This is a genomic window from Azospirillum rugosum, from assembly GCF_017876155.1.
In the GTDB taxonomy this organism is placed as follows: domain Bacteria; phylum Pseudomonadota; class Alphaproteobacteria; order Azospirillales; family Azospirillaceae; genus Azospirillum; species Azospirillum rugosum.
The window spans coordinates 1-109554 of sequence record NZ_JAGINP010000013.1; the positions used below are offsets into that span (position 1 = coordinate 1).

General features: G+C 69.7%; 108 protein-coding genes (1 of these 108 only partly in view). 57 read left to right on the forward strand and 51 right to left on the reverse strand.

Features of this window, described 5'->3' with window-relative positions; translation table 11 throughout:
* Positions 1 to 95: 95 nt before the first annotated feature.
* Complete coding sequence (locus tag J2851_RS17865) at positions 96 to 512, reverse strand: Ros/MucR family transcriptional regulator (protein ID WP_209767750.1); 417 nt, start codon at positions 510 to 512, stop codon at positions 96 to 98.
* 55 nt (positions 513 to 567) lie between these two features.
* On the opposite strand from J2851_RS17865, the gene J2851_RS17870 reads away from it, so the two are divergent.
* On the forward strand, positions 568 to 858 hold the full coding sequence (locus J2851_RS17870; protein ID WP_307419741.1) for a sulfurtransferase TusA family protein: 291 nt from the start codon (positions 568 to 570) through the stop codon (positions 856 to 858).
* A 3-nt stretch (positions 859 to 861) separates the two neighbouring features.
* Here the strand turns inward: J2851_RS17870 and J2851_RS17875 are convergent, their stop codons facing one another.
* Together J2851_RS17875 and tsaB are read right to left on the reverse strand one after the other, a co-directional pair.
* Positions 862 to 1326, reverse strand: coding sequence for a GNAT family N-acetyltransferase (locus tag J2851_RS17875; RefSeq protein ID WP_209767751.1), 465 nt, complete (start codon positions 1324 to 1326; stop codon positions 862 to 864).
* Entirely contained in the window at positions 1323 to 2030 is a 708-nt protein-coding gene (tsaB, locus tag J2851_RS17880) for a tRNA (adenosine(37)-N6)-threonylcarbamoyltransferase complex dimerization subunit type 1 TsaB (RefSeq protein WP_307419738.1), read from the reverse strand. Before tsaB ends, J2851_RS17875 begins: the two co-directional genes overlap by 4 nt.
* A gap of 158 nt (positions 2031 to 2188) precedes the next feature.
* On the opposite strand from tsaB, the gene ddpX reads away from it, so the two are divergent.
* Positions 2189 to 2740: a D-alanyl-D-alanine dipeptidase gene (gene ddpX, locus J2851_RS17885; protein ID WP_209767753.1), complete on the forward strand. Its 552-nt coding sequence runs from the start codon at positions 2189 to 2191 to the stop codon at positions 2738 to 2740.
* A gap of 184 nt (positions 2741 to 2924) precedes the next feature.
* The gene (locus tag J2851_RS17890; RefSeq protein WP_209767754.1) at positions 2925 to 3977 is read left to right on the forward strand and encodes a polysaccharide deacetylase family protein; all 1053 of its coding nucleotides are present in this window, start codon (positions 2925 to 2927) and stop codon (positions 3975 to 3977) included.
* 152 nt (positions 3978 to 4129) lie between these two features.
* Here J2851_RS17890 and J2851_RS17895 read toward each other — a convergent pair whose 3' ends face one another.
* Positions 4130 to 4684 carry a NifU family protein gene (locus J2851_RS17895; RefSeq protein ID WP_209767755.1) on the reverse strand — a complete coding sequence of 185 codons (555 nt, stop codon included), beginning with the start codon at positions 4682 to 4684 and terminating at the stop codon, positions 4130 to 4132.
* A 102-nt stretch (positions 4685 to 4786) separates the two neighbouring features.
* Here J2851_RS17895 and J2851_RS17900 point away from each other — a divergent pair, with 102 nt between their 5' ends.
* Positions 4787 to 6034 carry an adenylate/guanylate cyclase domain-containing protein gene (locus tag J2851_RS17900; RefSeq protein WP_307419736.1) on the forward strand — a complete coding sequence of 416 codons (1248 nt, stop codon included), beginning with the start codon at positions 4787 to 4789 and terminating at the stop codon, positions 6032 to 6034.
* Between the two features lie 172 nt (positions 6035 to 6206).
* Here the strand turns inward: J2851_RS17900 and J2851_RS17905 are convergent, their stop codons facing one another.
* Entirely contained in the window at positions 6207 to 6569 is a 363-nt protein-coding gene (locus J2851_RS17905) for a BrnT family toxin (RefSeq protein ID WP_209767756.1), read from the reverse strand.
* A gap of 88 nt (positions 6570 to 6657) precedes the next feature.
* On the opposite strand from J2851_RS17905, the gene J2851_RS17910 reads away from it, so the two are divergent.
* The gene (locus tag J2851_RS17910) at positions 6658 to 8118 is read left to right on the forward strand and encodes a fused MFS/spermidine synthase (RefSeq protein ID WP_209767757.1); all 1461 of its coding nucleotides are present in this window, start codon (positions 6658 to 6660) and stop codon (positions 8116 to 8118) included.
* Positions 8119 to 8123: 5 nt separating this feature from the next.
* On the opposite strand, the gene J2851_RS17915 is transcribed toward J2851_RS17910, so the two are convergent.
* Together J2851_RS17915 and J2851_RS17920 are read right to left on the reverse strand one after the other, a co-directional pair.
* On the reverse strand, positions 8124 to 9002 hold the full coding sequence (locus J2851_RS17915) for a bifunctional transcriptional activator/DNA repair enzyme AdaA (protein ID WP_209767758.1): 879 nt from the start codon (positions 9000 to 9002) through the stop codon (positions 8124 to 8126).
* 85 nt (positions 9003 to 9087) lie between these two features.
* The gene (locus tag J2851_RS17920; protein WP_209767759.1) at positions 9088 to 9603 is read right to left on the reverse strand and encodes a DUF2244 domain-containing protein; all 516 of its coding nucleotides are present in this window, start codon (positions 9601 to 9603) and stop codon (positions 9088 to 9090) included.
* Positions 9604 to 9715: 112 nt separating this feature from the next.
* Between J2851_RS17920 and nth the strand changes: the two genes are divergently transcribed.
* Positions 9716 to 10351 (forward strand): endonuclease III, encoded by a 636-nt coding sequence (nth, locus tag J2851_RS17925; protein WP_209767760.1) that lies wholly within the window; start codon positions 9716 to 9718, stop codon positions 10349 to 10351.
* Positions 10352 to 10542: 191 nt separating this feature from the next.
* Here nth and J2851_RS17930 read toward each other — a convergent pair whose 3' ends face one another.
* Together J2851_RS17930 and J2851_RS17935 are read right to left on the reverse strand one after the other, a co-directional pair.
* Positions 10543 to 11403, reverse strand: a complete 861-nt coding sequence (locus tag J2851_RS17930; RefSeq protein ID WP_209767761.1) for a bactofilin family protein — start codon at positions 11401 to 11403, stop codon at positions 10543 to 10545.
* A 163-nt stretch (positions 11404 to 11566) separates the two neighbouring features.
* The gene (locus tag J2851_RS17935) at positions 11567 to 12283 is read right to left on the reverse strand and encodes an EI24 domain-containing protein (RefSeq protein WP_209767762.1); all 717 of its coding nucleotides are present in this window, start codon (positions 12281 to 12283) and stop codon (positions 11567 to 11569) included.
* Positions 12284 to 12586: 303 nt separating this feature from the next.
* Between J2851_RS17935 and J2851_RS17940 the strand changes: the two genes are divergently transcribed.
* From J2851_RS17940 to J2851_RS17955, 4 genes are all read left to right on the forward strand, one after another.
* Positions 12587 to 13585, forward strand: coding sequence for an adenosine kinase (locus J2851_RS17940; RefSeq protein ID WP_209767763.1), 999 nt, complete (start codon positions 12587 to 12589; stop codon positions 13583 to 13585).
* A gap of 65 nt (positions 13586 to 13650) precedes the next feature.
* Complete coding sequence (locus tag J2851_RS17945; RefSeq protein ID WP_209767764.1) at positions 13651 to 14568, forward strand: sulfite exporter TauE/SafE family protein; 918 nt, start codon at positions 13651 to 13653, stop codon at positions 14566 to 14568.
* Entirely contained in the window at positions 14565 to 15350 is a 786-nt protein-coding gene (locus tag J2851_RS17950) for a TIGR02186 family protein (RefSeq protein ID WP_307419733.1), read from the forward strand. Before J2851_RS17945 ends, J2851_RS17950 begins: the two co-directional genes overlap by 4 nt.
* Positions 15351 to 15352: 2 nt before the next feature.
* Positions 15353 to 15880, forward strand: a complete 528-nt coding sequence (locus J2851_RS17955; RefSeq protein WP_209767765.1) for a universal stress protein — start codon at positions 15353 to 15355, stop codon at positions 15878 to 15880.
* A 113-nt stretch (positions 15881 to 15993) separates the two neighbouring features.
* Here the strand turns inward: J2851_RS17955 and dapB are convergent, their stop codons facing one another.
* Together dapB and J2851_RS17965 are read right to left on the reverse strand one after the other, a co-directional pair.
* Positions 15994 to 16791 carry a 4-hydroxy-tetrahydrodipicolinate reductase gene (dapB, locus tag J2851_RS17960; protein ID WP_209767766.1) on the reverse strand — a complete coding sequence of 266 codons (798 nt, stop codon included), beginning with the start codon at positions 16789 to 16791 and terminating at the stop codon, positions 15994 to 15996.
* A gap of 54 nt (positions 16792 to 16845) precedes the next feature.
* Positions 16846 to 17790, reverse strand: coding sequence for a zinc ABC transporter substrate-binding protein (locus J2851_RS17965; protein WP_209767767.1), 945 nt, complete (start codon positions 17788 to 17790; stop codon positions 16846 to 16848).
* A 166-nt stretch (positions 17791 to 17956) separates the two neighbouring features.
* Between J2851_RS17965 and J2851_RS17970 the strand changes: the two genes are divergently transcribed.
* From J2851_RS17970 to J2851_RS18005, 8 genes are all read left to right on the forward strand, one after another.
* Positions 17957 to 18682 carry an ATP-binding cassette domain-containing protein gene (locus J2851_RS17970; RefSeq protein WP_307419744.1) on the forward strand — a complete coding sequence of 242 codons (726 nt, stop codon included), beginning with the start codon at positions 17957 to 17959 and terminating at the stop codon, positions 18680 to 18682.
* Positions 18675 to 19460, forward strand: a complete 786-nt coding sequence (gene znuB, locus J2851_RS17975) for a zinc ABC transporter permease subunit ZnuB (protein ID WP_209767768.1) — start codon at positions 18675 to 18677, stop codon at positions 19458 to 19460. The genes J2851_RS17970 and znuB overlap by 8 nt, the downstream gene beginning before the upstream one ends.
* Positions 19461 to 19985: 525 nt before the next feature.
* Positions 19986 to 20756, forward strand: coding sequence for a (Fe-S)-binding protein (locus J2851_RS17980; RefSeq protein ID WP_209767769.1), 771 nt, complete (start codon positions 19986 to 19988; stop codon positions 20754 to 20756).
* A 4-nt stretch (positions 20757 to 20760) separates the two neighbouring features.
* On the forward strand, positions 20761 to 22182 hold the full coding sequence (locus J2851_RS17985) for a LutB/LldF family L-lactate oxidation iron-sulfur protein (protein WP_209767770.1): 1422 nt from the start codon (positions 20761 to 20763) through the stop codon (positions 22180 to 22182).
* A 2-nt stretch (positions 22183 to 22184) separates the two neighbouring features.
* Positions 22185 to 22859, forward strand: a complete 675-nt coding sequence (locus J2851_RS17990; RefSeq protein ID WP_209767771.1) for a LutC/YkgG family protein — start codon at positions 22185 to 22187, stop codon at positions 22857 to 22859.
* A gap of 130 nt (positions 22860 to 22989) precedes the next feature.
* Positions 22990 to 23559 carry a Smr/MutS family protein gene (locus tag J2851_RS17995; protein WP_209767772.1) on the forward strand — a complete coding sequence of 190 codons (570 nt, stop codon included), beginning with the start codon at positions 22990 to 22992 and terminating at the stop codon, positions 23557 to 23559.
* A gap of 11 nt (positions 23560 to 23570) precedes the next feature.
* Complete coding sequence (locus J2851_RS18000) at positions 23571 to 23978, forward strand: helix-turn-helix domain-containing protein (RefSeq protein WP_209767773.1); 408 nt, start codon at positions 23571 to 23573, stop codon at positions 23976 to 23978.
* Between the two features lie 144 nt (positions 23979 to 24122).
* Complete coding sequence (locus J2851_RS18005) at positions 24123 to 25661, forward strand: sensor histidine kinase (RefSeq protein WP_209767774.1); 1539 nt, start codon at positions 24123 to 24125, stop codon at positions 25659 to 25661.
* Positions 25662 to 25928: 267 nt separating this feature from the next.
* Here J2851_RS18005 and hslU read toward each other — a convergent pair whose 3' ends face one another.
* From hslU to J2851_RS18020, 3 genes are all read right to left on the reverse strand, one after another.
* A complete protein-coding gene (gene hslU / locus J2851_RS18010) occupies positions 25929 to 27281 on the reverse strand; it encodes an ATP-dependent protease ATPase subunit HslU (RefSeq protein ID WP_209767775.1) in 1353 nt (450 codons plus the stop codon).
* 67 nt (positions 27282 to 27348) lie between these two features.
* Positions 27349 to 27897, reverse strand: a complete 549-nt coding sequence (gene hslV, locus J2851_RS18015) for an ATP-dependent protease subunit HslV (protein ID WP_209767776.1) — start codon at positions 27895 to 27897, stop codon at positions 27349 to 27351.
* Between the two features lie 137 nt (positions 27898 to 28034).
* Complete coding sequence (locus tag J2851_RS18020; RefSeq protein ID WP_209767777.1) at positions 28035 to 29504, reverse strand: serine/threonine-protein kinase; 1470 nt, start codon at positions 29502 to 29504, stop codon at positions 28035 to 28037.
* Positions 29505 to 29651: 147 nt separating this feature from the next.
* Between J2851_RS18020 and hisB the strand changes: the two genes are divergently transcribed.
* From hisB to J2851_RS18055, 7 genes are read left to right on the forward strand one after another with little or no spacing between them, the layout of a single operon-like run.
* Positions 29652 to 30275 carry an imidazoleglycerol-phosphate dehydratase HisB gene (hisB, locus tag J2851_RS18025; RefSeq protein ID WP_209767982.1) on the forward strand — a complete coding sequence of 208 codons (624 nt, stop codon included), beginning with the start codon at positions 29652 to 29654 and terminating at the stop codon, positions 30273 to 30275.
* A gap of 30 nt (positions 30276 to 30305) precedes the next feature.
* Positions 30306 to 30950 (forward strand): imidazole glycerol phosphate synthase subunit HisH, encoded by a 645-nt coding sequence (gene hisH, locus J2851_RS18030; protein ID WP_209767778.1) that lies wholly within the window; start codon positions 30306 to 30308, stop codon positions 30948 to 30950.
* 3 nt (positions 30951 to 30953) lie between these two features.
* Complete coding sequence (locus J2851_RS18035) at positions 30954 to 31496, forward strand: GNAT family N-acetyltransferase (RefSeq protein ID WP_209767779.1); 543 nt, start codon at positions 30954 to 30956, stop codon at positions 31494 to 31496.
* Between the two features lie 14 nt (positions 31497 to 31510).
* The gene (hisA, locus tag J2851_RS18040; RefSeq protein ID WP_209767780.1) at positions 31511 to 32260 is read left to right on the forward strand and encodes a 1-(5-phosphoribosyl)-5-[(5-phosphoribosylamino)methylideneamino]imidazole-4-carboxamide isomerase; all 750 of its coding nucleotides are present in this window, start codon (positions 31511 to 31513) and stop codon (positions 32258 to 32260) included.
* Positions 32260 to 33045, forward strand: a complete 786-nt coding sequence (hisF, locus tag J2851_RS18045; RefSeq protein ID WP_209767781.1) for an imidazole glycerol phosphate synthase subunit HisF — start codon at positions 32260 to 32262, stop codon at positions 33043 to 33045. The genes hisA and hisF overlap by 1 nt, the downstream gene beginning before the upstream one ends.
* A complete protein-coding gene (locus J2851_RS18050) occupies positions 33038 to 33385 on the forward strand; it encodes a phosphoribosyl-ATP diphosphatase (RefSeq protein WP_209767782.1) in 348 nt (115 codons plus the stop codon). Before hisF ends, J2851_RS18050 begins: the two co-directional genes overlap by 8 nt.
* Before the next feature lie 13 nt (positions 33386 to 33398).
* The gene (locus J2851_RS18055; RefSeq protein ID WP_209767783.1) at positions 33399 to 33767 is read left to right on the forward strand and encodes a histidine triad nucleotide-binding protein; all 369 of its coding nucleotides are present in this window, start codon (positions 33399 to 33401) and stop codon (positions 33765 to 33767) included.
* A 104-nt stretch (positions 33768 to 33871) separates the two neighbouring features.
* Here J2851_RS18055 and J2851_RS18060 read toward each other — a convergent pair whose 3' ends face one another.
* The 3 genes from J2851_RS18060 to J2851_RS18070 form a co-directional block, all read right to left on the reverse strand.
* Positions 33872 to 34735 (reverse strand): DUF2279 domain-containing protein, encoded by an 864-nt coding sequence (locus J2851_RS18060; protein WP_209767784.1) that lies wholly within the window; start codon positions 34733 to 34735, stop codon positions 33872 to 33874.
* Positions 34736 to 34828: 93 nt separating this feature from the next.
* On the reverse strand, positions 34829 to 36040 hold the full coding sequence (mltA, locus tag J2851_RS18065) for a murein transglycosylase A (protein ID WP_209767785.1): 1212 nt from the start codon (positions 36038 to 36040) through the stop codon (positions 34829 to 34831).
* 29 nt (positions 36041 to 36069) lie between these two features.
* Positions 36070 to 36759, reverse strand: coding sequence for a Tim44/TimA family putative adaptor protein (locus tag J2851_RS18070; RefSeq protein ID WP_209767786.1), 690 nt, complete (start codon positions 36757 to 36759; stop codon positions 36070 to 36072).
* Positions 36760 to 36998: 239 nt separating this feature from the next.
* On the opposite strand from J2851_RS18070, the gene J2851_RS18075 reads away from it, so the two are divergent.
* Both J2851_RS18075 and secB read left to right on the forward strand, forming a co-directional pair.
* Positions 36999 to 37559 (forward strand): FxsA family protein, encoded by a 561-nt coding sequence (locus tag J2851_RS18075; protein WP_209767787.1) that lies wholly within the window; start codon positions 36999 to 37001, stop codon positions 37557 to 37559.
* A 133-nt stretch (positions 37560 to 37692) separates the two neighbouring features.
* Positions 37693 to 38169: a protein-export chaperone SecB gene (gene secB / locus J2851_RS18080; RefSeq protein WP_209767788.1), complete on the forward strand. Its 477-nt coding sequence runs from the start codon at positions 37693 to 37695 to the stop codon at positions 38167 to 38169.
* 218 nt (positions 38170 to 38387) lie between these two features.
* Here secB and rho read toward each other — a convergent pair whose 3' ends face one another.
* A complete protein-coding gene (gene rho / locus J2851_RS18085) occupies positions 38388 to 39644 on the reverse strand; it encodes a transcription termination factor Rho (RefSeq protein ID WP_209767789.1) in 1257 nt (418 codons plus the stop codon).
* Positions 39645 to 40016: 372 nt separating this feature from the next.
* Here rho and J2851_RS18090 point away from each other — a divergent pair, with 372 nt between their 5' ends.
* Positions 40017 to 42743 (forward strand): cation-transporting P-type ATPase, encoded by a 2727-nt coding sequence (locus J2851_RS18090; protein ID WP_209767790.1) that lies wholly within the window; start codon positions 40017 to 40019, stop codon positions 42741 to 42743.
* A 92-nt stretch (positions 42744 to 42835) separates the two neighbouring features.
* Here J2851_RS18090 and hemJ read toward each other — a convergent pair whose 3' ends face one another.
* From hemJ to hemE, 3 genes are all read right to left on the reverse strand, one after another.
* Positions 42836 to 43264 (reverse strand): protoporphyrinogen oxidase HemJ, encoded by a 429-nt coding sequence (gene hemJ / locus J2851_RS18095; protein WP_209767791.1) that lies wholly within the window; start codon positions 43262 to 43264, stop codon positions 42836 to 42838.
* A gap of 40 nt (positions 43265 to 43304) precedes the next feature.
* A complete protein-coding gene (hemH, locus tag J2851_RS18100; protein ID WP_209767792.1) occupies positions 43305 to 44345 on the reverse strand; it encodes a ferrochelatase in 1041 nt (346 codons plus the stop codon).
* A gap of 85 nt (positions 44346 to 44430) precedes the next feature.
* Positions 44431 to 45456 (reverse strand): uroporphyrinogen decarboxylase, encoded by a 1026-nt coding sequence (gene hemE, locus J2851_RS18105; protein ID WP_209767983.1) that lies wholly within the window; start codon positions 45454 to 45456, stop codon positions 44431 to 44433.
* 448 nt (positions 45457 to 45904) lie between these two features.
* Between hemE and J2851_RS18110 the strand changes: the two genes are divergently transcribed.
* The 5 genes from J2851_RS18110 to dnaQ all read left to right on the forward strand — a co-directional run bounded on the left by J2851_RS18110 (position 45905) and on the right by dnaQ (position 49707).
* Positions 45905 to 46792, forward strand: a complete 888-nt coding sequence (locus tag J2851_RS18110; protein ID WP_246500748.1) for a pyruvate, water dikinase regulatory protein — start codon at positions 45905 to 45907, stop codon at positions 46790 to 46792.
* Entirely contained in the window at positions 46789 to 47391 is a 603-nt protein-coding gene (locus J2851_RS18115) for a Maf family protein (protein ID WP_209767793.1), read from the forward strand. The genes J2851_RS18110 and J2851_RS18115 overlap by 4 nt, the downstream gene beginning before the upstream one ends.
* A 7-nt stretch (positions 47392 to 47398) precedes the next feature.
* Positions 47399 to 48238: a shikimate dehydrogenase gene (locus J2851_RS18120; protein ID WP_209767794.1), complete on the forward strand. Its 840-nt coding sequence runs from the start codon at positions 47399 to 47401 to the stop codon at positions 48236 to 48238.
* Positions 48239 to 48392: 154 nt separating this feature from the next.
* Entirely contained in the window at positions 48393 to 49037 is a 645-nt protein-coding gene (gene coaE, locus J2851_RS18125; RefSeq protein ID WP_209767795.1) for a dephospho-CoA kinase, read from the forward strand.
* Entirely contained in the window at positions 49030 to 49707 is a 678-nt protein-coding gene (gene dnaQ / locus J2851_RS18130) for a DNA polymerase III subunit epsilon (RefSeq protein ID WP_209767796.1), read from the forward strand. The genes coaE and dnaQ overlap by 8 nt, the downstream gene beginning before the upstream one ends.
* Positions 49708 to 49812: 105 nt before the next feature.
* Here the strand turns inward: dnaQ and J2851_RS18135 are convergent, their stop codons facing one another.
* Genes J2851_RS18135 through J2851_RS18145 form a run of 3 tightly spaced genes read right to left on the reverse strand, consistent with a single transcriptional unit; the run spans position 49813 to position 53342 of the window.
* A complete protein-coding gene (locus tag J2851_RS18135) occupies positions 49813 to 50787 on the reverse strand; it encodes a quinone oxidoreductase family protein (protein ID WP_209767797.1) in 975 nt (324 codons plus the stop codon).
* Between the two features lie 19 nt (positions 50788 to 50806).
* Complete coding sequence (locus J2851_RS18140; RefSeq protein WP_209767798.1) at positions 50807 to 51316, reverse strand: methylated-DNA--[protein]-cysteine S-methyltransferase; 510 nt, start codon at positions 51314 to 51316, stop codon at positions 50807 to 50809.
* Between the two features lie 4 nt (positions 51317 to 51320).
* Positions 51321 to 53342: a thioredoxin domain-containing protein gene (locus J2851_RS18145; protein WP_209767799.1), complete on the reverse strand. Its 2022-nt coding sequence runs from the start codon at positions 53340 to 53342 to the stop codon at positions 51321 to 51323.
* Positions 53343 to 53496: 154 nt separating this feature from the next.
* Between J2851_RS18145 and J2851_RS18150 the strand changes: the two genes are divergently transcribed.
* The 8 genes from J2851_RS18150 (at position 53497) to J2851_RS18185 (ending at position 60461) form a co-directional block, all read left to right on the forward strand.
* Positions 53497 to 53748: a DUF6489 family protein gene (locus J2851_RS18150; RefSeq protein ID WP_209767800.1), complete on the forward strand. Its 252-nt coding sequence runs from the start codon at positions 53497 to 53499 to the stop codon at positions 53746 to 53748.
* Complete coding sequence (locus J2851_RS18155; RefSeq protein ID WP_209767801.1) at positions 53745 to 54104, forward strand: (2Fe-2S) ferredoxin domain-containing protein; 360 nt, start codon at positions 53745 to 53747, stop codon at positions 54102 to 54104. The genes J2851_RS18150 and J2851_RS18155 overlap by 4 nt, the downstream gene beginning before the upstream one ends.
* An 18-nt stretch (positions 54105 to 54122) precedes the next feature.
* Entirely contained in the window at positions 54123 to 55457 is a 1335-nt protein-coding gene (gene mnmE, locus J2851_RS18160; protein WP_209767802.1) for a tRNA uridine-5-carboxymethylaminomethyl(34) synthesis GTPase MnmE, read from the forward strand.
* A 94-nt stretch (positions 55458 to 55551) separates the two neighbouring features.
* Positions 55552 to 57420 carry a tRNA uridine-5-carboxymethylaminomethyl(34) synthesis enzyme MnmG gene (gene mnmG / locus J2851_RS18165; RefSeq protein ID WP_209767803.1) on the forward strand — a complete coding sequence of 623 codons (1869 nt, stop codon included), beginning with the start codon at positions 55552 to 55554 and terminating at the stop codon, positions 57418 to 57420.
* A complete protein-coding gene (gene rsmG, locus J2851_RS18170) occupies positions 57420 to 58034 on the forward strand; it encodes a 16S rRNA (guanine(527)-N(7))-methyltransferase RsmG (protein WP_209767804.1) in 615 nt (204 codons plus the stop codon). Before mnmG ends, rsmG begins: the two co-directional genes overlap by 1 nt.
* Positions 58035 to 58083: 49 nt before the next feature.
* On the forward strand, positions 58084 to 58878 hold the full coding sequence (locus J2851_RS18175) for a ParA family protein (protein ID WP_209767805.1): 795 nt from the start codon (positions 58084 to 58086) through the stop codon (positions 58876 to 58878).
* Complete coding sequence (locus tag J2851_RS18180) at positions 58878 to 59795, forward strand: ParB/RepB/Spo0J family partition protein (protein WP_209767806.1); 918 nt, start codon at positions 58878 to 58880, stop codon at positions 59793 to 59795. Before J2851_RS18175 ends, J2851_RS18180 begins: the two co-directional genes overlap by 1 nt.
* Positions 59796 to 59798: 3 nt before the next feature.
* A complete protein-coding gene (locus tag J2851_RS18185; protein ID WP_209767807.1) occupies positions 59799 to 60461 on the forward strand; it encodes a class I SAM-dependent methyltransferase in 663 nt (220 codons plus the stop codon).
* Positions 60462 to 60484: 23 nt separating this feature from the next.
* Here J2851_RS18185 and holA read toward each other — a convergent pair whose 3' ends face one another.
* The 4 genes from holA to J2851_RS18205 all read right to left on the reverse strand — a co-directional run bounded on the left by holA (position 60485) and on the right by J2851_RS18205 (position 65357).
* Entirely contained in the window at positions 60485 to 61507 is a 1023-nt protein-coding gene (gene holA / locus J2851_RS18190) for a DNA polymerase III subunit delta (protein WP_209767808.1), read from the reverse strand.
* Between the two features lie 39 nt (positions 61508 to 61546).
* Entirely contained in the window at positions 61547 to 62113 is a 567-nt protein-coding gene (gene lptE / locus J2851_RS18195) for an LPS assembly lipoprotein LptE (RefSeq protein WP_246500749.1), read from the reverse strand.
* A gap of 28 nt (positions 62114 to 62141) precedes the next feature.
* Positions 62142 to 64712, reverse strand: coding sequence for a leucine--tRNA ligase (gene leuS / locus J2851_RS18200; RefSeq protein WP_209767810.1), 2571 nt, complete (start codon positions 64710 to 64712; stop codon positions 62142 to 62144).
* 102 nt (positions 64713 to 64814) lie between these two features.
* On the reverse strand, positions 64815 to 65357 hold the full coding sequence (locus tag J2851_RS18205; RefSeq protein WP_209767811.1) for a DUF3576 domain-containing protein: 543 nt from the start codon (positions 65355 to 65357) through the stop codon (positions 64815 to 64817).
* A gap of 424 nt (positions 65358 to 65781) precedes the next feature.
* On the opposite strand from J2851_RS18205, the gene J2851_RS18210 reads away from it, so the two are divergent.
* Positions 65782 to 67002 carry a porin gene (locus J2851_RS18210; RefSeq protein ID WP_209767812.1) on the forward strand — a complete coding sequence of 407 codons (1221 nt, stop codon included), beginning with the start codon at positions 65782 to 65784 and terminating at the stop codon, positions 67000 to 67002.
* Between the two features lie 316 nt (positions 67003 to 67318).
* A complete protein-coding gene (locus J2851_RS18215; RefSeq protein WP_209767813.1) occupies positions 67319 to 68467 on the forward strand; it encodes a porin in 1149 nt (382 codons plus the stop codon).
* Positions 68468 to 68569: 102 nt separating this feature from the next.
* Here the strand turns inward: J2851_RS18215 and J2851_RS18220 are convergent, their stop codons facing one another.
* The gene (locus J2851_RS18220) at positions 68570 to 69112 is read right to left on the reverse strand and encodes a hypothetical protein (RefSeq protein ID WP_209767814.1); all 543 of its coding nucleotides are present in this window, start codon (positions 69110 to 69112) and stop codon (positions 68570 to 68572) included.
* A 200-nt stretch (positions 69113 to 69312) separates the two neighbouring features.
* Between J2851_RS18220 and J2851_RS18225 the strand changes: the two genes are divergently transcribed.
* Positions 69313 to 70041 (forward strand): YggS family pyridoxal phosphate-dependent enzyme, encoded by a 729-nt coding sequence (locus tag J2851_RS18225; RefSeq protein ID WP_209767815.1) that lies wholly within the window; start codon positions 69313 to 69315, stop codon positions 70039 to 70041.
* Positions 70042 to 70238: 197 nt separating this feature from the next.
* On the opposite strand, the gene J2851_RS18230 is transcribed toward J2851_RS18225, so the two are convergent.
* The 3 genes from J2851_RS18230 to ribA form a co-directional block, all read right to left on the reverse strand.
* On the reverse strand, positions 70239 to 70739 hold the full coding sequence (locus J2851_RS18230) for a L,D-transpeptidase family protein (RefSeq protein WP_209767816.1): 501 nt from the start codon (positions 70737 to 70739) through the stop codon (positions 70239 to 70241).
* Between the two features lie 62 nt (positions 70740 to 70801).
* Positions 70802 to 71812, reverse strand: coding sequence for a hypothetical protein (locus J2851_RS18235; RefSeq protein WP_209767817.1), 1011 nt, complete (start codon positions 71810 to 71812; stop codon positions 70802 to 70804).
* A 169-nt stretch (positions 71813 to 71981) separates the two neighbouring features.
* Positions 71982 to 73127: a GTP cyclohydrolase II gene (gene ribA, locus J2851_RS18240; protein WP_209767818.1), complete on the reverse strand. Its 1146-nt coding sequence runs from the start codon at positions 73125 to 73127 to the stop codon at positions 71982 to 71984.
* Between the two features lie 227 nt (positions 73128 to 73354).
* Between ribA and J2851_RS18245 the strand changes: the two genes are divergently transcribed.
* Both J2851_RS18245 and J2851_RS18250 read left to right on the forward strand, forming a co-directional pair.
* Positions 73355 to 73858, forward strand: coding sequence for a glycosyl transferase (locus J2851_RS18245; RefSeq protein ID WP_209767819.1), 504 nt, complete (start codon positions 73355 to 73357; stop codon positions 73856 to 73858).
* Between the two features lie 63 nt (positions 73859 to 73921).
* Positions 73922 to 74611, forward strand: coding sequence for a response regulator transcription factor (locus tag J2851_RS18250; RefSeq protein ID WP_209767820.1), 690 nt, complete (start codon positions 73922 to 73924; stop codon positions 74609 to 74611).
* Here J2851_RS18250 and J2851_RS18255 read toward each other — a convergent pair.
* A complete protein-coding gene (locus J2851_RS18255) occupies positions 74593 to 75345 on the reverse strand; it encodes a hypothetical protein (protein ID WP_246500750.1) in 753 nt (250 codons plus the stop codon). The genes J2851_RS18250 and J2851_RS18255 overlap by 19 nt on opposite strands.
* Positions 75346 to 75646: 301 nt before the next feature.
* Between J2851_RS18255 and J2851_RS18260 the strand changes: the two genes are divergently transcribed.
* Positions 75647 to 76534 carry an MBL fold metallo-hydrolase gene (locus J2851_RS18260; protein WP_209767821.1) on the forward strand — a complete coding sequence of 296 codons (888 nt, stop codon included), beginning with the start codon at positions 75647 to 75649 and terminating at the stop codon, positions 76532 to 76534.
* Between the two features lie 164 nt (positions 76535 to 76698).
* Positions 76699 to 77682 carry a peptidoglycan L,D-endopeptidase MepK gene (locus J2851_RS18265; protein ID WP_246500751.1) on the forward strand — a complete coding sequence of 328 codons (984 nt, stop codon included), beginning with the start codon at positions 76699 to 76701 and terminating at the stop codon, positions 77680 to 77682.
* On the opposite strand, the gene J2851_RS18270 is transcribed toward J2851_RS18265, so the two are convergent.
* From J2851_RS18270 to J2851_RS18310, 9 genes are all read right to left on the reverse strand, one after another.
* Entirely contained in the window at positions 77683 to 78867 is a 1185-nt protein-coding gene (locus J2851_RS18270; RefSeq protein ID WP_209767822.1) for an ABC transporter permease, read from the reverse strand. It lies immediately after the preceding gene.
* Positions 78864 to 79862: an ABC transporter permease gene (locus J2851_RS18275; RefSeq protein WP_209767823.1), complete on the reverse strand. Its 999-nt coding sequence runs from the start codon at positions 79860 to 79862 to the stop codon at positions 78864 to 78866. The genes J2851_RS18270 and J2851_RS18275 overlap by 4 nt, the downstream gene beginning before the upstream one ends.
* Before the next feature lie 142 nt (positions 79863 to 80004).
* Positions 80005 to 81903 (reverse strand): ABC transporter substrate-binding protein, encoded by a 1899-nt coding sequence (locus tag J2851_RS18280; RefSeq protein ID WP_307419708.1) that lies wholly within the window; start codon positions 81901 to 81903, stop codon positions 80005 to 80007.
* Positions 81904 to 82055: 152 nt separating this feature from the next.
* On the reverse strand, positions 82056 to 83999 hold the full coding sequence (locus tag J2851_RS18285) for an ABC transporter ATP-binding protein (RefSeq protein WP_209767824.1): 1944 nt from the start codon (positions 83997 to 83999) through the stop codon (positions 82056 to 82058).
* Positions 83996 to 84505 carry a hypothetical protein gene (locus tag J2851_RS18290; protein ID WP_209767825.1) on the reverse strand — a complete coding sequence of 170 codons (510 nt, stop codon included), beginning with the start codon at positions 84503 to 84505 and terminating at the stop codon, positions 83996 to 83998. The genes J2851_RS18285 and J2851_RS18290 overlap by 4 nt, the downstream gene beginning before the upstream one ends.
* Positions 84506 to 85318 (reverse strand): polysaccharide deacetylase family protein, encoded by an 813-nt coding sequence (locus J2851_RS18295; RefSeq protein ID WP_209767826.1) that lies wholly within the window; start codon positions 85316 to 85318, stop codon positions 84506 to 84508.
* A gap of 180 nt (positions 85319 to 85498) precedes the next feature.
* Complete coding sequence (locus tag J2851_RS18300; protein ID WP_209767827.1) at positions 85499 to 86653, reverse strand: glycosyltransferase family protein; 1155 nt, start codon at positions 86651 to 86653, stop codon at positions 85499 to 85501.
* Positions 86654 to 86865: 212 nt separating this feature from the next.
* The gene (locus J2851_RS18305) at positions 86866 to 87318 is read right to left on the reverse strand and encodes a cyclic nucleotide-binding domain-containing protein (protein ID WP_209767828.1); all 453 of its coding nucleotides are present in this window, start codon (positions 87316 to 87318) and stop codon (positions 86866 to 86868) included.
* A 28-nt stretch (positions 87319 to 87346) separates the two neighbouring features.
* The gene (locus J2851_RS18310) at positions 87347 to 89983 is read right to left on the reverse strand and encodes an ABC transporter ATP-binding protein (protein ID WP_209767829.1); all 2637 of its coding nucleotides are present in this window, start codon (positions 89981 to 89983) and stop codon (positions 87347 to 87349) included.
* Positions 89984 to 90216: 233 nt separating this feature from the next.
* Between J2851_RS18310 and J2851_RS18315 the strand changes: the two genes are divergently transcribed.
* The 5 genes from J2851_RS18315 to J2851_RS18335 are packed head-to-tail and all read left to right on the forward strand — an operon-like array spanning position 90217 to position 95618.
* Positions 90217 to 91455, forward strand: a complete 1239-nt coding sequence (locus J2851_RS18315; protein ID WP_209767830.1) for a glycosyltransferase family protein — start codon at positions 90217 to 90219, stop codon at positions 91453 to 91455.
* A 2-nt stretch (positions 91456 to 91457) separates the two neighbouring features.
* The gene (locus J2851_RS18320) at positions 91458 to 92741 is read left to right on the forward strand and encodes a glycosyltransferase family 4 protein (protein ID WP_209767831.1); all 1284 of its coding nucleotides are present in this window, start codon (positions 91458 to 91460) and stop codon (positions 92739 to 92741) included.
* A 45-nt stretch (positions 92742 to 92786) separates the two neighbouring features.
* Positions 92787 to 93767: a GGDEF domain-containing protein gene (locus tag J2851_RS18325; protein WP_209767832.1), complete on the forward strand. Its 981-nt coding sequence runs from the start codon at positions 92787 to 92789 to the stop codon at positions 93765 to 93767.
* Positions 93768 to 93807: 40 nt separating this feature from the next.
* Entirely contained in the window at positions 93808 to 95040 is a 1233-nt protein-coding gene (locus J2851_RS18330) for a glycosyltransferase family 4 protein (protein WP_209767833.1), read from the forward strand.
* A complete protein-coding gene (locus J2851_RS18335) occupies positions 95037 to 95618 on the forward strand; it encodes a histidine phosphatase family protein (RefSeq protein ID WP_209767834.1) in 582 nt (193 codons plus the stop codon). The genes J2851_RS18330 and J2851_RS18335 overlap by 4 nt, the downstream gene beginning before the upstream one ends.
* A 138-nt stretch (positions 95619 to 95756) precedes the next feature.
* On the opposite strand, the gene xth is transcribed toward J2851_RS18335, so the two are convergent.
* Both xth and J2851_RS18345 read right to left on the reverse strand, forming a co-directional pair.
* Complete coding sequence (gene xth / locus J2851_RS18340; RefSeq protein WP_209767836.1) at positions 95757 to 96551, reverse strand: exodeoxyribonuclease III; 795 nt, start codon at positions 96549 to 96551, stop codon at positions 95757 to 95759.
* 10 nt (positions 96552 to 96561) lie between these two features.
* Positions 96562 to 97245 carry a fumarylacetoacetate hydrolase family protein gene (locus tag J2851_RS18345; RefSeq protein ID WP_209767837.1) on the reverse strand — a complete coding sequence of 228 codons (684 nt, stop codon included), beginning with the start codon at positions 97243 to 97245 and terminating at the stop codon, positions 96562 to 96564.
* Between the two features lie 449 nt (positions 97246 to 97694).
* Here J2851_RS18345 and J2851_RS18350 point away from each other — a divergent pair, with 449 nt between their 5' ends.
* Positions 97695 to 98201, forward strand: a complete 507-nt coding sequence (locus J2851_RS18350; RefSeq protein WP_209767839.1) for a MarR family winged helix-turn-helix transcriptional regulator — start codon at positions 97695 to 97697, stop codon at positions 98199 to 98201.
* An 82-nt stretch (positions 98202 to 98283) separates the two neighbouring features.
* On the opposite strand, the gene J2851_RS18355 is transcribed toward J2851_RS18350, so the two are convergent.
* Complete coding sequence (locus J2851_RS18355; protein ID WP_209767840.1) at positions 98284 to 99045, reverse strand: gamma-glutamyl-gamma-aminobutyrate hydrolase family protein; 762 nt, start codon at positions 99043 to 99045, stop codon at positions 98284 to 98286.
* A gap of 306 nt (positions 99046 to 99351) precedes the next feature.
* Between J2851_RS18355 and speD the strand changes: the two genes are divergently transcribed.
* Together speD and speE are read left to right on the forward strand one after the other, a co-directional pair.
* A complete protein-coding gene (speD, locus tag J2851_RS18360; protein ID WP_246500752.1) occupies positions 99352 to 99798 on the forward strand; it encodes an adenosylmethionine decarboxylase in 447 nt (148 codons plus the stop codon).
* A complete protein-coding gene (speE, locus tag J2851_RS18365) occupies positions 99795 to 100646 on the forward strand; it encodes a polyamine aminopropyltransferase (protein WP_209767842.1) in 852 nt (283 codons plus the stop codon). Before speD ends, speE begins: the two co-directional genes overlap by 4 nt.
* A 122-nt stretch (positions 100647 to 100768) precedes the next feature.
* Here speE and J2851_RS18370 read toward each other — a convergent pair whose 3' ends face one another.
* The 5 genes from J2851_RS18370 to glnK form a co-directional block, all read right to left on the reverse strand.
* Positions 100769 to 101389, reverse strand: coding sequence for an HdeD family acid-resistance protein (locus tag J2851_RS18370; protein WP_209767843.1), 621 nt, complete (start codon positions 101387 to 101389; stop codon positions 100769 to 100771).
* A 186-nt stretch (positions 101390 to 101575) separates the two neighbouring features.
* On the reverse strand, positions 101576 to 102253 hold the full coding sequence (locus J2851_RS18375) for a LolA family protein (RefSeq protein ID WP_209767844.1): 678 nt from the start codon (positions 102251 to 102253) through the stop codon (positions 101576 to 101578).
* 228 nt (positions 102254 to 102481) lie between these two features.
* Complete coding sequence (locus tag J2851_RS18380; protein WP_209767845.1) at positions 102482 to 105043, reverse strand: DNA translocase FtsK; 2562 nt, start codon at positions 105041 to 105043, stop codon at positions 102482 to 102484.
* Between the two features lie 188 nt (positions 105044 to 105231).
* Positions 105232 to 106464 carry an aminotransferase class I/II-fold pyridoxal phosphate-dependent enzyme gene (locus J2851_RS18385; RefSeq protein ID WP_246500753.1) on the reverse strand — a complete coding sequence of 411 codons (1233 nt, stop codon included), beginning with the start codon at positions 106462 to 106464 and terminating at the stop codon, positions 105232 to 105234.
* A 344-nt stretch (positions 106465 to 106808) separates the two neighbouring features.
* Positions 106809 to 107147 (reverse strand): P-II family nitrogen regulator, encoded by a 339-nt coding sequence (gene glnK, locus J2851_RS18390; protein ID WP_209767847.1) that lies wholly within the window; start codon positions 107145 to 107147, stop codon positions 106809 to 106811.
* A gap of 313 nt (positions 107148 to 107460) precedes the next feature.
* Here glnK and J2851_RS18395 point away from each other — a divergent pair, with 313 nt between their 5' ends.
* Positions 107461 to 108711, forward strand: a complete 1251-nt coding sequence (locus J2851_RS18395) for a UbiH/UbiF/VisC/COQ6 family ubiquinone biosynthesis hydroxylase (protein WP_209767848.1) — start codon at positions 107461 to 107463, stop codon at positions 108709 to 108711.
* A gap of 117 nt (positions 108712 to 108828) precedes the next feature.
* Here the strand turns inward: J2851_RS18395 and J2851_RS18400 are convergent, their stop codons facing one another.
* On the reverse strand, positions 108829 to 109554 hold the 3' portion of the coding sequence (locus J2851_RS18400; RefSeq protein ID WP_209767849.1) for a sensor histidine kinase. It continues 465 nt past the right edge of the window; only the last 726 of its 1191 coding nucleotides appear in the window; the start codon falls outside the window, past its right edge; its stop codon occupies positions 108829 to 108831.

Consider the following 109554-nt stretch of genomic DNA (forward strand, 5'->3'; position numbering starts at 1 on the left):
AACGCTCCATCCCGACCAAAACGGGCGTTGGAAACGCCATTTTCAAGCCTCAGCGGAGGCAAGGGCACCGCATCAGCCCGTTTTTCAGCAGCCTGTTAGGCGGCGCCACGACGGGCACGGGTACCGAGGCCGATCTGCTTCGCCAGCGAGCTGCGCTGGCGGGCGTAGTTCGGGGCGACCATCGGGTAGTCCGCGGGCAGGCCCCAGCGGTCCCGATATTCCTCCGGCGACATGTTGTAGGCCGTCTTGAGGTGGCGCTTCAGCATCTTCAGCTTCTTGCCGTCCTCCAGGCACACGATGTAATCGGGGGTGACGGACTTCTTGATGGGCACCGCGGGCTGCGGCCGCTCCTCCGTCACGACCGGCTCCGTGCCGACATTCGCGAGTGACTTGTACACCTGCTCAATCAGCGTCGGTAGATCGCTGAGAGCAACTGTATTGTTGGAGACGTGCGCCGCAACGATCTCCGTGGTCAGAGACAACAGCGCGTTGGAAGGGTTCCCATTGCTCATGTAAGCTTGCTCCGCGGCTTGGCGTTCCTCTCCATATAAAGAGGTTTCTGGCCGCGTGCAATATCCATCCTTTGCTCGTAAAGAGGAAGCAGTGTACGAAAAAAACTCGCCGGATTTCTTTTTGGACATCACCTCCGACGTGTGCCCGTTAACCTTCGTCAAGACCAAGTTGAAGGTGGAGCGCATGGCCCCCGGCCAGACACTCGAAGTCCGGCTGAACGCGGGCGAACCCTTGGAGAATGTGCCCCGTTCCTTGACCGAACTGGGTCACTCCATTCTCTCCCTAAAACCCGAAAATCCGAATGAGACGGGCGGGATCCACCGGCTTTGGGTTCAAAAAGGTTAATGTTTATTCGTCAGCGTAGGAGTACCGGAGGACCAGCGCCGCAACCCTTCCCTCTGGTCGTTTGTAATATCCCGGACGACGGCCTACGGGAAAGAAACCGCAGGATTTATACAGGTATCGGGCGGCGTCATTGTCTTCGGCGACTTCCAGGAACAGCGCCGTAGCGCCGAGCCGACCGGCGCCGTCCCGCGCCGCTGCGACAAGGCGTCGCCCGACGCCGCCGCGGCGGGCATTCGGCAGGACGCCGATGGCGATGATCTCGCCGTCCTCGGCGGCGACGCGGGCCAGGACGAAGCCGACCGGCTCCTCCCCCGCCAGCGCCAGCACCGCGAAGGATCCCGCCTGCCCGGCCAGGGTGGCGATGGAGGCGGCGTCCCAGGGATCGTCGGGAAAGCAGGCCTGCTGAAGCGCCGCCATCACCGCCGCCTCGACCGGCCCGGCCGGCCGCAGGATCACGTCGTCGCTCATGACGGGTCTTTGGACGGCGATGCCGGTGACGGGGCGGGTGGGCGCGGCAGCGTCACGTCGGGCGGGCGCAGGTAGAAGGGCTGGACCGGCAGGCCCACAGCGCGCGCGGCCCCCAGCGCCGCGACCACGGCCGCGTCCGGCGTGCCCGGCCCGGCGGCGAAGGCGGTGTCCGGCCGCCCTTCCAGCAGGGGGCGCAGCAGGCCGGCCCCGTCACCGGCGACCAGGAGCGGCCCGTCCGGCAGCAGCCCGGCCAGCCAGGCGGGCACCGCCGCGGGATCGGGCATCGCCGGCTCTCCCAGCGGCTCCAAGGACGGGGTGAAGAGCTGGAGGAAGGGTTCGGCGCGGCGGGAATCCACCGCGACCAGCACCGCCCTGCCCTGCCGCTCCTCCTCGGGAAGGCCGTGGGCGACGGCGTCGAAGGTGGTGATGCCGACCACCGGCAGCCCGGCGGCCAGCGCGAAGCCGCGCGCCGCCGCCAGCGCGATGCGCAGGCCGGTGAAGGCGCCGGGGCCCACCGTCACGGCGATCCGGTCGAGCCCGTCGAAGCCGATCCCGGCCTCGGCCAGCGCGGCCTCCGCCATGGGGACCAGCGCCTCCGCCTGGCCGCGGGCCATCGGCTCGGCGCGCCGCGCGGTGACTCGCCCACCATCCCCGAAGGTGTCATCCCAGACCGCCGCGGAACAGCCCGACGTCGCCGTGTCCAAGCCCAAAACCCTCATCGCCCCATCACCTTCCCAAGCGTGTGCCCAACCTCTTACCCCAAGGCCCCACCCTGGCGAAACCCACCCTTGCCGAGGCCCCGCTACCGGACGGGAGCGCGGCCGTGATAGACAGCCAAGCCCTCTCCCGACCCATGCAGGCCATGCTCACCACCATTGCGCCGCCGGACTACGACGTCGACATCGAGCTGCTGTACGCCACGCCCGGCAACCTGGCCGGCGTGCCGATCTACCGCCGCTCCCTGTGCCTGCTGCACCCCGACGCCGCGGCGCGGCTGCGCACGGCCATCGGGCTGGCCCGCGGCATCGGCTGCCGGCTGCGGATCTACGATGCCTTCCGGCCCGTCGAGGCGCAATGGAGGCTTTGGGAGGCCTTCCCCGACCCGGCCTACGTCGCCGACCCGCGACTCGGCTCCATGCATTCGCGCGGGGTGGCGGTGGACCTGACGCTGGCCGACGGCGCCGGCCGGCCGCTGGACATGGGGACAGACTTCGACGACATGACCGAACGCTCGCACCACGCCCGCACCGACCTGACCGCCGAACAGCAGCGCAACCGCGCCCTGCTGCTGGGCGTCATGGCCGCCGCCGGCTGGAGCCATTACGCCTGCGAGTGGTGGCACTACCAGCTGCCCGACGCGAACGGCTACCCCCTGCTGACCGACGCCGCGACGGGCGGTGTGCTGATGGCATAAGCGCCGTCGGGCGGCCAGCGGGGCGGTCCCGGTTTGTTGCATCCCTGCATCAACCGTCCGCCTCCAGCGCTGGACGCAGCGGTTCTTGGGCGTTGCGGACTTGTTCCGGGTGGGGAGAATGTGCCACACCACCACTCGAGGTAAGCCGGACATCCGCCCGGCTTCGCGATCCGTATGGACCGACATGCCGTTCCGACGCGCCGTCGCACTGCTCGCCGTGGCCGCCGCCTGGGTCTTTCAAACCCTGGCGGGCGGCCCCGCCGTGGCGGCGGACGTGTCGGCAAGCGCGGCCCCGTCCACGGCGGTCGTGTTCGCCTACGACCGTTTCGGCGAGGACCAGACGCCCTCGGTCAGCATCCGCCTGGACCAGTTCGAGGCGCATCTGGAGGAGCTGAAGGACGGCGACTACCAGGTCCTGCCGCTTCCCCGCATCCTGGAGGCGCTGCGCAACGGCACGCCGCTGCCCGACCGCGCCGTGGCCATCACCATCGACGAGGCCAGCCGCTCCGCCTTCCGCGAGGCCTGGCCGCGGCTGAAGGCCGCCGGGCTGCCCTTCACCCTGTTCGTCGCCACCGACGCCATCGACCGCGGCTCCCCCGCCCACATGACCTGGGCGGAGGTGCGGCAGCTGGCCGCGGCGGGGGTGACCATCGGCGGCCTCGGCGCCGCCACCCAGTCGCTGGTGCCGCGCTCCGCCGCCGACGTCCGGGCCGAGCTTCGCCGCATGGCCGACCGGCTGCAGGCGGAAACCGGCCAGCGCCCGACCCTGTTCGCCTACCCGCAGGGGGAGGTGTCCTCCGCCGTCCGGACCATCGTCACGGAGCAGGGCTTCGCCGCCGCCTTCGGCCAGCAGTCGGGCGTGCTCTACCCCCAGGCCGACCGCTGGCTGCTGCCGCGCTTCGTCATGAACGAGAGCTTCGGCAGCGTCGACCGCTTCCGGCTGGCCGCCAACGCCCTGCCCCTGCCGGTGACCGACCTGACGCCGGACGACCCCTTCCTGACGGTCAACCCGCCCCCCGTGGGCTTCACCGTGGGCGAAGGGATCGGCGACCTGTCGCGGCTGGCCTGCTTCGCCTCCGGCCAGGGCCGCACGGTCCTGGAGCGCGTGACCGAGGACCGGGTGGAGGTCCGCATCAAGGACCCCTTCCCGCCCGGCCGGTCGCGCGTCAACTGCACCCTGCCGACCCAGGACGGCCGCTGGCGCTGGCTCGGCATGCAGTTCGTGGTGCCGGAGTAAGTCCGGCAGGGGTTTTCACCACAGAGACACGGAGGCTTTTACAAAAAAGGCCCCGCCCCGCGGCGCGTGGCCGTGTCGGCGAGACCTCTTCTGAAAATCTCCGTGCCTCTGTGCCTCTGTGGTGAATCCTCCCCACAGGGACGATAGGACGGTCAGCGGACCGCCCGGACCTCGGTGACCTCGGGGATGTAGTGGCGCAGCATGTTCTCGATGCCGGCCTTCAGCGTGGCGGTCGAGCTGGGGCAGCCGGAGCAGGCGCCCTTCATCGCCAGGTAGACGACGCCTTCCTCGAAGCCGTGGAAGGTGATGTCGCCGCCGTCCTGGGCCACAGCCGGGCGCACGCGGGTGTCGAGCAGCTCCTTGATCTGGCTGACGATCTCGCCGTCGTCCTCGTTGCCCTGGGCATGGCCGTCGCCGGCGTCCTCCAGCAGGACCGGGCGGTTGGCGGTGAAGTGCTCCATGATGACGCCGAGGATCGACGGCTTCAGCAGGAACCACTCCTTGGCCGCGGCCTTGGTGATGGTGACGAAGTCGGCGCCCAGGAACACGCCTTCCACCCCGTCGATCTCGAACAGGCGCTGGGCCAGCGGCGAACGGGCGGCCTCGGCGCGGCTGGAGAAGTCCGCCGCGCCCTGTCCGAGCACGTCGCGACCCGGCAGGAACTTGAGAGTCGCCGGGTTGGGCGTCTGCTCGGTCTGAATGAACATGGTGATATCCTCCATCGACGCCGAACAACACTGGCGGCGTACGCAAAACTTGGGCAGAATCCGCCGCCAGATCAAGCATCGCGTCCGTATGGTTACCGCATCGTGAGCATCCCGGAATCCGCGGCCGCCGTTCCGCAGCCGGACCTGCCCCCCGGCCCGCCCGGTTCCTGTCCCCCAGACCGGGCCCAGGCGGTCAGCGACTGGCTCCTGCGCGAAGGGCGGCACGCCGACAGCATCCAGCAGCTGATGAACCGGTTCTGCCATCGGCTGATGGACGCCGGCGTGCCATTGCTGCGCGTCGTCTGCGCCCTGCCGCTGCTGCACCCGCAGATCCGCACCATCGCCTTCTTCTGGCGCCGCAACGCGGAGAATGTGGAAGTCGCGACCCGGGCGCATGGCACCGAGACCAGCACCGAATACCTGACCAGCCCCTTCGCCACCCTGATCGAGGACGGCGCCGACGGCCTGCGCTACCGGCTGGAGCAGATGGAGCCGCCCTGGCCCTACCCGGTCTTCGCGGACCTGCGGGAGCAGGGGGCCACCGACTATGTCGCCATGACGGTGCTGTTCGCCGGCGGGCGGCGCAACGTGCTGAGCTTCACCACCGACCGGCCCGGCGGCTTCTCCACCGCCGATCTGGCGCTGGTCGACGCGGTGCTGCCGGCGCTGGGCGCGGTGCTGGAGACGCTGGCGCTGCGGCGGCTCGCCGCCACGGTGCTCGACACCTACGTCGGGCGGCAGAGCGGCACGCGCATCCTGTCCGGCGACATCCGTCGCGGCACCGGCGCCAACGTCCGCGCCGTGCTGTGGTACTGCGACCTGCGCGGCTTCACGCCGCTGGCCGACCGCCTGCCGCGCGAGGAGCTGATCGCGCTGCTGAACGACTATTTCGAGATCATGGGCGGGTCCGTGGAGCAGCACGGCGGCGAGATCCTGAAATTCATCGGCGACGCGATGCTGGCGATCTTCCCGCTGGAGGACGGCGACCACAGCGGGGCCGCCGCCTGCACCAAGGCGCTGGACGCGGCGGAGGACGCGCTGAAGGCGATGAACAGCCGCAACGCGGAGCGCGCCGCCTGGGGCCAGCCGACGCTCCGCTGCGGCATTGCGCTGCACCTCGGCGACGTCATGTACGGCAACATCGGCTCGGCCAACCGCCTGGACTTCACGGTGATCGGCCCGGCCGTGAACCTGGTCAGCCGGATCGAGGGCCTGTGCAACCGCCTGGACCGCACCATCCTGACCTCGGCCGAGATCGCCGCCACCTGCGGCGACCGTCTGGTTTCCGTGGGCTGGCACCCGGTCAAGGGCCTGAGCGACCCGATCGAGGTCTATGGGCTGAAGGGCTAGCGGATCACGTCAGCGGCGACCGGTTCGCGCGATCCGGGCCGCCGGCCGTGATACGGCGGGTGGCGCCGTCTCACCGGACCAGACGGGGCTGTCGAGTGGCGGAATGTCCGTAACGTCAATGGCCTCCGCCGGCTGCTTGCGCAGGCGCTCGTAATCCGTCCGGTCGCGCGCGTCAGGCATGGAATAGCTTTTCTTCGACATGGTTCGCCAACCTGACCGAGATGATGGTCCCAACGCCGTCCGTCTTTTCGTACACAATGACCAGAACGCGCCCGAGCTTCGGGCAGAAGGCGAGACAGACCGAGCGTTGCGGATGATAACGCTTGCGCGTATCGGGCGCCTTCAGAATCTTGGACCAGTCCACCTCGGCGACAATGGGGAAGTCGATGCCGTGCTTGGCGAAATGCCGGTCGCGATTCGGCTCGTTCCAGTCGAAGCCTTCGAACTCCTCCGACGTCTGGCGAAACGTCAGCTTGCCGATCCGCGCGATCCGCATGTTGATCCCTAGGGTTGAACAAGCGATGCGGTAGCGCACTCGTATGCAACGCGCAATGTGACCGTTTTGCCCCCATCCTTTCCCCGCTTTCCTTTCGCTGCTGTCCGGCCGCTGATACTGTGGAGCCGTGACCCAGCCCGCACCCCCCACCTCCCCCACCCGCCCTTACGCGCTCGCCGCCGCGGCCTTCGCCGCGGGGTGGTCGCTGATGATGATGGAGATCCTGGGCGGGCGGTTGATGGCGCCGCATTTCGGCTATTCGGTGTACCAGTGGGGGGCCGTCATCGGGGTGGTGATGGCCTTCATGGCCGCGGGCTATTGGGCGGGCGGGCAGGTCGGCGACGGGCCGAAGGCGGTGCCGGCGCTGCGCTTCGCCCTGCTGGCCGGTGCGCTGGCGGCGGGGCTGACGCCCTGGCTGGGCCGGCCCATGCTGGCCGACGTGGCGGAGAGGATGAACCCGGCGGAAGGGTCGGTCTTCGGCGCGGCGCTGGTCCTCGGCGCGCCGTCCTTCGCGCTGGCCATGGTGTCGCCGATCTGCGCGGGGCTAAGCGCCCTGTCCGGAGCGGCGGCGGCCGGCCGCATCTACGCCGTCGGCACGCTGGGCAGCATCGGCGGCACCTTCTTCGCCGCCTTCTACGCCATTCCGGATCTGGGCGTGTCGGCCGGCTACGCGCTGGCCGCGGTGCTGCCGGCGCTGGCCTGCGCGGTGGTTCCCGGAGGACGGAGGATGGCCGCTGCCGCAGCGCTGGCCGTGCCGGCCGCCTGGGCCGCCAGCGTTGGGGAAGGCCAGGGTCTGGCGCTTTACCGCGAGACGCCGCACAACACCATCATGGTGCGGGAGGACGCCCACGAGATCCGGCTGCACCTGAACGTGCTGTGGGCGACGCAGTCGCGCGTGCGCAAGGACGGCGGGCCGACCGGCCTCTACTACGACCTGTTCACCGCGACCCCCGCCCTGACCAATGGCACGCGCGTGCTGGTGCTAGGGCTGGCCGGCGGCGCGGTGCCGCGGTCCATCCTCACCGCTTGGCCCGGCGCCGACGTGCTGGGGGTGGAACTGGATCCCGCCGTGGTGGACGTGGCGCGGGAGCGGTTCGGGCTGGATCCGCGGGTCCGCGTGGCGGTGGAGGACGCGCGGCGGCACGTGGAGACCTCCGCGGAGCAGCACGACCTGATCATCGTGGACCTCTACTCCACCGCCGTGATCCCCTTCTTCACCGCAACGCGCGAGTTCTTCGCCGCGGTGGAGCGCCGGCTGGCGCCGGGCGGCGTGGTGGTGATGAACGTCGTCTCCCCGTTCGACCGCGACGCGCTGGTCGGGCCGCTTGCGGCGACGCAGGAGGCAGTCTTCCCCTCGGTGTACGTGGCCGACGCCGGGCGCGGCAACTGGCTGCTGATCGCGACGAAGGAGACACGTACACTCGACGAGCTGCGCGTACGGCTGGAGCACGCCCCGGAGGCCGCCGCGTACGCCGCGTCACAGCTGCTGGCGACGCTCGCCCCCGCCGAGACGGCCGGACAGCCGGTGCTGACCGACGACCGCAGCGACATCGACCTGCGCAGCCTCGCCGCCCTGTATGGGCACTGAGGCTGTTACGCCGCCTCTTCGGTTTCCGCCCGTCCCTGTTCCCAGGCGAGCAGGGCGCGCTTGCGCGGAACGCCGTAGCGGTAGTTGTGGATGACGCCTGATTTCTGGATCACCCGGTGGCAGGGGATCAGGACGCAGACCGGGTTGCGCCCGATGGCGGCACCCACGGCGCGCATGGCGGTCGGCCGGCCGATGGCGCGGGCCACGTCCTCGTAGCTGACGACGACGCCGGAGGGGATGCGCATCAGCGCCTCCCACACCTTGATCTGGAAGTTGGTGCCCTTTATCAGCAGGCGCAGCGGTTCCGATTCAGCACCGTCCCAGCGGAAGGCGCGGGCCGCGGCCGGGCGGGTGGCGTCGGCGTCCTCCACCAGCCGGGCGGCCGGCCAGGCTTCCCGCAACTCATTCAGCGCGTCGCGGCCATCGGGATCCTCGGCGAAGCTCAGCCAGCAGATGCCGCGGTCGGTCGTGGCGACCAGCGACGGGCCGAAGGGCGTCGGGTGCAGGCCCCAGTGGATGGTCAGCCCGCCGCCCAGCGCCTTGTACTCGCCGGGGGTCATGGCCTCGCAGGCGACGAACAGGTCGTGCAGCCGCGACGGCCCGGACAGTCCGACGTCCAGCGCCACGTCCAGCACGCTGTGGTTCTCCGCCAGCAGGCGCTTGGCGTTGTCCAGCGTCAGGAACTGCACGAAGCGCTTCGGGCTGATGCCGGCCCAGCGGGTGAACAGGCGCTGGAAATGGAAGGGGCTGATCCCCGCCACCGCGGCGAGATCCTCCAGCGGTGGCTGGTCCTGCCAGTTCTCGACCAGATGCCGGATGGCGGCGGCGATGGCGCGGTGGTGCTGCGCGTCGACCGGGTCGGCGATTGGATTCAGGCACGGCATGGCGGTGGACTCCCTGGCTCCAAAACAGCGCAAGGATGCGCCGACGCCGGGATGTGACCAACCCGATTCTTGCGCGTAAACGCGCCTAAACAGGTTCCGGAGGGCAAGGTGTGCGGCGCCACGCCGCCAGCGCGTCGCGCAGGGACCGGGCGAACTCCGCCCGCTCGTCGGGCGACAGGAAGGAGCCGACGATCACCGATTTTCCGTGGGAGGACAGGGTCACCTGGCTTTCGTGCTGCGGCGGGTCGTCCATGGTGACGCGCAGCCAGTAGGGCTGGAAGGTCCAGCGCCGCTCCGGCTTCTTCCAATCCACGCGCTGGACGGTCAGGTCGGAGTCGGTCAGGCGCACCCGCTCGTACAGGCGGGCGGAGCGGTAGTTGACGCGGAAGGCCAGCCACAGCACCAGCACGTCCAGCCCGCAGAAGGGCACCACCGGCCAGGCGCCGCTGGCGACGAAGATGCCGGCGATGGCCAGGTTGACCAGGATCACCGCCGCCATCAGGATGCGGAACCCCTTCCGTCCCAGGCTGCGATGCGGGTGCAGGATGGCGTCGAAGAAGACGCGAGCGGGCCGTGGAGAAGAGTCGGGCGTCATGGTCATATGACGAACCTAATAGACCTGCCGTGGCCGTTCCAGCGTCCGGCCCTGCGGCATGTTTGCATGACCGGCCAAGGTCCCGCTATGGTGCCAAGGTCCCGTCATGGTGGATATCATGAAGCCCGCCGCCGTCCAGGAATTCTTCCGCCGCCTCAGCGCCGCCAACCCGGAGCCGAAGAGCGAGCTGGAATACATCAACCCCTACACGCTGCTGGTCGCCGTCGTCCTGTCGGCGCAGGCCACCGACGTGGGTGTCAACAGGGCCACCGGGCCGCTGTTCCAGGTCGTCACCACGCCGCAGCAGATGGTCGAGCTGGGGGAGGAGCGGCTGCGCGGCTACATCAAGACGATCGGCCTGTTCAACACCAAGGCCAAGAACGTCATCAAGTTGTCGGAGATCCTGGTGCGCGACCACGGCGGCGCGGTGCCGCAGGACCGCGAGACGCTGGAGACCCTGCCCGGCGTCGGCCGCAAGACCGCCAACGTGGTGCTGAACGTCGCCTTCGGCGAGGAGACCATCGCGGTCGACACCCACATCTTCCGCGTCGGCAACCGCACCGGCCTCGCCCCCGGCAAGACGCCGGACGCGGTGGAGGCGAAGCTGCTGAAGGTGGTCCCCAAGGCCTACCGCCGCCACGCGCACCACTGGCTGATCCTGCACGGCCGCTACGTCTGCAAGGCCCGCAAGCCCGACTGCCCAGCCTGCCCCGTCGCCGACCTCTGTGGTTTCAAGGACAAGACGACGGCGTAGTACGCGACGAGCCGTAGGTTGGGTGGAGCGAAGCGCAACCCAACACACGTCGCCTTGCCGCGTTTGTTGGGTTTCGCTGGCGCTGCACCCAACCTACGAATCTCCACACCGCCAAAAAACAAAGCCCGGCGCGGACGCTCGTCCGGCCGGGCTTTGCTGAAACAAACGACGAATCAGCCGTTTAGCGGCGTTTAGCCGTCCACCACGATGGCGTCCGGCGCCGGGGCGGCGGCCGGGGCCGGCTCCGCGGCCGGGGTGGCGGGCTGGGCGTCGGCCTTGTACTGGCCGATGCTGCCGTTGAGCAGGCCGCCGGCCTCGACCGACAGCTGGCCGTACTTCACGGCGCCGTTGATCCGGCCGGTGGAGCGCACGACCAGGCGGCCGCGCACGGTGATGTCGCCTTCGAAGCGGCCGCCGATGTCGGCCTCGTCGATTTCGACCGAGCCCTTGAACAGGCCGGTCTCAGCGATCTCGATGGAGCGGCCGTCGCGCAGCTTGGCCTCCACGGTGCCTTCGACGACCAGCACGTCGCAGGAGCCGATCTCGCCGTTGAGCGAGATGTCGCGGCCGACGATCAGGCGGCGCTGCTCCGATGCCAGCGGCGCGCCGACGGGCGACACGGGCTGGACGGGAGCGGCGGCCAGCGGGGCCACGGGAGCAGATGGGGCGCCGAAGCCTTCGGGCTTGCGCGAAGCGACGCCCGGCAGGTCGACGGTGCGGCGCGGGATGTCGGTCGGCTTGTAGCTCGCGCCGGGGATAGGGCCGCCGGTGGGGGGCTTCGGGCTGGTCGTGTTCATCTCGGGTCCCTTGGAGGAAAACGGCTCGGGAGAGGGCGTGCGGCTGGTCGGGGCCGGCGGGTGACCGGCCAGTGCCTGGGCGCCTTGGGCCTGAACGGCTTGGGCGGGCGCGGCGGCGGACGCGTTCGACAGGGAGGAAAGGGGCGACATGGCCACCGCCGGTTCGGCGGCGTTCGCCTCCGCGGCCGGAACGGCCCCGTCTGTGCTTTGGGCGGTGCCTTGGGCTTTCGGCGGAGTCTTTCGTCCGAACAGCATGAACGTGGATCCCCAGGTCAGTCAGGTCATCGCGAAGGTCGGATGACGGGCCCGGTCGGCCGCACGGAACGCGCGCGGCAGGCGAAAAGCCCACCCCAGCCGGGGTAACACGGTCATCCGGCCGGCCGCAAGTGGGCTTTCATGTGAGCTTTCACCAGGGCTTTCACGGCCGCGACCGCCCCGCCAGGGAGGGTCCCGCCGTGGGCTGCCCAGCCAACGAATGCCCGACCATCGAATGATAGACGTGGACCATGAAGGCGCTCGCGATCACCGGCACCAGAAGGTTGACGAACGGGATGGTGGAAAGGAAGGCAATAGCGACGCCAGCCGAAAATGGTTTCAACGGCCGCGACCGCCGCAGATACGCCGCCTCTTTCCGTCCAAGCCGGCGGACCGCCACCATCTCGAAGTATTCACGGCCCAGAAGATAACCGTTGACCGTGTAGAAGATCAGAAGGTTCAACCCCGGCAACAGGAAATACAGCGGCAGGGCGGCGATGTTCACCAGCAGCACCACCACCAGGAAGCGCAGGGCGGTCCCCAGCTCTTCGACGACCCCGGTTTGCCGGGGCGGGGGAAGCTGCGGGTAGTGGCGCCGCTCCACCGCCTCCACCACCTCGTCCAGGAAGAAGCTGGACACGGTGCCGACGGTGGCCGGAAACAGCAGCCAGGCGAGCACCAGGACCGCCAGCCCGCCCAGCAGGTCGATCACATAGTCCACCCACTCGTAGCCGGTCAGCGCCGTGTGGAACAGCGCCCACCACACGCCCGTCGCCAGCAGCGCAAAGGCCGCGGCGGCGGACAGCACGCCGATCCACACCACCCGGCGCGAGCCCGGGTCGGAGAGTTGGCCGATGGCGAGAAGCAGCGCGCGGATCATCCGGAGTCCCTGTCCCAATATAGTCCTGGCGTGGTGCGCTGCATATCTACGCCCGCCCGCGCCACGGTTCCAGGGCCGTCCCGCCGCTTTTCCCTTTCGCCGCACCCCCGGACTCAGGGAGGCGGGGCGAAGACCAGCGCCGCGTTGGTTCCGCCGAACCCGAAGGAGTTCGACAGGACGTGGCGGATGCGCCGCTGCTTCGCGCGGTGCGGCACGAGGCGGGCGCGCCGCGCTTGTGATGCGGGCGGGCGCGGCTATACTCCCCGCCAATTTTGCAACCGCAGTTCCGTACAAGGAGAGCCCATGGCTTCGGCCGAATTCGACGTTACCGGCATCGGCAACGCCATCGTGGACGTCATCGCGCACGCCGACGACGCCTTTCTCGCCGCCAACGGCATCGAGAAGGGGGCCATGACTCTGATCGACGCCGCCCGCGCGGAGGATCTGTACGGCCGCATGGGCCCGGGCGTGGAGATCTCCGGCGGGTCCGCCGGCAACACCATGGCGGGCATCGCCTCGCTGGGCGGCAAGGGGGCCTACATCGGCAAGGTCCACGGCGACCAGTTGGGCCAGGTCTTCCGCCACGACATCCGGGCGGCGGGCGTGCATTTCGAAACCGCGGCCGGCCACGGCGGCGCCCCGACCGCGCGCTGCCTGATCCTGGTGACGCCGGACGCCCAGCGCTCCATGAACACCTTCCTCGGCGCCTGCGTGGAACTGGGGCCGGAGGACATCGACGAGGCCCTGATCGCCAGCTCCCAGGTCACCTACCTGGAGGGCTACCTGTGGGATCCGCCCCGCGCCAAGGAGGCCTTCCGCAAGGCAGCCACCATCGCCCACGGCGCCGGCCGCAAGGTGTCGCTGTCGCTGTCCGACAGCTTCTGCGTCCACCGCCACCACGCGGAGTTCCTGGACCTCGTGGAGAGCCACGTCGACATCCTGTTCGCCAACGAGCATGAGATCACCGCGCTCTACAAGACCGACCGGTTCGAGGACGCGCTTGAGGCGGTGAAGCGCCTGGGCAAGGTCGCCGCCCTGACCCGCAGCGAGAAGGGTGCCGTCATCGTGTCCGGCGGCGAGGTGGTCGAGGTTCCGGCCGCGGCGGTGGAGCGCGTGGTGGACACCACCGGCGCCGGCGACCTCTACGCCGCGGGCTTCCTCTACGGCTTCACGCGCGGCCTGTCCCCGGCGGTGTGCGGCCGGCTCGGCGCCGTCGCCGCGGCCGAGGTCATCAGCCACGTCGGCGCCCGGCCGGAGGTCAAGCTGGCCGATCTGGTGACGGAAAAGGCCGTTCTGGCGTAATTGCCCCTGGTACACCCCGTGGGTTAAGCTGGCGGACGCCCCTCCGTCCGCCGGCCCCGCCCATCATGCAAGTGTACCTGCCGATCGCCGAGATGTCGGTCAACGCCCTGCTCGTGCTCGGCATGGGGGGGCTCGTCGGGTTTTTATCGGGCATGTTCGGCGTGGGCGGCGGCTTCCTGATGACGCCGCTGCTGATCTTCATCGGCGTGCCGCCCGCGGTCGCCGTGGGCACCCAGGCGAACCAGCTGGTCGCGGCCAGCGTGTCCGGCGTGCTGGCCCACTGGCGGCGCGGCAACGTGGACGTGAAGCTGGGCATCGTCATGCTGCTGGGCGGCATGGTCGGCACCGTCGTCGGCGTGTGGATCTTCGCGCTGTTGCAGCGCATCGGCCAGATCGACGTGGCGATCACGCTGGCCTACGTCTTCTTCCTGGGCACCATCGGGGCCATGATGCTGGTGGAATCGAGCCGCGCGCTGATCCGCCGCCGCGCCCCCACCGCCAAGCGCGGCAAGCTGCACCGGCACATCTGGCTGCACGGCCTGCCGCTGAAGATGCGCTTCCAGCGCTCCAAGCTGTACATCTCCGCCCTGTTGCCGGCGGGCATCGGGGCCGTCGGCGGCATGCTGGTGGCGATCATGGGCATCGGCGGCGGCTTCCTGCTGGTGCCCGCGATGATCTACCTGCTGAACATGCCCACCGGGCTGGTCGCCGGCACCTCGCTGTTCCAGATCATCTTCACCACGGCCATGGCGACGCTGCTGCAGGCGGCGACCAACCAGACGGTGGACGCCATGCTGGCCCTGCTGCTGCTGGTCGGCGGCGTGGTCGGCGCGCAGTTCGGCACCAAGGCCGGCGGCAAGCTGCGCGGCGAGCAGGCGCGCCTGCTGCTGGCGGCGCTGGTCGTCGCGGTCGCCCTGAAGCTCGCCGTCGACCTGGTGGTCGAGCCCGACGACCTGTTCACCATCTCCACGAGGATTTCGTGAGGCGCAGCCGGAAAGCCCGCAGCCGGAAAGCCCTGTGGGCCGTCCGGATCGGCGGCGGGCTGGCCGGGCTGGCCGGCGGAGTCACGCTGGCGGCCACGGTGTGGGCGCAGCAGCTGGTCGCCGACCTGTCCAGCCACCTGATCGCCATCACCACCGGCTTCACCGGGACGGAGGTCGTGCTGTTCGGCACCACCGACGGGGCGGGCGACGTGGCGATCGTGGTGACCGGCCCGCGCGGCCCGGTGACCGTGCGCCGCAAGGAGCGCATCGCCGGCATCTGGCTGAACGCCCGCAGCGTCCGGTTCGAGCAGGTGCCGAGCTTCTACATGGTCGCGACCAACCGGCCGCTCGACCAGTTCGTCACCCGGCCCGTGCTGGAGCGCCACCAGATCGGCCTGCCGAACCTCCAGCTCGGCCCGCGCGAGCAGCTGGCGCCGGAGCAGCTGGCCCTGTTCCGCTCCGCCCTGATCCGCAACAAGCAGCGCGCCGGCCTGTACGGCATCACGCTGGGCCAGGTGTCGTTCCTTGGCGAGCGCCTGTTCCGGACCAACATCTTCTTTCCCGCCAACGTGCCGACGGGGCTGTATAATGTGGAGGCGATGCTGATCCGCGAGGGCGAGGTGGTCAGCGCCCAGACCACGCCGCTCGTCGTCTCCAAGGTGGGATTCAGCGCGGAAGTGTTTGATTTTGCCCGCAACCAGCCCGTCGCCTACGGTGTTGCGGCGGTGATCGGCGCGATCGCCGCGGGCTGGCTGGCCGGCGCCGCTTTCCGGAGGGTGTGACCATGGCCGAACCGATTGGGACCGAACCGACCGCATCCACCAACCCGGAGGAATCGGCCCCGAAGCCGCCGGTGCGCATCTTCCTCGTCGTCGTGGACGACAGCCCCGAACTGCCGGTCGCGCTGCGCTACGCCTGCCTGCGCGCGCGCAAGTCCGGCGGCAAGGTGGCGCTGGTCACCGTGCTGGAGCCCGCGGAGATGCAGAGCTGGCTGGCGGTGGAGAACCTGATGCGGGAGGAGCAGCGCAGCGAGGCGGAGCAGAAGCTCCAGAAGCTCGCCCGCGACGTGAACCGGCTGACCGGCACCCTGCCCGCCCTCTACGTGCGCGAGGGCAACCCCCGCGACGAGGTGCTGGCCCTGATCGAGGAGGAGCCGAGCATCTCCATCCTCGTGCTGGCCGCCGGCACCGACCCGGAGGGGCCGGGGCCGCTGATCGCCTATTTCACCGGCCGCGGCCTGACCCGCCTGCGCATCCCGCTGACCATCGTGCCGGGCGGCCTGGGCGACGACGCGCTGGACGCGATCACCTGAATTTCCGAAACCGTCATTCCCGCGAAGGCGGGAATCCAGGGCTCCTCGAACACTGGCCGGGACGCCCTGGATCCCAGCCTTCGCTGGGATGACGATGAGAGTGGGTGGATGCCTTACATCCCCAGCACGTTCTTCATACTGTAGAGGCCCGGCTTCTTGTCGTTGGCCCAGCGGGCGGCGCGGACCGCGCCCTTGGCGTAGATCTGGCGGCCGGACGCCTTGTGGGTCAGCTCGATCCGCTCGCCGTCGCCGGCGAAGACCACGGTGTGGTCACCGATGACGTCGCCGCCGCGCAGCGTGGCGAAGCCGATCTCGCCGCGCGGGCGGGCGCCGGGGTGGCCGTCGCGGACCTTCTGCCAGACGTCCTCCAGATTCACCCCGCGCCCCGCCGCCACGGCGCGGCCGAGGCCGAGCGCGGTGCCCGACGGCGCATCCACCTTGTGGCGGTGGTGCATTTCCAGGATGTCGACGTCGAAGTCGTCGCCCAGCGCGCGGCCGACCTGCTCCACCAGGGCCAGCAGCAGGTTGACGCCCAGCGACATGTTCGGCGACTGCACGATGGGCGTGTGGGTGGCGGCCTGGGCGATCGCCTCCTGCTGGGACGGGCCGATCCCGGTGGTGCCGATGACCAGCACGGTCTGCGACTGGGCGGCCAGTGCCGCGTGACGCACGGTGGCGTCGGGGCTGGTGAAGTCGATCACCGCGTCCGCCTCCGCGAACAGGGTCGCCGCGTCGTCGATGGCGGTGACGCCCAGCGGATCGATCCCGGCCAGCGTGCCGATGTCCTTGCCGAGCGCCGGGCCGCCGACCCGCTCCGTCCCGCCGGCCAGCGTGCAGCCGGGCGTCGCGGCGATCTCGCGCACCAGCATCTGCCCCATGCGCCCCGCGCACCCGACGACCCCGATCTTCATGCCTGCCTCCCTCGAAAAAGCACCATCAGGGTCTAGCACAGCCGGGCGCCGCGCTTAAGTGCCGAGACAGCCCTTGAGCGAGGCTGCGATGTTGCGCAGCAGCGTGGGGTAGAGGTCCGGCCCGTCGGGCAGGTTGGCGCCTTCGGGATCGAGCACGCCCTTCTTCGCCTTGGTGCCCTGCACGATGGTGTCGACCAGGGCGGGTTCGAACTGCGGCTCCGCGAAGACGCAGACGGCGCCCAGCGACGTGATCTTGGCGCGGATGTCAGACAGGCGCTTGGCCGAGGGGCGGCGTTCCGGGTTGACGGTGATGGCGCCGACGCCGTTCAGGCCGTAATGCGCCTCGAAATACTGGTATGCGTCGTGGAAGACGACGAAGGGCTTGCCCTGGACCGGGGCCAGCGCCGCCTTCAGCTCCGCGTCCAGCGCGGCGAGGCCGCGGGCGGTGCGTTCGGCGTTGGCGCGATAGGCGTCGGCGTGGGCGGCGTCCTTGGCCTCCAGCGCGTCGGCGATGGCGCCCACCATGGCGCGGGCGTTGTCGGGGTCGAGCCAGACATGGGTGTTGACCTCCTCGTGGCCCCCCTCATGCGCATGATCGTGCCCATGGTCGTGCGGATCCCAGGCGCCGCCCTCGCGGGCGTCGAGCAGCGCGACGCCCGGCGCCTCCATCAGCTCCACCGCCGTGGCCTTGGTGGCGGTTGCCTCCAGCGGCTTGGCGAGGAAGCCCTCCAGCTCCGGCCCGATCCAGAAGACGAGGTCGGCGTCGGCCAGCGCCCGGGCGTCGGACGGCTTCAGCGCGTAGGTGTGGGGGGACGCGGCGCCGCGCACGATCAGCGTCGGCTCCCCCACCCCCTGCATCACCGCGGCGACCAAGGCGTGCACCGGCTTGATCGAGGCGACGACCTTCGGCGTTTTGGCCGGCGCGTCGGCGAGGGCCGGGCTCGCGGTGAGCAAAGCGGCCGTTATCAGGGCGGTAACGGCGGGCAGCGCGGGGCGCATGGGTGATTTCCTCATGTCTGGCTGGACAGTCGGCCGTTTCGGGCGCATAGGGTTGGTCGTCCCGATCAATGTCACGTTATAACATAACATGTCAATGCAGCTTCACGGCACGGCACCCCCGCCGGTTGACACTCCGGCTCCCCTTGTTGACGCAAGGGCCTTGACGGTGCGGCTGGGCGGCCGCGTCATCCTCGACCGCGTGGACCTCCAGGTGCGGCCGGGGGAGATCGTTACGCTGATCGGCCCGAACGGCGCCGGCAAGACCACGCTGGTGCGCGCCGTGCTGGGCCTTGTCCGCACCGCGTCCGGGACGGTGGGCAAGCGGCCGGGGCTGCGCATCGGCTACATGCCGCAGCGCTTGACAGTTGACGCAACGCTGCCCTTGACGGTCCGCCGCTTCCTGGCGCTGTGGCGGCCGGTGACCGCCGACCGGGTGGAGGCGGCGCTGGCCGAGGCCGGCGTGGCGCATCTGGCCGGCAGCCCGGTGCAAAACGTCTCCGGCGGGGAGCTTCAGCGCGTGCTGCTGGCCCGCGCCCTGCTGGGCGACCCGGACCTGCTGGTGCTGGACGAGCCCGACCAGGCGGTGGACGTGCACGGCCAGGCGGAGTTGTTCGGCCGCATCGAGACTCTCCGCCGGACGCGCGGCTGCGGCGTGCTGCTGGTCAGCCACGACCTGCACACGGTGATGGCGCGCACCGACCGGGTGCTGTGCCTGAACCGGCACGTCTGCTGCCACGGCACGCCGGAAGATGTGCGCCGCCACCCCGAATACCGCAGCCTGTTCGGCGGCCACGCCGACGACCTCGCGGTCTATGTCCACCACCACGACCACGCGCACGCGGCCAACGGCGCCGTGGTACCGGGGCACGACGGGGATTGCTGCCATGGATGATTTCGTCCTGCGGGCGCTGGCCGCCGGCTGCGGCATCGCGCTGATGGCCGGGCCGCTGGGGTCCTTCGTGGTGTGGCGGCGCATGGCCTATTTCGGCGACACGCTGGCCCATTCCGCCCTGCTGGGCGTGGCGCTCGGCTTCCTGCTGGGCGTCAACCCGCTGGTCGGGGTGGTCGGCGTCTGCGTTGCGCTGGCCCTGGCGCTGGTCGGCTTGCAGCGGCACCGGGCGCTGGCGTCCGACACGGTGCTGGGCATCCTGTCGCATTCGTCCCTGTCGCTGGGGCTGGTCGCCATCGCCTTCCTGGAGACGCTGCGGGTCGACCTGATCTCCTACCTGTTCGGCGACATCCTGTCGGTCACGCCGGCCGACCTCGCCTGGATCTACGGCGGCGGGGCGGTCGCGCTGGGGGGGCTGGTGCTGCTGTGGCGCCGCCTGCTGGCGGTGACCGTGGACGAGGACCTGGCGCGGGTGGAGGGCATGCCGGTGGAGGCGCTGCGGCTGGCCTTCATGCTGCTGATCGCGCTGGTGATCGCGGCGGCGATGAAGATCGTCGGCATCCTGCTGATCACCTCCCTGCTGATCATCCCCGCCGCCGCGGCCCGCCGCTTCGCCCGCACGCCGGAGATGATGGCGGGGCTGGCGTCGGTGTTCGGCATGGCCGCGGTGCTGGGCGGCCTGTACGCCTCCCTCACCTGGGACCTGCCCGGCGGACCGAGCGTGGTGGTGGCCGCCGCGGCCCTGTTCCTGGCGAGTGCGGTGGTGCCGCTGCGGTCGTAACGTTTGCCGGGCACGCAGATTGAGCGTATATGTAATGCACTTCGCTGGTGGTCAGTGAAAACTGGCTCCAAAAAACCGAGGCCCGCTGTCTTCCACCAGCGGGCCTCTGCTTTTTCCGGGGTGGAGAGGCGCCGTCCCCTCAAGGCACCTCCCCGGACTCAGGCCGTCAGGTCCTTACCGCCATAAGGCGATGAGGATCTGGACGATCATGAGCACGATCACCACGACTTCGCTGGTGGTCATCGTCGGCCCCCTTTCCGCCGCTGGGCGTGGATTTTCCGGACCCAGCTTCCACACCAGGCCGGAATCCCACCGACACCGCGTGCTGGTTGCGTTTTAGAGGGGGAACGAAGCCGCCGGATAGCGGCATCGGTTGCGGCACGGTCGTCATACGCTTGCATGGAAACGGCGTCCACAATTTACAAAGGGTTATCGCGTCGCGCAGGCTCCACCCCGTTGCCATCCCCGGTAGGACCACCTACAGTCCTCGACCGAGGGGATAAGCATCAAGAAGAACGGGACATCATGGCTGAAAAGCGCCCCGCGCCCAGAGTGGGTCTGTTCGTCACCTGCCTCGTCGATCTGTTCCGCCCCACCGTCGGCTTCGCCGCGGTCAAGCTGCTGGAGGATGCCGGCTGCACGGTGGAGGTACCGTCGGCGCAGACCTGCTGCGGGCAGCCGGCCTTCAATTCGGGCGACCGCAAGACGGCGCAGGAGCTTGCCCGCAACACCATCGCCGCCTTCGAAGGCTTCGACTATGTGGTCGTGCCGTCGGGCTCCTGCGGCGGGCAGATCAAGAAGCACTATCCGGAGCTGCTGGCCGAGGACCCGGCCTGGGCGGCGCGGGCGCAGCACCTGTCGGCGCGGACCTACGAGCTGGTCTCCTTCCTGGCCGACGTGCTGGGGGTGACGGACACCGGCGCGCGCTACGACGGCACGATCACCTACCACGACAGCTGTTCGGGCCTGCGCGAGCTGGGCGTCAAGGAGCAGCCGCGCCGCCTGCTGGCCTCGGTGGAGGGGTTGACGCTCAACGAGCTGCCGGGGGCCGAGGTCTGCTGCGGCTTCGGCGGGACCTTTTGCGTCAAGTACCCGGACGTCTCCAACCGCATGGTCGAGGCCAAGACCGCCGACATCAAGGGAACCCAGGCCGACACGCTGCTGGCCGGCGACATGGGCTGCCTGTTGAACATGGCCGGCAAGCTGAAGCGCGAGGGCTCCGCCATTCGCGTGCGTCACGTGGCGGAGGTGCTGGCCGGCGTCACCGACACGCCCCCGATTGGCGAGAAAGGTTGACCCCATGGAGCCGACCACCCACGCCTTTCCCGAGAACGCCCGCAAGGCGCTGAGCGACGAGCGCCTGCAGAAGGTGCTGGCCATCGCGCCGGCCGGCTTCGTCAACCGCCGCAAACAGGCCGCCGACCGCCTGCCGGAGTTCGAGGCCCTGCGCGACCAGGGCCGCGACCTGAAGAACCACGTGCTCGCCAACCTGGACACCTACCTGGAGGCCTTCGAATCCAAGGTGACCGAGCAGGGCGGCCATGTGCACTGGTGCCGCACGGACCAGGAGGCCCGCGACGCCATCCTGGGCATCTGCCGCGCGGCCAACGCCAAGACGGTCACCAAGGGCAAGTCGATGGTGTCCGAGGAGATCGGGATCAACGACTACCTGGAGGCCAACGGGCTGACGCCGATCGAGACCGATCTCGGCGAATACATCATCCAGCTGCGCCACGAGCCGCCCAGCCACATCATCGCCCCGGCCTTCCACCTGTCGAAGAAGGACGTGGAGGGCACCTTCCGGCAGGCCCACACCGACCTGCCGCCGGACCGCGTGCTGGACGACCCGAAGGTGCTGATCGCCGAGGCGCGGACGGTGTTGCGCCGCAAGTTCCAGCAGGCCGACGTCGGCATCACCGGCGCCAACCTCATGATCGCGGAGACGGGGTCGACCGTCATCGTCACCAACGAGGGCAACGGCGACTTGACGCAAATCCTGCCGCGCGTCCACGTCGTCATCGCCAGCATCGAGAAGATCGTCCCGACGCTGGAGGATGCCGCGCTGGTGCTGCGCCTGCTGGCGCGCTCCGCCACGGGGCAGGAGGCGTCGGCCTACACCACCTTCTCCACCGGGCCGCGCCGGCCGGGCGACCTGGACGGGCCGGAGGAGTTCCACGTCGTTCTGCTCGACAACGGGCGGTCGGCGCTGCTGGGAACGGAGTTCCAGGAGGTGCTGCGCTGCATCCGCTGCGGCGCCTGTATGAACCACTGCCCGGTCTACGGCGCGGTCGGCGGCCACGCCTACGGCTGGGTCTATCCGGGGCCGATCGGGTCGGTGATCCAGCCGGCCCTGCTGGGGGTGAAGGAGGCCGGGCACCTGCCCAACGCCTCCACCTTCTGCGGGCGCTGCGAGGCGGTCTGCCCCATGCGCATCCCGTTGCCCAAGATGATGCGCCACTGGCGGGAGAAGGAGTTCGAAGAGGGCCTCCAGCCCGCCGCCATGCGCAAGGGCCTGGGCCTGTGGGCCTGGTTCGCGCGGCGTCCGGCGCTGTACCACGCGGCGACGCGCATGGCGATCCGCGCGCTGGGCGCGCTCGGTCGCGGCAAGGGCCGTTTCGCCGCGCTGCCGCTGGCGCAGGGCTGGACCAAACACCGCGACATGCCGGCGCCGGAGGGCAAGACCTTCCAGCAGATGTGGGCCGAGCAGAAGGGAAAGCGCTGACCATGGCCGACACCTCCTCCGCCCGCGCCCAGATCCTGGGGGGCATCCGCAAGGCGCTGGGTTCCGTCGAGGGCTCTGAGGACGCGCGCAAACGCCTCGCCGTCCATCCGCGCAACCTTGTCCCGGCCCGCGCCCAGCTGCAGCACGCCGATCAGGTGGAGCTTTTCACCCGCATGGCGACGGAGGTCGCGGCGACGGTGGAGCGGCTGCCGGGCTTAAGCGACGTGCCGCGCGCCGTGGCCGAGTATCTGGCCGGCCTGAACCTGCCGGCCGAGATCCGCGTCGCCCCGGACGCGGACCTCGACGCCATTCCTTGGGATCAGCGCCCGACCCTGACCGTCAGCAAGGGGCGCGCCCGCGACAGCGACGGCGCGTCGGTCACCGGCGCCTTCGCGGGCGTGGCGGAGACCGGTTCCCTCATGCTCCTTTCGGGGACGGAACGACCGACCACGCTGAACTTCCTGCCCGACACGCACATCGTCGTGCTGAAGCGCAGTCAAGTGGTTGGGACCATGGAGGACGCCTGGGACCGGCTGCGCGGTCTGGGCGTCGCCGGGACCATGCCGCGCACGGTCAATTTCATTACGGGTCCGTCACGAACCGGCGACATCGAGATGCGCATCGAGCTGGGCGCCCACGGGCCGCGGCGGCTGCACATTCTGTTGGTGGAGGATTGACAGGGCCGCGTGTTCAAGGGTTTATCCGCTGGGGTTTATCCCTTGAACGTCCGTGCCGGAACTTGCGTCAACCCGTGTCCGCTCCGATCCGCCTTCCGGCCAGCGCATCCTTTGCGCCGAGGCCCTTGAGATGACCCGCCGCCGCTCGGTCACCACCGAGGAGCGGCGCCTGTGGCGGATCGCCATGCGCGACGCGGACCCCATGCCCGGCCGCACCATCGAGGATCCAGACCCGCCGCCGGCGCCCGCTTTGGAGCCCGAGCCGGTCGCCACCACCGCCTCCCCTCCTCCCACGGTTCCGCCGAAGGGCGGGGCCCCGACGGGCCGGCGCCCCAGCCAGCCGCCGCTGACGGTCGGCAACACCGACAACATCGACCGCCGCACCGCCGACCGCTTCAAGCGCGGCGAGATGGAGATCGATGGGCGCATCGACCTGCACGGCATGACCCAGGTGCAGGCGCACGGCGCCCTGTCGGGCTTCGTCCACCGCGCCTGGCACGAGGGCCGGCGCTGCGTACTCGTCATCACCGGCAAGGGCACGTACAGCGGTGGTGCCGGCGTGCTGCGCCAGTCCGTGCCGCGCTGGCTGGCCGATTCTCCCTTGCGCCCCATGGTGCTGGCCGTACGTCCGGCCCAGGCGCGCCATGGCGGGGACGGCGCGCTGTACGTGCTGATCAAGCGCCGTCGGGACCACCGGTAGGACGCGGCGCCATGACCCCCTTCGGCGAACGGGTCCGCGCCCTGCGCGAGGGCAAGGGCGTCACGCTCAAGCAGATGGCGGCGGACCTGCACATCTCCTCCGCCTACCTGTCGGCGCTGGAGCACGGCAAGCGCGGCCAGCCCTCCCCGCAGCTGGTCCGCCAGATCTGCGCCTATTTCGGGATCATCTGGGACGACGCGGAGGATCTGGAGCGGCTGGCCGCCCTGTCGCACCCGCGCGTGACGGTGGACACCGCCGGGCTCAGCCCCAAGGCGACCGAACTGGCGAACCGCCTGGCCGGGCGCATCCAGGACCTGGACGACCCGACGTTGGACCGGCTGCTCGGCGTGCTCGACGAGGCCGAGGCCGGCGGCGCAACCACGGCCCGGCGCCGCGCGGGCGTACGGCGCCGGTCATGAGCCCAACCCATACCCTGAGACGGCTTGTGGGATAATCGGTCGCAACCCGTGGGCCGCCCTTTCGGGTCGATTTCGTAGGCGTTAGGGCCTATGAATCCCGCCCATGGTGCGTTCCGTCCCCGCCCGTCCCGACAGGACCTTCCGATGACCGCCACGGCCGGCTGGATGCCGCAGGATGGCGGCACGGACGCCCTGTTCCGCATGATCTTCGACAACGCGTCGGTCGGTATCGTCGTCGCCGGGCTCGACGGGACGATCCTGGCGGCCAACGCCGCCTTCGCCGCCAGCCTGGGCCACAGCCCGGCCGCGCTGAACGGCCAACCCCTGTCCGCCATCACCCACCCCGACGATTGGGTTTGGGAGCGCGAGCGCTTCGACCGGGTGGTGCGGGGCGAGGCCCGGCCGAGCGCCTTCGAGAAGCGGTTCCTGCGCGCCGACGGAACGGTGATGCGCGCGGCCATGCGCCCCTTGGCGCTGCACGGCCCGGACGGGCGGCTGCTGGCGCTCAGCGCGGTGATCGAGGACGTGACCTCCGCCCGCGCGGCGGAGGAGCAGCTGCAACGCAGCGAAGCGCGCAACCGCGCCATCGTGGAGCAGGCGGTCGAGGCGATCCTGACCGTCAACGCGCACGGCGTCGTCCTGGCCAGCAACAAGGCGGCGGAGCGGCTGCTCGGCTACCGCCAGGACGAGCTGGCCGGCCGGCACATCGTGGCCCTGATGCCCCCGGAGGAGGCGGAGCGGCACGGCGCCTACATGCGCCGCTACCGCGAAACGGGCGAGAAGCACGTCATCGGCATCGGGCGCGAGATCGTGGCGCGACGGCGCGACGGCACCGACTTCCCGGCCTGGCTGTCGCTGTCGGAGATCGACCTGCCGGGCTTCCACGTCTTCGTCGCCATGCTGCGCGACCTCGGCGAGAGCAAGGCGGCGGAACGCGCGCTGATCGAGGCGAAGGAGGCGGCGGAGCTGGCCAACCGCGCCAAGACCGCCTTCCTCGCCAACATGAGCCACGAGCTGCGCACGCCGCTGAACGGCATCCTGGGCTTCGCCGACGTCATCCACCAGCAGATGCTGGGGGCGCTGGAAAACCCGATGTACGTGAACTACGCGGCCGAGATCAAACGGTCGGGCGAGCTTCTGCTGGCCAACATCAACGACATCCTGGAAATGGCCACCATCGAGGCCGGGCGCGTCGACCTGGAGGACGCGCTGTGCGACTTCCGGGACGTGGTGGTCACCTGCCTGCGCCTCGTCGCCAAGCGCGCGGAGCGCGGCAAGCTTCGCGTCGAGGCGGACATCGGGGCGGAGCTGCCGCCCCTGCTGGCCGACCCGCGCGCGCTGAAGCAGGTGCTGCTGCACCTGCTGTCCAACGCCATCAAGTTCACGCCGGAGGGCGGCCGCGTCGGCGTGTCCGCGCGCGTGGACGCCGAGGGCGCGCTGGTGGCGGAGGTGTTCGACACTGGCGTCGGCATCCCCGAGGACCGGCTGGAAACGGTGTTCCAGCCCTTCGTCCAGGGCGAATCGACCCTCGCCCGCCGGTTCGAGGGCATCGGGCTCGGCCTGTCCATCGCCAAGTCCCTGGTGGAGCAGCACGGCGGCCGCCTGGAAATCCGCGCCCGCGACGGCGGCGGCACCCAGGTGATCATCCACCTGCCGAAAGACCGCTTCCTGGCGGATTGGTGAGAAATTTCGGGACGAGTGCGTAGCGCGTAGGTTGGGTGGAGCGCCAGCGGAACCCAACAAACCCTGCCTCGCAACGATTGTTGGGTTGCGCTTCGCTCCACCCAACCTACGGATTCGTAAAAGATTTGGCGAAAGCGCCGGGAGTTGGGCCCCCACCCTAACCCTCCCCCACCTTCGGCGAGGGAGGGGACTGCCGCCGCGCGTCCCTTGAAGCCCTCCCCCGCCGAAGGTGGGGGAGGGTTGGGTGGGGGCCCGGCGCCGGGACTTTTACAGGATGAACTTCGACAGGTCGGTGTTCTTCGCCAAGCCGCCCACCTGGTCGCGGACGTAGGCGGCGTCGACGGTGACGGTGGTGCCGGCCTTGTCGCTGGCGGTGAAGCTGATTTCCTCCAGCAGGCGTTCCAGCACGGTGTGCAGGCGGCGGGCGCCGATGTTCTCCACCGTCGCGTTGATGTCGGCGGCGAGCCGCGCCAACTCGTCAATGGCGTCGTCGGTGAAGACGAGGTCAACCTCCTCCGTCTTCAGCAGGGCCTTGTACTGCTTGATCAGGCTCGCTTCCGGTTCGGTCAGGATGCGTTTGAAGTCGTCCTGGGACAGGGCCTTCAGCTCCACCCGGATCGGCAGGCGGCCCTGAAGCTCCGGCAGCAGGTCGGACGGCTTGGACAGGTGGAAGGCGCCGGACGCGATGAACAGGATGTGGTCGGTCTTCACCGCGCCGTGCTTGGTGCTGACGGTCGTGCCCTCGATCAGCGGCAGCAGGTCGCGCTGCACGCCCTCGCGGCTGACGTCGGCACCGCCCTTGTAGTCGGAGCGGGCGGAGATCTTGTCGATCTCGTCCAGGAAGACGATGCCGTTCTGCTCGACCGACTGGATCGCTTCCGAAACGACCTTTTCCTGGTCCAGCAGCTTGTCCGACTCCTCGGCCATCAGCACGTCGTAGCTTTCCTGCACGGTCATGCGGCGGGGCTTGGTGCGGCCGGCGAAGGCCTTGCCGAAGATGTCGTTCAGGTTGAGCATGCCCATCTGGGCGCCCGGCATGCCGGGGATGTCGAAGGTCGGCAGGCTGCCGGCGCCGCTGTCGGCGACCTGCACCTCGATCTCCTTGTCGTTCAGCGTGCCTTCGCGCAGCATCTTGCGGAACTTCTGGCGCGTCTCCGGGCTGGCGTTCTCGCCGCACAGCGCGTCCACCACCCGCTCCTCGGCGCGCAGCTCGGCCTTGGCGGCGACCTCCTTGCGCAGGCGCTCCCTGGTCATGCCGATGGCGCCCTCGACGAGGTCGCGGACGATCTGCTCCACGTCGCGGCCGACGTAGCCGACCTCGGTGAACTTGGTCGCCTCCACCTTCAGGAAGGGCGCCTGGGCCAGCTTCGCCAGGCGGCGGGCGATCTCGGTCTTGCCGACGCCGGTCGGGCCGATCATCAGGATGTTCTTCGGCAGGACCTCCTCGCGCAGGCCCTCCGGCAGCTGCTGGCGGCGCCAGCGGTTGCGCAGCGCGATGGCGACCGCGCGCTTGGCCTCGTGCTGGCCGACGATGTAGCGGTCAAGCTCCGACACGATCTCGCGCGGGCTGAAGGCGGCGGTGCTGGACGCGGCGGAGCCGGTGGAGGAAGCGGCGGTCATGGCGGCGGACCCGGGCTGGGGGTGGGACGTGGTCATCGGTATCGGAGGCGATCAGATCTTTTCGCCATCAAATCTTTTCCAATGTGACGTTCTCGTTCGTGTAGATGCAGATGCCGGCGGCGATCTTCATCGCCTTGCGGGCCACGGCCTCCGCGTCCAGACCTTCGATGTCGATCAGCGCGCGCGCCGCCGACAGGGCGAAGGCGCCGCCCGATCCGATGCCGATCAGCCCGTCCTCCGGCTCCAGCACGTCGCCGTTGCCGGTCAGGATCAGGCTGACGTTGCGGTCGGCGACGGCCATCATGGCCTCCAGCCGCCGCAGGTAGCGGTCGGTGCGCCAGTCCTTGGCCATCTCCACGCAGGCGCGGGTCAGCTGGCCGGGGTGCTGCTCCAGCTTCGCTTCCAGGCGCTCGAACAGGGTCAGCGCGTCCGCGGTGGCGCCGGCGAAGCCCGCCATCACGGTGCCGCCGGCGAGCCAGCGCACCTTGCGGGCGTTCGATTTCATGACCGTCTGGCCGACGGACACCTGGCCGTCGCCGGCGATCACCACCTGGCCGTTCTTGCGGACCGACAGGATGGTGGTGCCGTGCCACTGGATGGGATCGTGCGATGTCATGGGATCCGTGCTTGGGGGACCGTGTTCGAAGGATAAGGTGACCGTGCCGGCCAGGGTGTTTCCCTGTATAGGCACATTGGGTCACGGGTCTATGTGGGGGGAGGCCGGTCCCCGTCAAGACTCCTGTCCCCTTGGCCTCAAAGAGGGGCCCGAAGACGGGCGGCGGACGCGCGTGTCGGCGCTCCCGCGGGGGCTTGTGTCAACTCCACCCCCAGTCGCGTCAACATCGGCCCGACGGGCAGGAAAGCGGACAAGCCGTGCGCCCCGCCCGACCATGCCGGCCCGGGGCCGAGGCCAAGGCCGAGCAGGTTCCCCGCCTCGTCCACCAGGGGCGCGCCCGGCGCCGGTTCGCGGTCTAGACCGTCAAGTTCCGCCTGGATCAGGTCCAGGCCGCTCCGCGGGTCGGGGCGCAGCGCCGCCACCATGCCGACGGCGGCGTCGGCCCCCCTCTTCGACAGGACCGTGACGGGTTCCCCGACCGCGGCCTCGCCGCCGCGCAGGGGGGCGGCGGTCAGCCGCGCCGGCACCAGGACCAGCGCCGTGCCGCTCGCCGCGTCGCGCGCCACCACCACGCCGCGGAGCGCCACACCCGGCGCGGGGTGGACCGCGACCGTCGCGTCGAGCACGGCCAGCGAGGCCAGGATCGCCGCTTGGCCGTCAAGCTCCCCGATCACGACCCCGCGCCCCTCCCCCACCCGCACCAGCGCGGCGGAGACGAAGGCCGCCGGGTCGTCGGCGTAGCCGTCCGCCGGAGCGGGACCGCGCACGGCCAGCGCGGCGGCGGACGGCAATGAGGGCGGCGCGCCGCTTGACGCTCCGCCCGGGTTGACGAAACCGGGACTTGACGGTGTGTCACTTGACGGTACGTCACTTGACACAAGGGGGATTGTTGACGCAAGCGGCCGACTTGACACTCGTGACGGTCCCGCCGGGCCGGTTGACGCAAGGCCCGTGCTCCGCGACACGGCGGCGCGGAAGCCGGGGTCGGCGGCCAGCGCTTCCGCGGCGGTGCTGAAGGCCTCCTCGATCAGCAGGACGTCGCCCTGCGGCACCCCGCTGCCGCTGCGGGCCACGCCGCTGGTCGCGACGCGGTGGACGAGCCGCCCGGTCGCGACCTCGTAGACCGTCCAGTCCACCCGGACGCTGCCGGTGCCGGACACGCCCTTGTCGCCCAGCGTCAGCCAGTTGCGGCGGCGGCACAGCTCCAGGTCGATGCCGCGCAGGTCGCCCTGGACGATGTAGCGGGCGCGGTTGCGGTCCATGCCGCGCTCGTGGTCGCCGGAAGCGCGTCCGGCCACGTCGAAGCCGGCGTCGCCCAGCACCTCCGCGAAGCGTTCGGTGAAGGTGGAGTTCTCGTGCAGGCTCCGCGCGCTCGTCCAATAGACGTCCTCGTAGGGGGGCCAGCACTCCACGCTCCAGATATAGCTCCCGATCCGCGTGCCCCGGCGCATGGAGCCGAGCGACAGGTCGTCGAAACGCAGCGGCTCCGTCGCGCCGCGCGCCACCGGCGGGGCGCCGGGCGGCGGCGGCCGGTCACCGCCGGCGGCGCAGGCGGCGAGCGGGAGCACCACGCTGAGGGAGAAAAAGAGGCGTCGGAACAATGGCATATTCGGATATGCTCGCCATACGTGTGCATGATGATAGCCGCCACACGCACCGTCGGCAACGGCGCCGCCGATCCCCTGCCCTTTCCCGGCGAATACCGGCCGTGCGCCGCTGGCGTGGGGGCGCGCTTCCTGCTAAATACCGACTCCATGGACCAGAGCCCTGCCAATGGCGGCCGCCGCGCCTCGATCGAGCGGAACACCACCGAGACCCGCATCCGGGTTGCCGTGAACCTGGACGGCACCGGCGTCTACGACGTGAAGACGGGGGTCGGCTTTCTCGACCACATGCTGGAGCAGCTGTCGCGCCACAGCCTGATGGACCTGACCGTCCTGGCCGAGGGCGACCTGCACATCGACGCCCACCACACGACCGAGGACAGCGGCATCGCCATCGGCCAAGCCGTCGCCAAGGCTCTGGGCGACCGCAAGGGCATCCAGCGCTATGGCCATTCCTACATCCCGATGGACGAGACGCTGACCCGCGTCGCGCTGGACTTCTCCAACCGGCCCTACCTGATCTGGAAGGTGAATTTCAGCCGCGACAAGATCGGCGACATGGACACGGAGCTGTTCCGCGAGTGGTTCCAGGCCTTCGCCATGGCCGCGGGCGTGACGCTGCACGTGGAAAATCTGTACGGCGAAAACAACCACCACATCGTGGAAAGCTGCTACAAGGCGCTTGCCCGCGCGGTGCGCGCCGCGATTGAAATCGACCCGCGCAAGCGCGACGCCGTGCCCTCCACCAAGGGGACTCTCGGCGGGTCCCTCTGAAGCCGGTTCTTTGCTGAAAGCTTTCGTTCCATGGAAACCGTTGCGCTGATCGATTACGGCTCCGGCAACCTGCGTTCCGCCGCCAAGGCGCTGGAGCGCGCGGCGGCGGAGTCCCACGCGAATGTCCAGGTGCTGGTGACCTCCGACGCCGACGCGGTGCGCAAGGCCGACCGCGTCGTGCTGCCGGGCGTCGGCGCCTTCGCCGACTGCAAGCGCGGCCTGTCCGAGGTGCCGGGCATGCTCGACGCGCTGGAGGAGGTGGTGCACGTCAAGGCCCGCCCGTTCCTCGGCATCTGCGTCGGCATGCAGCTGATGGCCGAGCGCGGGCGCGAATACGGCGTCACCGAGGGGCTGGGCTGGATCAAGGGGGAGGTCGTGAAGCTGGAACCCGGCGACGCGTCCTTGAAGATCCCGCACATGGGCTGGAACGAGCTGAACATCCGCCGACCGCACCCGATCCTGGCCAACCTGCCGGAAGGCGCGCACGCCTATTTCGTCCATTCCTACCGTTTCGCGGTGGAGAATCCCGAGGACGTGATCGCCACCGTCGATTACGGCGGGACCTTCCCCGTGGTGGTTGGGCGCGACAACATGGTCGGCACCCAGTTCCACCCGGAGAAGAGCCAGGCGACCGGCCTCGCCCTGGTCGCCAACTTCCTGACCTGGCGGGTCTGACCCATGGCGGAGATCGCCATCGAGCGCGTCGACGCGCTGAAGACCGCCGACCTGCACGACCTGTGCGACGCCGCCGACGACGCCATCAAGGTCGGCGGCGGCTTCGGCTGGGTCACCCCGCCGTCGCGCGACGTCATGGAGCGCTACTGGAAGGGCGTCCTGGTCGTGCCGGAGCGCATCCTGTTCGTGGCGCGGCTGGACGGCGTCATCGCCGGGTCCGCCCAGCTGGTGAAGCCGGCGCGCAACAACGAGGCGCAGGCCCACGCCGCCAGCCTGACCACCAGCTTCGTCGCCCCCTGGGCGCGCGGCCACGGCCTCGCCCGCCGCCTGACCCAGGCGGTGGAGGCGGAGGCCCGCACCGCCGGCTTCCGGGTCCTGAACCTCGACGTGCGCGAGACGCAGGACGCGGCCATCCGGCTCTACGAGGATCTTGGGTTCAAGCGCTGGGGCACCCACCCCTTTTATGCGCTGGTGGACGGCCATCGGCTTGCCGGACACTTCTACGCCAAGGACCTCACCCCCGACACGCTCCCCGACACGCCATAGGACGAGACACCGCGATGATCATCTATCCCGCCATCGACCTGAAGGACGGTGCCTGCGTCCGGCTCCTGCGTGGTGAGATGAGCCAGGCGACCGTCTTCAACACGGACCCGGCCGAGCAGGCCCGCCTGTTCCAGGGCCAGGGCTTCGAGTGGCTCCACCTCGTGGACCTGAACGGCGCCTTCGAGGGCAAGCCGGTCAACGGGGAGGCCGTGGAGGGCATCCTCGGCGCCGTCGACATCCCGGTGCAGCTGGGCGGCGGCATCCGCGACCTGAAGACCATCGCCATGTGGCTGGAGAAGGGCATCAGCCGCGTCATCCTGGGCACCGTGGCCCTGCGCGAGCCGGAGCTGGTCAAGGAGGCCTGCCGGGAGTTCCCGGGCAAGGTCGCCGTCGGCATCGACGCGCGCGAGGGCTTCGTCGCCGTCGCCGGCTGGGCCGAGACCTCGACCATCCGGGCGCTGGACCTCGCGCTGAAGTTCGAGGACAGCGGCGTCGCCGCCATCATCTACACCGACATCAACCGCGACGGCGCCATGGGCGGCGTGAACGTGGAGGCGACGTCCGACCTCGCCTTCCACCTGACCACGCCGGTGATCGCGTCGGGCGGCGTGTCGTCCATCGACGACCTGGTCGCGCTGAAGCGGGAAGAGCACACGGGCATCCAGGGCGTCATCTGCGGCCGCGCGCTGTACGACGGCCGGATCGTGCCGAAGGAAGCGCTGGAGCTGCTGTCCTCCTCCCCCGTGTCCGGAGACGCCGACTGATGCTGAAGATGCGCGTCATCCCCTGCCTGGACGTCAAGGACGGCCGGGTCGTGAAGGGGGTCAACTTCGTCGATCTGGTGGACGCCGGCGATCCCGTCGAGCAGGCCCGCGTCTATGACCGGGAAGGGGCCGACGAGCTGACCTTCCTGGACATCACCGCCAGCCACGAGAACCGGGACACCATCTACGACGTCGTGCGCCGCACGGCGGAGCAGGTGTTCATGCCGCTGACCGTCGGCGGCGGCGTGCGCACGGTGGAGGATATCCGCAAGCTGCTGCTGGCCGGCGCCGACAAGGTGTCGATCAACACCGCCGCCATCCACCGGCCGGAGTTCGTGCAGGAGGCGGCGGAGAAGTTCGGCGCCCAGTGCATCGTCGTCGCCATCGACGCCAAGCAGGTGGAGCCCGGCCGCTGGGAGATCTTCACCCACGGCGGCCGCAAGGCCACGGGCATCGACGCAGTGGAATGGGCCAAGCGCATGGAGTCCTACGGGGCCGGCGAGATCCTGCTGACCTCCATGGACCGCGACGGCACCAAGAGCGGCTTTGACCTGGCGCTGACCCGCAAGGTGGCCGACGGCTTGCGCATCCCCGTCATCGCGTCGGGCGGCGTCGGCACGCTGGACCATCTGGTGGAGGGCATCCGCGAGGGCCACGCCACGGCGGTGCTGGCGGCCTCCATCTTCCATTTCGGCACCTACACCATCGGGCAGGCCAAGGCCGCGCTGGCCGACGCCGGCATCCCGGTGCGCCCGGCGCGGGCGCCTGAGGTGGCGCATGGGTGACGACAAGAAGTCCAAGGCTCCGACCGCGGAGGTGCTGGACCGGCTGCACGCCACCGTCCTGTCGCGCAAGGGCGCCGACCCGGAGACCTCCTACACCGCCAAGCTGTTCAGCCGCGGCACCTCCAAGATCGCCCAGAAGGTCGGCGAGGAGGCGGTGGAGGCCATCCTGGAGGCGGTGCGCGGCGACAAGGCGGCGCTCGCCTCGGAATCCGCCGACCTGCTCTACCACCTGATGGTGCTGTGGGCCGACGCCGGGCTGGAGCCCGCCGAGGTGTGGGAGAAGCTGGCCCAGCGCGAGGGCACCAGCGGCATCGCCGAGAAGAAATCGCGCAAGGCGTAAGGGAGAACCATCGATGGCCCGGACCTACGACAGCAACAACATCTTCGCCCGCATCCTGCGCGGCGAGATCCCCTGCAAGAAGGTCATGGAGACGGAGCACGCGCTCGCCTTCCACGACATCAACCCGCAGGCCCCGACCCACATCCTGGTGATCCCCAAGGGGGCCTACGTGGACATGGACGACTTCACCGCCCGCGCGACGGAGGCGGAGATCGCCGGCCTGTTCCGCGCCGTCGGCGAGGTCGCGCGCCAAGCCGGCGCCGCCGAGCCCGGCTACCGCATCCTGTCCAACTGCGGCCCCGACGCCAACCAGGAAGTCCCGCACCTGCACATCCACGTCTTCGCGGGACGTCACCTCGGCCGGATGCTGAACCCGGCCTGAGCCGGGTCGCCGCTGATCCCAGCGCTGATCCACGTGAAACATGAAGGGCGCCGAGGGGAAACCCCGGCGCCCTTCCTGTGTCGGGGCCGGGACAGGGCGTCCCGTCACCGGTCGAGGTTCCAGTCCTTGGAGATGTAGGTGTAGGGCGGCTGGACATAGTGCAGGACGCCGCCGGTGTTGACGTAGGGTTTGAGCAGGCGGGTCAGGTTCAGGCCGATCCCCACATACAGGTACCGCCGCCGGTCATCGTTCAGGGGGTTGGCGCTGTAGTCCTCATAGCCGCGGGCGTAATAGCCGACGTGGAACTCCAGCATGCGCAGCACGGGGTTCCGCACGGCGTCGAAGCCGTCGGCCTTCACCGCAATCAGGTATTTCAGCCGCTTGTAGTCGGTGAAGAGGTCGGCTTGGTGGTCGCCGCTGATGAAAGGGTCGTATTCGACCCGGAAATCCACCTTGCGCGCCAGATCGGGATGGCTCCACAGGACGTAGCCCGCCCCGGCGCCGATGACGTTGAACAGCATGTCCTGGTAGGAGAAGCCGTATTGGTCGCTGAAGGCGTCGCCGACCTCCACCAGGCCCATGACGCCGACGGACGATAAGGCGCCGTAGCGCGCGGCCTCATCCTGCCGATAGCCCCAGCCCTGGTAGGCACGGGCGAAGAGATGGCTGATGGCGTAGGTGGTCCAGGCGTGGCCAAGCTTGTCGGCGCCGCCTTCGCTGGTGGTGCGCCCGAACCAGCCTTCATCCTGGAAGCGCGGCCCGCTCGTGCCCCAGTTCCACGACCAGGTACCCCAGCCCAGCGCCAGGGCACCGGCGCCAATGTTGAGGGCAAGGGCCTTGTCCTCCTTGCTCCATTGGCTCCAGCCGACCCAGTCGGTACCCGGGACCATGTCCGCGCGGGCCGGTGTGCTGAGGAGAAGGGCTGCGACGATCGCACGAGCCACGATCAGACCAACCAGGGACGCCATGGCGAGCAGCCTCCGGAACGGTGCGCGCGTGCGGACATGATCGCGCAAAGGCTCCGGCCGGGGGCCGGCCTCTTCCGGCTTACGGTCGTCGGATCAACTGGCCGGAACGACCGTCTTAGGCAACAGGACGTAGTATTCCCCCGCGCTCTTCATCACGCCGGCGCGCTTTTCCGCCTCCTCGCCGTGGCCCCAGAAGACGTCGCCGCGCACCGGGCCGCGGATGGCGCCGCCGGTGTCCTGGGCGACCAGAAGGCGGCGCAGCCGCGCCTGGGAGTCCAGCGGGTCCTCGGCGTCCAGCCACACCGGCACACCGTAGGGCAGGAACTTGGAGTCCACGGCCAAGCTGCGGCCGGGGGTCAGCGCCACGTTCTGCGCGCCGTTCGGCCCCTCCCCCTTCAGCTCCTGGAAGAAGACGTAGGAGGGGTTCATGTTCATCAGGTCGGGCGCCTTGTCCGGGTGGGCCTTCAGCCAGGCGCGGATGGACTGGAGCGACACCTGCTCCCGCGGAATTTCGCCGCGGTCGATCAGCGCCTTGCCGATGGCGACGTATTTGTGCCCGTTCTGCGCGGCGTAGCCGACGCGCGTCTCCGTCCCGTCGGGAAAGCGCACCCGGCCGGAGCCCTGGATGTGCAGGAAGAAGGTGGCGATCGGGTCCTGCAGCCAGAGCAGCTCCAGCCCCCTGTTGCGCAGCGCCCCGGCCTCGATGGCGGCGCGGTCCTCAAAGGGCTTCAGGCGCCCGTCGATGACCCGGCCCGCCGTCCGTTCCCCCTTCCAGCGGTCGGCGAAGTCGCCCAGGTCCACCAGGACGAGGTCGGACGGCCGCTTGTAGAGCGGCACGGGAAAGGCCGGGTCGGGCGTCCGGCTGCCGGCCAGCTCCACCTCGTAATAGCCGGTGAAGAGGCCGCGCCGGGTGTCGTTGTTGGCCGCGGCGTAGGGGGTGAACCACTGTTCGAAGAAGGCACGGGCCGCCGCGTCGTCGCCGGGCCCCAGTGCAGCCGGTTGCTTCGCCAGCGCCGCGCAGGGAGCCTGCCAGTCGCCGCCCCGGCCCCCCACCCCGTCGGGCCCGACCGGCCGGTCCGCCGGCAGCGCCGCCAGCTTGGCGCAGGAGCGGCGGAAGGCCGGTACGGCGTCGGCCACCCGGTCGGCGGTCCAGCCCGGCAGATCGGTGAAGGCCACCGGCTTCAGGACCAGCTTGTCGGGCGGCGGCGGGGCCTTCGCCTCCTCCTTCCGCTCGCAGGACGCCATGAAAAACGCCGCGGCAAGGGCTGCCGCGGCGCTGAAACGGATCAGGGATGTCGGAGTCATCAAGCCGTCGTGATCAATGCGGGTCGTAATCAGTGCGTGGTGCGCGTCTCGACCAGCGCCCAGTTCGGGTTGCTGGCGCGGGTGTTGCGGGCGAAGGTCCAGACGTCCACCGCCTCGACCACCGCGTTCGGGTCGCCGTCCACCACGGCGCCGTTGCGGTCGCGCACGACGTTCATCTGCTCCGACACGAACTTCACGGTGACCAGCGCGGTGCGGCCGTCCATGCGGGCCTCCACCACATCGGCGTCGGCGATGCGCTCGATCCGGGTCTCAAGCGTTTCCCCGGCGGCTTGGCGATCGCGGACGGCGCGGGCGAAGTTGTCGTAGACGTCGTCGGCCAGCAGCGGGCGCAGCGTGGCCGTGTCGCCCTTGGCGAAGGCCTCCACGATCATCTGGAAGGCGCCGCGGGCGCCCTGGAGGAAGTGCTTCTCGTCGAAGGACGAGTCTGCGGCGGCGATCTGCGCCAGCGCCGCGTGCAGCGACACCGGCTCGTCCGGCGAGGCGGCGGCCGCAGCCGGCGCCGGGCGGTCGCGGCCGGGCATCGGGACGACGTTGTCCGGCGCGCCGGCACGAGGCGCATCCGGACGGGCCGTGAAGGGGTTCGGCCGTTGCCGTTCCTCGCCGGTGCGGCGGCCGAGCACGCTGCGCAAGCGGTACACGAGGAACGCCGCGATCATCGCGAAGATCAGGATTTCGACGAACACAAACCCATCTCCCATCGTCCATCCTTCCGGGTGACTGGAGGCCGGCGCTCCCGAGGCGGTGCCCCAGGGGGCCGGCGTGCAAATGCTGGTCAGGGCCGCGATCCGCTACTGGATCCGTCGCCGGGTGCGCATTAAGTGTACCCTGACCGTACACCGGACCGGCCTATCCGTACCGGCCACGCCCTCCGTCCCCGACGCCTTGCGGCTTACCCAAGCCTAGATAGGCCCTTGAGGTTGAAAGAGCAAGGACAGCCATGAATCCGTTGCTTTTGTTGCTTCTCCTGCCGATTGCGGAAATCGCCGTCTTCATCGAGGTCGGCGATTGGATCGGCTCCGGACCCACGGTCGGGCTGGTGATCCTGTCCGCGATCCTGGGATCGGTCCTGATCCGCTGGCAGGGGCTGTCCGTGCTGAAACGCGCCCAGGAGGCCGCGGAGCGCGGCGAGGTGCCGGTCGGGGCGGTGTTCGAGGGCTTCTGCGTGGTGGCCGCCGGCATCCTGCTGATCGTCCCCGGCTTCCTGACCGACGTCGTCGGGCTTCTGCTGTTCGTGCGGCCGCTGCGCAACGCGCTGGGCCGCTGGCTGTTCGACCGTATGAAGGGCAGCGCGTCCTTCCGGGTGCACGGCCAGATGGGCGGCCGGAGCTGGAACAACGGTCCAGGCCCGGATCCCTTCAACCGGCCCCCGCCGGGCGTGATCGATGCCGACTACCACGATGTGACGCCGGAGGATGAAAAGGCCGGAGACGCGCCGCGGATCGGGTCCGGAGCCGGTGAGTCGCGCTGGGCCCCGCCGGACTCCAAGTTCCGCCCGTGATGCGGGTAACCCTTCCTCGTTCCGGGCCGGCTCTTTCCCCCGGCTTTCCGTTGTCGGTGCGGCGGATCCGTGGTAGCCAGCGGGTCTTGAACACCGACCACCGTCACGCCGCCCCGCGGCCAGGAGTTGTTTGATGTCCGATCAGCAGACCAACGGCCAAGACCAGGAAGCCGCCAGCTCGCTGCCGATGCACGTGCTCGCGCAGTATGTGAAGGACCTGTCCTTCGAGAACCCCAACGCGCCGCAGAGCCTCCTGCCCGGCCAGCCGCAGCCGCAGGTCAACATCGGCGTGGACGTCCAGGCCCAGCCGATGGGCGAGGACGTCTACGAGGTCGTCCTGAAGCTGCACTGCGAGGCCAAGCAGGGCGAGGGCGTCGCCTTCCTGGTGGAGGTCGCCTATGGCGGCCTGTTCCAGCTGCCCGGCCTGCCGCAGGAGCATCACCGCGCCGTTCTCCTCATCGAGGGCCCGCGCATGCTGTTCCCGTTCGCCCGCGCCATCGTGGCCGGCTGCACCCAGGACGGCGGCTTCCCGCCGCTGATGATCAACCCGATCGACTTCGTGGACCTGTACCGCCGCCAGACCGGCCCCCAGCCGTCGGCCGAAGCGTAAGGTCCAAGCGCGAACAAAGAAAAAGGCGGGAGGCTTTCGGGCCTCCCGCCTTTTTTTGTGTCCGGCACAGTCCCTCTCCCGCCCCGGGAGAGGGTGGCGCCGCAAGGCGCCGGGTGAGGGTCGCGCAAGGATCAAGGCGCTGATCCTCGGCTGTACCCTCACCCTTCCCACTGCGTGGGTCCCTTCCCTCTCCCGGGGCGGGAGAGGGACACCAAAAACTACTGGTTCATGCTCTCGAAGAATTCCGAGTTCGACTTGGTGTGCTTCAGCTTGTCGACCAGGAAGTCGACCGCGTCGGTCACGCCCATCGGCATCAGGATGCGGCGCAGGATCCACATCTTCGAAATCGTGCCCTTGTCGACCAGCAGCTCCTCCTTGCGGGTGCCCGACTTGGAAATGTCGATGGCCGGGAAGGTGCGCTTGTCGGAGAGCTTGCGGTCCAGCACGATCTCGGAGTTGCCGGTGCCCTTGAACTCTTCGAAGATCACCTCGTCCATGCGGCTGCCGGTGTCGATCAGCGCGGTCGCGATGATGGTCAGCGAGCCGCCCTCCTCGATGTTGCGGGCGGCACCGAAGAAGCGCTTCGGCCGCTGGAGCGCGTTGGCGTCCACGCCGCCGGTCAGCACCTTGCCGGACGACGGCACCACCGTGTTGTAGGCGCGCGCCAGGCGGGTGATGCTGTCCAGCAGGATGACCACGTCGCGCTTGTGCTCGACCAGGCGCTTGGCCTTCTCGATCACCATCTCGGCGACCTGGACGTGACGGGTCGCCGGCTCGTCGAAGGTGGAGCTGATGACCTCGCCGCGCACCGACCGGGCCATGTCGGTCACCTCTTCCGGCCGCTCGTCGATCAGCAGCACGATGAGGTAGGCTTCCGGATGGTTGGTGGCGATGGAATGGGCGATGTTCTGCAGCATCACCGTCTTGCCGGTGCGCGGCGGGGCGACGATCAGCCCGCGCTGGCCCTTTCCGAGCGGCGCCACCAGGTCGATGATGCGGCCGGTGAAGTTCTTCTTGGTCGGGTCGTCGACTTCCATGCGCAGCCGCTCTTCCGGATAGAGCGGGGTCAGGTTGTCGAAGTTGATGCGGTGGCGGACCTTGTCCGGCGCATCGAAGTTGATGGTGTTGACCTTGAGAAGGGCGAAGTAGCGCTCACCGTCCTTGGGCGAGCGGATCTGCCCTTCCACCGTATCGCCGGTGCGCAGGCCGAAGCGGCGCACCTGGCTGGGGCTGACGTAGATGTCGTCGGGACCGGGCAGATAGTTGGCTTCGGGGGAACGCAGGAACCCGAAACCGTCCTGAAGAACTTCGAGCACGCCGTCGCCGAAGATCGGAACGTCGTTTTCCGCCAGCTGCTTCAGGATGGCGAACATCATGTCCTGCTTGCGCAGCGTGCTGGCGTTCTCGATCTGCAGCTCCTCCGCGAACGCCAGAAGTTCGGCGGGGCTCTTGCACTTCAGCTCTTGGAGATGCATGGGTGGTGCCTTAGGGAATCGTCGTCATGCGGGGGAGTGCCATGAGTCCCGGGCCGGCGCAGGGTGCGTCGGTTGGGCGTCGGACAACGCTGAAGGCGGCGGAAAGGGCCTTCGGTCGTCGCGCCCAGTTCGTTGGGGAGGGACGGAACGGCGGATGTGGGCGTGGGTACCCGCGAGGCTTGCCGCCCCGTGGTGATTGAAATGGTTAGCGGATCGCCGTCTGCAAGTCAAACGAAAGCGAAACCGTGGAAAAATCCGGAAAGGGCTGTTCCGGCATGGCGTTCCGGCGGGTCATAGTGCCGCAACCCCTGAGGAATGGCCCGGCCGGTCCCAACGTACACGGATGAAGGTTCCGGACAGGGAGCGATCACCATGGACCGCCACGCCCCGATCACGCCGATCCCGGCCACGCCATCCCCGGCCGCCGCCCTGCCCTGGCACGCGCGCCCGGCGGCCGAAGCGCTCGCCGCCCTGGACAGCCCGGAGGGCGGCCTGTCGGCGGCGGAGGCGCGGGACCGGCTGGAGCGCGTCGGGCCGAACCGGCTGACCCCGCCGCCGAGCCGCTCCGCCCTGCGGCGTTTCGCCGCGCAGTTCAACAACCTGCTGATCTACGTCCTGATCGCTTCCGGCCTCGTGACGCTGGCGCTGGGGGAACTGATCGACGCCGCGGTGATCGCCGGCGTGGTGCTGATCAACGCGCTGATCGGCGCCGTGCAGGAGGGCAAGGCCGAACAGGCGCTGGACGCCATCCGCGACATGCTGTCGCCGCAGGCCATCGTGCTGCGCGGTGGCCGGCGGATCACCGTCCCGGCGGAGGAGCTGGTCCCCGGCGACCGGGTGGCGCTCAGCTCCGGCGACCGGGTGCCGGCCGACCTGCGGCTGATCCAGGCCAAGGGGCTGCGCGTGCAGGAAGCGGCGCTGACCGGCGAATCCGTGCCCGTCGCCAAGACCACCGACCCGGTGGAACCCGCCGCCCCGCTGGCCGAGCGCGCCGGCATGGCCTATTCCGCCACTCTGGTGGCCCAGGGGCAGGCCATCGGCGTGGTGGTGGCCACGGGAGACGCGACGGAGCTGGGCCGCATCGGCCGGCTTCTGGCGGGCGTGGAGACGCTGACCACGCCGCTGCTCGCCCGGATGGCGGTTTTCGGCCGCTGGCTGACCGTCGGCATCCTGATCCTGACCGCCCTGACCTTCCTGTACGGCACGCTGCTGCGCGGGGAGCCCTGGGCGGAGATGGTGATGGCCGCGGTCGGGCTGGCCGTCGCGGCGATTCCGGAGGGGCTGCCGACGGTGATGACCATCACGCTGGCCATCGGCGTCACCCGCATGGCCCGGCGCAACGCCATCATCCGCCGCCTGCCGGCGGTGGAGACGCTGGGCTCGGTCGGGGTGATCTGCTCCGACAAGACCGGCACGCTGACCCGCAACGAGCTGACCGTGCAGACCGTCGCCACCGCGGCGGCGGATTACGCGGTGACCGGCACCGGCTACGAGCCGGAAGGCACCTTCCGGCGGGACGCGGCGGCGGTGGACCCGGCCGGCGAGCCGGTCCTGGCGGACCTCGCCCGCGCCGCCCTGCTGTGCAACGACGCGGCGCTGCACCGGGACGAATCCGGCGACTGGACCGTGTCGGGCGACCCGACCGACGGCGCCCTGCTGGCGCTCGCCCGCAAGGCCGGGCTCGACCCGGCGGCGGAGGCCGCGGCGCACCCGCGCGCCGACGTCATCCCCTTCGAGTCCGAGCACAAGTTCATGGCGACCCTGCACCGTACGTCCGGCGGGAGCCGGCTGTACGTCAAGGGCGCGCCGGAGCGGGTGCTCGCCCTGTGCGACCGCGTGCTCGGCCCGGCGGGGCCGGAGCCGCTCGACGCGGCGGCCTGGGCGGAGCGGGTGGACGATCTCGCGGCCGAGGGGCAGCGGGTGCTGGCTCTGGCGGTTCGGACCGATCCGCCGGTGACGGACGGCCTGACCGTGGAGGACCTGGACGGCGGGCTGGCCCTGCTCGGCCTGTGCGGGCTGATCGACCCGCCGCGGGAGGAGGCCATCGCCGCCGTCCTCCGCTGCCAAGCCGCCGGCATCCGGGTCAAGATGATCACCGGCGACCACGCCGGCACCGCCCAGGCCATCGGCCGCCGCTTCGGCCTGTCCGGCCCGGCGGTGACGGGTGCGGAGCTGGACGGGCTCGACGACGCGGCCCTGGGCGCCGTGGCGCGCGACACCGACGTCTTCGCCCGCACCGCGCCGGAGCACAAGCTGCGGCTCGTCCAGGCGCTCCAGGCGGCCGGGCAGACCATCGCCATGACCGGCGACGGGGTCAACGACGCGCCGGCGCTGAAGCGCGCCGACATCGGCATCGCCATGGGCCGCAAGGGGACGGAGGCCGCGAAGGAGGCCGCCGCCATGGTGCTGGCCGACGACAATTTCGCCTCCATCGCCCGCGCCGTGGAGGAAGGCCGCACCGTCTACGACAATCTGCGCAAGACGATCCTGTTCCTGCTGCCGACCAACGGCGCCCAGGCACTGGTGATCATGGTCGCGGTGCTGGGCGGCTACGCGCTGCCGATCACGCCGGTGCAGATCCTGTGGGTCAACATGGTCACCGCGGTGACGCTGGGCCTGGCGCTGGCTTTCGAGCCGCCGGAGCCCGGCGTGATGGACCGCCCGCCCCGCCCGCCGAATGAGCCGCTCCTGCCGCCCGTCCTGATCGCGCGGATGGTGATGGTGATGGCACTTCTGGTGGCGTGCAGCTTCGGCTTCTTCAGCTACCGCCAGGGCCACGGCGACCCGCCGGAGGTCGCCAGCACCATGGCCGTCAACGCGCTGGTGCTGGGCGAGATCGCCTTCCTGTTCAACGCGCGGGCGATCTCCGCCTCGGTGCTGAACCGGGCGGGCCTGTTCGGCAGCCGGCCGGTGTGGATCTCCGTCGCACTGATGCTGGCCCTGCAGCTGGCCTTCACCTACGCCCCGCCCCTGCAGCGGGTGTTCGGCACCGCCGCCGTGGGCTGGACCGACTGGGCCTGGATGGCCGCGGCGGCGGTGGCGGTGTTCCTGGTGGTGGAGGCGGAGAAGGCGCTGACGCGGCGATTCCGGAACGTGTAGGTTGGGTGCAGCGCCAGCGGAACCCAATATCGTCGGCATGGGAGCGTGTGTTGGGTTTCGGCTGCGCCTCCACCCAACCTACGGTGCTTTCCTCAGAACGGCTTCACGATCACGAAGATGACGATGCCGATCATCAGCAGGGTCGGCACCTCGTTCATGATGCGGAAGAAGCGCTGGGGCCGGGTGTTGCGGTCGGCCTCGAAGTCCTTGCGCCAGCGCGACATCATGCCGTGCACGGCGGCCAGCCCCAGCACGAACAGGATCTTGGCGTGCAGCCAGCCCTGGCTCATCCAGCCGGGATTCAGCGCGATTAGCGCGATGCCGAAGACGAAGGAGGCGATCATCGCCGGGTTCATGATGGCGCGCATCAGGCGGCGCTCCATCACCTTGAACCGCTCCGAGGAGTCGGAGCCCGGCGCCGTCTCGCAATGGTAGACGAACAGCCGCGGCAAATAGAGCATGCCGGCCATCCAGGCGATGATGCTGATGACGTGCAGCGCCTTGATCCAGTCGTACAGCACCAAACTCCCCTTCCCTTCTTTGTGGCCCTTCTTCGTGGATTTACGTGCGGGCCTGCTGCGGGCAGCCGGAGAAGCCCTCCGGGCAGACCTTGCCGCCGTTCTGGGCGCAGATGGGCGCCTTGGTCCCGGCCGACAGGCGGACCAGCCGGGCCAGCCCGTCGATGAAGGCCGGCTCCACCCCCACCGTCGGCACGCGGCCGAACCAGGGCACGCCGACCTCCTTGGCGAGGTGGCGGTATTCGATCTCGATCTCCACCAGCGTCTCGGAATGCTCCGACACGAAGGCGATCGGCGCCACCAGGATCGGCACGCCGTCCTGGCCGGCGCGGCGGATCTCCTCGTCGGTGGAGGGGCCGATCCATTCCAGCGGGCCGACGCGGCTCTGGTAGCAGTTGATCCAGTCCAGGTCGTCGATGCCCAGCGCGGCGACGATGGATTCGGCCGTGCGCTCGCACTGCCACTGGTAGGGGTCGCCGCCGGCCACGACCTTCTTCGGCAGCCCGTGGGCGGAGAACAGGACGCGCGGCTTCCCATGGGCCTTCGCCTGCTCGTAGAGCGGCCGGATCACCGCGGCCGAAGCGTCGATGAAGCCCGCCTGGGTCGGGTAGCAGCAGACGAGCCGCGTCGGCGCCGTCAGCCCCACCGTCTTCGCCGCCTCCCGCCAGACGCGGTCGCTGGAGCCCGTGGTGGTGGTGGAGAATTGCGGGTAGAGCGGCAGCAGCACCACCAGGTCCGGCGCGTAGTCCTTCACCCGGGCCGCCGTCTCGGCGCTCATCGGGTTCCAGTAGCGCATGGCGATGAAGACCTTGGCCTCCATCCCTTCCCCACGCAGGACCGATTCCAGCGCCGCGGCCTGGGCCTCGGTGTTCTCCAGCAGCGGCGACTTGCCGCCGAGTTCGGCGTAGATCGCCTTGGCCGCCTTGGCGCGCCGGCCGGAGATGAAGCTGGCGAGAATCGTGCGGAACGGATTCGGGATGCGGATGATCGCCGGATCGGCGAACAGGTTGAACAGGAACGGCCGCACGGCCTCCGGGCTGTCGGGCCCGCCGAGGTTGAACAGGACGACGGCAACGCGCTGCATCGATCGGGAACCGGGTGGTGGGACGGACATGGTGCGCTAAACTGGAGCGCGGCCGCGCCCCTGTCCAGCCCCTCCGGTTCGGATTCTAGCCCCGCTGCGGCCATTCCTTGATCAGGCGTGCCAGCTCGGCCACATGCTCCGGCGGGGTCGTCTGGATGACGCCGTGGCCCAGGTTGAAGACGAAGGGCCGGCCGGACAGCGTCTCCAGGATGTCCCAGGCCGCCGTGCGCAGCGCCTCGCCGCCGACGGCCAGCATGATCGGATCCAGGTTCCCCTGCACCGGCACGTGGGATTGCAGGTTGCGGGCCGCCCAGAGGGGCGGGACGGTGGTGTCGAGCCCGACCGCGGTCACCCCAGCCCCGGACACGTAGTCCTCATAGCAGAGGCCCGCACCGCGCGGGAAACCGATGACCGGGATTCCGGGGTGGCGCGCCTTCACCAGTGCGACGATCCGCCGCGTCGGCTCGATGACCCAGCGGCGGAACTCCCCGGCCGGCAGGACGCCCGCCCAGCTGTCGAACAGCTGCACGACCTCCGCCCCCGCTTCGATCTGGGTGCAGAGATAGTCGGCGGTCGCCTCGACCAGCAGATCCATCAGCATCCCGAATCCGGCGGGGTCGCCGTAGGCCCAGCGCTTCACATGGGCGTATTCCTTGGATCCCGCCCCTTCCACCATGTAGCAGGCGATGGTCCAGGGCGCGCCCGCGAAGCCGATCAGCGTGGTGTGCGCCGGTAGAGCGGTGGAGAGCCGGCGCAGCGTCTCGTAGACCGGCTCCAGCCGCTCGTGGAAGCGGTCGCGGGACAGGCGCTTCAGGTCTTCCACGTTTCTCACAGGGTCCAGCTTCGGCCCCTCGCCCTCCTGGAAGGCCAGCGGCTGCCCCAGCGCGTGCGGCACCACGAGAATGTCGGAGAACAGAATCGCCGCGTCCATGTCGTAGCGGCGCAGCGGCTGGAGCGTCACCTCCACCGCATGGTCCGGGTTGTAGCACATGTCCAGGAAGCTGCCCGCCTTGGCCCGCAGCGCGCGGTATTCCGGCAGGTAACGCCCGGCCTGGCGCATCAGCCAGAAGGGCGGGCGCGAACGCACCTCGCCGGCGAGCGCGGCGAGCATGGGCTTCAGAATCTCGGACACGGCGGATCGTTCCCTACAGATGGAGTTTTCCCCGGAATCCCAACGCCCGGGCTTATCTCCCCTACTCAGTATTCTTTTTAAGAAGAGAAAGGAAGATGGGGTAGAGGGAGCCTGTGGATAGCGGGAATCCCCGCTTTGCCCGGAATCATCCACAACCGGACCCGGCGCCTGTGGACCGATTCGGGATTCTGTGGACGACTCCGGACGCTTTCGCCGGAAACGGCGGAAATGCTATATCACGAAGCCTGGGAATCCCGTGGATAACATGGTCCGCGCGGCCGGTTGTTCCCATCTTGCGAAGAGGGCGGCGGAATCATCCCGAAGGGGGCTCCAGCGGGGGCGGTGAGTCCCGCCCTAGGGGACAGAATCCGGGGATCCCCGATATCCACAGGTTTGGATCGGGTTCTCCACAACACTTTGGGGACGGATGAGACAGTTCCATCTGCATCTTGTGTCCGACGCGACGGGCGAGACGATCAACAGCGTGGCCCGCGCCTGCGTCATCCAGTTCGACGACGTGCGTCCGGTCGAGCATTTCTGGAACCTCGTGCGCACCGACCGGCAGCTCGACATGGTGCTGGAAGGCATCCAGGAGCATCCCGGCCTCGTGATGTTCACGCTGGTGGACGAGACGCTGCGCCGCCGGCTCCAGGACTTCTGCCGCGAGGTGCAGGTCCCCTGCATCCCGGTGCTGGACCCGCTGATCAACGCGCTGGCCGCTTTCCTCGGCGTCGAATCCCAGCGCCAGCCCGGCCGCCAGCACGCGCTGGACGCCGAGTATTTCGGCCGCATGGACGCCATGGACTTCGCGCTGGCCCACGACGACGGCCAGTCGAACTGGGACCTGCACGAGGCCGACGTGATCCTGATGGGCGTGTCGCGCACCTCCAAGACGCCGACCTGCATCTATCTGGCCAACCGCGGCATCAAGGCGGCGAACATCCCGATCGTGCCCGGCTGCCCCCTGCCGCCGGAGATCGAGAAGATCACCCGCCCCCTGATCGTCGGCCTGACCAAGGACCCCGACCGGCTGGTCCAGATCCGGCGCAACCGGCTGAAGCTGCTGAACCAGAACGACAGCTCCACCTACGCCGACCCGGAGGTGGTGCGCAACGAGGTGACCGACGCCCGGCGCATGTTCAGCCGGCGCGGCTGGCCGGTGATCGACGTCTCCCGCCGCTCCATCGAGGAGACCGCGGCGGAGATCATGATGCTGCTCGCCCGGCGCCAGTCCGGCGGTCTTCCTGGTGGCGGTTTGCCGGGGGGCGTGCTCCCGGGCGGCGGCGGTGGCAGCGCGCCCGGCGGTGTGTCGTGAGCGGCCCGGCCGTTGTCCTGGCGTCCGGCTCCAAGACGCGCGCGGAGATGCTGGAGCGCGCCGGCGTGCGCGTCACCCTGGCCCCCGCCGCGGTGGACGAGGAGGAGATCAAGCTCGCCGCCCGCGCCGAGGGCATCGGCGTGGACGAGGTGGCGGAAACCCTGGCCGAGCTGAAGGCGCAACGCGTCACCCGCAAGCATCCCGGCGCGCTGGTGATTGGCGCCGACCAGATGCTGGAATGCGACGGCCGGTGGTTCGACAAGCCGACCGGCCGCGACGCGGCGCGGCAGCAGCTGAAGGATCTGCGCGGCAAGACGCACCGGCTGGTCAGCTGCGCCGTGGTGGTGCGCGACGGGGAGCGGCTGTGGCACCAGGTGGACCGCGCCCGGCTGGCCATGCGCCCCTTCAGCGACTCCTTCCTGGAGTCCTATCTGGACCGGGCCGGCGACGGCGTGCTGCACTCCGTCGGCGCCTACCAGCTGGAAGGGCTGGGCGCGCAGTTGTTCCAGCGCGTGGACGGCGATTTCTTCACGATCCTGGGGCTGCCGCTTCTGCCGCTGCTCGGGTTCCTGCGCGTGCACGGTGTGATTGGGGAGTGAGGACGCGATGATGATCAGCGGCAAGGCGAAGCTGGCCGGCGTGATGGGCTGGCCGGTCGGGCATTCGCGCTCCCCCCGGCTGCACGGCCATTGGCTGGAGCGCTACGGGATCGACGGCGCCTATGTGCCCCTGTCCGTCCCGCCCGACCGCATCGAGCAGGCAATCCGCGCCCTGCCCGCGCTGGGCTTCCGCGGCTGCAACGTCACCGTCCCGCACAAGGAAGCCGCCTGGCGCACGGTGGACCGGCTGGACGCCACGGCCAAGCGCATGGGTGCCGTGAACACCATCGTGGTGGGCGAGGATGGCGCGCTGGAGGGCCGCAACACCGACGGCTTCGGCTTCATTGAGAACCTGAAGAGCGGCGCGCCGGGCTGGAAAGCGTCCGATGGACCGGCCGTGGTAATCGGTGCCGGCGGCGCCGCGCGCGCGGTCGTCGCGTCCCTGCTGGACGAGGGAGCGCCGCTGGTGTGGCTGATCAACCGCACGCGTGCGCGGGCAGAGGAACTCGCCGGAGATATCGGCGGCGCGATCGAAGTCGCCGATTGGGTTTCACGTGAAACCCTGCTGGAGGGGGCGGCCCTGGTCGTCAACACCACGACCCAGGGCATGGCCGGCCAGCCGCCGCTCGACCTCGATCTGCGCGCCCTGCCCGCCTCGGCGGTCGTCACCGACATCGTCTACACGCCACTGATCACCCCGCTGCTGGAAGCCGCGCAGGCCCGCGGCAACCGGGTGGTCGACGGCGTCGGCATGCTGCTCCACCAAGCCCGCCCCGGCTTCGCCGCCTGGTTCGGCACCGAACCCGAGGTGACCGAGGAACTGCGCCGCGTCGTCCTGGCGGGCTGAGCGCTGACCAGTTCCCTCTCCCCTCCGGGGAGAGGGTCAGGGTGAGGGGGCTCCGGCAGATGCAGAGCTGCCCGGTCCCCCCTCAACCCCCTCACCCCGACCCTCTCCCCAGAGGGGAGAGGGAGAAGAAGGTCCACACCATGGCAGACCGATCATGATCGTGCTTGGCCTCACCGGGTCCATCGGCATGGGCAAGAGCACGGCGGCGCGCATGCTGAAGCGCATGGGCGCGCCGGTGTGCGACAGCGACGCCGTGGTGCACGGGCTGCTGGGCAAGCACGGCGCGGCCGTGCCGGCCATCGACGCGGCTTTCCCCGGCGTGGTCCGCGACGGCGCGGTGGACCGCCGGGCGCTGGGCGCCGCGGTCTTCGGCAATCCGGAGGCGCTGAAGCGGCTGGAGGGCGTCCTGCACCCGGCGGTGAAGGAGGCGCAGCGAGTCTTCCTGGCCCGGGCGGCGCGGCGGCGCGTCAAGGTCGCGGTGCTCGACATCCCCCTGCTGTTCGAGACCGGTGGCGAGCGCCGCGTGGACCGCACCGTCGTGGTCACCGCCCCCTTCCTGGTGCAGAAGGCGCGGGTCCTCGCGCGGCCGGGCATGACGCCGGAGAAGTTCGCCGCTATTCTGCTGCGGCAGACGCCCGACGCGGAAAAGCGCCGCCGTGCCGATTACGTCGTCAACACCGGCGACGGTCGCCATCACACCCGGCGGGCCCTGCGGAAGATCATTGCGGACGTGAAACGTCTCCGCGGCCGGCACTGGCCGCCGCGGGGTTACCAGCCGGGACAGGTGGTTCATGCGTGAAATCGTGCTCGATACCGAAACGACGGGCTTCAAGCCTGAAGAAGGGCACCGGCTGATCGAAATCGGCTGCGTCGAGCTGGTCAACCACGTCGCGACGGGCCGGAACTTCCACCGCTACATCAACCCGGAACGCGACGTGCCGGCCGACGCCGTCGCGGTGCACGGCCTGACTGGGGAGTTCCTGGCCGACAAGCCTCTGTTCAACGACGTGGTGGCGGACTTCGTGGAGTTTATCGGCGACGCCCCGCTGGTGATCCACAACGCGGCCTTCGACATGAACTTCCTGAACTGGGAGCTGAAGATCGCCGGCTACCCGGTGATGCCCAAGGACCGCGCCGTCGACACGCTGATGATGGCGCGCCAGAAGTTCCCCGGCGCCCCGGCCACCCTGGACGCGCTCTGCAAGCGCTTCGGCATCGACAATTCCAGCCGCACCTACCACGGCGCCCTGCTCGACGCGCAGCTGCTGGCGGAGGTCTATCTGGAGCTGCTGGGCGGCCGCCAGGCGGGCCTCGCCCTGTCCGCCGGCCCGCTGGGGAACGGCGGGACGTCGATCCGCATCGACCGCCCCTACCGCGCCCCGCGCCCCCACGCCCCGAGCGAGGAGGAGCTGCTAGCCCATGCGGAGCTTCTGACGAAGCTGAAGAACCCGCTGTGGGCGGCGGAGTGACGCATTGATGTTGACGCGTTGACGTCGGGTTTCGCTTCGCTCCACCCGACCTACCCAGGCCTTGGCCCGTAGGTTGGGTGGAGCGAAGCGAAACCCAACACACCCTTACGGCAACAACACCGTCGACCCCGTGGTGCCGCGGGACTCCAGCGCCCGGTGGGCTTCCGCGGCGTCGCGCAGCGGGAAGGTCTGGCGGACGTTGATGTTAACGCCGCCGGCGTGCACCACCTCGAACAGGTCGGCGGCGCTCGTCATCATGTCGTCGCGCTTGGCAACGTAGGTGAACAGCGTCGGCCGCGTGACGTAGAGCGAGCCCTTGGCCGCCAGCAGCTGCAGGTCGAGCGGCGGCACCGGGCCGGAGGCCGCGCCGAACAGCACCATGAAGCCGCGCGGGCGCAGGCAGTCCAGACTGTCCATGAAGGTGGTCTTGCCGACGCCGTCGTAGACGACCGGCACGCCCTGCCCGTCCGTGATGTCCTTCACCCGATTCACGAAATTCTCGCGGGTGTAGACGATGGGATGGTCGCAGCCGTTGGCCCGCGCCAGCTCCGCCTTCTCGTCGCTGCTGACCGTGCCGATGACGGTGGCGCCGAGGTGCTTCGCCCATTGGCAAAGGATCAGCCCGACGCCGCCGGCCGCGGCCTGCACCAGGATAGTGTCGCCCGGCTGCACCGCGTAGGTGGAGCGGATCAAAAACTGCGCCGTCATGCCCTGAAGCATCATGGCGGCGGCCTGGCGGTCCTCGATCCAGCTGGGCAGCGGGACCAGCCGGTCGGCGGGTGCCAAGCGCGATTCCGCGTAGGCGCCGATCAGCGGCGCGTAGGCGACGCGGTCGCCGACCTTCAGCGTCGTTACGTCCGGCCCCACGGCCTCCACCACGCCGGCGCCCTCCGTGCCGATCACGGCCGGCAGCTGCGGCAGCTTGTAGAGGCCGGAGCGGTGGTAGGTGTCGATGTAGTTCAGCCCGACGGCGGTCTGGCGCAGCCGCACCTGGCCGGGGCCGGGATCGCCCACCTCGACCTCGTCCCAGCGCAGCGCCTCGGGTCCGCCATACTCGTGGATGCGGATCGCATGAACCATGATGGGTCCTTCCCCCTTCTTATAAGAGCTGTAGCGTGAGCCTATCCCTGGCCTTGGCGCCTGTCACCGCCTTGCCGGGCTTCCCGCGAAAGCCTTCGTGCCGCAGCAGCCAGTCCTTGGTCTCCAGCCCGCCGAAGCCGGAATAGCCGCCGGGCGCGCCGCCGCTGCCGACGATGCGGTGGCAGGGAATGATGACCGGGATCGGGTTCGCCCCGCAGGCTCCGCCGACCGCGCGCGGCGCGCTGTCGAGCATGCGGGCGACGTCGCCGTAGGTCAGCACCGTACCCGGCGGGATGGCCTGCATCGCCGCCCAGACCTTCTGGCGGAAGGCCGTTCCACGTGGCGCCAGCGGCAGGTCGAAGCCCGTCCGCCGGCCCGCGAAATAGTCGGCGAGCTGCCGGGCGGCCTCCTCCAGCACCGAATCCGGCGCGTCGTCCCCCTGGTGACCCCAGTCGAGCGCGACAATCGCGCCGTCGGCGCTGGTCAGGGTCAGCGGCCCCAGCGGGCTGTCGAGGGTCAGGCGTCCCATGGTTTCACCTCCGGTCCAGCGCGTCGGCCAGGGCGTCGGGCTTGGTCACCGGCGGCGAGCAGGTCATGCCGGTGCAGACGTAAGCCGCGGCCACCCCACCCTGCATGCCCTTGCCGTGCGCCGGATGGCTGGCCGGAAGGTCCGTTCCCGGCGGAACCAGGCTGAGGATGCGGTTCGGCAGAGACTGGTCGAGCACCGCCCGGCGCAGCGCCCGCGTGTCCGCCCCCTGCGGGTCGCCGACGATGACCACCTGCACCCCGTTCTGCAACAGCTCCACGGCGTTCAGGAAGGTGGGCAGCGGGAAGAAGTTGCGGCCCAGTTCCCCGGAGAAGGCGGCGACCAGCGCGTCGGCGCGCTCCCGGTAGGCGTCCTCGCCCGTGCGGTGATAGAGCGTCGCCAGCACGGCCAGCATCGTGCCGTTGCCGCTGGGGATCGCGCTGTCGTGCGCCGACTTGGTCCGGATGATCAGGTCGGTCGCGTCGTCGGCCGTGTAGAAGTAGCCGCCCGCCTCCCCGTCCCAGAAATGCCGGTCGAGCACCGCCACCCAGCCCCGCGCCTGCTCCAGCATCGCCGGATCGCCGGTCGCCTCATGCAACGCCAGGGCGGCGCGCGTCATGTGGGCGTAGTCGTCCAGCGTCGCGGCGTGCTTCAACTGCCCGGCCCGCCAGCTGTGGCGCAATCGCCCACCGTCATGCATGTGGTCGCGGACGAAGGCAAAGGCGCGTTGCGCGGCGGCGATCCAGTCCGGCTCGTCCAGCGCCAGGCCAGCATGGGCGAGTGCGGCGATCATCAGCCCGTTCCAGTCGGCCAGCACCTTGTCGTCCCAGCCCGGCCGGACCCGCGTCTCGCGCTCTCGGAACAGGACGGCGCGCAGGCCCGCCAGCTTGGCCTCCGTTTCGTCGTCCAGCCGCTCGATCCGGTGCAGGCGGTTCAGGATCGTGGCGCCTTCCCAGTTGCCCTGGGGCGTGACGTTGTAGATCCGCTTGAACAGCGCGGCGTCCGGGCCGTCGAGCAGCCGGTCGATCTCCTCCTCGTTCCAGACGTAGAAGAGGCCTTCCTCCCCCTCGCTGTCGGCGTCGAGCGTCGCGGCGAAGGCGCCGCCCTCCGCGATCATCTCGCGCAGCAGCCAGCCGACCGTCTCGCGGATGCGGTCCTCGAACAGCGGCTCCCGCTCCTCCTGCCAGACCAGGGTCAGCAGATCGAGAAGCTCCGCGTTGTCGTAGAGCATCTTCTCGAAATGCGGGACCAGCCACATCTCGTCCACGGAATAGCGGGCGAAGCCGCCGCCCAGATGGTCGTAGATGCCGCCCTGGCTCATGTGGGCCAGCGTGTTCAGCACGGCGGCACGGTAGGGCTCCTTCCCCGTGCGCTGCCAGGCGCGCCACAGAAGCTCGAAGATCGGCACCTGCGGGAACTTCGGCGCGTTGCCGATGCCGCCGTTGAAGGGGTCGACCTCCCGCGCCAGCCGCTCGGCGATTTGGTCGATTACCGCCATGTCGATGGCGCCGGCGGCCTTGTTCTCCGACAGCTTGCCCAACGCGTCCTTCAGCGCCGTGACGTTGCGGGTCACGTTCTCCGGCTTGGTGCGGTAGGTGTCCGCCACCCCTTGTAGCACGTCCGGGAAGCCCGGCCGGCCGTAGCGGGATGTCGGCGGGAAATAGGTGCCGCCCCAGAAGGGCTCCGCCTCCGGCGTCAGGAACATGGTCAGCGGCCAGCCGCCCTGCTGCCCCAGCAGGGCGAGTGCCGACTGGTAGATCTGGTCGACGTCCGGCCGCTCCTCCCGGTCCACCTTGATGTTGACGAACAGGTCGTTCATCAGCTCGGCGATCTCCGGATTCTCGAAGCTCTCGTGCGCCATGACGTGGCACCAGTGGCAGGCGGCGTAGCCGACCGACAGCAGGATGGGCTTGTTCTCGCGCTTCGCCCGCTCGAAGGCGTCCGGGCCCCAGGCCATCCAATGGACGGGGTTGTCCTTGTGCTGGAGCAGGTAGGGGCTGGTCTCCCGGCCGAGCTGATTCTCGGGCATGTGAGCGATTCCGTTTTGCTGGAGCGTTCCGTATTAAACTGGCCCGGGCGTGCCGTTGCGCCAGTTCTCCCTATCTGTATAGTGGGTCATGAGCCGAAGCGGCGCTCAACCCTTAATTTCCCGCGTACCACGCGCTTTCCGAGGGAATGGGGCCATGAAGATCACCATCGACATCGATTGCACACCCGACGAGGCGCGCCACTTCCTGGGCCTGCCCGACGTGAAGCCGATGCAGGACGCCATGATGCAGGAAATCCAGGACCGCATGACGGCCAGCCTGCACGCCATGGATCCGGAAACGATGATGAAGACCTGGCTGCCGGCGGGCATCCAGGGCATGGAGCAGCTGCAGAAAATGTTTTGGTCCCAGATGGCCGCCGCCATGGGACAGGATGGACGCAAGTGACCGATCCGAAGCCCTATTTCGAAGCCCACGTTTTCTGCTGCACCAACCGACGCCCCGACGGGCACAAGCGCGGCTCCTGCGCCGCCCACGGATCCGAAAAGCTCCGCGACTATATGAAGGCCCGCGCGCGGGAGCTGGGCCTGGACGGCAAGGTCCGCATCAATTCCGCCGGCTGCCTGGACCGCTGCGAGCTGGGGCCGACCATGGTCGTCTACCCGGAGGGTGTCTGGTACACTTACCACTCTCCGGCCGACGTCGATGAGATCCTGGACACCCACCTGGTGAAGGGCGGCCGCGTTGAACGCCTGATGCTCGACACAGACCAGAGGGAGCTGCGGCCGGAACAGGCCGGCTGAGCCTTCCGGACATTCGTGATGATCCACACGATCTTCGCCCTTGCCACCGCCCCCGGCCGCGCCGGTGTGGCGGTGGTTCGCGTTTCGGGCCCTGCCTCCGGCGACGCCCTGGCCGCCCTCACAGCCAAGGCCCTGCCGCGCCCGCGGGAAGCCACCCTGGTGAAGCTGCGCGACCCGACGTCCGGCGAGGTGCTGGACGACGCGCTTGTCCTGTACTTCATCGCACCGCGCAGCTTCACCGGCGAGGACGTGGTTGAGCTTCACCTGCACGGTGGGCGCGCCGTGGTCGCTGGGGTGGTGGAGGCGCTGGGCGCCCTGCCCGGCCTGCGTGTTGCTGAGCCCGGCGAGTTCACCCGCCGCGCCTTCGAGAACGGCAAGCTCGACCTGACCGAGGCGGAGGCCGTCGCCGATCTGGTCGACGCCGAGACCTCCGCCCAGCGTCGGCAGGCGTTGCGGCAGATGGAGGGCGCGCTCGGCACGCTCTACGACGGGTGGCGGGATCGGCTGACGCGCTCGCTGGCCCACATCGAGGCGGACATCGACTTTCCCGACGAGGACTTGCCCTCCGGCGTGTCCGACGCCGCACGGCCCGTTCTGGCAACGCTGGCGGCGGAGATCGACGCGCATCTCGACGACAATGGCCGTGGCGAGCGGCTGCGCGAGGGCCTGCACATCGCCATCGTCGGCGCGCCGAACGCTGGCAAGTCGAGCCTCCTGAACGCCCTCGCCCGCCGGGAGGCAGCCATCGTGTCGGCCCGCGCCGGCACGACCCGCGATGTGATCGAGGTGCATCTCGACCTGGGTGGCTACCCGGTCGTGCTGGCGGACACCGCCGGCCTGCGCGAGGCCGCGGCCGACGAGGTGGAGGAGGAAGGCATACGCCGCGCCCGCGACCGGGCGGCGCGCGCCGATGTGAAAGTGGCGGTGTTCGACGCGACGGCCCTGCCCGCGCTCGATCCGGCCACCGTGGCGCTGGTCGATGGCGACACGGTCGTGGTGCTGAACAAGACGGATTTGTCGGGCGATAGCGGCGGCATCGTGGTCGGCGGGCAAAGTGGCCTGACGGTGTCCGCCCGCACCGGCGACGGCCTTGCGGCGTTGGAGCAGCGCTTGACGGCCTTCGCCGCGGACCGGCTGGCCGGGAGCGGCGTGCCGGCCCTGACCCGCGCGCGGCACCGTTCGGCGCTGGAGGAATGCCGCGACGCTCTGCGCCGCGCGCTGGGTGCGCCCCTTCCGGAGCTGATGGCCGAGGATGTCCGGCTGGCGAGCCGCGCGCTTGGCCGCATCACCGGGCGGGTTGATGTGGAGGATCTGTTGGATGTGATCTTCCGGGACTTCTGCATCGGAAAGTGAGGCGAACCAAGCGCCGGTGTTTCACGTGAAACATGCGCGCGCTTCAGGAAACTGTCGCTTGGCTTAAGGGCCGTTCCTCACTAGAGTGCGGCGCATGCGAACGTTCGACGTCATTGTTGTCGGCGGTGGCCACGCCGGATGCGAGGCTGCGGCCGCTGCGGCGCGCATGGGTGCGCGCACGCTGCTCCTCACCCACAAGGTCGAGACCATCGGCGAGATGTCCTGCAACCCGGCCATCGGCGGGTTGGCGAAGGGGCATCTCGTGCGCGAGATCGACGCGCTCGACGGTGTCATGGCCCGCGCCATCGACCGCGGCGGCATCCAGTTCCGCATCCTGAACCGCAGCAAGGGCCCCGCCGTCCGCGGGCCGCGCGCGCAGGCCGACCGCAAGCTCTACAAGCAGGCCATGCAGGCAATCCTGGCGGAGCAGGAGAACCTCACCATTGAGGCCGGCGGTGCCGAGGACCTGACCATCGACGCCAACGGACGCGTGTCCGGCGTGGTGACCGGCGCCGGGGAGACGATCGCGGCTGGCGCTGTCGTTCTGACCACTGGGACCTTCCTGCGCGGCCTGATCCACATCGGCGAGGAGACCACGCCGGCCGGTCGCGTGGGCGAAGCCCCGTCTATTGGTCTGTCGGAGACGCTGGCGCGCGTTGGCTTTCCGCTCGGTCGGCTGAAGACCGGCACACCGCCCCGCCTCGACGGCAAGACCATCGACTGGGACGCGCTGGAGAAGCAGCCAAGCGATCTGCCGCCCCCGCCCTTCTCGTACCTGACGGACCGGATCGAGACGCCGCAGATCGACTGCGCGATCACTTGGACGACGCCGGAGATGCACGCGCTGATCCGCGGCAACCTGCACCGCGCGCCCATGTACTCCGGTCAGATCCAGAGCACCGGCCCGCGCTATTGCCCGTCCATCGAGGACAAGGTGGTGCGCTTCGCCGACAAGGAGCGGCACCAGATCTTCCTGGAGCCGGAGGGGCTGGACGACGACACGGTCTACCCGAACGGCATTTCCACCTCCCTGCCCCGCGACGTGCAGCTGGCCTTCCTGAAGACCATGCCGGGGCTGGAGCGCGCGGCGATGATCCGCCCGGGCTACGCCATCGAATACGACTACGTCGACCCGCGCGAGCTGAAGCCGACGCTGGAGACGCGCCGCGTCCCCCGCCTGTTCTTCGCCGGCCAGATCAACGGCACGACGGGGTACGAGGAGGCGGCCGCGCAGGGCATCATGGCCGGCATCAACGCCGCCATGGTCGCCAGCGGCTCGGCGGAGGGTTTCGTGCTCGACCGCGCCGACGCCTACATCGGCGTGCTGATCGACGACCTGATCACGCGCGGGACCAACGAGCCCTACCGCATGTTCACCTCGCGCGCCGAGTACCGGCTGCTCCTACGGTCCGACAACGCCGACCAGCGGCTGACGCCGAAGGGTCTCGCCATCGGCTGCGTGGGGTCGGAACGGCGGGACGCTTTCACGGCGAAGGCGGCGGCCCTGTCCGCTGGCCGTGACTTGGTGCGCACGCTTCAGGCGACGCCCGCCGAGCTTCAGCGCCAAGGCATCGCGGTCAACCAGGATGGCGTGCGACGCTCCGCGGCCGATCTGCTGCGCTACCCGGACCTGGACCTGTCCACCCTCGCCCGCCTCTGGCCGGAGCTGGGCGACATCCCCGCGGACATCGCCGAGCAGCTGGAGATCGACGGCAAATACGCCGGCTACCTCGACCGGCAGGAGGCCGACATCCGCGCCTTCCGCAAGGACGAGGCGCTGGAGCTGCCCGACGATCTGGATCCAGACGCCATCGGCAGCCTGTCGGCGGAAATTCGGCTGAAGCTGCGGCAGGTTCGGCCGGCGACGCTCGGCGCCGCGGCCCGCATTCCGGGGATGACGCCGGCGGCGCTGGTGGCCTTGCTCCGCCACGTGAAGCGGCGCGACGTGAAGGTGGCGGTTTGATGAGCGGTTTTGACGCTGCGGCTTTTCAGGCCGAAACCGGTGTTTCACGTGAAACACTGGACCGACTCGCCGCCTACGACGCGACGCTGCGCAAGTGGCAGCCGAAGATCAATCTTGTTGGGCCGTCCACTCTGCCCGACGCATGGCGCCGGCACTTCCTCGACTCCGCCCAGCTCTTTCCGCTGATCCCGGAATCGGCCCGCGTGCTGGTCGACCTCGGCAGCGGTGCCGGCTTCCCCGGCCTGGTGCTCGCCATCATGGGCGTGCCGGAGGTTCATCTGGTGGAGAGCGACGCCCGCAAGTGCGCCTTCCTGCGCGAGGCCGCCCGCGCGGCGAACGCCAAGATCACTGTGCACAACAAGCGGATCGAGGCCGTCACGGGCATCGAGGCGGACGTCGTAACGGCGCGCGCCCTCGCCCCCCTGTCCGAACTGCTGGCCTGGGCCCACCCGTTCATCGGGAATCGCGGGGCCACGCTCTTCCCGAAGGGCCAAAATGTGGCGGAAGAATTGACCGATACCACCAAATATTGGAAGATGCGCACCGAGCGCTTCGACAGCCGTACCGACCCCACCGGAACGATCCTGCGTGTGAGTGGCATCGACCGTGTCTGACACCGCGACCCCGCCCCCATCCCGCTCCGAGGCTTCCCGAGAGGCTGCCATGCCCGCCGCCCTGCCCGCCGCCCGCGTCATCGCCATCGCCAACCAGAAGGGTGGCGTGGGCAAGACGACGACGACGATCAACCTCGCCACCGCGCTCGCCGCCATCGGCAAGCGGGTGCTGGTGATCGACCTCGACCCCCAGGGCAACGCCTCCACCGGCCTCGGCATTCCGCGCGCCGACCGGCGCTTCGGCATCTACGACGTGCTGTTCGACGGCATGGCGCTGGAGGACGCCGCGGTGGTGTCCGCGGTGCCGAACCTGTCGATCATCACCTCCTCCGTCGATCTGTCCGGCGCGGAGATCGAGCTGGTCGCCGCCGACAACCGCGAGTTCCGCCTGCGCGACGCGGTCGGCAAGAGCGCCTTGGAATACGATTATGTGCTGATCGACTGCCCGCCGGCGCTCGGCCTGCTGACGCTGAATGCGCTGGTCGCCTCGCACGCCGTCATGGTGCCCTTGCAGTGCGAGTTCTACGCGCTGGAAGGTTTGAGCCACCTCGTCCGCACGATCGAGCGGGTGAAGCGCAGCTTCAACCCGGACCTGGACATCCACGGCGTCGTGCTCACCATGTTCGACAAGCGCAACAACCTGTCGGACATGGTCGCTGCCGACGTCCGCGGCTTCTTCGGGGAGAAGGTCTACGACACCGTGATCCCGCGGAACGTGAAGGTGTCGGAGGCGCCGTCCCACGGCAAGCCGGTGCTGATCTACGACATGCGCTGCCCCGGGTCGCAGGCATACATCCATTTGGCCGGCGAGGTGCTGCGCCGTGAGAAGAGGCTGAGCGCGTGATGGAGGAGACCAAACGTTCCGAAGGCGGCGCCGCCCGCCGTGCCAGCCTGGGCCGCGGCCTGTCCGCCCTGTTCGGCGAGGCGGCCGACGACTATTCGGCGATCGACAAGGTGCGCCAGTCCAAGCAGGTGCCGATCGAGTTCATCCACCCCGGCAAGTACCAGCCGCGGCGGAACTTCGATGATGAGGCGCTGCAAGGGCTGGTCGAGTCGATCCGCGACAAGGGCATCCTCCAGCCCTTGCTCGTCCGCCGCGACCCCGACTCGACGAACTCCTACGAGCTGATCGCCGGCGAGCGCCGCTGGCGCGCCGCCCAGGTCGCCGGCCTGCACGAGGTGCCGGTCGTCGTCCGCGAGCTGACCGACCGTGAAGCGCTGGAAATCGCGCTGATCGAGAACATCCAGCGTCAGGACCTGACCCCGCTGGAAGAGGCGGAAGGCTACCGGCGCCTGATGGAGGAGTTCCAGCACACGCAGGAGGACCTGGCGCGCTCGGTCGGCAAGAGCCGCAGCCACGTCGCCAACATGATGCGCCTGCTGGCCCTGCCCGATCCGGTCAAGGGCATGGTGCAGGACGGGGCGCTCAGCGCCGGCCACGCCCGCGCCCTGCTCACCGCCTCCGATCCGGTCTCCGTGGCGCGGGAGGTCGTCAAGCGCGGCCTCAACGTTCGGCAGACCGAAGACCTGATGCGCGGCAACGCCCCGCCCAAGCCGAAGAAGAACGGCGGCGGTGGGTCTCCGGCGGCCGATCCCACGCTGAAGGACGTCGATCTGGTCAACCTGGAGGAGGAGATCTCCGCCCGGATCGGGCTGAAGGTCGCCATCGTGCCCCAGGGCAAGGGCGGCACGCTGACCATCCATTACCAGACGCTCGACCAGCTGGACGACGTGCTGCGCCGACTCGGCGGCGGGGAGTAGCGCGTGCCGGATGCCGAGGCGGTCCGCGCCGGACAGGCGGCCTACACCGGCTGGATCCTGAAATGGGTCTATGACGGGCTGGTCCTCGGCTTTTCCAACCACCGCCTCTGGCGCTGCCCGACCGCGCGGCTGCTCGACCTCTATGACGCCAACGTCACCAGCAACCACCTGGACGTCGGGGTCGGCACGGGCTGGTACCTGGACCACTGCCGCTTTCCGGATCCGGAGCCGCGGCTGGCGTTGATGGACCTGAACGAGAACAGTCTCGCCTTCGCGGCGCGGCGGGTCGCGCGCTACCGGCCGGAAACCCACCGCCGCAACGCGCTGGAGCCGATTCGCTTCGACGATCCGGGCTTCGACTCGGTCGGGCTGATGTATCTGCTGCACTGCCTGCCCGGGACCATGGCGGACAAGGCCGTGGTGTTCGACCATCTGCGGCCGCTGCTGAACCGGGGCGCCGCGTTGTTCGGCGCGACGATCGTCCAGGGCTCCGCCCCGCGCGGCCCCATGGCGCAGCGTCTGATGGACCTCTACAACGCAAAGGGTGTCTTTTCGAATCGGGAGGACACGGCGGAGGCGCTCGACCGGGAACTGGCGGCGCGCTTCCCACGCCACGACGTGGCGCTGGTCGGCTGCGTCGCCGTGTTCCGCGCCTTCGCCGACTGACGCCCTGCCCTACCGCCGGGGTCCTACCGGCGTGCCAGGGAGGCGAGCTGGAACAGCACGCGGGCGCAGATGGTCTGGTCCGGCATGTTGGTGCGCTTGCAGTCGGCCTCGGCGTCCACCAGACGTTCCAGCGCTTGGCGGACCAGGGGCGCGGACCAGCGGCGCGCCTGGTTCACCAGCCGTGGCTTCATCTTGAAGAACACCGGCGGGCGCAGCGACTCGACCGCGGCGTCCGGGGATTTGCCGGCGGCGACCTGGCCCGCCACCAATTGCAGGCGCTGGAAGTGCCGCTGCGCGGTGCGCAGGATCGCCACCGCCGCCATGCCTTCCGCGAACAGCCGCGCCAGCGAGCGGTCGAGTGTCGGGAAGTCGCCCTCCGCCGCCGCCCAGATCGGCTCGTCCAGCGACAGAGCGGCGCTGTCGCCGACGCAGGCCTGCGCATCCTCCAGCCGGACGCGCTTCTCACCGCCCATGTAGAGCGCCAGCTTCTCCACCTCGCCGCGCGCGACCATGCGGTCGCCGACGAGGTTGCCGGCCAGGAAGGTCAGCGCGTCCGGATCGGCGGTCAGGCCGTGCCCGTGCAGGATGTCGGCGATCACGCGGCCGAGCGACGCCTCCTCCTCCACATAGCAGGGAATGGCCACGGCGGAGTCGGCGCCCTCGAACAGGGTGCGCAGTTTCGACCGGTTGGCGAGGTCGCCGGCCTCCACCACCACGAGGCTGTCGCCGGGCGGCAGGTCGGCCAGGAAGGCGGTGAAGGCGGCGGCCGTGTTGTCCTCCGCCTCGCGCACGCGGATCAGACGGCGCCCGCCGGTGAAGGCGATGGCGGCGGCCTCGTCGGCCAGCCGCGCGGGATCGTCGGCGACGGCGCGGCCCAGCATCTCCGTCACCCGGAAGGGATCGGACAGGTCCTGGACGACGGTGCGCCCCACGGTCATCGCGCGGTCGCGCACGAGGCCGTTGTCGGGGCCATAGAACAGCACGACCCGGATCCGGGGATCCGGGCTGCGCAGGAAGCCGTCGACGGCCTTCGGTTGCAGCTTCATGGGGAAACCTCCCCGGCCCGCGGTGCGGCGGCCATGCCGTTACGGTGTCGCGCTTCCGGTCCCGGCACCGGTCCCGTCGTCGACTTTGATCTCCGGCGGGCGGTTCAGGTACATCGCGACGCGCGCGGTGATGTCGTTGGAGACTTCGAGCAGCGCGCGGTCGTAGGCGTTCTCGACGGTCACAAGCCCGGCGTACTGCTGCTCCAGCACGTTGTAGCTGATGAAGGAGCGGGACAGGGCCGACAGCACGACCTTGCCGGTCGCGATGTCCACCAGCTGGTACGGCGCGTAGACGACCAGCTGCGCGCGAACCGCCGTGGCGTCCTTCTGCAGGGCCAGCTTCTGCTCGGCCGCGGTCAGGGTGGTCAGCAGGCGGTATTGCGAATGGGCCGGCCGCCCGTCCTTGTAGAAACGGTCGATCAGCAGGTTGCGAAGCTGCTGGCCGTACTGGTCGGGGATGATCCCGATGTCGACCTCCTGCAGCTTCGCGCTGACGTTCGCAGCACCCCGACCGCCGTAGAGCGGCTGGAACCCGCAGGCGGCGGTGCCCAGGGCGACGGGCGCCAGCACGGCGAGGGTCAGCAGCCCCCGCCGAGTCGGTCGCATCAGGCCCTGCACCGTCCGGCGGGTCGGCTTAGACGACGACATTGATCACCCGGTTCGGCACGACGATCACCTTGCGCACGGGCTTGCCCTCCAAGGCGCGCTGGACGTTGGGGTCGGCCAGCGCGGTCTGCTCCGCGGCGTCCTTGGCCATGTCGCGCGGCAGCTCCAGCGTGGCGCGCAGCTTGCCGTTGACCTGCACCGCGACGGTGACCGAGTCCTCCACCACCAGCGCCGCGTCGGCCTGGGGCCAGGGCTGGTTCACCAGCAGCGTGGTGTGGCCCAGCTGGGCCCACAGCTCCTCGCCCAGGTGCGGCATCATCGGGCCGACCAGGCGGACGATGGCCTCAAAGCCCTCGCGCAGGACCCAGGCCTCGCCCTCCCCCTGGCCGTCCAGTTCCGCCAGAGCGTTGGACAGCTCGCGCACGCGGGCGACGGCCTTGTTGAAGCGGAACTTCTCCAGGTCCTCCGACACGCCGGCGATGGTCTTGTGGACCAGGCGGCGGGTCGCCTCGGCTTTGGCGCTCAGCGCGTCGGGTTTCGCCGAGCCCGCCGTCGGCAGCGCCACCGGGGCCTCGGTCACCATGCGCCACAGACGGTTGATGTAGCGCCAGGCGCCGTCGATGCCGGCTTCCGTCCACTCCAGGTCGCGCTCCGGCGGGCTGTCGGACAGCATGAACAGGCGGGCGGCGTCGGCGCCGTAGGTGCCGATGATGTGCGCCGGGTCCACCACGTTCTTCTTGGACTTCGACATCTTCTCGACACGGCCGACGGTGACCGCGCCGTTGTTGTCGGTGCGGATGTACTGGCCCAGGTCGTTCTTCTGGATGTCGGTCGGGGCCAGCCAGGCGCCGGTCGCCGCGTCCTTGTAGGTCTCGTGGTTGACCATGCCCTGGGTGAAGAGGCCGGCGAAGGGCTCCTCCACGTTCAGGTAGCCGCACTGCTTCAGCGCCCGCGTCCAGAAGCGGGAGTAGAGCAGGTGCAGCACGGCGTGCTCGATGCCGCCGATGTACTGGTCGACCGCCAGCCAGTAGTCCACCGCCTCCCGCGTGAAGGCCGCATCCTCGACCTGGGGCGAGCAGAAGCGGGCGAAGTACCAGCTCGACTCGATGAAGGTGTCGAAGGTGTCGGTCTCGCGCACCGCCGGCTTGCCGCAGGTCGGGCAGCTGGTGTGCTTCCAGGTCGGGTGATGGTCCAGCGGGTTGCCGGGCTTGTCGAAGGTGACATCCTCGGGCAGCACGACCGGCAGGTCCTGCGCCGGCACCGGGACGATGCCGCAGCTCTCGCAATGGATGACCGGGATCGGGCAGCCCCAGTAACGCTGGCGGGACACGCCCCAGTCGCGCAGGCGGTACTGGGTGGTGCGCTCGCCCTTCCCCATCTCCTCCAGCCGGCGGCCGACTTCCTGCTTGGCGGGCTCGACCTCCATGCCGTCCAGGAAGCGCGAGTTGCGCAGCAGGCCGGGGCCCGTGTAGGCCTCGGTCCCGATGGTGAAGCTGGCCGGGTCGGCGTCGGCCGGGACGACCACCGGGGTGACCGGCAGGCCGTACTTGCGGGCGAAGTCCAGGTCGCGCTGGTCGTGCGCCGGGCAGCCGAAGATGGCGCCGGTGCCGTATTCCATCAGCACGAAGTTGGCGACATAGACCGGCAGCTCCCAGTTCGGGTCGAACGGGTGCACGACCTTCAGACCGGTGTCGAAGCCCTTCTTCTCCGCGGTCTCGATCGCCTCCTCGCTGGTGCCCAGGCGGTTGCACTCCGCGATGAACTCCGCGAGCGCGGGGTTGTTCGCGGCGAGTTCGGCGGCCAGCGGGTGGTTGGCGGAGATGGCGGCGAAGGAGGCGCCGAACAGCGTATCCGGACGGGTCGTGAAGACCTCCAGCTTGTCGTCGCGGCCGCGCATGTCGAAGCGGAAGCGCACGCCGGTGGACTTGCCGATCCAGTTCTCCTGCATCAGGCGGACGCGGTCCGGCCAGCGGTCCAGCGTGTCCAGCCCCTGCAGCAGCTCCTCCGCGAAGGCGGTGATCTTCAGGAACCACTGGGACAGCTTGCGCTTTTCCACCAGCGCGCCGGTGCGCCAGCCGCGGCCGTCGATCACCTGCTCGTTGGCCAGGACGGTGTTGTCCACCGGGTCCCAGTTGACCCAGGACTCCTTGCGGTAGGCCAGGCCTTCCTTCAGGAAATCCAGGAACATCTTCTGCTCGTGGCGGTAATACTCCACGTCGCAGGTGGCGATCTCGCGGCTCCAGTCGATGGACAGGCCCATCGTCTTCAGCTGGCCGCGCATGGTCGCGATGTTCTCGCGCGTCCACTTGGCGGGGTGGGTCTTCTTCTCCAGCGCGGCGTTCTCCGCCGGCAGGCCGAAGGCGTCCCAGCCCATCGGGTGCAGGACGTTGAAGCCCCGCGCGCGCTTGTAGCGCGCGATCACGTCGCCGATGGTGTAGTTGCGGACGTGGCCCATGTGGATGCGCCCCGACGGGTAGGGGAACATCTCGAGCACGTAATACTTCTCGCGAGCGGCGTCCTCGCGCGCGATGAAGCAGCCCTGCTGCTCCCACGCGCCCTGCCACTTCGCCTCGGTTTCCTTGACATTGTAACGCGACATGACCGCAGACGCCGTTCTGGTGTTTGTCGAAGGCTCTAAAGGTAAGGCGCCGGCGGCCGTCCGGAAGGCGGCGCCGGCGCTGTCCCCAGCGATGTCACCCGATCAGCGCGCCGAGGCGCTCTGGGTGACGCGCAGCTGGCGGGCGCGGGTGAGCACGGCGTCCTCCAGCGTGCCGGAGGTGCCCGGCTCCACCGGAGCCTCGCGCCAGTCGTTGCCGGTGCGCTGCTGCTTGAACACCGACACCCGCACGCCGTCGGCGCGCAGCTGGCGGTCCATGATGTACAGGTTCACCTTGAAGCGCTCGTTCGGCGCGTCCGGCGGGGAGTACCAGTCCGTCAGGATCACGCCGCCGAAGGGATCGGCCGAGACGATCGGCATGAAGGACAGCGTGTCGAGCGAGGCGCGCCACAGGAAGCTGTTGACGCCGATGCCGTTCGGGTCGCCCTGGTCGGAACCGTTGCGCTTGTTCTTGCCGAACAGGTTGAAGCCGCCGTCGGTGCCCAGAAGGCTGCCGAACTTGTACTCCTTGTTCTTCATCTGGTCGTCGAGCGTTTCCGTCTTGCCGCCCCAGCTGGAGCAGCCGGCCACGGCGAGCGACGCCGCGATCACGACGGGGGCAAGGCGGAGGGCACGGGAACGGCGCATGGTCGGGAACCTGGGTCAATAAAATTGAGGTACCGCGCACGAGAGTGCGGCGGTTGCCGGTGAAAAGACCATAAAAGACCGCCAACGCGCAACAGGGGATGCGGTCCGGCGGCTCGGCGCCGGCGCCGTCCCACGCCTTTCCGCCCGGCGTCAATAGGCATAGCGGCGGGCATGGAGGCGGGCATGGGGGCGGGTATCGGCGAATGTCCTCCAGTCTCCGCAACCGAACCCCGGCAGTCGTCGTTTGCCGGTCGTGGACGAGCACTGGTGCCATTCTGAAGTGTGCTCCGTTCGACACACTGTTCCATCAAAGCAGCATTTTGTCGATTTCCGGCTTGCTGGCGTCCCGCCATGTGCGTACGACATTCCCAGCCAGGAAGTTAATCCGGCTGAAAATTCTGCTGCCAGGATGGAGGCAACAATCATGAATCGGTATCTGCTGGCGGGCTGCGCCGCCGTTGCTCTGGCGATGGGTGCCGGCGCGGCCAACGCCCAGGCCAAGTTCGAGGTCAAGGTCGGCGGCGACGCCTACTTCGAGGCTGGCTACGTGAGCCAGGACAAGGATTCGGGCCTGCGCTCCACGGAGTTCCAGAACCGCTTCCGCGTCAACATCATCCCGACCGCCAAGGCTGACAACGGCCTCGAGTACGGCGGCCGCGTCCGTATCCGCGCCGCCGGCGCCAACACGAACGTGACCGGCGACCGCGCCTACATCTTCGCGCAGGGCGCGTTCGGTCAGGTCCGCCTCGGTGTGACCAACTCCTTCAACGACGAGACCTACGTCTCGACGCCGACCGACTACCTGCCGCTGGCCCTCGTTGACCGCGTCGTCAACTGGATCGGTGGCGCGCCGGGCACCGCCGGTGCGCAGATCGGTGGCGGCGCCGTCCCGTACTCGGGCGCCGACGTCAACGGCGGCGTTGCCCCGACCGTCACGGGCAACTCGATCGTGTGGCCGTCGCTGGCCATGGAAGGCAACGCGACGAAGATCGTTTACTTCTCGCCGCGCTTCGCCGGCCTGCAGCTCGGCGCCAGCTACACCCCGCGCAACGACTCGGTCAACCAGGACGTTGACCGCCTGAAGATCGCGACGACGGCGACCGCCGCCGCCACCGCGAACTACCAGGACATGATCGAAGTTGGTGCGAACTACAGCAACACCTTCGCCGGTTTCACCGTCAAGGGCAGCGCCGGCTACTTCTGGGGTGATGCCCTGGGCCGCGGCGTCGCCAGCGACCGTTACGAGGACCTGAACGCCTGGCAGGTCGGCGCGCAGGTCGGCTACGCCGGCTTCTCCGTCGGCGGCAGCTACACCGACTACGGCAAGTCGGGCCAGAACAAGATCCTCGGCAACTTCACCGAGGACACCCGCAACTGGACCGCTGGCGTTCAGTACACCACCGGCCCGATCGTCGTCGGCTTCAACTACAAGTTCGGCGCCGACGCCGGCTCGACCACCCTGCCGGGCAGCCGTCACCTGAACGTCTACGAAGTCGGCGCCGGCTACACCGTCGCCCCGGGCCTGACCGTTCAGGCTCAGTACGACTACTTCGACGCCAAGAGCGACAAGACCGCCACTGCCGCTTCCGGTTCGCCGGACGACAAGGGCCACGTCGTCCTCGTCCGCTCGGTCCTGGCGTTCTAAGCCAAGGTCGTTTGCGACTGAAAAAGGGAGCGGTGGCTTCGGCCACCGCTCTTTTTTTGTGCGCGCAAAATTGCACAAGCTTTGTGCGACTCGCTTAATCTCTGGGCGTGCATTGTTCCATATTTGCAGCAGAGCGGGATTTGCGTTGTAGAACAGTGACTTATTGATGTGTCGAAATTGCCACGCTGTATCACGACGACACTTATGAGTGTGGAAACCGGCTTGCCGGCCATCGGGACTGGGAGTTAACTCGCGGTTGGGAAGCACAACCGTTCAACCCCCTCGCGGGGTCGCCTGTCAGAAGGATGGAACATCCATGAAGCGTTCTCTCGTCATCGGCTGCGCCGCTCTTGCCCTCGCCGCCGGCTGCGGCACGGCGTCGGCCCAGTCCAAGTTCGACGTGGTCATCGGTGGCGACGCGTTCTTCCAGGTCGGCTATGTGAACCAGGACCGTGACACCGGCCTGCGCTCGACCGAATTCCAGAACCGCTTCCGCCTGAACATCACGCCGAAGGCCACCGCCGACAACGGCATGGAATACGGCGGCCGCATCCGCCTGCGCACCGGCAACGGCTCGCCGGTCACCGGCAACGGCGTCACCGCCGACCGCGCCTTCCTGTTCGCCAACACCACCTTCGGCACGATCCAGGCCGGTGTGGTCAACGGCCTGTCGGACGAGTTCGGCATCATCGGCCCGAACGTCGAAGGCATCGCCGGCGGCCCGGACAACAACACCGTCTACTTCCTGAATGGCTCGCCGACCTACGCCCTGCTGCCGACGACGACGAACAACTTCCGCGCCTTCGTCTCCGGCGACACCGGCACCAAGATCCTGTACCTGACCCCGACCATCGCGGGCTTCCAGGGCGGCATCTCCTACATGCCGCAGACCGGCGACGTGAACCAGTCGGTCAACCGCATCAAGGACAACGGCAACTTCCAGGACGTCGTCGAGGTTGGCGGCCTCTACAAGAACGAGTTCGGCGACTTCTCGGTCGAGGCGAGCGCCTTCTACCAGTTCGGCAAGACCCAGAGCCTGGGCGCCACCAGCTTCGAGAACCTCAGCTCGGTCCATGTCGGCGCCAACGTCGGCTACGGCGGCTTCAAGGTCGGCGGCAGCTACGCCTACAGCGGCGACAGCGGCTACGACAAGTCGCTGGCCGTCAAGGAGAAGCAGGACGTCTGGATCGCCGGCGCCCAGTACACCACCGGCCCGCTGGTGTTCGCCATCGACTACCAGCACTCGCGCTCCAACGGCACCAGCCCGTTCACCGGCACCGTCGCCCCGGTCAAGGCCAACCTGTACCAGGCCGGCGTGACCTACACCGTCGCCCCCGGCCTGACCACGGGCCTGGAGTACAGCTACCTGGACCTCGACTCCAAGCTGACGACGGCGGCGAACGGCGGCGTGAACCCCGACGACCGCGCCCACATCATCATGCTGGACACCCGCTTCGCGTTCTAAGCACGCGATCGGCCAATCGACCGGCGGACGGTCAAAACGAAACGGCGGCGGACCCTGGTCCGCCGCCGTTTTCGTGCGCGCGCCGCCTTCGGGAAGGCCGCGTTACTTCTTCGGCACCGCCACTTCCGTCTCGCAAAGCAGCAGCATGGCGGCATCGGCCATGGGGACCCAGACCAGCAGGATCCGGCGCTTGTCCTTGTCGGCCGTATAGACCGCCGTCTCCGGGTCGGCCACGGACTTCGTCTTCGCCTGGCCGACCGACCAGCCGGTCTTGCCGAAGTTGTCCATGGTGCTCTGGAAGATGTGGTCCATCTTCTGCTGGTCGCCCTTGCGGAACTCCCAGCCGTAGCTTTCCTGCTTGCCGCAGCGGCGGCCCACGTCGGTGGCGACCTTGGCCAGGAAGTTCTTGTAGGTGCCGTCGTCCATCAGCGGGAAGGGCTGCTCGTCGAAGGGCACCTGGGTCAGCGGGGAACCGGCCATCGTCTTCGGCATGCCCGAGGCGGCGGGCGGGGTCGCCGGGGCCGCCTGGGGGGCCGCCTGCGAGGGCGCCGCCGGCTTGCCGCTGTTCTGTGCAGAGGCGCCGCCGGCGGCCAAAGTGCCGGAGGCCAGCACAACAGCCGACAAAACCATTGCCGTCGGATTCATCCAGCGCATCCAACCACGCATGCCGTGTTCTCCTCGGGGTGCTTGCGTTTCATGGGTCTGTCCGTTACCACGCCGTCCGGTCCCTGTACACTGACGCGCGTCGGCAAATGCGCCGGCCAGGGCCAAAGACCTGGTCAAAGATGATGGGGTCGAAGACGATGGGCCCGAAGACGATGGGCCCGAAGACCGGGAGGGCTGCCATGACCGAACCGCACAGCATCGCTTCACACTCCGGTGCCACGCCGGCCGGCGACACCGTGACCGCCCGGCTGGAGTCGGTCCGCCGGTCCATCGCCGACACCTGCGCCGCCGCGGGGCGCCCGGCCGGCTCGGTGACGCTGGTCGCCGTCTCCAAGACCCACCCGGCCGAGGCGGTGGAGGAGGCCCTGGCGGCTGGCCAGCGCGTCTTCGGCGAGAACCGCGTGCAGGAGGCCAAGGGGAAGTTCCCCGCCCTGCGCGAGCGCTTCCCGGACCTGGAGCTGCACCTGATCGGTCCCCTGCAGACCAACAAGGCGAAGGACGCGGTCGTCCTGTTCGACGTCATCCAGACGCTCGACCGGCCGAAGCTGGCGGAGGCCCTGGCCGACGCCATGGCGAAGACCGGCCGCCGCCCGCGCTGCCTGATCGAGGTCAACACGGGGGAGGAGCCGCAGAAGGCCGGCATCGCCCCGGGCGAGGTCGAGGGCTTCCTGGCGGCCTGCCGCGACACCTGGAACCTGCCGGTGACCGGGCTGATGTGCATCCCGCCCGTGGAGGAGGAACCGGCCATGCACTTCGCCCTGCTGGCCGACATGGCCCGCCGCGCCGGCCTGGCCGAAGTCAGCATGGGGATGAGCGGCGACTTCGAAACGGCCATCCGCTTCGGCGCCACCCACGTGCGCGTCGGCACGGCGATCTTCGGCGCGCGGCCTTATCCTCCGGCGGGGTGAGTGTTGAGTGGCGAACGCCGTTGCGGGCAACTGGGAATTCACGGATTGTGCGGATTTGAGCACGGATTTTTTTTGATTGATCTTGCTTCAGCGCGCGCTGCCCAAAAAGGGCCGTCACTGAGCAAGCATCAGAAAAATCCGTGTCATCCGTGTTCAAATCCCTGAAATCCGTGAAGCCCGAGTTGCACCCAACGGCGTTAAGGCGCGAGCACCGTCAGCGACGTGTCCGGCCCGCAGTCCTTCAGCAGGCGCAGCAGGTCCGGCAGGGGCAGCGCGACGCAGCCGGCGGTCGGCTCCCAGTCCGGGCGGGCCACGTGCATGAAGACGGCGCTGCCCTGCCCCGGCACCACCGGGTCGTCGTTGTGGCCCATCACCACGATCACGTCATAGACGCCGTCGGCGCGCCACAGCTCCTCGTGGCTGGCCGCGAAGGGGCGCTTGACCGGACGGTTGTAGGCGGGGTCCGCGGGGTCGTCGCACCAGCCGTCGTCCGGGGCGATGGGGTCGGTGGGCAGGGCAGTCTCCGGCCGCGGCAGCCGGTCGGCGCGCCACAGCACGTGGCGCAAGGGAAAGCGGCCGACGGGGGTGGCGCCGTCCCCTTCCCGCTTGTCGGCCTTCACCCCGCCGCGCCCCAGCGCGCAGCGGAAGGATCCTCCCGGCCAGCTCAACTGCCCATCCGAATGCACGATGATGTCCATGGCGCGCTCGCCTGCCCTTCCCGTTCGCTTTGATCAACCCGGATAAGCCGCAGACCGTCCCGTCAGCTTGACACGCGCAGGCTCGGCGCGGCGGACTGGGCGGCGCGGCGGCTCTGCTCGTACTTGGCGAGGTTGCGCATCATCGTCTCCGACAGCATGTCCGGCGACACCGGCGTCATGACGTTGGGGGACGCGCCGTCCTGCACCTCCAGCTTCGGGGCGCCGCTGTCCGCCGCGCCGGCCGTGTCGGCGCGCTGCGCCTTCGCGCCTTGCGCCCGGCCGGCCTGGAGCGGCGCGGATTGGGCGTTGGCGAGGGTGGAGCCGGGCATCGGCGCCGCGAAGCGGGGGGCCGAGTGCTTGGCCATCATGGAGTTGGCGAGCGGGGTGTCGCGCGTCGGCATGCGCGAGGGGCCCGGCACGGCGCCGAGCGCGTCGCGCGGCGTCCCGCCGGCCAATCGCTGAGCGGAAGCCGCCTGGGCGCCCGCCTGGAGGCCGAGCGCCGCGGCGCTGGCGGCGCCCATGGGGTGGGCCGACGCCGGCGGCGTTGCGCTGGCGTTCAGGCGGACCGGCCGGTCCGACCCGGTCGGCTGGGGGACCGCCGCGGGGGCGGAGGAGCCCTGAACCGCGGCCAGGGCGTTGGCGACGGCCGTGTCCTCCGGCTTGGCCGCGACCTCCGTGGTGGCGCCTGGAGCGGCATCACCGCCGCCGAAGCCGAGCGCGGCCAGGACCTGGTCGCCGAGATCCTTGCCCTGGGCTTCCTCCACCACCGCGTTGGTGATGGAGGCCATGCCGCCGACCACGCCGCCGTACAGGATGCCGCCGATCACCTTCGAGGAGGTCTTGATCGTGTCGCCGGTCAGCTCGCGGTAGATGTTGCCGACGATGGGGAGGTGCTGAAGCGGGTTGATGACGTCCAGGAAGTCGTCGAAGGACATCTCGCCGCGGATCTCGACGCCGCGGCCGTTGTGGCCGTCGCTGATGACGGGGGACGGCGGCCGCTCGCGCGGCACCGCGCGCGCAACGGCCCCGGGGGCCGCGGCGGCGGTGTCGATGGTCGTGGCGTCGATGGCCATGGTCGGTCTCCCGGCACTGAGTCCATCACCGGGTAAGCAACCGGCGTGCCAGTATTAGGGGCTGTTCCACCCCGGATTCCCGGCCGATCGCGGGGAATCCCCTGCCGGCCCGGCAAAGGCTGCCGGGTGCCGGTTCATTCCTACCCTGTGGAGAGTCGAAGGTTCGCGATCAGAACATGTGCCCGCTGCGCTCCGCCTTGGTGCGCAGGTAGCCTTCGTTGTGGCCGTTGGCCGGGAAGATGTGCGGGACGCGCTCCACCACCTCGATGCCGCAGCGGGCGAGCTGGCGCAGCTTCTCCGGGTTGTTGGTCATCAGCCGCACGCCGGCGAAGCCCAGCTGGCGCAGCATCTCCGCCGCCGGCAGATAGACGCGCTCGTCGGCCTCGAAGCCCAGGATCTCGTTGGCGTCGACCGTGTCGAAGCCGCGGTCCTGGATGCGGTAGGCGCGCAGCTTGTTGACCAGCCCGATGCCGCGCCCTTCCTGCGCCAGGTACAGCAGCACGCCGCTGCCCTGCCGCGCGATCTCCGCGATGGCGCCGCGCAGCTGCTCCCCGCAGTCGCAGCGCAAACTGCCCAGCAGGTCGCCGGTGAAGCATTCCGAATGCAGGCGGGCCAGCACCGGCTGGTCCGGGGCCGGGTTGCCGATGATGATGGCCAGATGCTCCGGCCCGCCGTCGATCGGGCGGAAGGCGACGATGCGCGTGTTCTCCGCGCCCGACAGCGGCACGCGGGCCTCCGCCACCTTGCGCAGGGTGCGCACGACGTGGATGCGGTAGTCGGCGATGTCGCGGGCGCGCACCAGAAGCAGGTCATGTTCCGCCGCCCAGTCCGCGGCCGAACCGCGGGGCTGGTCCGCGGCGTGGGCGACCACGGCGGCCGGCAGCAGCCGCGCCAGCCGGGCCAGATCCACCGCCGCCGCCTCGCGGGATCCCGGCTCCACCGCCGCGGCGGTCAGGCCGGCGGGCAGCGCGCCGTGCGGCGTGTGCTCCGGGTCGGCCAGCGCGTGCGCCTCGTCCGCAGTCAGGCAGCGGGGCAGCGACAGGGCGACGACGCCCGTCCCCTCCTCCATCAGCTTCAGCACGGTGGCCCGGCGCCGCGTGACGGCCAGCAGCGGCGTGCCGCCGGTCAGGCGCTTCAGCCGGTCCACCGCGTCGATCGCCACGGATTCCACGGAAACGGCGGCGCCGACGGACCCGTCGGCCGTCTCGATGGCGACGACCTCACCCCGGCGCATCGCGGCCAGCGCCCGGTCGACCGCGCGCATGGCGGCTTCGTCGATGGGAAGGGCGGGTTCGGTGGTCAGTTCGGCCTGCATGGGGGACTTCGCTTGAGACGCGCTGGCGCGGGACGAAAAACCGAGACATAGGCTCGGTCGCGGCGGAAGCAAAGCGCAGGAGGCGCACCCCTGTCCAGCGAATCCCGCGCGCCACACCGTTGCTGAACGCGCAACGACCACCGGAAGGCGGGCGGAAGGCCGGCCTGTGCAGAGGATCCCGGCCTGCGGTATGATGCCGCCTGACCAGCCTTGGGGGAGCGCTCGCCATGCCGGATCGTCCGGTCCTGCACCATCTGTCGCCGGCAGGCCGGCCCGCCGACGGTTATGGCCAAAACCTTGTCGATGCGCTGGCCGCGGCAGGCTGGCGCGTCGCGGAGACCGCCCTGCCCGGCGCCTACCCCCGTGTCGACCAATCCGCCATCCTGGCCGCGGACATCGCGCTGTCCCGCCTGCCGGACGGCGCCTGGGTGCTGGTGGACGGGCTGGCCCTGCCCGGCCTGGCCGGCGGAATCGCCCTCGACAGCCGCCGCCTGCGCTTCGTGGCGCTGGTGGAGCAACCGCTGTGGCGCGATCCCGGCCTGGCGGCGGACGAGGCGGCGGCCCTGCGCAACCTGGAGCAGGGCGCGCTGGCGCTGATGCGCCGCGTCCTGGTGCCCTCCCCCGCCGTCGCGGCGGAGATGGCCGCGCTCGGCCTTCCCGGCAACATGGTCGCCGTGGTTTCGCCGGACGGCGACGGAGCCCTGCGGCTGGCCGCGCTGCTCGACGCGTGAGCGAAGACAAGCGCGCGGACCCCGTGGTAAGGTCCGGCCCGAGCCAACGGTGAACGCCTCCGCATGACGCTTGCGAAACGCATCCTCCTCGTCGACGACGACATCGCCCTGAGGCAATCCCTCGCCGAACAGCTCCAGCTCCTGGAGGAATTCGACACGGTGGAGGCCGGCGACGGCGCGTCCGCGCTGGCCGTGGCGCGCGAGGGAAGCTTCTCCGCCATCCTGCTCGACGTCGGGCTGCCCGACATGGACGGCCGCGACCTGTGCCGCCTGCTGCGGCGCGAGGGCGTGCGCTGCCCGGTCATCATGCTGACCGCCGCCACGTCGGACGCCGACACCATCCTGGGGCTCGATTCCGGGGCCAGCGACTATGTCAGCAAGCCCTTCCGCATGGGCGTGCTGCTGGCCCGGCTGCGCGCGCAGCTGCGCGTGTTCGAGCAGACGGAGGACGCGGTCTTCGCCATCGGCCCCTACAGCTTCCGCCCGGCGGCCAAGCTGCTGCTGGAGGAAGGCCGGAACCGCAAGATCCGCCTGACCGAGAAGGAAACGGCGATCCTGAAATACCTGTACCGGGCCGGCGACGCGGTGGTCGGGCGCGAGACGCTGCTGGGCGAGGTCTGGGGCTACAACGCCGCGGTCACCACCCACACGCTGGAAACGCACGTCTACCGCCTGCGCCAGAAGATCGAGCGCGACCCGTCCAACGCCGAAATCCTGGTGACCGAGCCCGGCGGCTACCGCCTGGTTCCGTGACGGTCGCCCACACGGTCCGATCCTGAACGGTCGGAGATGGTGACCGCGACCGGATAGCCCATCCAGCGCCGCCGCGGCCCGTGCGGGGCGCCCCCAAGCTTTGCCTGACCGTGCCGCGCAGGCCCGCCTCCCCACAGGCCGCGCCCGCGGGGCACCACCGGCAGCAGCCGGATCTTCCGCCCGACGATGGCCAGCCGCCGGCGCCAGTGCGCCACCAGCTTCGGCGAGGTGCCGACCCGGCGCGCGATCTCGTGGTCGGCCAGAAGGGCGCTGCCCGGGTCCTGCAGCTGGTCCAGGATCGCGCGGCGCTTGTCGGCGCTGGTGTGGCGGCTGTGCTTGCGCTCCAGCGCCTTGCCGAGGTCCCAGAGCTTCTCCGCCGTCTCGCGGGCCAGCGTGCGCCAGCGGTCGGCCTCTTCCCGGTGACGCTCCATGTCGCCGCTGGACTTCTCCAGCTGCCGCTTCAGCCCGGCGATCTCCAGCTCCAGGTCGCGCACCTGCCGGCGCAGGCCCTGCACCAGCTGGTCGGGCGGCGGCGGCCGGTCGGGGGGTGCTGCGGCGGTAGACGCGGCCGCTGCGGCAACCGGAGCGGGGCCGGCGGCACCGCGCGCCAGATCGCGGAAGGACATCCCGGCCCGCGACAGCATGATGCGGGCGGCCCTCAGGGCGGACAGCGCCTCGCCCTGGTGGTCCGACTCGGCCATGGCGAGAACTTTGGCGAGCTTGTCAGGATCCATCCGTCGATCGGGGTCCGGAGGCGGTTCATCGCGCCGGCCGGCGCGAGAGCTTCTGTCTACCACATCCGATCGGATTCGGCACCTCCACATGTCGTCGGTGGTGATCCTCCTTCGATTGTAGCTTTTCGGGTTTGTCTTTTCCCATGGGGTTCTCCCATAGCGTTAGGCGAACAACCAGTCCGTGTGGACCGGCGCCGCACGGACGCCTGTGCCCGCCGATCGGATGTTCACAAAATGTCCGTGGACGCAATTATCCTTTTCGCTCGACTTGGGCCGCCCGCCCCGCCAAATTGGTGGTACCATGACGGCCATCATCGTGTCCGACACCGCCGCCCCGCCGGAATCCACCCAGCCGGATTTTACGGCGCGCTTCTGGGGCGTCCGCGGCAGCATCGCATCCCCCGGCCCGGACACGCTCCGCTACGGCGGCAACACCCCTTGCGTCGAGGTCCGCTGCGGCGACGCCCTGCTGATCCTGGACGCCGGCACCGGCATCCGGCCCCTGGGGGAGGCGCTGGTGCGGGAGGCGCTGGTGCGCCAGGGCGCCACCGACATCGACCTGCTGCTGACGCACAGCCACCTGGACCACATCTGCGGCCTGCCCTTCTTCGCGCCGGCCTTCCACGCCGGCAGCCGGCTGCGCATCAGCGCCGGCCATCTGGAGCCCGGGCGGACCATCCGATCCGTCCTGCAATGCATGATGGCGTCGCCGCTGTTCCCGGTGCCGGTGGAGATCTTCCGGGCCGACTGTTCCTTCCACGACTTCGTCGCCGGCGAGACGCTCCACCCGAAGCCGGGCGTCACCGTGCGCACCGGCCGGCTGAACCACCCGGATGGGGCGACCGGCTACCGGGTGGAGTTCGCGGGGCGCAGCCTGTGCTACGTCACCGACACGGAGCATCCGGCGGAGGGGCGCGACGCGGCGGTGGTGGAGCTGGCGCGCGGCGCCGACCTGCTGATCTACGACAGCACCTACACCGACGCGGAGTATCCGGCCCATGCCGGCTGGGGCCACTCGACCTGGCAGGAGGCGCTGCGCGTCGCCGAGGCCGCGGGGGTCGGCCGCGCGGTGATCTTCCACCACGACCCGAAGCGCACGGACGATGAGCTGGACGCCATCGCCGCCGCCGCCGAGGCCGCCCGCCCCGGCACCATCGTCGCCCGCGAAGGCATGGTGCTGGCGCCCTGACCGGGAAAGGCCCCGCGCGTCTGGGTCGTATATCGCTCGTCAGTGATGTTTTTCCGCCACAAACAAGGAATTCGCACAGGCGCGCGGTGACTTGTCACTGCTGCATCATGTGACAATTATGGTATTCAGGATCGCATGCAACCACAGGGGGAACTCTGGGGAGAATGATGCGGTCTTTTCTGCGGCTTTCCATGCTTGGCGCGCTTGCCGGCGGTTGTCTTGCCGGCTGCGCCTCCACCCCTGCTCCCCAGGTGACGCTCGTCGGCGACCAGCGCTCGATCACGCTTTACCATCCCGCCAGCGGGGAGATGGTCAACGTGACCTACTGGCGCCCTGATGGCTACGACCGTGCGGCCCTGCAGCAGATATCCGCGCTGTTCCGCGACCGCCGCACCGGGGAAGCGATCCCCGTCGATCCCGCGCTGGTCGATATGCTGGTGGAGCTGCGTCAGCGCTGCGGCGCGTCGGCGGACACGCCGATCTACCTGACCTCCGGCTTCCGGTCGCAGGCGACCAACGCGGCGCTGGCCCGCAGCAACGGGAACGTGGCCGAGCACAGCTACCACATGCGCGCCCAGGCCGCGGACATCTACATCCCCGGCGTCGCCCCCCGCCGGCTCGCCGACGAGGCTGCGGCCATGCAGCGCGGCGGCTATGCGCTCTACGCCCACACCGGGCACGTCCATGTGGACACCGGCCCCTTCCGCACCTGGACTCCCAAGGGCGGGGAGCAGCGCCTGCCCCCGGCCCTCCTGGAGGCGCGGGTCAACACCCCCTACAAGCCGCCGACGTCCAAGACCGCCCCAGCCCTGCCGCCAGTCGAGGTTGCCAAGGTGGAGCCGCCGCAACCGGCCCCCGCCGTGCGGGAGACGCAGGTCGCCCAGGCCGATCTGGACCGGCTCGTGGACACGGTGGCGGACGCCGACCCCGTCCCGGCGCCCGCCCCGGCCGCCGCCCCGACTCCTGTCGCCCCTCCGGCCGCCGCGCCCGCGCCGCGCAAGCCGGCCCCGGCGTCGGTGAACATCGTGGCCGCGCGCGTCGTTCCGGGCAGCAAGGCCGAACCCGACCTGGCCCGCGTCCGCTACGTCCTCGCCCAGCTCAAGGACCAGCCGGCGCCGGTCCTGGCCGTGGCGAGGCGGAAACCCTGATCACCGATACGGATCCGCCGCGTCCCGCAAGCCGTCGCCAAGGAAGTTGAAGCTTAGCACGGTGACGATCACCGGGACCACCGGCAGCATCAGCCAGGGGTAGAGCGCCACCACGTTGATGTTCTGCGCCTCGGTCAGCAGGACGCCCCAGCTGGTGATCGGCGGGCGCAGGCCCAGGCCCAGGAAGGACAGGGCGGTCTCGCCCAGGATCATGCCGGGGATGGCCAGGGTCGCGGACGCGATCAGGTGGCTCATGAAGCTCGGCAGCAGGTGGCGGCCGATGATGCGGGAGGGTTTGGCGCCCATCAGCTGGGCCGCGGTGGTGAAGTCCTCCTCGCGGAGCGCCAGCAGCTTCGACCGCACCGCGCGGGCGAGGCCTGTCCATTCCAGCAGTCCCAGGATCACCGTGATCCCGAAATAGACGAAGATCGGGTTCCAGGTGACGGGCAATGCCGCCGACAAGGCCATCCACAGCGGCAGCTCCGGGAAGGAGCGGATGATCTCGATCAGGCGCTGGATCAGGTTGTCCACCCAGCCGCCGTAATAGCCGGCGATGCCGCCGATGGTGATGCCCAGCACGAAGCTGACCGTGATGCCGATCAGGCCGATGGTCAGCGAGATGCGCGTGCCGTAGATCATGCGCGACAGCAGGTCGCGGCCCAGCCGGTCGGTGCCCAGCAGGAACAGCGTCCCGCCCTCCGCCGGGCAGGCGAGGTGCCAATTGGTCTCCACCAAGCCCCAGAACTGGTAGGGGTCGCCGCGGCAGACGAAGCGGATCGGCTGCACCTTGGCGGGGTCGGGCGTGTATTCGCGCCGCAGCGTCTCCAGGTCCAGATTGTAGCGGTAGCCGTAGACGAAGGGCCCGACGAACTGGCCCTCGTGGAACAGGTGCACCGCCTGCGGCGGGGCGTGGATGAAGCGGGAATGGCGGCTGTCCACCGCGTAGGGCGCCAGGACCTCGCTCACCAGCGTGGAGGCGTAGAGCAGCAGCAGGATCACGCCGGAGATCACCGCCAGCCGGTGCCGCCGCAGCTTCCACCAGACCATCCACCACTGGGACGCGGTGGTGAAGCGCTCCTGCTCCGGCGACAGGTGCTCCACCTCCTCCGGGTCCCAGGGGGCGGTGTCCACCCGGTGGGGCAGGCGGTCGTCGGGCGCCAGACGGTCTTGTGTGGTGTCGGTCATCGCCGGCTTCCTCCGCCCAGGCGGATGCGTGGATCAAGCGCGGCCAGCGCGAGGTCGGACAGGAACACGCCGACGACCGTCAGCACGGCCAGGAACATCAGGAAGGACCCGGCCAGGTACATGTCCTGGCTGCGCAGCGCCTGGAGCAGCATCGGCCCCGTGGTGGGCAGCGACATCACCACCGACACCACCGCGGCGCCGGACACGATCTGCGGCAGCAGGTTGCCGATGTCGGAGATGAAGGGGTTCAGCGCCACGCGCAGCGGGTATTTCCACAGCGCCCGGCCGGGCGGCAGCCCCTTGGCCCGCGCGGTGACGACGTAGGGCTTGTGCAGCTCGTCCAGCAGGTTGGCGCGCAGGCGGCGGATCATCGCGGCGGTGCCGGCGGTGCCGATGACCATGACGGGGATCCACATGTGCTCCAGCACGCTCATGGCCTTGGGCACGCTCCAGGGCTGGCCGAGGAAGCGCGGGTCCATCAGCCCGCCGATGGAGGTGCCGAACCACACGTTGGCGAGATACAGCAGCACCAGCGCCAGCAGGAAGTTGGGCACGGCCAGCCCCAGGAACCCCAGCAGGGTCAGCGTGTAGTCGCCCAGGCTGTACTGGTGGGTGGCGGAATAGATGCCGATGGGGAAGGACACGCCCCAGATGAAGATGATCGTGGCGACGGAGATCACCACGGTCAGCACCAGCCGGTCGCCCACCACGTCCGACACCGGCATGTTGTATTCGAAGGAATAGCCGAAGTCGCCGCGCAGCATGCCGGCCAGCCACAGCGCGTACTGCTCGATCATCGGCCGGTCGAGCCCGTAGGTCTCCCGCAGCATGGCGAGCCGGCCCTGGTCCATGCTTTCGCCCCGGCTCTGCATCTCGTTGACCATGGAGGTCAGATAGTCGCCGGGCGGCAGCTGGATGATCACGAAGGTGATCGCGCTGATCGCCAGCAGCGTCGGGATCATGATCAGGATGCGGCGAGTCACATAGCCCAGCATGGCGCTTCCTTTCTCCCTCTCCCCTCTGGGGAGAGGGTCGGGGTGAGGGGGACCACGGGGGACCGGAAGGTTCGGCAAATGCCGGACCCCCTCACCCTTCCCTCTCCCCAGAGGGGAGAGGGTATGAACGCATGCGCCCTCATCACCCGCCGTTCTCCTTCGCCTCGAACCAGAAGGTGTCCGGCCGGTACATGCCGAAATGCGCGCCGGGATCGTAGTTGAACAGGCCCTCGGCGGGCAGGTTGCGCAGGGATTGCCGCGCGACCACGGGCTGGGGCACCCCGGCGACCGTGCCGATGGTGAAGACCTGGTCGGCGTTGATGGTCAGGATGCGTTCCCAGGCCGCGGCCCGGCCCTGCTCGTCGGTGGCGTCGCGCCAGGCGCGGTAGGCGTCCAGCAGCTCCTTCGCGGCGGGCATGTCGGGCGGTTCGCCGTCCTTGCCCATGGTCTGGTGATACTGGCCCCATTTCGGCCATTCGTACTTGGCCTGGTCGACGGGGACCATCTCCGCCGGGCTCATGTCCGCGGTGGCGATGGCGTCGTCCAGGCCGCGCGCGATGGACATGCAGGTCTCGCCGGAGAAGATGCGGTTGCGGAACACGTCCAGCTGCGAGGTGCGGATGTACAGCCGCGCCCCGATGCGGCGCCAGCTGTCGGCGATCAGCTCCAGCGCGTCGGTCTCCTCCGTGCTTTCGCCGGCCGCCTCCACGACGATCTCCAGCGGGCGGCCGTCGGGCAGCAGGCGCACGCCGTTCACGTCGCGCTTGGTCAGGCCGACCGCGTCCAGCAGCCGGTTGGCCTCGCGCACGTCGAAGTTGGCCCAGCGGTCGCGGTAGTCGGCCTTCCACAGGGGGGAGGCCTCCAGCAGCGTGTTGTTCGACGGGGTGGCGAGGCCGTAGTAGATGACCTGGTTCAGCTCCTCCCGGTCGATGGCCAGCGACAGGGCGCGGCGATAGCGGACGTCGCGGTTCAGCGCGCGCCAGACCGGGTCGTTGCAGGTCAGGTTCGGGAACAGCGCCATCTGCGCCCCGATGCCGGTGCGCCACAGCTTCACCCGGTAGTCGTTGCGCTTCGCCCCTTGCGTCAGGAAGGTGTAGTTGTCGAACCGCAGGTAGCGGGCCTGGAGGTCGCTCTCGCCCGCGCCGGTCTTGGCCGGGATGATCTTGGCGTCGGCCACGGTCATGATGACGCGGTCGATGTAGGGCAGCTGCCGGCCGCCTGCGTCCACGCGGTGGAAGTAAGGATTGCGCACGAAGACGAAGCGCTCCGCCGGCGGGGCGGTGACCGGCACCCAGGGCTGGAGCGTCGGCAGGTCGGGGTTGTCGAACTCCGTCAGGTTGTCCTTGCGGTTGTGAAGCTGCTGCCAGCTCTTCTGGCGCGCCTCCTCCACCCGCTGCTTCAGCGTCGCCTCGTCGGTGTAGCGGGGATGGAACTGCTTCAGGTAATGGGCCGGCGCGTAGATCTCGACCGGCTTCGCCCCGGCCAGCATGGGCAGGAAGAAGGGGTTCGGGCGGCTCCAGCTGTAGCGGACGGTGACCTCGTCCAGGAACTCCACCTTCGGCTTCTCGCCCGCGACCAGCATTTCCGGCGGCGGCCCGCCGGGGTAGCGCTTGGGGTTGGTCGCCATGTCCTCCCACCAGTAGCGGAAGTCCTCGGTGGTGAAGGGCTGGCCGTCCGACCAGCGGTGGCCGCGGCGCAGGTGGAAGGTGAAGACGCGGCTGTCCGTCTCGTCCACCGACTCCAGGATGTCCGGGACGATCTTCAGGTCGGGGGTCAACGCGACCAGCCGGGCGTAGCTGTAGACGTAGATCAGCCGGGTGTCCTTGACCCGCGCCATCAGCATGTTCAGGTCGCCGCCGTGCCGCCCCGGCTTCTGCCAGGGCCAGTCCATCGCCACGACGGAGGGGTGTTCCGGCAGGCGCTTCTCGACCGGCGGCAGCGCGCCCGACCCGACCGCGTTCTCCAGGATCGGCGGCTCGATGCCGGTGAAGGCACTCAAAGTCAGGAAAGCAAAAGCCAGCAGGGCAGGGCGCCGCCACACTCCCTCTCCCGTCCCGGGAGAGGGTGGCGCGAAGCGCCGGGTGAGGGTCGCGCAAGAATCACGGCGCTGATCCTCGGCGGCACCCTCACCCGCCCGCTGACGCGGGCACCCTCTCCCGGGGCGGGAGAGGGGATTGAAGAGCATGCGTCGCATCACGCCACCTCCTTCACCCGCACCGAGGCTTCGGCGCGCACGCAGTGGCCGTTGCCGAGGTCGACCAGGTGCGGCTGGTGCGCCTCGTCGATGGTGAAGGGGGCGGGCCAGCGCGCGGGGTCGGAGGCGCGGCCCTCCTCCAGGTCGGTCAGGGACAGCGGGCGGCTGGGGTCCGGCTCCGGCACGGCGGCCAGCAGGGCGCGGGTGTAGGGATGGACCGGGTTGCGGAACAGCGCCTCGCGCGGGGCCGACTCGACGATCCGGCCGCGGCACATGACCAGGATGCGGTCGGCCATGTAGTCCACCACCGCCAGATTGTGGCTGACGAACAGGTAGGTCAGGCCCAGCCGCTCCTTCAGGTCCTTCAGCAGGTTCAGCACCTGCGCCTGGATGGAGACGTCGAGCGCCGACACCGGCTCGTCCAGCAGCAGAAGCTCCGGCCGCAGGGCCAGCGCGCGGGCGATGCCGATGCGCTGGCGCTGGCCGCCGGAGAAGCTGTGCGGGTAGCGCCGCAGGTGCCGGACGTCCAGCCCGACCAGCCCCATCAGCTCCTTCACGCGCGCCTTGCGCTCCGCCTCGTCGCCGATGCCGTGGATGACCAGCGGCTCCGCGATGATGTCGAAGACGGGCATGCGCGGGTTCAGGGAGCCGTAGGGGTCCTGGAAGACGAACTGCACCTTGCGGCGGAAGGCGGTCAGGGCGTCGCCCTCCAGCCCCAGCACGTCGACGATGCGGCCATGGTCGTTGAAGCGGACGGTGCCGTGGTCCGGCGTCAGCGCGCGCATCAGGATCTTCGACAGGGTGGTCTTGCCGCAGCCCGACTCGCCGACCAGCCCGACGCATTCGCCGCGCTTGATGGAGAAGCTGACGTCGTCCACCGCCAGGGTGCCGGCACCAGCCTTGGCGCCGAACCAGCCGGCCTTGCGCGCGCCGTAGCGCTTGCAGATGCCGTCCACGGCCAGCAGCGGCCCGGCCTCGTCGGCGGTGGGCGACCAGGGCTGGTGGTCCTTCTCCAGCAGGCTGCCGCCGGTGGAGGTGATGGAGCGGATCGGCACCAGCCGCTCGCCGGGCGCCATGTCGAAGCGCGGCACGGCGTTCAGCAGCGCCTTCAGGTAAGGATGGCGGGGGTCGGCGAAGATGTCCTCCCGCGTGCCGGATTCCATGACCCGGCCGCGGTGCATGACCACCACCTCCTCCGCGAGGTTGGCGACGACGCCCAGGTCGTGGGTGATCAGCAGCACGGCCATGCCCAGGTCGGCCTGGAGATCCTTGATCAGCTTCAGGATCTGCGCCTGGATGGTGACGTCCAGCGCGGTGGTCGGCTCGTCGGCGATCAGCAGGGCGGGGCGGCAGACCAGCGCCATGGCGATCATCGCGCGCTGGCGCAGGCCGCCCGACAGCTCGAACGGGTAGGTGTCCAGCGCTCGGCGAGGGTCCGGGAAGCGCACCCGGCGCAGCATGTCCTCCGCCAGCGCCCGGGCCTGCTTGGCCGTCACCCGCTGGTGCAGCTGCACGGCCTCGCCCACTTGGTCGCCGATGGTGTGCAGCGGCGACAGGGAGGTCATCGGCTCCTGGAAGATGATGGAGATCTGCCCGCCGCGCAGGGCACGCATCGTCGTTCCGTCGGCCTTCAGGCCGGCGATGTCGATGAGGCCGCCGTTCCCGTTGGCGCCGTTCCCGTTGATGGCATCCCCATTGACGGGGTCCCCGTCGGCGGCCTGGGGGTCGAACAGGATGCGCCCGCCGGTGATGGCGGCGGAGCGTGGCAGGATGCGCAGGATCGACTGCGCCGCCACCGACTTGCCGGAGCCCGACTCGCCGACCAGCGCCACCGTGCTGCCCGCCTTGACCCGGAAGGAGACGCCGCGCACCGCGCTGACCACGCCGCCCGGAACATGGAAATCGACCTTCAGATCCTCCACGCGAAGCAGCGTGCGGCTCATGATGGGGTATCCTCAGGCAAGGGCTCAGGTGGTGTGATGCCCAGCGCCAGCAGGTTGTCGATGGTGACCCGGCTCAGCCGCAGGCCGTTGGTCCGCACGGCGGTGACCGCGCGCTCGATCACCGCGTCGAAGCCGTCGAGGTTGGAATCGATCCTTATTGTGCTGCCGCGTCCAATCAGCGTCGCCTGCATCCAGCCGTCGTCGCGGCCGCGCTTGGTGGCGTAGTAGCGCAGCCGCAGATCCGACAGCGCGTCCCAGCGGATCGTCGCGCCCAGCGGCCCCTCGGCGCGCAGGGCCTCCTCGTCCATGGTGACCCGGGTCATCTGCCTTTGTGCGGTGCGCAGGGCGAAGACGGCGAACAGCAGCGCGCAGAGCGCCAGCGGCCCGGCGATCCAGGGCGTGACCTGGAGAAGCGCCAGCGGCAGCGCCGTCAGGGCCAGCCCCGCCATCGCACGGGCGTAGTCGCCCAGCAGGACGTTGGGGGGATAGCGCAGCGTCTCGGCCATTCAATGGGCTCCCTTCTCGGCCCCGAACAGAGTGTCGGCCGGCAGCCAGCGGGCTGCCGGGTGGTGCCGGACCTTGGACAGCAAACGCTCGGTGAAGGCCCAGGTTTCGTCGTCCATGACCAGATGGTGCGTCAACAGGCCGGTGGGCTCTGTTGTGTCAACATTGCCGCTGCGCCGCGCGCGCAGGTGTGCCACGGCCATGCCCAGCGATTTCGCCTCGCCCAGGAAGCGCTTTCCCTCCTTCCAGGCGATCGGGTCCACATGCGTGTTGACGCAAGTGACGCCGGGGAGCGTCAACCGGCGCGGCCCGTAGGTGGACAGCCCGCGGATGCCGACCTCCGCCAATCGGCCGGCGACCTCCGGCGCGATGCGATTCCAGGGCGGCACCAGGGCGGGCAGGGCGCGCGGGCCGAACAGCCGCTCCAGCCGGCGCCGGCCCTCGGCCAGTTCCGCCAGCACGGCGTCGGCCGGGCGGTCGGGGCCCAACTCGCACTTCTTGGCCGGCGGCACCGCGTGGTTGGCGTGCGACCAGCCGTGCTGGAGCACGGTGACGGTGGGGTGGCGGTCCAGGGTGGCGGCGAGGTCGGCCTGGGCCTCCGCCGGGATGACCGCCAGCGCCAATGGCGCAGCCGTGGACTGGGACATGCCGGCCATCCGCGCCAGCGCGGGCGTCGTCGTGGTGGCGTCGTCGTCGCGCCACCAGAAGGTGGCGGCGAGGCCGGAGTCGGCCCAGGCGTCCAGTTCCCCGTCCAGATCATGCCATGTGGCGGGCGGCGGGACGACCCTGGGGCGGACAGGAGCGGTGGTCGTCATCGCGAAGGCCTGCCGAGGCGTGAGTCGAGCCCCAGCATGGCGCGCCACTGTGACAAATCCAAGCGTCTCGATTGGTTTAGCGGCCGGTGGGGCCGAATCGTAGGTTGGGTGGAGCCGCAGGCGGAACCCAACACACGCGGCATGGCGAACGATGTTGGGTTGCGCTGCGCTCCACCCAACCTACGCCCGCAACCGGTGCGCCGCTTCGGTCAGCAGGCGGGCGGTGGCGGCGGCGCCGTCCAGGCGGAGGGGGATTGCGGGGGGCGGGGGCAGGGCGAGCGCCCGGGCCACGCCGTCGGCCAGGGTCTGCGGGGTGAGCCCCGCCTCCTCCACGACGACCAGCCGGCCGCGGCCTTCCAGCAGGCGGGCGCGGGTGGCCTGCTCGGTCTCGCTGCCGGCGGCGAAGGGCACGACCACGGCGCGGCAGCCGGCCTGCAGCAGGTCCAGCACGGTGTTGTAGCCGGCTTGGCTGATCGACAGGCGGCAGCGGCGGAGCAGGGCGGGGAAGTCCGGCCGCGCGCGCTCCACCACCACGCCCGGCGGCGCCTCGGCGGCCAGCGCGCGGACGGCGTCCTCCGGCACGTCCGGCCCGGCGAGCAGGCGCCAGGGGGCGTCGGCCAGAGAACCCCCCAGCGATTCCAGGGCGCGGGCGCCCAGCGCCGCCCGCAGCAGCGGAAGCCCGACGGCCCCGCCGCCTACCGAAACGATCACCTCGCCGGTCCCGTCCGCCGATTCGGCGTTGGAGGAGGGCGGGGCGGCGACGTAGCCGGTGTAGCGGATGCGGTCGGCGATGCGCGCGGCGGCGGGGAAGGTGGCCTCGAAAGGAATCAGGTCTGGGTCGCCGTGCACCAGCACGCGGTCGAACAGCCGCTCCACGGTGGAGACGGTCTCCTCCAGCCGGTCCGGGTTGTTCTTCGCGACCAGGATGTCGCGGACGGAACAGGCGGTGACGGCGCCGGCGGCGCGCGCCGCCCCCAGCAGGGGCAGCAGCTCGAACCGGAAGGCGCGGCGGCCGAAGGGGAAGGATTCGACCAGCAGCGCGTCGGGCCGAATCCGCTCGAAGGCCTCCAGCACCGCCGCGCGCCGCCGGGCGCGCCACGCCTCGTCGATGGGCCGGCTGTGCTCGTCCAGCAGGGTCTTGAAGGTCTCGTCGGCGGCGCGGGCGGGGGGAAGCTGGACGATCTCGGCCGGTCCGTAGTCGATGCCCGGCACCGGATGCCCGCCGCGCAGCACCGTCACCGCCATCCCGGCCGCGGACAGCCCCCGCGCGATCAGCGCCGCGCGCCGGTCGTGCCCGATGCCGAGCAGATGCTGGACGTGGAAGAGGACGCGCATGGGGACCTGGGGCGGTGGCGGTTGGGAGGGCTGAGTCGTCGTGTTGGGCCCCCCTCCCAGCCTCCCCCCACTTCGCGGGGGGAGGGGCTTTAGGGAACGGGCGGCGGAGTTCCCTCCCCCGCGTCAGTGGGGGAGGGTTAGGGTGGGGGCCCAACGCAAAAACTTTGTGGGGGCCCAACGCAAAAGCTTTGTGGGGGCCCAATGCAAGGGCTCTACACCTTCCCGCTCAGCACCTCGCGCAGGCGCAGCGTGGTCTGTTCCAGGCGGTGGGCGAGGACGCGCATGATCTCAAGGCCCATCTGCGGGAACTCGGTGACCAGCTGGAAGAAGTGGTCCTTCGGCACGCACAGCGTCTCCAGGTCGGTCGCCGCGCGGACGGTGGCGGTGCGCGGCACGTCGCAGAGGATGGCGATCTCCCCGACGATCTCGTTGGAGGCCAGCGTGGCGACCGGCACCGGGCCGCCGGGGCCGTTGACCATCACCTCCGCCTCGCCGCTCATCAGGATGTAGGCGCAGGTCCCGGTGTCGTCCTGGTGGAACAGCACGTCGCCGGCGCGGAAGGACATCCGCTCGCTCGTGAAGGCCAGCAGCTTCAGCTTGGAGGTGTCGATGTTGGCGAACAGCGGAATCCTCCGCAGGCATTCCACTTCCTCGGCGATGCTCATGCCATCGGTCTCCATCTTCCGCGCCGAACTACTCGGCGGCCATCATCTCATGAAGAACAGTGCCCGGTTTGCTCAAGTCTTCGAAGCGTCCCTGTTCGGCGATACGCCCGTCCTTCAGCACAATGACGCGGTCGAAGGCGCGTGCCAAGGCCGCACGGTGCAGCACCCAGATTAGTCCACAGCCCTTGCGGTCTTCCATGATGGCGCTGTGAACCTTGTTCTGGCTGGCCGTGTCCAGGCCGCTGGTCGCCTCGCTGAGGATCAACACGTCCGGCCGCTTCAGCATCGCGCGGGCCAGCGCCGCCTTCTGCCGCTGGGCGGCCGACAGGCGGGAGCCCGCCACGCCCACGGGGTGGTCCAGCCCGACCTCCACCACCGTGTCGCGCAGGTGCAGCCGGTCCACGAGATCCGCCAGGATGCGCCCGACCTTCGAACCGACCTGGGCCTGCCCGTAGACCAGCTTGCCGAACAGGATGTTGTCCTGGATGCTGGCGGCGGCGTTGTAGGTGTCCGGCTCGAAGAAGGCGACGGCGCCGCGCAGGTCGGCCGGCAGATCCTCGGCGAAGACGCGCCGTGCCTCCAGCAGCCGCGCCTCGCCTTCCGGCTTGATCAGGCCCAGGCGGTGGCGGGCCGGGATCAGGCGGAAGGGCAGGGACATCAGCCGCGTGCGCTCGGCCGGCCGCAGGGCGCCCAGCCCGTCCTTGGCGGTGCGCGCCAGGATCGCCTGGTATTCCGGCAGCTCGGCGAAGCCGATGAAGGAGAAGCGCTCGAAGAACTCGTGCCCCGGCGGCAGGCCGGCGAACAGCTCGACCATGGTTTCCGCCACCTTGTGGCCGATCTCCAGGAAGCGGTCGGTCAGCCCGACCTTAGCCAGCACATGCAGCACGTAAGGATTGGAGGCCAGCGCGTCCGGCTGGAAGATCGGGCCGACCGGCGTGCCGAACAGCAGGTTTTCCGCCACGCTGGAATTCATGGTGAAGCGGGCGGGGTCGAACCGTTCGACCAGCCGGCCGAGGTCCGGGTTCTCCTCCAGCATGGCGCGCATGGCCTCGCGCGCCTCCATCACCGCGGCGGCCACCTCCGGCCTCTGCTCCGGATCCACGGTGCGGCTGAGGCCCATGGCGTAGACGTCGTCGTCCAGGTTCACCAGCGTCAGCACCTTCAGGATGCGCGCCTTCAGGTCGGCCGGCCCGTCGCAGCCGGCGGCGGCGTAGTCGATCCAGTCCGCCCGCGTGTCGTAGGTGGCGTTGCCGGACAGCATCGCCTCCGACAGGCGGCGCCGGCGGCGCTCCGGCGGCTCCTCATGCTCGCCGGCGCGCATCGGGCGGTGGCGCAGGCCGTAGACGAGGTTGTCGTAGAGCGAGGCGGAGAACAGGTAGGGCGTCGCCCCCACATAGGTGGCGCGCCGCCCGGTCACGCTTTCCGGCAGGGCGGTGTAGTCGGTCTCCCCCAGCCGGATCTGGCCGGAGCTGGGCAGCAGCACCCGGGCCGCCAGCTGCGCCAGCTCGTCCCGTCCGGACCCGATGCCGATCACCGCCGTGTGGCCGTCCAGCGGGATGTCGCAGTTGACCGCCTCCAGCACCCGGCTGCCGCCGTCCTCGCCGAAGCCGACGTTCTGGAAGGTCAGCGTGCCGCGCAGGGGGAGGTCCTCCTCCGCGCTCAGCAGCCGGTCCTCCAGCAGGTCGGGGACGTGGAACTGCTCCACCACCTGCTCGTACTTGATCCGGTTGTCCTCCTTCTGCTGGTACCAGTCCAGCAGCTCCTTCCAGGGGGCGGCCAGGTCCTTGTAGGCGGCCAGCACCGCCACCAGCGCGCCGAAGGACAACCGGCCGTGGATCACCAGATAGCCGCCGATCGCGTAGAAGAAGAAGGGCGTCAGCTGGTTGATGAAATTGTTGAGGAACTTGACGAAGAACTTGCGCTGGTAGATCTCGAACCGGATGTCGTAGACGTCGCCCAGCCGGTGGCTGAGGTCCGCCAGATGCCAAGCGGCGGTGTCGTGGGTGTGCACCTCCTGGATGCCGGACACCGTCTCTCCGATGCGGTCGGCGATTTGGCGCATGGCACGTACGCGCTGCTTGCCGAGCTGGTTGACCTTGCGCTGCAACCGTGGAATGAGCCACCCTTGGAAGGGGTAGAGCGACACCGCGGCCGCCCCCAGCACCGGGTCCTGGATGAAGATGAAGGCGATGTAGACCAGCAGCGTGCCGCCCTGGAAGACCGGGATGGCGATGGCGTCCCCGATGAAGCCGCCCAGCGGCTCCACCTCCGCGGTGATCATCGGGATGATCTCGCCCGGCGACATCTTGCGGAAGCGCGGCAGCGGGAACCGCAGGACCCGCACATACAGCTCGTAGCGCAGCCGGCGCAGCATCCGCTCGCCCAGCCGGCCCTTGTAGGTGTTGATGATGTACTTGAACCAGCCGTTCAGGACCACCAGGATCAGGAACAGGCCGCACAGCACCCACAAATATGTAACCTGATCGAGATGGAAGCCGAGGAACGTCTCCGGCAGCTTCTTGCCGGCGATGGCTTCGTTGACGATCCGCTTCGGCAAATCCAGAGAAGCGTACAAGAACGGGAACGACGCCAGCGTCATGATGGTCAGGACGACCTGCTGGCGCGTGCTGTGGCGAAGGATGAACTGAAAGATGCTGGATTCCATGGCGCCATTCTACGCAAGGGGGCGCCAATGCGCAGAGGAGGCAGAAACCTTACCCCCTCCGCGGCACGGCTGCCAAGAAGATGGCCGGAAAGGCCTTAACCACCAAGGTCAGGGTTCGTATGCCTTCTATCCGCATGGTTCATATGTCCCCCATCTGCTAGAACCGTAAGGGCAGCATGACGCGTTCCCGTCCTTCGAGCATCCCAGCGCCAGACACGAGAGGAAGGAAGCTCATGAGTGAACGTCCGACCTCGGGCCGCGTGCTCATCTACAGCCACGACACGTTCGGGCTCGGCCATCTGCGCCGCTGCCGCGCCATCGCGCATGCGCTGGTGGAACGCTACAACAACCTGTCCGTGCTGATCCTCTCCGGGTCGCCCATCGTCGGCAGCTTCGACTTCCGGACGCGGGTGGACTTCGTGCGCATCCCCGGCGTGATCAAGCTGCGCAACGGGGAATACACCGCGCTGAACCTGCACCTGGACATCGACGAGATCCTGGGCATGCGGGCCTCGCTGATCCGCCACACGGCGGAGATCTACCAGCCCGACCTGTTCATCGTGGACAAGGAGCCGCTGGGCCTGCGCGGCGAGGTGCGCGAGACGCTGGAGGACCTGAAGCGCCGCGGCGTGCCGCTGGTGCTGGGCCTGCGCGACGTCATGGACGAACCGGCCCTGCTCGCCCCGGAATGGGAGCGCAAGAAGGTCCTGCCGGCGCTGGAAAACCTGTACGACGAGATCTGGGTCTACGGCCTGCCGCAGGTCTGCGACCCGCTGGAAGGCATCGAGGTGCCGCAGTCGGTGCGCGACAAGATGGTCTACACCGGCTATCTGCACCGCACCGTGCCGCCCGCCGTTCCGCACGGCGCCGGCCTGCCGGAGGAGCCCTACATCCTGGTCACCGCCGGCGGCGGCGGCGACGGGGAGGCGCTGGTCGACTGGGTGCTGCGCGCCTACGAGAGCGACCCCGGCATCCCCTACCGCGCCGTGCTGGTCTTCGGTCCCTTCATGCAGCCGGATTTGCAGGCGGAGTTCATGGCCCGCGCCGAGGCGCTGGGCAAGGTGGAGGCCACCGCCTTCGAGTCGCGGATGGAGCGGCTGATGCAAGGCGCGGTCGGCGTGGTCGCCATGGGCGGCTACAACACCTTCTGCGAGATCCTGTCCTTCGACAAGAAGGCGCTGATCGTTCCACGTGAAACGCCGCGGCGGGAACAGACCATCCGCGCCGCCCGCGCGGAGGAGCTGGGGCTCGTCTCCGTCCTGATGGACGACGGCGTGCGCGACGCCGGGGCCATGGCGGCGGCGCTGCGCCGTCTGCCCTGGCAGGCGCCGCCCTCCGCGGTGGTCGTGCCGGGCCTGCTGGACGGGCTGGAGAGCGTCAACCGCCTCGCCGGCCGTCACCTGCCGGTGCACAAGGCGACTTGCGTCCCCGCCAATGTCGAGCCGATCCGCCGCTTGGCCGCCGGGGAGTGAGCGTGACCGTCGCCGTCATCGTCAAGGGCTGGCCGCGCCTGTCGGAGACCTTCATCGCGCAGGAGATCCTGGGGCTGGAGCAGCGCGGGTTGCGTCAAGTCCTCGTCAGCCTGCGTCAACCGACGGACAAGGCGGTGCATGACCTGAACCGCCGCATCAAAGCCCCCGTGACCTACCTGCCGGAATACCTGCACCAGGAGCCGGCGCGGGTGCTGCGCGCGCTGGCCGCGGCGCGGCGCCGGCCGGGCTGGCGGGCGGCGCGGGCCGCCTGGATCGCCGACCTGCGCCGCGACCCCACCCGCAACCGGGCGCGCCGCTTCGGCCAGGCCTGCGTGCTGGCGGCGGAGCTGCCGGCCGACGTCACCTGGCTGCACACCCATTTCCTGCACACCCCGGCCAGCGTCGCCCGCTACACGGCGCTGCTGACCGGCCTGCCCTGGAGCTTCTCCGCCCACGCCAAGGACATCTGGACCTCGCCGGCGTGGGAGTTGCGGGAGAAGCTGGCCGAGGCGCGCTGGGGCGTCACCTGCACGGCGCTGGGCCACGCCCATCTCCAGGCGCTGGCGCCGGAGCCCGGGCGGGTGGAGCTGCTGTACCACGGCCTCGACTTCGCCCGCTTCCCCGACCCGCCGGCGTCCCGGCCGGCGCGCGACGGCTCCGACCCCGCCGACCCGGCGATCCTGCTGTCGGTCGGCCGGGCGGTGGAGAAGAAGGGCTTCGACCTGCTGGTCGACGCGCTGGCCCGGCTGCCCGCCGGGCTGCACTGGCGCTGGGTCCATGTCGGCGGCGGCGACCGGCTGGGCGCGCTGAAGGAGCAGGCGGCCCGGCTCGGTCTGTCCGACCGGATCGACTGGCTGGGGGCGCGGGCGCAGGACGCGGTCATCGCCCAGTACCGCCGCGCCGATCTGTTCGTGCTGCCCTGCCGGACCGCCCGCGACGGCGACCGCGACGGGCTGCCCAACGTGCTGATGGAGGCGCAGTCCCAGGGGCTGGCCTGCCTGTCCACCCGCGCCGCCGCGGTGGCGGAGCTGATCGAGGACGGCGCCACCGGCCGGCTGGTGCCGCCCGACGATGCCCCGGCGCTGACCGCGGCGCTGGAATCGCTGATCTGCGACCCGGCCGGGCGCACGGCCCTGGGCGCGGCGGGGGCGGCGCGCGTGCGGCGGGATTTCGGCTGCGACTCGGGCATCGACCGGCTGTTCGCCCGCTTCACCGGCGGGGATGGTGTCCACTATGGGCGTATGTCTTTTGTGGGGGCTGCGGCCTGTTGCGCGTTGCACGGCTGACCGTCGCGCGATAGTGTGTGGCTGCTGCGCCACCTACGCGACATCATGGCCCTCACCTCCGAAACCGGCGCTCCGGCCCTCCTCAACTTTTTCGAGTTGGACGACGATGCCGACGCCGTCGTCACCAGCCATGAGCTGTCGGTCACGCGCAGCAAGCTCGGCGACCTTCTCGACCTGCTGCCGGCCGGCCTGCTGATCCACCAGGAGATGGGCATCGTTTTCGCCAACCAGGAGGCGGCGCGCATCCTGGGCCTGGGCGGCGACGCGCTGATCGGGCGCCACTTCCTCGACTTCGTGGAGGATGCCGATACGGAGGCCCAGCGCGCGGCCTTCCTGCGCTGCCTGAAGGGGCGTGAACTGGTCCGCTCGCAGGACGGCGTCATCCTGGCCGTGGACGGGCGGCGCACCAGCGCGCAGGTCAGCATGTCGCCGCTGCCCTGGGACGGGCTGCCGGTCATCTACGTGCTGATCAACGACGTGACCGCCCTGAAGGAAAGCGAGGAGCGGCTGCGGCAGCTGTCGATCACCGACCCGCTGACCGGCGTCTTCAACCGCCGCCATTTCTTCGATGTGGCGGAGCAGGAGCTGGCGCGCGCCCGCCGCTACGGCCGGGCGATCAGCCTGCTGGCGCTGGACATCGACCATTTCAAGCGCATCAACGACACCCACGGGCATGCCGTGGGGGACGAGGCGCTGCGCCTGTTCGCCGACGCCTGCCGCGGCATCCTGCGCAGCAACGACCTGCTGGGCCGCATGGGCGGGGAGGAGTTCGCCATCCTTCTGCCGGAAACCGACATGGCCGGCGCCCGCATGGTGGCGGAGCGCATCCGCAGCCGCACGGCGGAGCTGGCGGTTGCTTCCGGGACCGGTGACGTCAGCATTACCGTCTCCATCGGCGTGTCCTCCTGCCGGTCGGGCGAGCGGTCGGTGGACGCCATGCTGTCCTGCGCGGACGAGGCGCTGTATCTTGCGAAGGCGGCGGGCCGGAACCGCGTGATCGCCGCGGCGGACGCGCTGGCTCTCTGAGCGCCGCCCTGTCGTCGCGGAACGGAGTGCCTGGGCGGGCATGCGCATCGCCTTCTACGCGCCCTTGAAGGCGCCGACCCACCCGGTGCCCTCGGGCGACCGCCGCATGGCCCGGCTGCTGATGGCGGCACTGGAGGCCGCGGGGCACGAGGTGACTCTGGTGTCCACCCTGCGCAGCTGGGACGACGGCCGCACCCCCGGCCGGGCGGAGCGCTTGGCCGCGCTCGGCGCGCGCTGCGCCGACCGGCTGGCCGCGCGCTGGGAAAAAGGGGCGCCGCCGGACCTCTGGTTCACCTACCACCTCTACCACAAGGCCCCGGACTGGATCGGCCCGGCGCTGTGCCGGCGCTTCGGCCTTCCTTACGTGGTGGCGGAAGCCTCCTTCGCGCCCAAGCGCGCCACCGGCCCTTTCGCCCCCGGCCACCGCGCGGCCGAGGCGGCGATCCGCCAGGCCGCCGCGGTCGTCACCCTCGCCGGCCACGACGCGGAGGGCGTGCTGCCGCTGCTGGAGTCGCCGGACCGCCTCGTCCGCCTGCGCCCCTTCGTCGAGACCGCCCCCTTCGCCGCCGCCGCCGAGCAGCGCGACCACCACCGCGCGGACTTGGCGGCCCGTTACGGCCTCCCCCTGGACGCCCCCTGGCTGCTCGCCGTCGGCATGATGCGCGGCGGCGACAAGGAGCGGTCGTACGGGATTTTGGCGGAGGCGATGGCGCTGCTGACCATGCCCCCTCCCCAACCCTCCCCCGCTTCGCGGGAGAGGGGGCCTGACTCCCTCCACCGCCAAAGGCGGGGGAGGGTTGGGGAGGGGGCAAGCGACTTGGCCTCGCCACACCTCCTCATCGTCGGCGACGGCCCCGCACGGCCGCGCGTCGAGTCGCTCTTCGCCGGAATGCTTGTCCATTTCCTCGGCCAACAATCCCTCCCCGACCTTGCCGCGCTGTACGCCGCGGCCGACCTGATGGTCTGGCCGGCGGTGAACGAGGCCTACGGCATGGCGTTGCTGGAGGCGCAGGCCGCCGGACTGCCGGTCGTCGCCGGGCGGACGGGCGGCGTGCCGGACGTGGTGCGCGACGGTGTCGGCGGCCTTCTGCCGCCGGTCGGCGACGCCGCGGCCTTCGCCGCCGCCGCCCTGTCGCTGCTCCGCGACCCCGACCGCCGCCGGGCCATGGGGGAGGCCGCGCGCCGAGTCGCCGCCGAGGAGCATGATTTCGCCACCGCGGTGCGGGACCTGGACACTCTGGTCCGCCGCATCGCGCATACGGGAGCACCATGACCGAGCTGATTATCCTGCGCCACGGGCCGACCGCCTGGAACGCCGCCGGCCGCATCCAGGGCAGCGTCGACGAGCCGTTGTCCGACGCTGGCCGTGCCCGAGTCGCAACCTGGCGTTTGCCGGCCGACGTTCTGGCCTATCGCTGGGTTGCCAGCCCGAAGCGCCGCGCCTGGGAGACGGCCCAACGGCTCGGCCTCGCCCCCGAAGCGGAACCCCGGCTGGTGGAGATGAACTGGGGGGAGTGGGAAGGCCGCCTGCTGGAGGATCTGCGGGCCAGCGGCGCCCTGACGGCGGAGCGGGAACGGCTCGGCCTCGACTTCCACGCGCCGGGCGGCGAGAGCCCGCGCGACGTCCAGAACCGCCTGAAGCCCTGGCTGGCGGAGGTCGCGGCGGACGGCCGGCCGACCGGGGCCGTGGCGCACAACGGGGTGATGCGTGCGCTCTACGCGCTGGCGACGGGCTGGGACATGGTCGCCAAGCCGGCGCACCGCCTGACCGACGGCTGCTTCCACCGCTTCCGCATCGCCGCGGACGGCACGCCGAGCGTGGTGGCGATGAACGTGCCGATGGTGGAATAAATCCCCTCTCCCCTCTGGGGAGAGGGTTAGGGTGAGGGGGCGCCCGCAGGGCGTCTCAGCACTGCAATGAGCGTGCGTATCCGGCCTGCGGCCGCCCCCTCATCCCAACCCTTCTCCCCGGAGGGGAGAAGGGCTTTGCTACACATCCAAATCCACGATCACCGGCACGTGGTCGGACGGTTTCGGCTCCCAGCCGCGGGCGTCGCGGAGGATTTGGTAGCCCTTCAGGCTGTCCTTCAGCGGCGGCGTCACCCAGACATGGTCCAGCCGCCGGCCGCGGTCCGACGCCGCCCAGTCCTTCGCGCGGTAGCTCCACCAGGTGTAGAGCTTCTGATCGGGCGGAACGAAGTGGCGCACCGCGTCCACCCAGCCGATGGAGGACTGCATCGCCGTCAGCTTCTCCACCTCGATGGGCGTGTGGGAGACGATCTTCAGCAGCTCCTTGTGGCTCCAGACGTCGTGCTCCAGCGGCGCGATGTTCAGGTCGCCGACCATCACCATCCGCCGTTCGGGGCTGCGCTTCGTGGCCCACCACTCGGTCATTTCGTCCACGAACTGAAGCTTGTGGGCGAACTTGTCGTTCTGTTCCGGGTCCGGAATGTCTCCGCCCGCCGGGATGTAGACGCTGTGCAGCTCGATGCCGCCCGGCAGCTCGGCGATGGCGTGGCGGCAGTCCTGCTTGTTGCACCAGTGCTGCACGTCGCGGGAGACGAAGGGCTGCTTCGCCAGGATGGCGACGCCGTTGTAGCTCTTCATCCCGTGCACGTGGGCGTGGGTGAAGCCCTTCTCGGCCAAGGGTGCGAACGGGAAGTCCGCGTCCACGACCTTGGTTTCCTGCAGGCAGATCACGTCGGGCTGCGCCTCGTCGATCAGGCGCAGCAGCAACTCCATCCGCATGCGGACGGAGTTGATGTTCCAGGTGGCGATGCGCATCCGCCCCGCCTCAGCCGATCGTGATGGTGATGGTGCCGACGCCCTCAACGGCGCCCTCCAGCGTGTCGCCGGACACCACGGCGCCGACGCCCTCCGGCGTGCCGGTGTAGATCAGGTCACCGGGCTGAAGCTCGACCAGGCCAGACAGATAGCTGATCGTTTCGGAAACGGACCAGATCAGGTCGGACAGGTCGCCCCGCTGGCGCTCGGCGCCGTTCACGGACAGCGTCACCGCACCTTTGTCCGGATGGCCGATGTCGGCGGCGCGGCGGATCGGGCCGCAGGGGGCGGACTGGTCGAAGCCCTTGCCCATGTCCCAGGGCTTGCCCTCCTTCTTGGCCGCGTTCTGCAGGTCGCGGCGCGTCATGTCCAGCCCGACGGCGTAGCCGTAGACGTGGTCCAGCGCGCTCTCCACCGGGATGTCGCGGCCGCCTTTGCCGATGGCGGCGACCAGCTCGATCTCGTGGTGCAGGTTGGCGGTCTTGGGCGGGTAGGGGATGGTGCTGCCCTCGGGGACGATGGCGTCGGCCGGCTTCATGAAGAAGAAGGGCGGCTCGCGGTCCGGGTCGGCGCCCATCTCGCGCGCGTGGGCGGCGTAGTTGCGGCCGACGCAGTAGATGCGGCGGACCGGGAAGGGATCGCCGCCGACGACCGGGACGGTGGGCTGGGTCCACAGGGGAATGGCGTAGGCCATGGCGCGCCTCTTGTCAGGGTTGGGGCTTAACGGATTCAGGGCTTGGGCATTCCAGAAACTCAGGGCCAAACACCTATAGGAAAGCGGGCCGGCCACCAAGCCTCGCCACAAAGCTTGGTCGACCCCGCGGACGATTCGCGCACGAGCGGGCCTGATTTGAGTGGAGCGCAGACGCGAAGACGCCCGGTCTGGGGGGGACCGGGCGTCGGAAGCTCCTGTTCGGATCCCGTCGATGGCAGGGGAAGACCACGGGCGGGCAACCACGTCAGGCATAGCCCTGCGGGAGGGGGACGCGGTCACTTCTTGGAGGTAGAGGTGGCCCCGGTTTCGTACACAACCAATGCGTAGAGCGAATACGTGCTATGCAAATGAGGCGGATTGAGTTGTTCTTGCTGACAAAAGTAGCACCTGCCTTCATTTTATCCGACCAATAGACAAGTCAATAAAGCATGGCCCTCCCGTTGACAGACATCGACCGCTCCACCCCCGGGGACCGGCGCAGCCGCCAGCGCCCCGGCAAGTCCGGAAGGATGGCTCTCGGCCCGCTGCCGGAGCTGGTCGGCTACAACCTGCGCAAGGCGCAGGTGGCCGTCTTCCAAAGCTTCCAGAACGCCGTTGCGCCGCACGACATCACGCCGGGCCAGTTCGGCGTGCTGATCATGATCAAGGAGAACGAGGGTCTGTCGCAGTCCGACCTCGGCGCTGCGGTGGGCATCGACCGTTCCACCATGGTCGCGGTGATCGACCGGCTCGAGTCGCGCGGCCTCGTGATCCGCGCGCCGTCGCCGAACGACCGCCGGTCCTACGCCCTGCGCCTGTCGCCGGAAGGCGAGAAGCTGCTGGACGAGCTGATCCCGCGCATCGAGGCCCACGACAAGGCGATGGTGAAGGACCTCTCCGAGGAGGAGCAGGGCCAGCTCATCGATTTCCTGCGCCGCATCTCGCGCGCCGGCTGACCCTTCCGCCGCCCCCGTCTCACGCCGGTGTGCCCGTCCGTTGCGGGCACGCCGGCCTTGCGGATCTTCCCCCGCCGGTCGCTCAGGCGATGCGGCGGTGCGCCCGTTCGACCGCGGCCGCGCCGAAGGCGCGCAGCAGCGCCGCCGACAGCGGGTTCTCCCAGAAGCGCCATTCCGGGTGCCACTGCACCGCCAGCGCGAAGGCCGGCGCGCCGGCCACCCGCACGGCTTCGACCAACCCGTCCTGTGCGGTCGCCTCCACCACCAGCCCATTCGCCAGCCGGTCGATGCCCTGCCCGTGCAGGGAGTTGACCCGCACCTCCGCCGCTCCGCCCGCCAACCCCGCAAGCACGCCGCCGGGCGTCAGCCGCACGGTGTGCGCCGGCCCGTACTGGACAGCCAGCGGCGTCCGCTCGTCCTCGCGGTGGTCGTCGTAGCCGGGGATGCTGTGCACGGACTGGTGCAGCGTGCCGCCCAGCGCGACGTTCAGCTCCTGGAAACCGCGGCAGATGCCGAGCAGCGGCACCCCCATCTCCAGCGCCGCGCGGATCAGCGGCAGGGTGGTGTCGTCGCGCTGCGGGTCGTGCAGCGTGCCGGGCTCGCTCGGCGCGCCGCCGTAGCGGTGCGGCTCCAGGTTGGACTTGCTGCCGGTCACCAGCAGGCCGTCCAGACGTCCCGCCACCTCCTCCATGTCGAGCGCGGTGCCCAGCGCCGGGATCAGCAGCGGCATGCCGCCGGCCCCGTCGGACACGGCCCGCACATACTTGTCGCCGACGACGTGGAAGGGGTGCTCGCCCATCATGCGGGCGCAGGCGGGAACGCCGATCAGGGGTTTGCGGTTCATGTGCGGTCTGGCTCCGGCGCGGGAACGGGACGGTTCGCCGAAAGATTATGCGCGGGAGGAGGGCGTTTCGCCAGAGGTCGCGCCCGCGTCAAAAAGCATGGGCGGCAAAAACAGAAGCTGGGGGGAAGTTTTGTGTTGAATCGGGGGGCGATTTGCCTCATATGCCGCCCCTCTCCGCGGACCCCGCGGAACATCTGCTGATGGGGGAGAACGATGGCGAAGACCGCTTCTCTCTTCCAATTGGGGATGGACTTGGGAAACGCTCCAAGGAAAGCCCAAGCGGAAGGCCAAACCGCCCAACGTGACATGGCCGAACGGCAACTGCCCGAACGGGCCAACGTCACGACGGGGCCTTGGAAGGACTCCCAGGATGACCGCAAGGACCATTTCATCGCGCGCGATGGGAAGGTCTATGCCGGCACGCACCTGATCGTCGATCTCTGGGGTGCGGAGCGGCTGGACGAGTTGGACCATGTCCGCGCCGCGCTGGTCGAGTCGGTGGAGGTCGCCGGGGCGACGCTCCTGCACATCCACCTGCACCACTTCACGCCGAACGGCGGCATCTCCGGCGTGGCGGTGCTGGCCGAGTCGCACATCAGCATCCACACCTGGCCGGAGCGCGGCTACGCGGCGCTCGACATCTTCATGTGCGGCGACGCCCAGCCCATGAAGGCCATCCCGGTGCTGGAGCGCGCCTTCCGCCCGGCGACGGTGAAGTGCGACGAACTGCTGCGCGGCGAAACCGGGTCATGACGGACCCGTGGTTCAACGAGACGCTCTACCCGGATGTGGCCCAGCGGTTGCGCATGGGCCGCGTCCTCTTCCGCGACAAGACCGACCTCCAGGACCTGGTGATCTTCGAAAACCCGGTCCTGGGCCGCGTCATGGCGCTGGACGGGGTCGTCCAGACCACGGAGGGGGACGAGTTCGTCTACCACGAGATGCTGACCCATGTGCCGATCCTGGCGCATGGGCGCGTCCGCCGCGTGCTGATCGTCGGCGGCGGCGACGGCGGCATGCTCCGCCGCTGCCTGGAGCACCGGGACGTCGAGCGCGTCACCATGGTGGAGATCGACCGCAGCGTGGTCGACCTGTCCATCCAGTATCTGCCGTCGATCAGCGCCGGGGCGTTCGATGACCCGCGCGCCGAACTGGTGATCGCCGACGGCTGCGCCTTCGTGAAGGACACCGACCAGCGCTTCGACGTCGTCATCGTCGATTCGACCGACCCGCATGGCCCTGGGGCGGTGCTGTTCACCGAGTCGTTCTACGCCGACTGCAAGGCGCGCCTGACGCCCGGCGGCGTGCTGGTCACGCAGAACGGCGTGCCCTTCCTCCAGCCCGGCGAGCTGAAGGACAGCCACCGGCGGCTGGGCCGGCTGTTCGCCGACGCCGGCTTCTTCGTGGCGCCGGTGCCCAGCTACTACGGCGGCTTCATGGCCTTCGGCTGGGCGACCGACGATCCGGCGCTGCGCCGCCAGACGGCCGACGCCATCCGGCCGCGCTTCGCCGCGGCGGGGCTGAAGACCCGCTACTACACCCCCGACATCCACGCCGCCAGCTTCGCCCTGCCGGCCTTCATGCAGGACGCGCTGCGCTGACCCGGTGATGTGACCCGTAGACCCGTAGGTTGGGTGGAGCGCCAGCGCAACCCAACACAGGTGCCGTTGCGACGATGTTGGGTTGCGCCTTCGGCTCCACCCAACCTACGCGGTCTACGCCGTCATTCCGCCGGGACGGCGGTGCCGTGGTCGCCGTGGTGCATGTGGTCCTGGTGGCAGCGGCGCAGCCGGAAGGCGGTGACCAGCGCCAGCACGCCGAAGGCGATCATGTAGCCCGCCACGCTCCAGGCGATGGCCAGCAGGCCGAAGGCCGGCATCACCCACATGCCCAGCCCGAACAGCACGGACAGGGCGCCGGCGATGCCCCAGGCCCATTTGCCATGGCTGCGGTGCATGCGCCAGGCGCTCATGATCTCGGCGAAGCCGGTGACGACGGACCAGGCGGCGACCAGCCAGACCAGGGCGAACAGGCTCGCCGCCGGCCATGCCACGGCGATCACGCCGGCGATCAGGCTGACCACGCCCTCCAGGATGAAGGGCAGCCAGCGCTCGCTCGCGCGGGCGGCGCGGATGCCGCCGACGATGGCGAAGACGCCGTCCACCAGCAGGTAGGCGGCCAGCAGGATCGCCAGGGTCGCCACGGTCACCCCCGGCATCAGGAAGCCGAGCAGCCCCAGCAGGACCGCGACGACCCCGCGCAGGGCCAGCGCCCACCAGTTGCTCGCCAGCCGATCGTTCATGCCCTGGATCCGCTGGGCGTCATAGACCCGTGCTTCGGCCATGGCCTGCCTCCCTCCGCCTGTTCCGGTGCGACTCGCACTCAGGGATTCTGGTGCAGCGCACCCAAGCGGCAACGGGGCCGGACGGTCCGGGCCGTGGGAAGAAGGGGGAGGACGCCCCCGGATGATCCGGGCCGGTGGCGAAATTGGACTCCGGGATCAGGGACTCCGGGATCAGGGATTGCGGGATCAGTTCCCGCGCCCGTACTCCGACCCCTTCTTCGGCTCGACGAAGTAGAACAGGTTGCGGTCGAACTGGACGTCGTTGCGGGGGTTGAGCAAGGCCACCTCCGTCGTCAGCCCCTGGGCGTCCAGGACCCGCCACTTGCGCAGCTGGAAGGGCCGGTCCTCGAAGACCAGCGTCAGGGTGCCCTTTCCGGGGTCCTTGCTCTCGGTCAGGCTGACCTCCACCACGCCCGGCGCCTGGTAAACGCCGGTCACCATGACGTCGCCGCTGAGATGGATGTCCTTGCGCAGGATGAAGTCGGCGAGCGTCGAGCCGATGGGCGCGCTCGACTGCTGCCGCATCTCCCCGTCCCAGTAGAAGATGAAGCTGCCGTCGGCGACGACGAAGTCCTTCACCGGCGGGTCGTACTCCAGCCGCATGCGGCCCGGCCGCGACAGGTAGAAGGTGCCGGTCGTCTGCTGGCCGTTGGGGCTGATCTGCACGAACTTGGACTGCAGCGCGCGGACGCCGTTCAGGTACTCCTCGACGCGCGCGACGATGGACTGCTCCTGCGGGGACAGGGCGGCGGCGCGGGGTGCTGCGGCCTGCGCCGGGGCGGCCGTGACGCCTGCGGCGAGGGCGATGGACAGGACGGAAGCGGCGAGGATGCGGCGAAGAAAGGTGCGGCGAAGGGTCTTCATGGTCCCAGCTTCTACGGAACGTTCCGGGCGGAAATAGGGCGTGCGAGGAGCGGATCCAAGGCGGTTAACTCTCCCTCTCCCGGCCTGTTGGCGCCCAGGATATCCGTCATCCCCGCGAAGGCGGGGATCCAGGGCAAGGCGGCAACGTCTCGGGATGCCCTGGATTCCCGCCTTCGCGGGAATGACGGTTGCTGTTGGCCCAACTGGGGGCGGGAGAGGGGAGACGTGCTACTCCTCGATGTTCCGCGCCAGGACGTCGCGCTTGCCGGCGTGGTTGGGCTTGCTGACGACGCCCTCCGCCTCCATGCGCTCGATCAGGCGGGCGGCGGAGTTGTAGCCGATGCGCAGCTGGCGCTGGATGAAGCTGGTCGACGCCTTGCGTTCGCGGCAGACCACCGCCACCGCCTTGTCGTAGAGGTCGTCGCCCGACCCGCCGCCGGCCCCCGCACCGCCGTCGTCCAGCGCGGCGAGATCCTCGTCGTCCTCCTCGGTGATGGCGTCGACGTAGGCGGGCTCGCCCTGGGTCTTCAGGTACTTCACGACATGCTCCACCTCCTGGTCGGAGACGAAGGGGCCGTGCACGCGGGTCACGCGGCCGCCGCCGGCCATGTAGAGCATGTCGCCCTGGCCCAGCAGCTGTTCGGCGCCCTGCTCGCCCAGGATGGTGCGGCTGTCGATCTTGGAGGTGACCTGGAAGCTGATGCGGGTCGGGAAGTTGGCCTTGATCGTGCCGGTGATGACGTCCACCGACGGGCGCTGCGTCGCCATGATCAGGTGGATGCCGGCGGCGCGGGCCATCTGGGCCAGGCGCTGGATCGCCGCCTCGATGTCCTTGCCGGCCACCAGCATCAGGTCGGCCATCTCGTCCACGATGACCACGATGTAGGGCAGCTCCTTCAGGTCGAGCGGCTGCTCCTCGAAGATCGGCTTGCCGGTGTCGGGGTCGAATCCGGTCTGCACGCGCCGGGTCAGCGACTCGCCGTCCGCGCGGGCCTCGCGCAGGCGGGCGTTGTAGCCCTCGATGTTGCGCACGCCCAGCTTGGACATGTTGCGGTAACGGTCCTCCATCTCCCGCACCGTCCACTTCAGCGCGACGACCGCCTTCTTCGGGTCGGTCACCACCGGCGACAGCAGGTGCGGGATGCCCTCATAGACCGACAGCTCCAGCATCTTGGGGTCGATCATGATGAAGCGGCAGCGGTCGGGGGCCAAGCGGTAGAGCAGCGACAGGATCATCGTGTTGATGGCGACCGACTTGCCCGAGCCGGTGGTGCCGGCGACCAGCAGGTGCGGGAAGCGGGCGAGGTCGGCGACGATCGGCTGGCCGCCGATGTCCTTGCCCAGCGCCAGCGACAGCTTGCCGGCGTTCTTGTCGAAGGCGTCGGCGGCCAGCAGCTCGCGCAGCAGCACGGTCTCGCGCTTGGCGTTGGGCAGCTCGATGCCGATGACGTTGCGGCCGGGCACCACGGCGACGCGCACCGACACGGCGCTCATGGAGCGCGCGATGTCGTCGGCCAGGCCGATGACGCGGGACGACTTGGTGCCGGGCGCCGGCTCCAGCTCGTACAGCGTGACGACCGGGCCGGGGTGGACCTTCTGCACCTCGCCGCGCACGCCGAAGTCGGACAGCACGCCTTCCAGCTTCACCGCGTTCTCGCGCAGGGCGGCCTCGTCCACCTTCTCCCCCCGGCTGCCGGTGGGGACGACCTGGAGCAGGTCGAGCGGCGGCAGCTCGTAGCCGTCGTCCTCCTCCAGGTGCAGCGCGGCCTGGCGCGGCACCTCGCGCGGTTTCGGCTCCGCCGACTTCGGCTTGGCAGCGCCGGGCGTCACCACGGACACGGAGCGCGACTTGTCGTCGAAGCGCGGCTCGATGGCCGGTTCGGTGCGCCCGGCGGCCCGGCCGCGCGAGAGGGCGCGCAGGGAGACGCCGTCCTCCTCGTCGTCCGCGAAGGCCGGCGCGCGGCGGCCGCCGCGCTCCGCGTCCTTGCCGTCGGCCAGGTTCGGCTCGCGCCGGGCGACGTCGCCGAGGCGGCGCGTGGCCCCCTTCACGGCACCCGCCACGGCCCCGGACACAGCCGCATCGCCGCGCGTGCGCATCAGCGAGGCGCCGGCGCGGGCGCCCCGGGACAGCCCGCCGAACAGGCGCCCGACCGTCCCGCCGAGCTGGCGCAGGCTGGCCGCCCACTCGCTGATCGACAGGCCCATGGCGATGAACAGGATCAGGCCGCCGAAGGCGCCGGCCGTGGTGGCGACCACCGGCTGGCCGCCGCCGCCGAACAGCATGTTGCTGACCCCGTCCAGCAGCACCTTGCCGAAGCTGCCGCCGGGGCGGATGTGCAGCGGGTCCATGTCGTCCGGCACCGCCCAGCCGGCCAGCAGCATGGCGATCAGCAGCACGCCCCAGACCAGCAGCACGCAGCGGAACAGCGGGTGGCGGATGTTCTTCTGCAGGCTGAGCCGCCAGCCCCAGGCCATCGGCGCCAGCGCCAGCAGATAGGCGGCCCAGCCCAGCGACTGGATCATCAGGTCGGCCAGATAGGCGCCGAACAGGCCGAACAGGTTCTGCACCTTGGCCCCGGTGGCGGGCACCGAGTTCCAGGACGGGTCATGCTCGCTGTAGCTGCCGAGGATGACCATCAGGACCAGCCCGACGATGCCGAACGCGAAGCCCGCCAGCTCGCGCGCCCGCGCCACCACGAAGGCGCGCGTGGCGGGCGAGAAGAAGGGCGGCTTCTCCGACCGTCCGGAGGTTTTGCCGCTTCCGCTGCGGGGGCTTGCGGGTCGTGCCATGGGCGGGGGGTCCTGATGTGCTGGTACCGAGACTCCTTCTCCCCTCCGGGGAGAAGGTTGGGATGAGGGGGCGGCCGCAGGCCGGAAACGCACTGCAAGGAGCCTGCGTTTTCCGCCCTTCGGGGGCCCCCTCACCCTAACCCTCTCCTACCCTTTTTCAGGGCGGGGAGAGGGGACAAGTGGGGTCCTTACCCCAGAATCCGCGCGATGGCGGCGCAGGCGTTGGCGACGGTTTCGGTGTCGTTCACCAGCGCCACGCGGATGAAGCGGTCGCCGGGGTTCGGCTCGCCCGGGTTGCTGCGCGACAGGTAGGCGCCGGGCAGCACGCGGATGGCGCCCTCCGCCCACAGGCGGCGCGTCGCCTCCTCGCCGTCGCCGACGTCCAGCCACAGGAAGAACCCGCCGGCCGGCCGGTAATAGCCGAAGCGTCCCTTCAGCGCGGCCTCCGCCGCGTCGAACTTGGCGCGGTAGAGCGCGCGGTTCTCCTCCACATGCGCCTCGTCCCGCCACAGGGCGGCGCTGGCCGCCAGCACCGGCAGCGGCATGCCGGCGTTGGAGTAGCTGCGCACACGGGAAAAGCGCGACACCAGCTCCGGGTCGCCGGCCACGAAGCCGGAGCGCAGGCCGGCGGCGCTCGACCGCTTGGACAGGGAATGGAAGACCAGCAGGTTCGCCCACGGCTTCCCGCCATGGTCGAGGCCGGACGCGACCTGGAGCGCGCCGACCGGCGGCCTGTCCAGGTAGATCTCGGCGTAGCACTCGTCGACCGCCAGGATGAAGCCGTACTCCCGCGCCAAGCCGATGGCCTTCTTCAGGTAGGCGGCGTCGGCGGCGGCCCCCTGCGGGTTGGCCGGGGTGCACAGGTAGAACAGCGCCGTCCGCTCCAGCAGCTCCGGCGTCAGCGCGTCGAGGTCGGGGAGGAAGCCGCTCTCCCGCGTCGCCGACAGGAACACCGGCTCTGCCCCGGCCAGCAGGGCGGCCCCCTCGTAGGGGGCGTAGAAGGGGTTGGGCATCAGCACGGCCGGCTGCTTACCGGCCTTGGACGTCGGCACGGCCAGCAGGGCCAGCAGGAACAGAGCCTCCCGCGTGCCGGAGACGGGCAGGACGGACTTGTCGGCGTCGAACAGCCCGGCGGGCAGGGCGTAGCGGCGCGTCAGCCAGTCGCCGACCGCGGCGCGGAACTCCGGCGTGCCGCCGACCGGCGGGTACTTGCCCCAGAGGTGGGCGTTGGCGCGCAGCGTTTCGTCGATGATGGCCGGCGGCTGGTGCTGCGGCTCGCCCACCGACATCAGGATCGGCTCGACGTTGGCGCGCGGCGTCACGCCGGACAGCAGGGTCGCCAGCCGGGTGAAGGGATAGTCGGACAGCCGGTCGAGCCGGTCGTTGACGAGTGCGAAGGTGCCGAGGTCCGGAATGGACATGCCGCCGAGAATCCTTCCCATCAGTTTGGCCCAAATTGCGGGCATCATGCCCGGCCGAACGGGCAGCTGCGCCCATACGGCGTGACCCGTACGAATCGGAAACATCCTACCGGCGGTGGAGTCCCCGCACAAGGGAACAAAACCGGACAATGAGAAGCAATGGGAAAAGCAAAGGCCGCGCAAACCGGCGGGTTCGCGGCGGCTGGTGAAGGATTGACGGTACCGAAACGAAGTCGCCGTCCGGCGTTCCCAAGAAGAAGTGACGGCCCCTTCGCCCCCCGCGGGCATGGCCGCGCGTTCAGGGTCCGCCGGACGGACGGACCCGGAACGAAGGGCGATGCTCCTTACAGCGCTTCGGCGTTGGTCTCGCCGGTGCGGATGCGCACGGCCTGGGCGATTTCCATGACGAAGATCTTGCCGTCGCCGATCCGGCCGGTGTTGGCGGCCTTCTGGATCGCCTCCACCACCTGCTCGTACTGGTCGTCGGAGACGGCGACCTCGACCTTCACCTTGGGAAGGAAGCTCACGGAATACTCGGCGCCGCGGTAGATTTCGGTCTGACCCTTCTGGCGGCCGAAGCCCTTCACCTCGCTCACCGTCAGGCCCTGGATCCCGAGCGACGTGAGCGCTTCGCGCACTTCGTCGAGCTTGAACGGCTTGATGATGGCCATAACCAGTTTCATGTCGCTTCCCCTTAAAGCGTGTGTGCCGGCCTTAACGGTCGCTCGTTTGGTTGGTTGCTCCTCCCGTGCGGGAGGAACAGCCCGAACATGCATCGAGCGTGTTCGCCTCGACCGCAAAAATCAACGGTTTCAAAAATCGTGCCGGTTGCGGACGCGATGCTTTACCGGCGAATCCGTCTCAAGCGGCGCAGCCTTAGGCAGAAGGTGATGAAATTTTGTGCATTCGAGCACCCGCGACGTCCCGCCACTGGACATCCGACCGCGGGGGGACGATTGTTCCGATCCGCGTACACTTATGGAAGGCAGCGTCATCATGACCGATTCGGGCAGCACCGCAGCGCAGGAGATCACGACCGAGGTTGTGGTGCTGGGCGGGGGGCTCGCCGGGCTCAGCATGGCGGCGGCGCTCGCCACCGCGGGCGTGCCGGTGGTCTGCATCGACCGCGACAGCCCCGACCACCACGCGGCCGACGGCTTCGACATCCGCACCACGGCGATCGCCTACGCCTCCATGAAGGTGCTGGAGGGGGCGGGCGTGTGGAAGCATATGGAGCAGCACGCCGGCCCGATCCTGGACATCCGCGTCGCCGACCAGTTCTCGCCGCTGTTCGTGCACTACGACCACACCGACCTGACGGTGGACGGCAAGAACCAGCCCTTCGGCTGGATCCTCGACAACAAGGACATGCGCCGCGCCCTGTTCGCCCGCGCGGCGGAGCTGCCGGGCCTCACGCACCTCGCCCCCGCGCAGGCGACGAAGATCGAGCGCTCGCGCAGCGGTGCCTCCATCACGCTGGCCGACGGGCGGGTGGTGAAGGCGCGGCTGGTGGTCGGCGCCGACGGCCGCCGGTCCCTGGCGCGGGAGAGCGCCGGCATCCGGGTGCGCCGCTGGGCCTACGACCAGACCGCCATCATCTGCACCATCCGCCATTCGGAGCCGCACAACGGCGTGGCGGTGGAGCATTTCATGCCGAACGGCCCCTTCGCCGTGCTGCCGATGACGGAGAACCGCTCCTCCATCGTGTGGAGCGAGAAGTCGTCGCTGGCCGACATGTACGTCAAGCTGCCGGAGAACCAGTTCATCGACGAGCTGACCCGCCGCTCCGGCGGCTATCTCGGCGACATCGAGATCCTGACCCGGCGGGAGGCCTGGCCGCTGTCGGTCCTGCTGGCCGAGAGCTTCATCGCGGAGCGCCTGGCGCTGGTCGGCGAATCGGCCCACGCCATCCACCCCATCGCCGGCCAGGGGCTGAACCTGGGCCTGCGCGACGTGGCCGCGCTGGCGGAGGTGATCGTGGACGCCCACCGGCTGGGCCTCGACGTCGGCTCGCCGGAGGTGCTGGCCCGCTTCCAGCGCTGGCGCCGCTTCGACACGGTGCTGCTGGCCGCGGTGTGCGACGGGCTGGTGCACCTGTTCTCCAACAACATCCCGCCGATCCGGCTCGCCCGCGACATCGGCATGGCCGTGGTCAATCGCCTGCCGCCGCTGAAGCGCTTCTTCATGCGCCACGCCATGGGCGTGGTCGGCGAACTGCCGCGCATGATCAAGGGCGTGCCGCTGTAGGATGGGTTTTTCGTAGGTTGGGTGGAGCGCCAGCGAAACCCAACACACCCCGCGTCGCGACGATGTTGGGTTGCGGCTGCGCCTCCACCCAACCTACGGCTGCGCTTCTGAAAGACGTTAACGCACGATCAGGAAGCACACCCGGAAGGTCGTTCCCTGGTCGGCGGGCGGCCGTTCGACGGTGGCGCCGATCTGGCGGGCCAGGGCGTCGACCAGCTGCAGGCCGGACCCTCCGGGCCGCATCGGTCCCATGCCGGCGCCGTTGTCGGCGACGGTCAGGCAGCCCTGCCCGGTCACCGGGTCGGCGGTGAACTCGACCCGCACGGTGCCTTTGCCATCGGGAAAGGCGTATTTCAGGGCGTTGGTCACCAGCTCGTTCGTGATCAGGCCCAGCGACACGGCGCGCTCGTGCGACAGTTCGGCCGTGTCGACGTGCGTCTCGATGGCGATTCCGTCCCCGCGGTGCCCCAGGTTGCCGCACAGCGCCCCCAGGTAGGCGGCGACGTCGAGCGTCCCGCGGTCGGGGCGCATGGTCAGCTGGTCGTGCGCCATGCTGATGGCCGCAACCCGGTCCAAGGCGTGCTTGAAGCCGCGGATGGCCTCCGCATCCTGCTGCTTGTTCTTCTGCATCAGCAGGATGGACATGATCATCTGGAAGTCGTTCTTGTCGCGGTGCGCCAGCTCGCGCATCAGCATCTTCTGCTGCTCCAGGTCCGCCGACGCCTTGGCGACCGTCTCGGTGTGCTGCCGTTCGCGCAGCTTGTCCTTCAGGGCGAGGCCCAGGATGTTCGCCATCGCGCCGAGGAAGACGATGTCGTCCTCACTGAAGTGGCGCGGCGTGGC

What these genes read in the sequence shown, in the direction of transcription:
- J2851_RS17865 (WP_209767750.1), bottom strand. Translation starts at nt 512, where the DNA reads ATGAGCAATGGGAACCCTTCCAACGCGCTGTTGTCTCTGACCACGGAG.
- J2851_RS17875 (WP_209767751.1), bottom strand. Translation starts at nt 1,326, where the DNA reads ATGAGCGACGACGTGATCCTGCGGCCGGCCGGGCCGGTCGAGGCGGCG.
- ddpX (WP_209767753.1), top strand. Translation starts at nt 2,189, where the DNA reads ATGCTCACCACCATTGCGCCGCCGGACTACGACGTCGACATCGAGCTG.
- J2851_RS17890 (WP_209767754.1), top strand. Translation starts at nt 2,925, where the DNA reads ATGCCGTTCCGACGCGCCGTCGCACTGCTCGCCGTGGCCGCCGCCTGG.
- J2851_RS17895 (WP_209767755.1), bottom strand. Translation starts at nt 4,684, where the DNA reads ATGTTCATTCAGACCGAGCAGACGCCCAACCCGGCGACTCTCAAGTTC.
- J2851_RS17915 (WP_209767758.1), bottom strand. Translation starts at nt 9,002, where the DNA reads ATGCCGTGCCTGAATCCAATCGCCGACCCGGTCGACGCGCAGCACCAC.
- J2851_RS17920 (WP_209767759.1), bottom strand. Translation starts at nt 9,603, where the DNA reads ATGACCATGACGCCCGACTCTTCTCCACGGCCCGCTCGCGTCTTCTTC.
- nth (WP_209767760.1), top strand. Translation starts at nt 9,716, where the DNA reads ATGAAGCCCGCCGCCGTCCAGGAATTCTTCCGCCGCCTCAGCGCCGCC.
- J2851_RS17930 (WP_209767761.1), bottom strand. Translation starts at nt 11,403, where the DNA reads ATGCTGTTCGGACGAAAGACTCCGCCGAAAGCCCAAGGCACCGCCCAA.
- J2851_RS17935 (WP_209767762.1), bottom strand. Translation starts at nt 12,283, where the DNA reads ATGATCCGCGCGCTGCTTCTCGCCATCGGCCAACTCTCCGACCCGGGC.
- J2851_RS17940 (WP_209767763.1), top strand. Translation starts at nt 12,587, where the DNA reads ATGGCTTCGGCCGAATTCGACGTTACCGGCATCGGCAACGCCATCGTG.
- J2851_RS17945 (WP_209767764.1), top strand. Translation starts at nt 13,651, where the DNA reads ATGCAAGTGTACCTGCCGATCGCCGAGATGTCGGTCAACGCCCTGCTC.
- J2851_RS17955 (WP_209767765.1), top strand. Translation starts at nt 15,353, where the DNA reads ATGGCCGAACCGATTGGGACCGAACCGACCGCATCCACCAACCCGGAG.
- dapB (WP_209767766.1), bottom strand. Translation starts at nt 16,791, where the DNA reads ATGAAGATCGGGGTCGTCGGGTGCGCGGGGCGCATGGGGCAGATGCTG.
- J2851_RS17965 (WP_209767767.1), bottom strand. Translation starts at nt 17,790, where the DNA reads ATGCGCCCCGCGCTGCCCGCCGTTACCGCCCTGATAACGGCCGCTTTG.
- znuB (WP_209767768.1), top strand. Translation starts at nt 18,675, where the DNA reads ATGGATGATTTCGTCCTGCGGGCGCTGGCCGCCGGCTGCGGCATCGCG.
- J2851_RS17980 (WP_209767769.1), top strand. Translation starts at nt 19,986, where the DNA reads ATGGCTGAAAAGCGCCCCGCGCCCAGAGTGGGTCTGTTCGTCACCTGC.
- J2851_RS17985 (WP_209767770.1), top strand. Translation starts at nt 20,761, where the DNA reads ATGGAGCCGACCACCCACGCCTTTCCCGAGAACGCCCGCAAGGCGCTG.
- J2851_RS17990 (WP_209767771.1), top strand. Translation starts at nt 22,185, where the DNA reads ATGGCCGACACCTCCTCCGCCCGCGCCCAGATCCTGGGGGGCATCCGC.
- J2851_RS17995 (WP_209767772.1), top strand. Translation starts at nt 22,990, where the DNA reads ATGACCCGCCGCCGCTCGGTCACCACCGAGGAGCGGCGCCTGTGGCGG.
- J2851_RS18000 (WP_209767773.1), top strand. Translation starts at nt 23,571, where the DNA reads ATGACCCCCTTCGGCGAACGGGTCCGCGCCCTGCGCGAGGGCAAGGGC.
- J2851_RS18005 (WP_209767774.1), top strand. Translation starts at nt 24,123, where the DNA reads ATGACCGCCACGGCCGGCTGGATGCCGCAGGATGGCGGCACGGACGCC.
- hslU (WP_209767775.1), bottom strand. Translation starts at nt 27,281, where the DNA reads ATGACCGCCGCTTCCTCCACCGGCTCCGCCGCGTCCAGCACCGCCGCC.
- hslV (WP_209767776.1), bottom strand. Translation starts at nt 27,897, where the DNA reads ATGACATCGCACGATCCCATCCAGTGGCACGGCACCACCATCCTGTCG.
- J2851_RS18020 (WP_209767777.1), bottom strand. Translation starts at nt 29,504, where the DNA reads ATGCCATTGTTCCGACGCCTCTTTTTCTCCCTCAGCGTGGTGCTCCCG.
- hisB (WP_209767982.1), top strand. Translation starts at nt 29,652, where the DNA reads ATGGACCAGAGCCCTGCCAATGGCGGCCGCCGCGCCTCGATCGAGCGG.
- hisH (WP_209767778.1), top strand. Translation starts at nt 30,306, where the DNA reads ATGGAAACCGTTGCGCTGATCGATTACGGCTCCGGCAACCTGCGTTCC.
- J2851_RS18035 (WP_209767779.1), top strand. Translation starts at nt 30,954, where the DNA reads ATGGCGGAGATCGCCATCGAGCGCGTCGACGCGCTGAAGACCGCCGAC.
- hisA (WP_209767780.1), top strand. Translation starts at nt 31,511, where the DNA reads ATGATCATCTATCCCGCCATCGACCTGAAGGACGGTGCCTGCGTCCGG.
- hisF (WP_209767781.1), top strand. Translation starts at nt 32,260, where the DNA reads ATGCTGAAGATGCGCGTCATCCCCTGCCTGGACGTCAAGGACGGCCGG.
- J2851_RS18050 (WP_209767782.1), top strand. Translation starts at nt 33,038, where the DNA reads ATGGGTGACGACAAGAAGTCCAAGGCTCCGACCGCGGAGGTGCTGGAC.
- J2851_RS18055 (WP_209767783.1), top strand. Translation starts at nt 33,399, where the DNA reads ATGGCCCGGACCTACGACAGCAACAACATCTTCGCCCGCATCCTGCGC.
- J2851_RS18060 (WP_209767784.1), bottom strand. Translation starts at nt 34,735, where the DNA reads ATGGCGTCCCTGGTTGGTCTGATCGTGGCTCGTGCGATCGTCGCAGCC.
- mltA (WP_209767785.1), bottom strand. Translation starts at nt 36,040, where the DNA reads ATGACTCCGACATCCCTGATCCGTTTCAGCGCCGCGGCAGCCCTTGCC.
- J2851_RS18070 (WP_209767786.1), bottom strand. Translation starts at nt 36,759, where the DNA reads ATGGGAGATGGGTTTGTGTTCGTCGAAATCCTGATCTTCGCGATGATC.
- J2851_RS18075 (WP_209767787.1), top strand. Translation starts at nt 36,999, where the DNA reads ATGAATCCGTTGCTTTTGTTGCTTCTCCTGCCGATTGCGGAAATCGCC.
- secB (WP_209767788.1), top strand. Translation starts at nt 37,693, where the DNA reads ATGTCCGATCAGCAGACCAACGGCCAAGACCAGGAAGCCGCCAGCTCG.
- rho (WP_209767789.1), bottom strand. Translation starts at nt 39,644, where the DNA reads ATGCATCTCCAAGAGCTGAAGTGCAAGAGCCCCGCCGAACTTCTGGCG.
- J2851_RS18090 (WP_209767790.1), top strand. Translation starts at nt 40,017, where the DNA reads ATGGACCGCCACGCCCCGATCACGCCGATCCCGGCCACGCCATCCCCG.
- hemH (WP_209767792.1), bottom strand. Translation starts at nt 44,345, where the DNA reads ATGCAGCGCGTTGCCGTCGTCCTGTTCAACCTCGGCGGGCCCGACAGC.
- hemE (WP_209767983.1), bottom strand. Translation starts at nt 45,456, where the DNA reads ATGCTCGCCGCGCTCGCCGGCGAGGTGCGTTCGCGCCCGCCCTTCTGG.
- J2851_RS18110 (WP_246500748.1), top strand. Translation starts at nt 45,905, where the DNA reads ATGAGACAGTTCCATCTGCATCTTGTGTCCGACGCGACGGGCGAGACG.
- J2851_RS18120 (WP_209767794.1), top strand. Translation starts at nt 47,399, where the DNA reads ATGATGATCAGCGGCAAGGCGAAGCTGGCCGGCGTGATGGGCTGGCCG.
- coaE (WP_209767795.1), top strand. Translation starts at nt 48,393, where the DNA reads ATGATCGTGCTTGGCCTCACCGGGTCCATCGGCATGGGCAAGAGCACG.
- dnaQ (WP_209767796.1), top strand. Translation starts at nt 49,030, where the DNA reads ATGCGTGAAATCGTGCTCGATACCGAAACGACGGGCTTCAAGCCTGAA.
- J2851_RS18135 (WP_209767797.1), bottom strand. Translation starts at nt 50,787, where the DNA reads ATGGTTCATGCGATCCGCATCCACGAGTATGGCGGACCCGAGGCGCTG.
- J2851_RS18140 (WP_209767798.1), bottom strand. Translation starts at nt 51,316, where the DNA reads ATGGGACGCCTGACCCTCGACAGCCCGCTGGGGCCGCTGACCCTGACC.
- J2851_RS18145 (WP_209767799.1), bottom strand. Translation starts at nt 53,342, where the DNA reads ATGCCCGAGAATCAGCTCGGCCGGGAGACCAGCCCCTACCTGCTCCAG.
- J2851_RS18150 (WP_209767800.1), top strand. Translation starts at nt 53,497, where the DNA reads ATGAAGATCACCATCGACATCGATTGCACACCCGACGAGGCGCGCCAC.
- mnmE (WP_209767802.1), top strand. Translation starts at nt 54,123, where the DNA reads ATGATCCACACGATCTTCGCCCTTGCCACCGCCCCCGGCCGCGCCGGT.
- mnmG (WP_209767803.1), top strand. Translation starts at nt 55,552, where the DNA reads ATGCGAACGTTCGACGTCATTGTTGTCGGCGGTGGCCACGCCGGATGC.
- rsmG (WP_209767804.1), top strand. Translation starts at nt 57,420, where the DNA reads ATGAGCGGTTTTGACGCTGCGGCTTTTCAGGCCGAAACCGGTGTTTCA.
- J2851_RS18175 (WP_209767805.1), top strand. Translation starts at nt 58,084, where the DNA reads ATGCCCGCCGCCCTGCCCGCCGCCCGCGTCATCGCCATCGCCAACCAG.
- J2851_RS18180 (WP_209767806.1), top strand. Translation starts at nt 58,878, where the DNA reads ATGGAGGAGACCAAACGTTCCGAAGGCGGCGCCGCCCGCCGTGCCAGC.
- holA (WP_209767808.1), bottom strand. Translation starts at nt 61,507, where the DNA reads ATGAAGCTGCAACCGAAGGCCGTCGACGGCTTCCTGCGCAGCCCGGAT.
- lptE (WP_246500749.1), bottom strand. Translation starts at nt 62,113, where the DNA reads ATGCGACCGACTCGGCGGGGGCTGCTGACCCTCGCCGTGCTGGCGCCC.
- leuS (WP_209767810.1), bottom strand. Translation starts at nt 64,712, where the DNA reads ATGTCGCGTTACAATGTCAAGGAAACCGAGGCGAAGTGGCAGGGCGCG.
- J2851_RS18205 (WP_209767811.1), bottom strand. Translation starts at nt 65,357, where the DNA reads ATGCGCCGTTCCCGTGCCCTCCGCCTTGCCCCCGTCGTGATCGCGGCG.
- J2851_RS18210 (WP_209767812.1), top strand. Translation starts at nt 65,782, where the DNA reads ATGAATCGGTATCTGCTGGCGGGCTGCGCCGCCGTTGCTCTGGCGATG.
- J2851_RS18215 (WP_209767813.1), top strand. Translation starts at nt 67,319, where the DNA reads ATGAAGCGTTCTCTCGTCATCGGCTGCGCCGCTCTTGCCCTCGCCGCC.
- J2851_RS18220 (WP_209767814.1), bottom strand. Translation starts at nt 69,112, where the DNA reads ATGAATCCGACGGCAATGGTTTTGTCGGCTGTTGTGCTGGCCTCCGGC.
- J2851_RS18225 (WP_209767815.1), top strand. Translation starts at nt 69,313, where the DNA reads ATGACCGAACCGCACAGCATCGCTTCACACTCCGGTGCCACGCCGGCC.
- J2851_RS18230 (WP_209767816.1), bottom strand. Translation starts at nt 70,739, where the DNA reads ATGGACATCATCGTGCATTCGGATGGGCAGTTGAGCTGGCCGGGAGGA.
- J2851_RS18235 (WP_209767817.1), bottom strand. Translation starts at nt 71,812, where the DNA reads ATGGCCATCGACGCCACGACCATCGACACCGCCGCCGCGGCCCCCGGG.
- ribA (WP_209767818.1), bottom strand. Translation starts at nt 73,127, where the DNA reads ATGCAGGCCGAACTGACCACCGAACCCGCCCTTCCCATCGACGAAGCC.
- J2851_RS18245 (WP_209767819.1), top strand. Translation starts at nt 73,355, where the DNA reads ATGCCGGATCGTCCGGTCCTGCACCATCTGTCGCCGGCAGGCCGGCCC.
- J2851_RS18250 (WP_209767820.1), top strand. Translation starts at nt 73,922, where the DNA reads ATGACGCTTGCGAAACGCATCCTCCTCGTCGACGACGACATCGCCCTG.
- J2851_RS18255 (WP_246500750.1), bottom strand. Translation starts at nt 75,345, where the DNA reads ATGGATCCTGACAAGCTCGCCAAAGTTCTCGCCATGGCCGAGTCGGAC.
- J2851_RS18260 (WP_209767821.1), top strand. Translation starts at nt 75,647, where the DNA reads ATGACGGCCATCATCGTGTCCGACACCGCCGCCCCGCCGGAATCCACC.
- J2851_RS18265 (WP_246500751.1), top strand. Translation starts at nt 76,699, where the DNA reads ATGATGCGGTCTTTTCTGCGGCTTTCCATGCTTGGCGCGCTTGCCGGC.
- J2851_RS18270 (WP_209767822.1), bottom strand. Translation starts at nt 78,867, where the DNA reads ATGACCGACACCACACAAGACCGTCTGGCGCCCGACGACCGCCTGCCC.
- J2851_RS18275 (WP_209767823.1), bottom strand. Translation starts at nt 79,862, where the DNA reads ATGCTGGGCTATGTGACTCGCCGCATCCTGATCATGATCCCGACGCTG.
- J2851_RS18285 (WP_209767824.1), bottom strand. Translation starts at nt 83,999, where the DNA reads ATGAGCCGCACGCTGCTTCGCGTGGAGGATCTGAAGGTCGATTTCCAT.
- J2851_RS18290 (WP_209767825.1), bottom strand. Translation starts at nt 84,505, where the DNA reads ATGGCCGAGACGCTGCGCTATCCCCCCAACGTCCTGCTGGGCGACTAC.
- J2851_RS18295 (WP_209767826.1), bottom strand. Translation starts at nt 85,318, where the DNA reads ATGACGACCACCGCTCCTGTCCGCCCCAGGGTCGTCCCGCCGCCCGCC.
- J2851_RS18300 (WP_209767827.1), bottom strand. Translation starts at nt 86,653, where the DNA reads ATGCGCGTCCTCTTCCACGTCCAGCATCTGCTCGGCATCGGGCACGAC.
- J2851_RS18305 (WP_209767828.1), bottom strand. Translation starts at nt 87,318, where the DNA reads ATGAGCATCGCCGAGGAAGTGGAATGCCTGCGGAGGATTCCGCTGTTC.
- J2851_RS18310 (WP_209767829.1), bottom strand. Translation starts at nt 89,983, where the DNA reads ATGGAATCCAGCATCTTTCAGTTCATCCTTCGCCACAGCACGCGCCAG.
- J2851_RS18315 (WP_209767830.1), top strand. Translation starts at nt 90,217, where the DNA reads ATGAGTGAACGTCCGACCTCGGGCCGCGTGCTCATCTACAGCCACGAC.
- J2851_RS18325 (WP_209767832.1), top strand. Translation starts at nt 92,787, where the DNA reads ATGGCCCTCACCTCCGAAACCGGCGCTCCGGCCCTCCTCAACTTTTTC.
- J2851_RS18330 (WP_209767833.1), top strand. Translation starts at nt 93,808, where the DNA reads ATGCGCATCGCCTTCTACGCGCCCTTGAAGGCGCCGACCCACCCGGTG.
- J2851_RS18335 (WP_209767834.1), top strand. Translation starts at nt 95,037, where the DNA reads ATGACCGAGCTGATTATCCTGCGCCACGGGCCGACCGCCTGGAACGCC.
- xth (WP_209767836.1), bottom strand. Translation starts at nt 96,551, where the DNA reads ATGCGCATCGCCACCTGGAACATCAACTCCGTCCGCATGCGGATGGAG.
- J2851_RS18345 (WP_209767837.1), bottom strand. Translation starts at nt 97,245, where the DNA reads ATGGCCTACGCCATTCCCCTGTGGACCCAGCCCACCGTCCCGGTCGTC.
- J2851_RS18350 (WP_209767839.1), top strand. Translation starts at nt 97,695, where the DNA reads ATGGCCCTCCCGTTGACAGACATCGACCGCTCCACCCCCGGGGACCGG.
- J2851_RS18355 (WP_209767840.1), bottom strand. Translation starts at nt 99,045, where the DNA reads ATGAACCGCAAACCCCTGATCGGCGTTCCCGCCTGCGCCCGCATGATG.
- speD (WP_246500752.1), top strand. Translation starts at nt 99,352, where the DNA reads ATGGCCGAACGGCAACTGCCCGAACGGGCCAACGTCACGACGGGGCCT.
- speE (WP_209767842.1), top strand. Translation starts at nt 99,795, where the DNA reads ATGACGGACCCGTGGTTCAACGAGACGCTCTACCCGGATGTGGCCCAG.
- J2851_RS18370 (WP_209767843.1), bottom strand. Translation starts at nt 101,389, where the DNA reads ATGGCCGAAGCACGGGTCTATGACGCCCAGCGGATCCAGGGCATGAAC.
- J2851_RS18375 (WP_209767844.1), bottom strand. Translation starts at nt 102,253, where the DNA reads ATGAAGACCCTTCGCCGCACCTTTCTTCGCCGCATCCTCGCCGCTTCC.
- J2851_RS18380 (WP_209767845.1), bottom strand. Translation starts at nt 105,043, where the DNA reads ATGGCACGACCCGCAAGCCCCCGCAGCGGAAGCGGCAAAACCTCCGGA.
- J2851_RS18385 (WP_246500753.1), bottom strand. Translation starts at nt 106,464, where the DNA reads ATGTCCATTCCGGACCTCGGCACCTTCGCACTCGTCAACGACCGGCTC.
- glnK (WP_209767847.1), bottom strand. Translation starts at nt 107,147, where the DNA reads ATGAAACTGGTTATGGCCATCATCAAGCCGTTCAAGCTCGACGAAGTG.
- J2851_RS18395 (WP_209767848.1), top strand. Translation starts at nt 107,461, where the DNA reads ATGACCGATTCGGGCAGCACCGCAGCGCAGGAGATCACGACCGAGGTT.